Below are 115,343 nucleotides of genomic sequence, written 5' to 3'. Positions count from 1 at the left end.
GGAAACGCTGCAGCGCGCGGAAGCGGCCCGGGCGCCCCAGCAGGCGGCAGTGCATCCCGATGGACATCATCTTCGGCGCGCTGACCCCCTCGGCGTACAGCACATCGAAGCTGTCTTTCAAATAGGTGTAAAACTGCTCGGCGGTATTGAACCCCTGGGCGGTGGCAAAGCGCATGTCGTTGGCGTCGAGGGTATAAGGTACGATCAGGTGCGGCTTACGCGTCCCGTCGCCGCAGGCCACCTCGCTCCAGAACGGCAGATCGTCGCCATAATAGTCGCTGTCGTAATCAAAACCGCCGTGCTCCACCACCAACTGGCGGGTATGGGGGCTATCGCGCCCGGTATACCAGCCGGTGGGCGGTTTGCCAAATAGATCGGTTAACACCTGCACGGCTTTATGAAGATGCTCCCGCTCCTGCTCGATAGGCATATTCTGGTAGTGGATCCAGCGCCAGCCGTGGCTGACCACGTCATAGTTAGCCGACTTAATCGCCTCGACCACCTCGGGATGACGCGCCAGCGCCATGGCGACGCCAAACACGGTCAGCGGCAGTCCCCGCTGGCTGAACTCATTATGGATGCGCCAGAAACCGGCGCGGCTGCCGTACTCATACAGCGAATCCATCGACATATGCCGGTCAGGGTAGCTGGCGGCGCCGATAATATCGGACAGAAACTGCTCAGAACCGGCATCGCCGTGCAGCACGTGGTTTTCCGAGCCCTCTTCGTAGTTCAGCACAAACTGCACGGCGATGCGCGCGTTGTTCGGCCACCGCGCGTGCGGCGGCTGTCCGCCGTAGCCGCGCAGGTCGCGCGGGTAATCGTCTGCCAAAAATGCCATCTGCTACCTCTTCATATTAAAAGGGATTTAATGCCTGAAATTTGCCGCTCAACGCCTTGGCTTCCGGAAACCCTAAATCGCCCTGCTTGCTGGTCGACAGGCCTAACGCCACCAGCGACTCAACCATTTTGACCGCCGCGCTGACGCCATCGATCACCGGCACGCGCAGCTCGCGGGTCAGCTCCTGGGCCAGCGTCGCCATCCCGCCGCAGCCCAGCACGATAGCCCCGCAGCCGTCCTCTTTTAGCGCCTGGATACAGCGCGCTCGTACTTTCTCCTGCGCCAGACCGCTGCCGTCCTCCAGCGCCAGCACCGGTAAATCAATGGCGTGCAGGGCGGCGCAGTGGTCATGAAAACCATACTGGTGCAGCAGATGACGGGCGATGATCAGGGTGCGCGGCAGCGTGGTCACGATGGAAAAACGGGTGGCCACCAGCGTCGCCATATGCATCGCCGCTTCGGCAATCCCCACCACCGGCCCCTGCGCCAGCTCGCGCGCCGCCAGCAGCCCGGGGTCGCCAAAACAGGCTATCACGTGCCCGTCTACCCCCTGTTGACGACCGGCTTTGATCTGCTCCAGCACGCCCACGGCGGCGATGGCTTCATCAAAGTGGCCCTCTATCGACGGCACGCCCTCGCGGGGGCAGACCGCCAGAATCTCGGTTCCCGGCGCGGCAGCCGCCCGCGCGGCGGCACCGATGGTTTCCGTCATAGCCAGGCTGGTGTTGGGGTTGATGACTTGTATACAAACAGCGGCCATTACGGCTCCTTATAGCCGGCAAACAGCCGGGCAAAATCGGGCAGGGTCACGCCAGAGCGCTCAAAACAGAGGCTGGCGACAATATGTTCAAAATGGTGGCTTAAGGCGTCGCTCAGGGGCTGGAGCGCCTTGTCGCGCAGCAGCTGGACAAGCTGTTCGTGATCGTCGCAGCGGCAGCCCTGACGCCACGGCGATCCCCACGCCGCGATAACCAAGGATGAACGCTGGCTCAGGCGGGTCACCATCTCGGTGAGCACCTGATTGCCGGAGATCGCCTGCAGCTGAATATGAAACTCGGCCGAATAGCGGATCGCCGCCGGGCCGTCATAGCGTTCATGCGCCTGCTGCTCCTGACGGATAATGGCCTCCAGCGCCGCCAGATGCGGCGGCTGGCAGCGGGTCAGCACATCCGGCAGGTTGGCCACCTCCAGCAGCGCGCGGGTACGGAAGATCGCCTGCGCCTCTTCGACCGTTGGGCTGGCGACCTGTGCACCACGTTTGGGCGTCAGGGCGACCATTTGCACAGTCGCGAGTCGTTGCAGCACTTTTCTGATCCCGGTGCGGCTTACGCCAAACACCTCCGCCAGCGCCTCCTCCGGCAGTTTGCTCCCCGGCGGCAGCTGATGCTCGACGATAGCGGTCATCAGCGCCTGATAGATGGATTCGTCTTTATCCTGCTGATCTGGCGCGACCTGCAGACGATGTTGGTTGCTCATTCACCACTCCGGTTTTTACTTTTTGATATCGGATCGTATACATAAAATTTAATTCTTGCATACAAAATTAACTGTTTTGGCCTGATTCCTGCAACAGCCTCGGCAATCCATTTAAACGGGTGTTCATTTACAGGAGCAGGTTTCATGCCAAATCAACAAAATACGCATCAGGTTAAGGCCGCTGATCCCCACGCTGGATACAGCCCACGGCTTTGCAATGAGGATCTGGCGCCAACCCGCGACCAGAACTGGAGCTGGTACAACATCTTTTCTTTCTGGATGTCGGACGTGCACAGCATGGGAGGCTACGTGGTGGCGGCGAGCTTCTTTACCCTTGGTCTTGCGAGCTGGCAGGTGCTGCTGTGCCTGCTGGTGGGGATTTGCATCGTTCAGCTGTGCGCTAACCTGGTGGCGAAGCCCAGCCAGATGGCGGGGGTGCCCTACGCGGTCATTTGTCGTCAGGCGTTTGGCGTCTTTGGGGCCAATATTCCGGCGGTGATCCGCGGGCTTATCGCCTTCGCGTGGTACGGCATTCAGACCTATCTCGCCGCCAACGCGCTGATGCTGGTGCTGCTGAAGTTCTGGCCCTCGCTGTCGACGCTCACCGCTTCCAGCTTCCTTGGCCTGTCGCATCTGGGCTGGCTCTGCTTCGCCACCATGTGGCTGCTGCAGGCGATGGTGTTCTGGCACGGGATGAACGCCATCAAGCGCTTTATCGATATCGCCGGCCCGGCGGTCTACGTGGTAATGCTGGCGCTGGCGGGATGGATTGTATACAAGACCGGTTTTGACGGGATCTCCTTTACCCTCGCCAGCAAATCGCTGAGCGCCGGGGAGCAGACCTGGCAGATGATCACCGCCACCGCGCTGGTGGTCTCCTACTTCTCCGGCCCGCTGCTCAACTTTGGCGATTTCTCGCGCTACGGCAAAAGCATGGGCGAGATCCGCCGCGGCAACCGCTGGGGCCTGCCGTTTAACTTCCTGCTGTTCTCCATCGTGACCGTGGTGATTGTCTCCGGCACGCAGTCGCTGTTTGGCCGCATGATCACCGACCCGATTGAGACCGTGAGCCGCGTGGGTAACGACCTGGCGGTCGCCATTGGCCTGCTGACCATGATCACCGCCACCATCGGGATTAATATCGTGGCCAACTTTGTCTCCCCGGCGTTCGATTTCTCTAACTGCTCGCCGCAGAAAATCAGCTTCCGCACCGGCGGGATGATTGCCGCCGTGGGATCGATTTTGCTGACGCCGTGGAACCTGTTTAACTCGCCGGAGCTGATCCACTACACCCTCGACGTGCTGGGGGCGTTTATCGGCCCGCTGTTCGGTATCCTGATCGTGGACTTTTACATCATTAAGCGCGGCAAGGTTTCCGTTAACGACCTGTTCGACGACACGCCAAAAGGCCAGTACTGGTACCGCAACGGCTTTAACCCGAAAGCGATCGCCGCCCTGGTGCCCTCCGTCGCGATTGGTCTGGTCATCAGCTTTATTCCGGCCCTGCACGAAGTGGCTAACTTTAGCTGGTTTATCGGCGTCTTCCTGAGCGGCGCGGCCTACCGCTGGATCGCCCGCGACGAGCGCGTCGGCGCCACCGCCGGTTTCAGCGCCCTCGCCCAGAAAGAGTAACCCGGCCTTCCCGCCGCGGCGTCACGTCGCGGCGGCTCTCCGCCTGCGCAAACTGGCATTAATCTTGCTCAATCAACCTATCCTTTCGCTAACCCACAGGGCAGCTATGATGTTTGACTACCATGCCGCGGTTCGCGGCGCATTTTTCGATATCGCCGGGGTTGCCGAGAGCGCCGACGATATCGCCCGCCAGGCGCGCTATCTCGAGGATGGCGTGCTGTTTCTTCGCGACGGACGCATTCAGGCGCTGCTGCCGTGGCAGGAGGGCGAACGCTTTCTACACCCGCAGAAGGGCTATCGCGACCTGCGCGGTAAGCTACTGCTGCCGGGGTTTGTCGATGCCCACGTCCACTATCCGCAAACCGAGATGATCGGCGCATTTGGCGAGCAGCTGCTGGAGTGGCTCACCACTTATACCTTTCCGGTGGAGAGCCAGTTTGCCGATGCCGACTACGCCGCGGAGATCGCGCAGTTTTTTGTCAACCAGCTGCTGAGCCACGGCACCACCACCGCGCTGGTTTTTTGTACGCTGCATCCGCAATCGGTGGATGCCCTGTTTAACGAAGCGCTGCGCCTGAATATGCGCCTGCTCGCCGGCAAAGTGATGATGGATCGCCACGCGCCGGACTACCTTAGCGAAAGCGCGGAGCAGAGCTACCGGCAAACCCGCGAACTGATTGAACGCTGGCACCGGCGCGGCCGCCTCGGCTATGCCATTACGCCGCGCTTCGCGCCGACCTCAACGCCGGAGCTGCTGGCCGCGGTACGGCAGCTGCGGGAAGAGTTTCCCGATACCTGGCTGCATACCCATCTGAGCGAAAACCTCAACGAGGTGGCGTGGGTAAAAAGCCTGTGGCCGGAGCATGAGCACTATCTTGACGTCTACCATCACTATCGGCTGACCGGCGAGCGTAGCGTGTTTGCCCACGGCATTCACCTGGCGGACGCCGAGTGGCAGTGCCTGCACGAGACCGGTTCAGCGCTGGCCTTCTGCCCGACGTCAAACCTGTTTCTCGGCAGCGGGCTGTTTCGTTTACCGACCTGCTGGCAGAACAAAGTGCGCATGGGCATCGGTAGCGATGTTGGCGCGGGCACCACCTTCAGTATGCTGCGCACCCTCGGCGAGGCGTATAAGGTCAGCCAGCTGCAAAGCTATCGCCTGCGCGCCAGCGAAGCCTTCTACCATGCGACCCTTGGCGGCGCGCGCGCGCTGCGCCTTGACGAGAAGATTGGCAATTTCCAGCCCGGCAAAGAGGCCGATTTCGTGGTTATCGACCCGGCGGTCACGCCGCTGCAAAGGTTACGCAGCGGGCGCTGCAAAGATATCTATGAACAGCTGTTCGTGCTGATGACCCTGGGCGATGAACGTAATATCAGCGAGACGTGGGTAAACGGCGAGCGCGTGTGGGGGGATGCGGCTGCGTAGTAGTCCCTTTCCCGGGGGCGGCACGTTGTGCCTGTCCGGGCTACCAGACCACAGACAACGCCGAACTCGTAGCCCGGACAGGAGCGCAGCGCCGCCTCCGGGGAAATTTAGCTGCCGCGATAGGTAGACCAGCCGCCGGGGGCAATTAAAAACGGTAAATGATAGTGCTCGCCAGCCGCTTCGCGGATGACGAAATCAATCTGCGCGCTCAGGTAGAGCGTCTCGCGCCCGCTGGCGGCAAACCACTCGCCGATTTCCGCGCACAACCGGTAACGCCCCGGTGCCAGCGTCCCGGCGCCGAGTTCGCCAATGCGACCGTTATCATCGGTGACGCCGCGGGCAACCAGCGCGCCTTCGCGCTCCAGCGCAATTTTTACGCCCTGCGCCGGTCGGCCGGTGGAAATATCCAGAATATGGGTGCTTAAGGTACTCATTCGCCAATCGCTCCTTCCAGTCTTAATAGGGTGATTTCGCGCAGCTGCGCTAACGCGTCCTCGACTTCTGCGCGCTCGCTGTTTTGCAGGCGACGCGACAGCGCCGCCAGGATTTCATCCCCGCAGCGCCCTTTCGCGCGAATCAAAAAGACCCGGCCAAATCGCGCTTCGTAGCGGGCGTTGCCCTCTTTCAGCGCCTGCGCCAGCGCAGCATCGCGGTCATCAACGCTTCCCTGTTCCTGACGCGAGAGCGCCGCGTGCGCCTGAGACCCGGCGGGCTTTTCGCCGATACGCGGATGGGCGCTTAGCGCCTCGGTCAGCTCCGCTTCGCCCCACGCCGCCATCAGCCGCCGGGCGGCGCTGAGTAAATCAGCGCGGCTGCGCCAGGGCCGGCCGGCGGCCAGCGCCGCCGCCCAGCCGGAGATGGCCACGCAGGGTTCCAGCACGGCGACGGCATGTTCGCCGCTCAGCTGATTAAAGTGATTCAGCGCGATCATCGGTGCTCCTTGTGGCCGCCGCCGCGGCCGGTTTCTCTTCCGGAATAATCAGATTCAGGACAATCGCCACCAGCCCGCCGCTGGTCGCCGCGGAACCGAACAGGTTACCCACGATCGGCGGGAAGTGGGTCAGAAACGCCGGAACCGCTTCAATGCCGAGACCAAAACCGAAGGCCAGGCCAACGATCAGCATATCGCGACGGGTTAGCGGTTTCTGGGTGATAATGCGGATCCCCGCGGCCACAACGCAGCCAAACATCACCATCGTCGCGCCGCCCAGCACCGGCGCCGGAATCTGGCGCAGGATCTCGCCGAACGGCGGAAACAGGCCCAGCAGAATCAAAATCACCCCGATGTAGCGGCCAACGTAGCGGCTGGCGACGCCGGTCATCTGAATCACGCCGTTGTTTTGCGCAAAGGTGGTATTGGGGAACGCGCACAGCATCGCCGCCACCATGCAGCTTATGCCATCGGCAAGAATGCCGCCTTTCAGCCGCGAACGAAAGTCCTCGTCATCTATCGACTGCTGAGAGATCAGGCAATTGGCCGTCAGATCGCCTACCGCCTCAAGAATGCAGACCAGCGACACCAGCGCAATCGGCAGAAAAATCGCGCTGTTAAACTGAAAACCAAACGGGAACAGCTGCGGTAAGCGGAACCAGACATCGCCGACGCCTTTAAGCTGGAACGATCCGCTCAGCGCCGCCGCCGCGCAGCCGACGGCAATCCCCACCACCACCGAAGAGAGACGCAGCCAGCGGTTTTTCGCACAGCTCAGCAGGACGATGGTCCCCAACGTGCCCGCGCCGAGGGCGATATTGCTCATGCTGGCAAACGCTTTAGCCTGCTCGCCGCCGCACCAGTTAATGACGCTGACTTTAATCAGGCTAATGCCGATCAACGCAATCACGCTGCCGGTAATCACCGGAGTAAAAATGCGCTTCAGCGGTTCAATAAAGCGGCTGACGAGACAGGGCACCAGCGCGGCAACAACGTTGACGCCAAACAGCATGGCCATAATATCCTGCGGCGTGCCGCCCTGCCCTTTTACCCACATACCGCCGGCAATGGCGACGCCGAGGAACGCAAAGCTGGTCCCCTGCATACAGATCATGCCCGCGCCGATCCCCCACAGGCGGTTGGATTGCAGGAAGGTCCCGATGCCGGAAGCCAGCAGGGACATGCTGATCAAATAGGGCAGCCACTCCCCCAGCCCCAGCGCCGCGCCGATAATCAGCGGCGGCGTAATAATGCCTACCAGCCCGGCGAGTACGTGCTGTAAGGCGCTAAAAAAAGCCGGGAGCGGCGGGATCCGCTGCTCAAGGCCGTACAGTAAGCCGCCGTTTTTTTCATCTGACATGGTCGTTTCATCCCGTTGCGAATAAGCGTGCGGGAACGGGTGCACAAAACAGGCCAAACTCGCTCACATTTGCGCAACATTTAATTTTATTCCGTTTTTTCAAGCAGATAACCCATCATTTTTGCCAGACCTCTTACGTCTGACCTCGGCGCGACAATGAAACATTAGATTCTCAATTACAAATTTAGAAATTATTGATTCATAAAAAGGCAATAAAACCCGCTCTGCGCACCAGCGTTGTGCAACCGCACGGTCGCGGGGAGCCCGAATCGGCGAAATCAGCGCCTGCGCCAAAGTGGTACGCAAATTGCTCAAGCCAATAACGACGTATGTAAAGGAGAAGCAAATGAAAGCATTAGTTATCGGCGGGGGAATCGGCGGCCTGAGCGCGGCGGTGGCATTAAAAAATGCCGGTATCCACTGCGAAGTCTTTGAAGCGGTGAAAGAAATCAAGCCGGTGGGCGCGGCCATCTCCATCTGGCCTAACGGCGTTAAGTGCATGAAGCATTTAGGCATGGGGGATATTATCGAGAGTTACGGCGGCCCCATGTATTTTCTGGCTTACAAGGATTATCTGCGCGGGGAGACTCTGACGCAGTTCAGCCTCGCGCCGCTGGTGGCGCGCACCGGCGGCCGTCCCTGTCCGGTTTCCCGCGCCGAGCTGCAGCGCGAGATGCTCGACTTCTGGGGACGCGACGCCGTGCAGTTTGGTAAACGCGTCACCCGCTGCGAAGAAAACGCCGACGGGGTTCGCGTCTGGTTTACCGACGGGTCGATGGCTGAAGGCGATTTTCTGATTGCCGCCGACGGTAGCCATTCGGCGCTGCGCCCGTACGTGCTCGGCTATACCCCTGAGCGCCGCTACGCGGGCTACGTTAACTGGAACGGTCTGGTGGAAATTGATGAGGCGATTGCGCCGGGCAACCAGTGGACCACCTTCGTCGGCGAGGGGAAAAGGGTGTCGCTGATGCCGGTCTCCGATGGACGGTTTTACTTTTTCTTTGATGTTCCGCTCCCGGCGGGGCTGGCCGAGGATCGCAGCACCCTGCGCGCGGATCTCAGCCGCTACTTCAGCGGCTGGTCGCCGCAGGTGCAGAAGCTGATCGCCGCCCTCGACCCGCAGACCACTAACCGCATTGAAATCCATGATATCGAGCCGTTTGAACGGCTGGTTCGCGGCAAGGTGGCGCTGCTGGGCGATGCCGGGCACAGCACCACGCCGGATATCGGCCAGGGCGGCTGCGCGGCGCTGGAGGATGCGGTGGTGCTGGGGGATCTGTTCCGCCAGAGCCGGGATATCACCGAGGTATTGCGCCAGTACGAAGCGCAGCGCTGCGACCGGGTCCGCGACCTGGTGCTGAAGGCGCGTAAGCGCTGCGATGTGACCCATGGCAAAGATATGGCGCTGACGGAAGCCTGGTATCAGGAGCTGAAATCCGAAACCGGGGAGCGGATTATCAACGGTCTGTGCGAAACCATTCAGGGCGGCCCGCTGGGGTAAAGATGCTGGCATCAGCCCCCTTCCCGGCTCGCGGCGTAAACGCCTTAGCCGGGCTACCGGATCGCAGACGCGAGGGAACTCGTAGCCCGGCTAAGCGCAGCGCGAGCCGGGAAGAAGCCACGCCGATGCATCACCCCGACACCGTCCCGGAGGCGGCGCTGCGCGCCTGTCCGGGCTACCGGATCGCAGACGCAGAGGAACCCGTAGCCCAGTCAGCGCAGCGCCACCGGGGAAGCAGGCCGCAGAGTATTTCAGGCCGGGCATATTACGCAGACGGGGGGGAAGCCGCTGTCCCGGCCTGCATCTCCTCCATCACGGCGGTCAGCTTCTGGATCGCCATCTGCGCCGGGCGGGAGAGCTGGCGCGATGGCGCGGTGCACAGGGCCAGGGTGAGCGGGCGCAGCAGCTTGTTGCGCAGCGGGACAAACGCCAGCTGCCCGAGCTTCACCTCTTCCAGCACGTCCAGACGGCTGAGAATGGTCACGCCGCCGCCTTTAAGCACCAGCGATTTAATCAGCCGGATATCGTTGCAGCTGATACTGTTCGCCGGGAAAAAATCATAATGGCGATAGAGCATCGCGACCCGATCGTGGACGATCAGCGGCGCGCCGGGAACAATATGCCGCTCCTCGCTAAGCTCGCCTGGCGACAGCATCGCAGCCTGCGCCTGGGGGTGATCCGGACGCATCACCGCGCCCATCTCCAGTTCAGCAAAGGCCAGTACGCTCAGTCCGGCCTGGCCTTCAGGATCCAGAATCAGGCCGAAATCAAGATCCGCCTGCCGCACCTTCTGGCTGACGGTATGGCTATCCGCGACCTGCAAATTCAGCTCGAGCCACTGCCAGCTACCGATAATCTCCGCCAGCGCGGCGGCAAAGCTCCCTTCCGCCAGCGCCTGCACCATGCCAAGGCTAACGGTGCCGCGCTTCAGCCCCTGCAGCTCATCAAACTTTTGCCGCGTCAGATGAAACTCCTTTTGCCAGCGCAGCAGATTGTCGTACAGCAGCTCTCCGGCGGTGGTCATGCGCAGCCCTTCCGGCAGGCGTTCGAACAGCGGCGTGCCGAAGGCCTCTTCCGCCTGCAAGATTTGCCGGTTGATGGCCGAGGCGGAAATATGCAGCTTTTCTGCCGCCCGCCGCAGGCTACCGCTGCGGGCGACTTCGGCAAAATAGAGGGCGAAACGTGAAAATGGGCTCATCGGTGACCTGTTCTCTTTTTTGCAACGGCTGGGTGAATTCTTGCTGATTGATGTCAACACCCTAATATGACAACAATAAACTCACAACAATTAAACAAATGTTTTTGTGAGCAGGAAGAGAAGCCATGAACAGACCACAACCCACCCCACCCGCCCATTGCACCTTTGAGCCTGAGGACTGGCTGCGCCTGGCGAAATGCTGGCACCCGGTCGCCCGCGCCTGCGATATCGGCCCCGCGCCGGTAAAAGCCACCCTGCTTGATGAGCAGCTGGTGATCTATCGTATTAAGGGCCAGGTGGTGGTCGCTCGCGACGTCTGTCCCCACCGCGGCGTGCCGCTGACGCTCGGCTTTCACGATGAAGAAGGCATCGTCTGCCCGTACCACGGCCTGCGCTTCGGCGAAGATGGCCGCTGTAACCGTATCCCGTCCAGTCCCGACCAGCCGGTACCGGCGAAGCTCAACCTCACCAGCTTTGCGGTTGAGGAGCGCTATGGCCTGATCTGGACCTGCCTGGCCTTCGACCCGGAGAACCCGATGCCGCTGCCGGTGATGCCGCACTGGCACGACGACGGCTTTCAGCAAATCAACTGCCCGGCCTTTGAGGTCAACGGCTTTGCGGGGCGCCAGGTCGAGGGCTTTCTGGATGTCGCCCATTTCGCCTGGATCCATACCGATACTTTCGCCGACCCGGATAACCAGGTGGTGCCGAACTATAACCCGCAGGAGACGTCGTTTGGTTTTATCGCCGATTACTGGAGTTCGGTCGGTAACTATCCCGCCAGCTCCGAGTTTCGCGCGCCGGAGGGCTTCCAGTGGCTGCGCCATTTCGAGATGCATCTGCCGTTTACCGCCACCCTGACGATTCATTTTCCCGGTGAGGCCAGGCTGGTGATTATGAACGCCGCCTCGCCGGTTTCCTCGCGGATAACCCGGATGTTCGCGCCCATCGCGCGTAATTTCGATCTGCACGTACCGGTAGAGGATGTTCACGCCTTTAACCTGCGCGTCTTTGAGGAAGATCGCCTGATGGTGGAGACCCAGCGCCCGGAGAGACTGCCGCTGGATTTAACGCTCGAAGCGCATATCCCCGCCGATCGCAGCTCCATCGCCTATCGCCGCGGACTGAAAAAAATGGGCTTCGGCGACTTTTTCCTCGTTTAAGTGGAGAGCCATCATGAGCGATGTAGTAGAGGTTATCGTTGACGGCCTCTGGCGCCAGGGCAGCCAGAACCTCGCCGTCAGGCTGGTGGCGCGGGACGGGCGACCGCTCCCCGCCTGGCAGCCCGGCGCGCATATTGACCTTCATCTGCCGTGCGGCATTATCCGCCAGTATTCGCTGACCGGCCCGGAGGACGCAGACGACGGCTACCTGATCTGCGTGGCGCTGGAGAAAGCGTCACGCGGCGGTTCGCGCTATATCCATCAGCAGCTGCGCCCCGGCCAGACGCTGTTGATTTCTCCCCCGCGCAATCTGTTTCCCTTACGGGCGGCGGAGCGGGTGACGCTGCTGGCCGCCGGTATCGGCATTACGCCGCTGTACGCAATGGCGCTAAGGCTGGAGGCGGAGGGCGTGCCGTTTACGCTGCACTATTACCTGAAAAATCGCGCTCAGGGGGCGTTTGTCCGCGAACTGCAGCGGCGATTCCGCGCCGAAAGCGTGGTGATTCACAGCTCTTGCGAAGGAGACAGCGCCCGGCAGCATTTAGCCGCCGCGCTGAACAAGACGCATACCGGATATCCGATTTATCTCTGCGGGCCAGAGGGATTTATGGCCGCCGCGCGCCGGGTCGCCATGGAACAGGGCTGGGCGGAAACGCTGATCCATAGCGAAGCCTTTCAGCCTGTCGCGTTGCCCGCCGGCGCTGAGGAGGGAGAAACGTTTAGCGTGACGCTTGCGTCCTCGGGAGAGCGGTGGCCGGTGCCCCCGCATAAGACCATCGCCCAGGTGCTCCAGGAGAATGGCGTCGCCGTTCCCCTCTCCTGCGAGATGGGGATTTGCGGCGCCTGCCTGACGCCGGTTATCGAGGGGGTTGTCGACCACCGCGACACCGTGCAGTCGGAGGCGGAGAAATCCGCCGGCGCGCAGCAGATCGCCCTGTGCTGCTCCCGCAGCCGGTCGGCGAATCTGTGCATTGATTTATAGCCCGTCGGCGCTAGCGGGCAAAGACCCGCGCCTTGCCCACCACCTCAATGCGTACCGCCGCCCCCGGCCGCCATAACTGCCGGCTGACGGTTTTGACGATCAGCGGCTCGCCCTGGCCGGGCATCGCCAGGGTTAACGTTGACAGGTGGCCGCTAAAGTCCACATCGCGTACGGTGAGCGGCTGTCCATCCGCCGGAGAGGGAGAGATAACCAACTGCTCGGGGCGCAGCATGACCCTTCCCTGGCCGACGGCATGCGGATCATCGATTGAAATTTCGCCAATCGCACAGCGCGCCCGCCCGCCGCGAAGCTCGGCGGGCAGCACCAGCGCATCGCCGAGAAATAGCGCGGTCTCTTCATCGACGGGACGGCTGTAGACCTCATACGGCGTGCCGACCTGGGCAAAACGTCCCTGGCGCATCACCGCGACCTGGCTGGCAAAGGAGAGCGCTTCATTCTGATCGTGAGTCACCAGAATCGACGCGACCCCGGCCTGCGCCAGTAAATCGGCGGTGGCTTTGCGCGTGGCCGCGCGCAGCCCGGTATCGAGAGCGGAAAAAGGCTCATCAAGCAGCATCAGCGCGGGCCGCTGCGCCAGCGCGCGCGCCAGGGCTACGCGCTGCTGCTGACCGCCGGAGATTTCGTGCGGCCAGTGGTTCGCCAGTTGACGGTCCAGCGACACCCTCTCCATCAGCGCCGCCACCTGCTGATATTTCTCCTGCCGGCTGCCGTCGAGGCCCCAGGCGATATTGTCCGCGACGTTCAGATGGGGGAACAGCGCGCCCTCCTGCGGCACGTAGCCCACCCCGCGCAGGTGGGCGGGAATAAATGTCCCCTGCGCAAACAGCGTGCGCCCCTGCATAACAATGCGTCCGCTATCCGGCGTTTCGAAACCCGCGAGGATCCGCAGCAGCGTGGTTTTACCGGAGCCGGAGGGGCCAACGATCGCCGTCCGGCTGCCTGCGGCCACCGTCAGATTCAGGTTTTCGAGCACCCGCGTACCGGCAAAAGATTTTGAGATTGAGGAGAGTTCAAGCATTTACAGGCCTGCGATTTTTTTCGACTGGATATAGAGAATGCCGGTCAGCGGCAGCGAAAGCAGAATCATCAGCATCGCGTAAGGCGCGGCGGCGACGTAATCAATTTCGCTGGTTAGCGCCCAGAAGCCGGTCGACAGCGTGCGGGTGCCGAGCGGAGAGAGCAGCAGCGTGGCGGTCAACTCATTGGTGATGCCGAGAAACACCAGCGCCGCCGCTGCCGCCGCGCCCGGCGCCGCCAGCCGCATGGTCACGCTCCACAGCGCCCGGCCGGGGCTGCGGCCCAAACTGCGGGCGACGTTTTCCAGCTCCACGGGGGCCTGCGCGATGCCGGCGCGCAGGTTGACCAGCGCCCGGGGCATAAACATCAGCAGCCAGGCGAGCAGCAGCGTGACCTCGGTCTGATAGATGGGGCGCGCGTAGTGAATGGTGACCGTCACCAGCGCCAGCGCCGTCACGATGCCGGGCAGAGAGCTGGTCATGTAGTTACACCCCTCCAGCAGTCGAATAAGACGCTGCGGATAGCGAACGCCCAGCCAGGCAATGGGAATAGCGCAGGCGGTGGTGAGGAGAGCGCCCACCGCGCCGAGCAGCAGCGTTTGTCGCAGGGAGAGCCAGAGGTCGGCGTTTAACCAGTTCTCCACGCCGCCCAGCCATAGCCAGCGGCAGAGCACCATCAGCGGAACGCCCAGCGCCAGCATCACCAGCGTCAGCAGCGCGAGCTGGAGAGGGATCGTCGCCAGCCGGCCCAGCGGCTGCCGCTGCTGTTCGCGCGCGGCGCCCGAACCGATGCGGGCATAGCGCGCTTTCCCCCGCGACGCCCCTTCCAGCAGCAAAATAGCCAGACAGCAGAGCGCCAGCACCCCGGCCAGCATGTTCGCCGCCGGGCCGCTGAAGGTTGACTGGAACTGGTCATAGATGGCGGTGGTAAAGGTATCAAAACGCACCATCGCGAACAGGCCAAACTCCGCCAGCAGATGCAGCGCCACCAGCAGCGCGCCGCCGCATATCGCCAGCCTGAGCTGGGGCAAAACTACGCGGAAAAAGATCCGCCACGGCGGCGTACCTAATGAGGCGGCAACATCTTCCAGCGTCGGGTCCAGCCGCCGCAGAACGGCGGCAACCGGCATATAGATAAACGGGTAGTAGGCCAGCAGCGAAAGAAACACCCCGGCAGAGAGGCCGTGCATTGCCGGCACCGCGCTGACCCAGGCGTAGCTTTGCACAAAGGCCGGGATCGCCAGCGGTGCTACCGCCAGCACCGACCAGAGCCGCCGCCCCGCCAGCAGCGTGCGCTCCGTCAGCCAGGCCAGGCCAACGCCCAGCGCAATGCACAGGGGTACCGTCAGCGCGATAAGCCACAGGGTATTGCTCAACAGCTCAGCGACGCGCGGGCGAAAGACCAGCGCCTGGATTGTCTCCCAGCCGGTATCGACCCCTACGGCAATAACAAAACCTGGCGGCAAAAGCGCCAGCAGAGAAAACAGAACGGCTAACGCGATCATCGGAAAAGCAGGACGCCTGCGCTCGGGCAGGCGTTGGGCTTTTTTTCCGAGCGCGAAACTCAGAGAAGACATAGCGTGTTCACTTTAACGGACGATTACAGCAGGCCAGCCTGGGTCATCAAATCAACCACTTTTTTGCTGTTCAGCGAAGACGGCTCAACCTTCGGCGCCTCTAACGCTTTCAGCGGCGTCAGCTTCGGGTTGGACGCGGCGTTGACGCCAACGGCGTATTCAAAGGCGTTATTGGTGCGCAGCTCATCCTGTCCCTGCTTGCCGGTGATCCACTTGATAAAGGCCTGAGCCTGTTCCTGATGTTTGCTGGAGGCCAGCACGCCGCCGCCGGAAATGCTGACAAAGGCGCCCGGATCCTGGTTTTTAAAGTAGTGGAGACGGGTATTTTTGCTGTTCTCGCCGGTTTTCGCCTGATCGACAAAGCGGTAGTAATGATAGATAACGCCGCCATCAATCTGACCGGCATTCACCGCTTTCATCACCGTGCTGTTGCCCTTGTAGGCCACAAAATTGGTTTTCATCGCTTTAAGCCATGCCAGGGTTTCCTGCTCGCCTTTCAGCGCCAGCATGGCGCTGACGATGGCCTGAAAATCCGCGCCGGATGGCGAAGCGGCCCAGCGCCCTTTCCACTGCGGCTGCGCCAGATCCATCAGGGATGTCGGCAGCTGCGCTTCGCTGATTTTCGCCGGGTTATAGACGAATACGGTGCTGCGGGCGGCAATGCCTATCCAGCGGCCGTGCTCAGGGCGGTACTGCGGGGCGACCTGCTGAAGGGTCTCGGCCGCCAGCGGCGCAAACAGCTTCGCGTTATCCACCAGCACCATCGCCGGGGAGTTTTCGGTCAGAAAGACATCCGCCGGGGATGCCGTCCCCTCCTGCACCAGCTGATTACCCAGCTCGCTGTCGCCGCCGTTACGCAGCGTCACTTTAATTCCCGTCTCTTTGGTAAAGCCGTCAACCCAGGACTTCACCAGATTTTCATGCTGCGCGTTGTAGACCACAATCCCGTCGCTGCTGGCCGCCGCCAGCGCCTGCGGGGCAATAAACGCGGAAGAAGCCATCAATGCAGCGGAGCAATAAGACACCAGACGAAAACGCATAAACTAATCCTTAATAGAGGTGGGCGAAGAGTCACTGGCCGCCGGCCGGCAAGGATTAAATCACAGAGGAATGTGAATGATAATGCAAACAATTACCATCTAATGAAAAAAGTGAAATGTACTGAGCGCGGGCGGATAAGGGCGAGAAAAATGCTATAAAAAAATAACCGTCGCGGTGAAGATTAAAATAACCTTAAGATGACTTCATTTTTTATTACGGTTCTTTCAAAGCCCCACAGCGGGCGGGTTTTCGCCACTGTATTAGCGAAAACTCCACTGTATGCTCACCACAAAGACGGCGGGAAGAATAATTCCGCTTTCAACGCCGAAATAATTGGTAAAGCTGTACTGAAAACCATGATAAATATAGGGAGAAAAGCCGATGCCGGTGGCGTCTTTAAAATCCTTATAAGAACCATGATCGCCGCAGTGCTCGAAGGCCGAGAAAAAAAACTCGCCAACGTAGCCATAAATTCCCTTAAACACCCAGCCGTTGCCCAACGAGACCCAGTCGCGGCGAACCCCCAGCGCAATGCAGCGATCGTCAAAGCTGTTTTTCATCGTTCCGGCCAGCAGGCTGTACGGCGAATCTTCGGAGAACCTGCGCTCAACGGAGGCAAACTGGTTGTCAAAACCTTCGGTGTACTGGCCGTGGTTGTTCGACAGATGGTAAATCCAGGAGCCGGTATTAACCGAATACAGGTTGATTTCATCCGCCTGTAGGGCCGTCGATGACATCATCAGGGCGGCGACGGCCACCGCAGGCTTCATCATTTTTCTGCGCATCAACATCATCCCCTGGTTCAGGCGTCGGCCCGGCTGGATAATAAGAGTATATACCCGTCGTCTTTCAAGTGGCTTCTTTGTTGGCTACGTTCGTTCACCCCAGTCACTTACTTGAGTAAACTCCTGGGGATTAATGAGAGGCTCCTGCCGCTCACCGGCGGTCAGCCTTCGGCTGGTCAAATTCGTTCCGACGAATTTGTCTCTCTCTTGCCGCCTCAAAGCAACTCGAAATCCATTGGGTACAGAAACCGCCGGTTGGCTCTGCCGGAGAAATGCGCGATTTTCGGTAAATAGATTTTTTAATGAAATTCTGGTGGGTTAATTTTATTAATACAGCGTATTTTATCCGGTCATCAGTGCCTGATGAACAAGAATAAAGGAGGGATCTTAATTAATTTTCAGGGCGAGAGTTGAGCGTGAATAATAAAATACCTGGCGTCTTACCAGGCATTTCTTCAGGTCTATTTAGCGCTGGCAAATTTTTATTAGCAGCTCCGCCATCCAGCGATGGCTTCTCTCCTGGCCCGCCGTTTCATGCCACGAAAGATAGCAGGTACGGCTGTCCATTTCTAAAGGCAGCGGCAGCAGTTGTAGCGCAAACTGCTCTTCAAACTCTTTCGCCAGCCATTCCGGCGCGATAGCCACCATATTGGTTTGCGACACCACGCTCAACACGCTGACCATCGCGTTACCGTGAAAAGCGACGCAGGCCTGCTGCTCTTCAGAGCTATACCAGGGATAGCTGAAGGAGGCGTAGCGCTCCAGCGCGACGGTGGCGTGCTGCTCGCGATAAATATCCTCCTCGCTCAGCGGCGATGCGATACGCGGATGGTTGCGCCTGGCCACCAGCACCATTCGGTCATGGAACAGCGGGATGCTGGTAAATTCCGGATGATTGAATTTGTTGTAATCGAGTACAAATTCCACCTCCTGATAGCGCAGCTGATTTGTCACCTGCTGACTTAGCGAAGATTTAAAGGAAAGAGTGACCCTGGGAGCAATCTCGCTGATTTTGTTAAAAATAAGCGGAGTCAGGTAGTTATCCAGCGGGCTACAGACGCAAAGGTTGTAATTACGTTCGCAGTCCAGCGGGTCGAAAAGCGTATCCGGCAGCTCATTTTGCACCAGCGACAGCGCGCGACGAACTGAGCTAAACAGTTGAAAGGCGCGCTCCGTCGGTTTTATCCCGCGGCCGTTGCGGACGAACAGTTCATCCTTAAACAGCACCTTCAGGCGAGAGACCGCGCTGCTGACCGCCGGCTGAGACATGCCCAGCGTGTGCGCCGCTTTGGTTAAGCTTTGCTCCTGCATAACGGTATCAAAAATGGTTAACAGGTTAAGATCGACTTTCCGCAAGACGGGCTGCCGGACTTTCGGTTCAGAGGTTGCTTTAGATGTTGTATTTTCACTCATGTAGGGAACTCCACCAGCACATTAATCAGCGATTCTGCTTCGTAACACTGAGACCTTTCGCCAAAGGAAAAAAATGGGCAGATAAATCACCATCGGCCCCAGCAGCCATGTGTTATCGGTTTCCAGCAGCACGCTCAAATGTATGAAACTTATTATCAAAATGGTAAACAGTAAAAGAATATGAAACGTATTATGTTTTCTGGAGAAAACGGCATAGCGGTAAAGCATTCTTTTTTCCTTCGTTCACTCCTTGAACAAGGGAGAATACCATATAAAAAGTGATGAAATTTCTGAAAAATACGCGACTAAATCCTAATAAGTAGATTCACATTAAAATTATTCAGATTTGCTTAGGTAAATCTTAAACACTCCAAATTCAGATATTCCTTTGCCAGGGCAGTCGCGATAAAACCAGGCAATCACATTCCGTCGCGAGTAATAGCGAGAGAAGAGAAATTATTTCACAGGCAATAATAACGGCTATGTAGCAATAGCAGGGAAGAGATCTAAAAGGAGTGATTAAAGATGTTCAGAGGCGTATTCAACAGAAGCGGGAGGCTTTATTACCGATACCGTGCGGATTCGCTAAGCAAGTGTTGGGCCGCCATCGAGGCCTCGAACCCCGTTCCCTACAACGTACGTCGTTCGCTCTTCCAGATGAGCTAATGGCGGTCAGGCGCTAAGCAGTCACGTCCGGCAGCGGCGTGCCGGTACGGCTTAGCGACGCGAATAGTAGCCGGATGCATCAACGCTGTAAATAATATAAATGTACGAAATACCTGAACGCCCGCCTTTCCGCCGCATACGCCGGCAACGTTATCCATCCAGACAAAACCTTACACGCCAGCCTCTTGTACATTGATAAGGATTGTTTATGATCCTCGGGTTCTGTCTTGTCCTGGTACCCTATGCACAATCGTCGGCTTCCTGGTAAATGGTTTTTGATACTGACCTGCCTGGTCATGGCATTCTGCCTTGTTCAGCGGGCGGCCTATCTACACCATTTTTTGGCCGATGTCGGCGCCCGCACGCAGGCGATACCCTTCAGCGCGCAGGCCCAGCAGCCGTCTTCTGAGGAGGCTGAGCCAGGCCCCTCGCCCTGTCAGCTGAGCGCTAAATCCCTGCTCTGCGCGCAGCCGCTATTCTTTGATGGCGCGTTACCTGCCGTCATACTCTTCCTCGCCCTGCTTCAGCTGCTCACCGCAGGGCGTCCGGTGGTTTTCCGGGACGATCCCGTCCGGCCGCCCACGCTGCGAATACACCTAAAAAACTGCGTTTTCCGTGAATGAAAAAATCGTTCTTAAACGATTAATTTTTTTAATTCACGGAGAAAAAAATGCTGAATATCTTCAGGGGCTTCGTCTTCCTGTTGCTGGCCTGCGCGGGCGTTGCCCACGGGGCGGACACCGGATGGCTGACATCCCCGCAAAACGACCATGCCCGGATCCGCTTCCAGGCGGAAAAAGGCAACGATCGGATCGACGGACTGCTCTCTATTGAGCTGGCTTCCGGCTGGAAAACCTACTGGCGCTCGCCGGGCGAAGGGGGCGTCGCCCCGCAAATCATCTGGAACAACGGGGAACAGGCGCGGTGGTACTGGCCTGCACCGTCAAGATTCAAGATTTCCGGCCTGACGACCCAGGGCTACCATGACCGGGTCGCGATCCCGATGACGATCGCCGCCGCCCCCGGCGACGTGCTGGAAGGCACGCTTACGCTATCGACCTGCAGCAACGTCTGTCTGCTGACCGACTACCGGCTGCGTCTCGATTTCAATCAGCCCACGGACGGCGATTTCCGGGACGCCTTTGCCCGGGCCATGCGCACTGTCCCGGCAGATACCGGCATAACCAACGATCTCGCCGCGCATCGGGTCGGGAGCCAGCTGGTCATCACCGCCAGCGCGACCGGCGAATGGAAAAACCCCGGGATCTATTTTGACCCTATGGACGGGGGAATTGTGGCCGGCGATCCGGACATTCGCGCCGAGGGCAGCCACCTCAAGGTGACGGTACCGGTCACCGACGAATGGGGAGAAATCCCCGCCACGCTGGCAGGAAAAGCGCTGTCGTTGGTGCTGACAAATGGTGAAAAAGCGCAGCAGATAAACCTTACGACTGGCGCGGATCTCGCCCCGGCGGCGACGGTTAGTCTCGGGAAAATAGTGCTTTTCGCGCTGCTCGGCGGCTTAATCCTTAACCTGATGCCGTGCGTATTGCCGGTGATGGGCATGAAGCTCAGCGCGGTGCTGCAGGCCGGTTCAGACCGGGGCATGGTCAGGCTGCGTTTTCTGGCCACCAGCGCGGGTATTCTGACCTCGTTTGCTCTGCTGGCGCTGATGGTGACGATACTGAAGCTCACCGGCGCATCGCTGGGCTGGGGGATCCAGTTTCAGAATCCCTGGTTTATCGGCTTAATGGTTGCCGTCACCTTTCTCTTTTCGCTGAACCTCTTCGGGGTAGTCGAGATGCTGCTTCCCTCGGCAGCCGTGAGCCGGATGGCGACCGCCGGCGGCGCCGGGATGGCGGGCAGCTTCTGCGAGGGCGTTTTTGCCACCCTGCTGGCAACGCCCTGCTCGGCTCCCTTCCTGGGTACGGCCGTCGCTTTCGCGCTTGCCGCTCCGCTTCAGGAGCTGTGGCTGATTTTTCTGGTGCTCGGGCTGGGGATGGCTGCGCCGTGGCTGTTCGTCGCCCTGTTCCCGCAAACCGCCGTCCTGCTCCCCCGCCCCGGCCGCTGGATGAACACCCTGAAAATGGCGCTTGGCGTCATGATGCTGGCCTCCAGCCTCTGGCTGACGACGCTGCTCGGCCTGCACCTGGGCGAAACGGCGGGCGGCATGCTGACGCTGGCCCTCACCGTGGCGGCCCCGACCGCCTTGTTAGTCGCCCGTCCGCGAGCGACGCCAGCCTTCTGGCTGGTGATTATCGCGCTGGCGGCGTTTGCCGGCTTTCAGGTTCGCGGCCTGCTCGCCGAGGGTGCCATCGTCTCGTCGCCGGAGGCCAACGCTCAGCAAATTCGCTGGCAGCCACTCAGCGAGGCGGCGATCCAGAGCGCTCTGGCGGATGGCAAACGGGTGTTTATCGATATCTCAGCTGACTGGTGCGTCACGTGCAAAGTCAATGAACACCGGGTGTTAAATCAGCCCGCCATCATCAGCGCGTTGGCTGAGCCGGATGTCGTCGCGCTGCGCGGCGACTGGAGCAAGCCCTCTGAGCCGATCGCCCGTTTCCTGCAAAGCCGAAATCGTTACGCCATTCCCTTCAATCAGGTCTACGGTCCAGGCGTGCCGCAAGGAGAGACGCTCCCGCCGCTGCTCGATCAACAAAGCGTCCTGAACGCGCTCACTCATGCCAGAGGTTAATTAACGATGAAAAATACGCTGCTCACTTTTCTTCTTCTGTCGGCGTCGTTGACGGCGTCAGCCTCGTCGCCGCTCACGCCGGCGCAGGAGGCTCGCGTGCAGGCACTGGTCCAGGAGACGCTGCTCAGCCATCCTGAAATTTTGGTCGCCGCGGCCGATAAGCTCGATCGGCAGAATGCCCGGGCGGAACAGGAATCGCTCAAGCAGGTGCTGTCGCAGTACGGCGATTTTCTCTTTCACGACCCCCACTCACCGCGAATCGGCGCGCAAAAGCCGAAGCTGACGCTGGTGGTCTTTACGGATCATAACTGTCCGTATTGTAAAAAGTTTGACCCCTATCTGGAGAAGATTGTGGAAAAATACCCGGATGTTGCGGTGATTTTTAAGTTTCTGCCCTGGCGTTCCGAAAGCTCAATGACCGCGGCCAGGGATGCGCTCACCCTGTGGCGCACGCATCCTGAACAGTTCGCCAAATTTAATGCGATCCTGATGGCAAAAAAGGGGTATCACGACGGCGCCAGCCTTGAGCAGGCGAAAAAAAAGGCGGGCGTCATCGTGGCTAAGCCGGATGCGCAAAGCCTGGAGACGATTCAGAAAAGCTTCTCTGTCGCCGAAAAGCTCGGCATTCAGGGAACGCCGGCCACGCTAATTGGCGATGAGATGCTGTCGGGCTGGATCCCCTGGGAGCAATTTGATGCCACAATCGGCGATGCGCTGAAAAAACAGTAACCCACGTCAGGGGGAGCGTTCCCCCTGCATTGAGAGGCGATATGATGAAATATATTTTCCTGCTGGCGGCCTGGATGATACCGGGCCTGGCGCTTGCGGAGGGGGCGATTCCCCAGATAGTTAAAGACTTTGGTGAACAGCAAGGGATCAAAATTATCAAGGAGATAGACTCCCCCGGCGGCGTAAAAGGCTGGGTCGGTCAGTATCAGGATATGGGGGTGACCCTGTTTTTAACCCCGGACGGAAAGCACGTCATTTCCGGGTATCTTTATGATGATAAAGGGCAAAACCTCAGCGAGGGGTATTTTAAAGAAGCGATCTATACCCCATTAGGCCGCGAAATGTGGAAGAAGCTGAACGATGCCCGGCCGCTCAAGGAGGGCGCGGATTCGGCGGCCCGAAAAGTCATCGTCTTCGCCGATCCGTTCTGCCCTTACTGCAAGACGTTCTGGTCGGCGGCGCAGCCGTGGGTAAAAGCCGGTAAGGTCCAGTTGAATACCCTGCTGGTTGCCTTTCTCAACCCGAATAGTGGCCGATACGCCACGGCAATCCTGAATGCCAAAGATCCGGTAGCCGCCTGGCAAGAGTATGAACTCTCCGGCGGCAAAAAAGTGCCGCGCTTTGACGGCGTGACGCCGCGCGAAACCTTTAATCTTCTTCAGCATAACCAAAAGCTGATGGATGATTTGGGCGCCAGCGCGACGCCGGCCATCTATTACATGAATGAACAGAATGAACTCCAGCAGGTGGTCGGCATGCCCGACAAGAAACAGCTGCTGGAGATGTTCGGACCTGAGCCCTGATGAAGAGCGGGCGTCCTACGGGGCGCCTTGCCAACCCCGGCCAGAGCTCGTATTTTAAGACCTGCTCTGCCCGTCCGGGCCTTCAACGCTTGAGTGATTGAGGAATAATGGAACGTTTATTTGTCTACGGCACGCTGCGTCCGGGCCACTCCAATGCCCATATTATGGACAACATTGGCGGCGAGTGGCTGCCCGGCTATGTGCAGGGTCTGTTTTATGAACGCGGCTGGGGAGCGGCGGCGGATTTTCCGGGGATCGTGCTCGACAACAACGGGCCTCGGGTCGACGGCTACCTGTTCCTGTCCGCGAATCTTAGCGCCCACTGGCCAATGCTGGATGCGTTTGAAGAGGGCTACGACCGCGTTGCCGTTGACGTTACCATGGAAGACGGCCAGCGCGTGACCGCCTGGATCTATCAGCTACAGCCAAAGGTCGCAGCGTAAAACCCTTTCGCCCCGCGCCTGCGGGGCGTCGCTCAGCGCGGGTTTATGCGTCGCGCCAGCCCATTGCCGGCGCGACGTGCTTCAGTATGGACTCAATCACGTGGGCGTTATACTCCACGCCCAGCTGGTTCGGCACCGTCAGTAACAGCGTATCCGCTTCGGCAATCGCCTCGTCCTGCTTCAACTGTTCGACCAGCTTATCCGGCTCGGCGGCGTAGCTGCGGCCAAAAATGGCGCGGGTCTTCTCGTCGAGAAAACCTATCGAATCGCTCTCGTCACGGCCTGAACCGAAATACATCCGGTCGCGATCGTTCATCAGAGCGAAAATGCTGCGGCTGACCGAAACCCGCGGCGTGCGCGTATGGCCCGCTTCTGCCCATGCCTCGCGATAGGCGCGGATCTGCTTCGCCTGCTGGATATGGAACGGCTCGCCGGTTTCATCGTCTTTCAGCGTCGAACTTTGCAGGTTCATCCCCAGCGTTGCCGCCCATCTTGCCGTCGCATTCGAACCGGCGCCCCACCAGATTCTCTCGCGCAGCCCTTCAGAATATGGCTCAAGCCGCAGCAGTCCCGGCGGATTGGGGAACATGGGCTGCGGGTTCGGTTTCGCAAACCCCTCTCCGCGCAGCGCGTCCAGCAGCACTTCGGTGTGGCGGCGCGCCATGTCGGACTCGTTTTCGCCCTCGCCGGGAACATAACCAAAATAGCGCCAGCCATCGATCACCTGCTCCGGCGAGCCGCGGCTGATACCCAGCTGTAAACGGCCGCCGGAGATTAAATCCGCCGCGCCCGCATCCTCGGCCATATACAGCGGGTTTTCATAGCGCATATCGATAACGCCGGTGCCGATTTCAATACGTTTGGTTTTCGCCCCGACCGCTGCCAGCAGGGGAAACGGCGAGCTGAGCTGGCGGGCAAAATGATGCACCCTGAAATAGGCGCCATCCGCGCCCAGCTCTTCGACGGCAACGGCCAGATCGATGGATTGCAGCAGCGCGTCAGCGGCCGAGCGCGTCCCGGACTGCGGCGACGGCGTCCAGTGACCAAATGACAAAAAGCCAATCTTTTTCATGACGTGGGTGTCCTGGGTTGCAGGGAGGTCGTTGGCAGGTGGCGCATAATGAAAAACGTGTCTGCCGCGTTATGCCTCTACTTTACGCATAACCTGGTGAGAATAAATATTGTTTGTTTAACCGAATGCATCAAATAAATTGATTGAGTCTGCCCGGCGGCGCAGACCGCGGCCCGGGCAATAAACACTGGCTCACAGGCCGAATATTGCCTCAATTTCAATTTTGAGATCCGCAGAAAACAGGCGGCTGACTTCTACGAGCGAGCTGGCGGGTAGATGATCGCCGTAGTTCCGGTAAAGCACTTTGCGCAATTCGTCGATTTCATCAAAAGAAGTGATAAAGATCGTGACTTTGATAAGAGAGGAAAAATCGATGCCTTCGGCGCGGGCAACGGTTCGTATCTGCGTAAAAACCTCCTCCGCCTGTGCGCCAATACCGGCCTGCTGCGCACGGGTGCCAAACGCGGTGAGCCCTGAAATATAGAGCGTGTTCCCGTGCTTAACCGAATGGACATAGGGCGCCTTGACCTCGCCCAGTTCAGGGTAATTTTTCCGTACCATCTGACTCATACCGATATCCTTATTTAAGTTAAAACTGACAACCCTTCTGACATGCTGTTGTTACCGCCCAGCGTAGCCGTATCAAAGGTATTTTTACCGATTCGCTAAAAGCCCGTTCTTACTGGCGCCAGCCGCGGACGCGCTGTGATTTCACGCCACAGCCAGCCTGCTCCATCTCCACTCCATAATCTGAACAATATCACTCAATCCTCCTTCGTCAGAATATTCATTACGCTCAGGAGGAACCATGAACAAGCTGAACTACTCTCTTAAATACGTCGAATACTTATTCAGAAAATGCCGGGGAATGATGACTTCGGATCTTTACTTTCATACTGCCAAACTCAACAAAGCGTCGCAAACCTTTGCCAATCTCAAAAAACCTATCACGCTGAGTGAGAAGATATGCCACCGCCTCGTCTTCGATCATAACGCCCTTTATACTCTGCTGGCCGACAAACTGGCGGTCAGAGAATATGTCCGTACACGAACGCAGCTTGTGCAGGTGATACCGTTAATTGGCGTTTACCACCGCGCAGAGGATATTGATTTTAGCAGACTCCCGGCAAAATTCGTGTTGAAGTGCAATCATGACTGCGGCAGCACCGTTATATGCACCGACAGAGACAATTTTAATCCGGCCAATACCTTAAACCGACTCAAGCTGGCGCTCAAAAAGAATATGTATTACACAACCCGAGAGTGGCAATATAAGCATATTGCCCCGGTTATTCTCTGTGAGATGTTTATCGACTTATTTTCTGACCGAGATAAGAACGTTACGCCTGAAATGTTAAGAATACACTGTTTTCATGGAGTAGCCTGCTTTGTGGAGGCTGATTTCACCGATAAACAGGGGCGCGAATATATTAATGTCTATGACAGATCGTGGCGGCTGCAGCCTTTTCAGATGGAATATCCAAACACGCCGGGGCCGGTACCTGAACCCGAATCCTTTCATCGCGCCGTCACTGCCGCGCAGGAATTGGCAAAAGAGATTGACTACTGCCGTGTCGATCTGATGCTAAAAGAAAATGAAATCTATTTCAGTGAAATAACATTAAGTCCGAAGCGAGGTAAACTTAATATCACACCGGCGATATGGGATGCTAAGCTCGGGGACATGTGGCACTGATGTCTCCAGAAACAGGCTCAATTGAGCCTGTTTTGTCAGGGCAGGTTGACGGGCCATGATAATTTAAAAATCGAGTGATTTTCTCGTGACAACCGATAGCTCACGCTGCCGCCGTGAGCGAGCATAATCGCTTTGACGACCGATAATCCCAATCCGCAGCCTTGAGGATTAATATGTCTGGCATATTCTCCGCGCTGAAAAGGTTCAAATAACAGCCGCTGGAGTTCTTCAGGAATTCCGGGACCGCGATCCTGAACCAGAATATAATTTTCTTTGCCAGAGGTTCCATTCTTTACCAGCAAAGTTCGGGAGGTGGAATATTTTAACGCATTATCGAACAGTACCGTCAGGCACTGCGTCATACGCAAAGGATCGCAAACGCACAACTGCTGCTTGAGTTCAGTGATAAGGGTGAACCGCTTGCTGCGAAACTCCGGTAAAAAAGTGTCAAGCGCGCTGGTAATCGTCGCTTCGAGATCGACCTCGCTGAGCGTCAGCGTATAGCCGGCGCCGCCGGAGGAACTTACGACCCGCAGATCCTCGATTAAATTAGTCAGGCCTTCCGTTTGTCTCAGCAGGTTTCTGAATAGCGCGGGCTCTGGCTCAAACACCCCTTCGACCAGCCCCTGAAGCCTTCCGCGCAGAATAGTGACGGGAGTTCTGAGTTCGTGAGCGATGGCCGCGTTCCACAGATTTCGCTGAACGTCGAGGGTCTGCAGCTTTTCCGCCATTTCATTGAAATCATTAACAAGATTATTAATCTCGCCCAGCTGAGAGCTGGTTCCGGACGCTCTTGCGCCAAGATTGCCCTGCGAAATTTGTTTCAGGCTCTGGGCAACGGCATTTAGCGGCGTCAATATTCTGGCAGAGAGTTTCACGGTAAAAAACAGCGATACCACCAGACTGGTGACTGAAGCTATCATGATCCACAGCCAGTCCAGCAAGGTCATATCATCTTCGCTCCCGGAGACGGCGCCTCCCGGCAGGTAGTCAATCAAGAAGCTATAAAATAGATAAGAGCCCACCACGGCGATAGCGATAATAATGAAGGTTAACGACAGCATATAGGTCAATATCTGACGGCTCAGAATCGTTTCTTTGTTCATTTTTTCTCACCTAACCGATAGCCCACTCCTCTGATGCTCTCCGGGATGCCTTTGAGCCCCGCGTGTTCAAGCTTTTTCCGCAGTTTACTCATATGGCTATCAACGGTTCGATCAAGTGAATCCCCCTCGGGCAGGCAGGCATCGAGTAACTCTTCGCGTGAGCACACCTTTCGCGGACTGCGCGCCAGGTAGGTCAAAAGCTTAAATTCGGTGGTGGTCAACACCGGGGTGATAATCTTATTCTCGACGGTAATTTCCACATAAAATTCATCGGGATAAATGGTCAGAAACGGCAATCTTAATGGCCTTGAATTGGCGACTTCCGCATTCGGCCGGGTTCTGCGGAGTACCGCTTCCACTCTGGCGATCACCTCGGAGGGATTAAACGGTTTTATCACGTAGTCATCTGCGCCGAGCCTCAGTCCCATCAGTTTATCGACGTCCTGATCAAGCGCGGTCACCATGATAACCGGCACGTTAGTCTCTTTGCGTAAGGTCGTCAGCACGTTCCAGCCATCATAAACGGGTAGATGGATATCCAGTAACACGAGGTCCGGTTTATGCAGACGGGTAAGATTTATCGCCTGCTCGCCGTCCTCCGCCCGACAGGTTTTCATTCCCGCCCGATGTAAATAGCCTGTCAGAATAGCGGCAATTTCATCGTCATCCTCGGCGATAATTATCAGATTGCTTTTGTTCATTTTAGTTTCCACATTACCGATAATAGATTTTATTTTATCTTAAAAAGATTTTATGCCGTACTTGTTTAAACGTTCTACAACCTAATCTCAGGCACCAGCCGCGAGTGGATATTTTCCCTGTTAAAAGCAATGTGACAAGCCCGGAGTTAAAAAGTTGCACACGCCGCATTTTTTCCTGCCGATATAAAGCACGCGGAACGCGTCTCCATACTGGCTACACAATCACGAAATAAACAATCAACATACCGCTGCGACAATCCTTCATCGAGGAAGAAAAGTGAAAGCGTGAGTGTGACACGCACGCCTGAGAATTCAGCTCGCCAGGCAACTGATGTGGGCCCCTGTCAGAGAAAACATTATGGAAAGCTTAAGTAATATTCGTCGTGAAAAAGTTCTCGCTGCCTTTATATTTTCCCTGACAGCATGGGCGTTACTTTATTTATGGTTATACCTGGTACATGCCATTGATGAAAAGGTAGCTTCCACGACGCTGTCATCGCCATTGGTCCATGCCAGCATCACCTTCTCAGTCCTGGCGTTTATATTCCAAAAGAAACCTGGCGCGTTAAGAGAATTAGCGATTATCGTCTTCTGGCTGGTATTAATATTTATTTATAGCATTGTTGTATTTAATATACTTTTGAATATCGTACCCGACATATATGATATTGTCTTTTATTATGAGTGCTTTTTGCTGATCGTTTTCTGCGGTTCTCCGGCGTATTTATTGATGCGGATAATTTGATTTTAGGCCATGAGAAAGATAGCCCTCTTTAGCCGAGTGCGGCAGCCGCGTTCATAAGATTAACCGGGAATATGCATACACACTCCCTCCATAAATCGGCCATTGGCGGTCAACATCGCGCATTTAGACTTAGCCTCTTCCTCCTCGGCCTCGTTCTGGCCGGATGGCGATATATGCCATTCGCGCAGGAGACAATTGCTCGAACGTTGCCGCCCGGATGACGCTATCGCACGAGTTTACCGGAGGATAGGCCCCGGGAAACCGAGCGGTCATCCTGAATTTACTGACCTTTTTGTTTGTTGACTGGATGTCTATCTGATGCCGCACTTTTTTATTGAACGTCCTATTTTCGCCTGGGTGGTCGCGCTGTTTATCGTGCTGACGGGAATATTGTCCATTCCGCGCCTGCCGGTTGCGCAATATCCTACCGTCGCACCGCCGGGCATTATTATTTCGCTCAGCTATCCGGGGGCCAGCCCGGATGTGATGAATACGTCTGTTGTTTCACTTATCGAGCGCGAGATTTCTGGCGTGGATAATTTGCTTTATTTTGAATCCACCAGCGATACCACCGGCATGGCTTCCATTACGGTAACCTTCAGGCCGGGAACGGACGTTAAGCTCGCGCAGATGGATCTGCAAAACCAGATTAAAATCGTCGAGCCGCGTTTACCACAGGCGGTAAGGCAAAATGGCATAACGGTTGAGGCGGCTAATTCCGGCTTTCTGATGATGGTGGGGTTAAAATCCCCGACGGGAGAGTATCAGGAGGCTGATTTAAGCGACTATTTTGCTCGCAATGTGATCGATGAGCTGCGCCGCGTCCCTGGCGTTGGCAAAGTCCAGCTCTTCGGCGGGGAAAAAGCGCTGCGTATCTGGCTGGATCCTATAAAGCTCCACGGTTACGGGCTTTCCGTCACGGACGTGGTGAGCGCTGTCGGCCAACAAAACGTGATTGTTTCTCCCGGCAGAACGGGAGATGAACCAACGACGCCGCAGCAGGCCGTTACTTATCCGATAACCGTTAAAGGTCAGCTCTCATCGGTTGAGGCGTTTCGCAACATTACCTTAAAATCTGAGGTGACTGGCGCACGGCTAAAGTTGGCTGATATTGCGCGCGTGGAGTCCGGGTTACAAAGCTATGCTTTTGGCATACGAGAAAACGGCGTTCCCGCCACGGCTGCCGCTATTCAGCTCTCTCCCGGCGCAAATGCGATCGGCACGGCATCGGGGGTCCGCGCGCGGCTGGCGGAGCTTTCAGGCGTGCTTCCTGAAGCAATGGCGTTCACGGTTCCGTTTGATACCGCCCCCTTTGTGAAGCTTTCTATTTTGAAGGTGGTGGAAACCTTTGCCGAAGCAATGGTGCTGGTGTTTCTCGTTATGCTGCTGTTTCTGCACAAAATCCGCTGCACGTTTATCCCCGCAATCGTAGCCCCGGTGGCGCTGCTGGGCACCTTAACGGTGATGCTGTTTAGCGGCTATTCCATCAATATCCTGACCATGTTCGGCATGGTGCTGGCAATCGGCATCATTGTTGATGACGCTATTGTTGTTGTGGAGAACGTTGAGCGCCTCATGGAAGAAAAGGGGCTCTCCCCGAAGCAGGCCACGCGGGAAGCGATGAGTGAAATCACCCCGGCCATTATGGGTATTACGCTGGTGCTGACCGCGGTATTTATTCCCATGGGTTTTGCCGACGGGTCGGTAGGGATTATTTACCGGCAATTCTGCATTTCTATGGCAGTATCCATTTTATTATCGGCATTCCTGGCGCTGACGCTCACCCCTGCCCTTTGCGCTACGTTACTTCGGCCGCATCAGCCTAACCGGAGCAAAGGCGGCTGTTTTTCCGCGTGGTTTAACGCCCGTTTTCAACGCCTCGCCTCATTTTACGCCTCCGGGCTCGGGTTTGTTCTGAAACGAACCGGACGCATGATGCTGCTGTATACCGCACTCTGTCTCGCGCTGTATACCGGTCTATCCTCATTACCTTCGTCATTTTTACCGGATGAAGATCAGGGTTACTTTATGTCGTCGATCCAGCTCCCTTCCGACGCCACGATGCAGCGTACGCTTAAGGTGGTACAACGATTTGAAGATGAAATTGCCGCGCGGCAGGCCGTTGAAAGCAACATCATGATCCTGGGATTTGGGTTTTCAGGCTCAGGGCAAAACTCTGCCATGGCTTTCACCACCTTGAAGGACTGGAAAAATCGCGAGGGCGCGACCGCCCAGGGTGAAGCAGAGTATATTCAAAGCAGTATGGAAAGCGTTCCCGATGCCGTCACGATGAGCCTGCTCCCTCCGGCTATCTCCGACATGGGGACCTCATCCGGGTTTACCTGGTATTTGCAGGACCGTGGCGGCAAGGGCTATCCGGCCCTGAAAAAGGCAGCGGATGAGCTGGTAAAGCGTGCGAACCAGAGTCACCTGTTGAACGATGTCTATATCGATGGGCTCCCTGAAGGGAGTAGCCTGATGCTTAACGTCGACAGGGAAAAAGCGGAAGCGATGGGCGTATCGTTTGATGAAATTAACCAAACGATTACCGTCGCAACGGGCTCCAGTTACGTCAATGACTATACCAATAATGGCCGGGTTCAACAGGTGATCGTTCAGGCGGATGCGCCCTACCGTATGCAACCGGAGCAGTTATTGACCCTGTCGGTGAAGAACCGCTCGGGGCGGATGCTTCCTTTGGCGGCGTTTGTGACGCTCTCCTGGAACGTTGCCCCGCAGCAGCTCAATCGCTATCAGGGATATCCGGCCATCCGCATTAGCGGAAGCGCCGCCGCGGGCGAGTCCACGGGTAGCGCAATAATGGCGATGGAGAAGCTGGCGGACCAGTTGCCGGCGGGTTTCGCCGGAGAATGGGCGGGGAGTTCGTTACAGGAAAAGCAGTCCGCGTCACAGCTGCCGGGGCTGATAATACTCTCGGTGCTGGTCGTATTCATGGTGCTGGCCGCACTCTATGAAAGCTGGTCGATTCCCTTCGCGGTAATGCTTGTGGTTCCTCTCGGCCTGCTCGGCGCGGTTGTGGCCGTGACGGTGGCGAATATGACCAACGATGTCTTTTTTAAAGTGGGCCTGATAACCCTGATTGGCCTTTCCGCTAAAAATGCGATTCTGATTGTGGAATTTGCCAGACAACTGATGAGCCAGGGAATGAACGTGGTGGATGCAACATTACTCGCCTCAACGCAGCGCTTACGCCCAATACTCATGACCTCGCTGGCATTTACATTAGGCGTCGTACCGCTGATGCTGGCCAGAGGGGCGAGCGACACGACCCAGCATGCCCTGGGAACGGGCGTCTTCGGGGGTATGATAAGCGCAACGGTGCTGGCTATCTTCTTTGTCCCCGTCTTTTTCGTCATGATTACGCGGTGCATTAAACAACGTCGGAAAGGGGAAAACACCCCGCGCCATATTAAATAGCACGAGGTTGGTACGAGCGCAGCTGGAACGACAAGACGAGTTTTACGCTGCGTTAAGGGAAAGGATCTCGCCGCGCTTTAGACTCGCTTGCCTCACTCGTTCGGCGGTCTTGTCGTCAGCCGCTAAACAGCGGCTGTTAAGGCTAATGGCGCGCGCTTTTCATGGCATCCTGCTTGCCCGGATTGCACGGCTCTTTTGTGCCCGGAAGATAAAATTTTCCGGACGAGTCAGGCTGCGTTCCGCCGGGGCAACCATCGCGTCCCGACGCGGTCGAGCTGCCATCAGAGCCATTGCCCCCATCCGAGTTATTCCCATTCCCGCCGTCGCCGCCATTCCCGCCGTTAGCGGCAAAGGCTGAGCATGCGCACAGCATAAAGAAACACACCAAAAAGCGTCTGACCATCACTATCCCCTGTCATCGGATTTAAATACTGACTGAAAGCCGATGAATTGTACGCGCTTCCAGAATCCGTTGAACGCATTTCTGCCGCATCGCCGGATAAGAAAAACCGTACGCAACGCGACTGTCGTTGCGCTCAGGGACAGGACATGGAATAAGGGAGGAATAATCCTGGGAAAGGCCGTTGTGATATCGCCAGCACGGCTTTCGCTATCGCGGGCGTAACGCTATAAATCGTTATTTATCGCACAGTATGACATGGGTGGCGGCAGGGCCTTTGTCATCTCTTTGGAGTATGGCATATTCAACTTTCTGGCCTTCAAACAGGGTATTAAAATTATCACCACGCAGCGCCGAGCAATGGACCGAGATATCTTTACCGCCATCGAGAGGTGAAATGAAACCAAATCCCTTCGACTCATTATACCACTTGACCAGACCTTTAATTCTTGAGGACATACTGACTCCTTGCGCATCAGGTAATTGACAGAAAACGTGTCGGATTAAACGTATGGACTCAAAAGAAAGGGGGTATCAGCGATAGCGCCTGGTAATGAGAACGGGCCGGTAAAATTTTTAAGTGCATGCGTTTTTTCGGATTAATAATTTCATTAAGGCATGAATACCATTAATAAGCAAATGAAATTTTAGCCATCCAGATACCCCGAAGGGGATAAATAATGAGAAACGGCCTAAATTAATCGCGCTGCGACGGGTGATATGGCTTCACCGCCGGGTGAGCCTGTTCGGAAAAATAAAAAAACATTCTCTGCAGATTCATCCACGTCACCGTAACCAAAAATCGAGTTAACCCAATGAAATACTGAAAGTTATTATCATTGCGTCATCAATAAGTCGCTGGTGAATCACTCCCCCCTCTTCCCGTATCACTCTCCGCCCCGGCAATATCAATTGAAATAAGTCTTGCTATCCGCGGTGAAGTATGTGACTAATGATTGGTCGGTTAAGTACACAGACATAATAAAGCGGTTCAGTAAAGCAGTCCTCATCTTAAGTGTTATCCGTTGATAATTCTTCCTTTTGAGTCTCCTTATCGTTATTAATTAGATTCTGTGCGAAACCTTTTCGCCGTAAGGCTCAGATATGTTGAGGTATTATCAATGTCTAATAAAATGACTGGTTTAGTAAAATGGTTTAATGAATCGAAAGGCTTTGGTTTCATCACCCCGGACAACGGTAGCAAAGATGTGTTTGTACATTTTTCCGCTATCCAGGGCGGCGGTTTTAAAACCCTGAACGAAGGCCAGAAAGTCGAATTCACCATTGAAGATGGCCAGAAAGGCCCTTCTGCCGGTAACGTCTTCGCCATCTAAGCTGCGCTTTATTTGCTGGCGGTAGATTTCAGCTTCGCTGCCGATGATGGACTCACGCCAGTTAAAAAACCCTGACATCATGTCGGGGTTTTTTCGTTATATCGCGAGCCGTCAGGTAATAAAAAACAAGGCTGGCCTCAGAGTATTCCGTGCTGAATCAAAAAGCCCCACCACGGAATGCCGACAACCATATGCAGCAGAAACGTTAATAAAGCGATTATGGTCCCGGTTAACCACCAGGATTTAATATCGTTATAACCGGCGGCAAAGATAATCGGCCCGGCGGCACCGCCATAGTGCGTGATACAGCCCCCGTAAGAGTTAGAAAACAGGATGGCGAGCGCCAGCAGCGCAGGCGCCGTTCCGGTAACCAGTCCGACGGTGGCGAAGACGGGAACCATAGCCGCGACGTATGCACCGCCGGAGGCGAATAAATAGCGCACGACGATGCTTAAAAAAACAATAATCACAATGGTCGTGTTACCGGCGCCGAGGAAATCCAGATGCTCGGACATAAAGGCGGCAAGCCATTTAAAAAATCCCTCTTTGCTTAAGGTCGCACTCAGTCCAATAATGCCGCCGTACCAGATTAACGTATTCCAGCCGCCCTTATTTTGCAGCACATCATTCCAGCAAATGACATTCGTGAGCAAAGCGCCAGCCATGGCAATCACCGCAACGGAGGATTCATTCAGCCCCAGATAATGAGAAAATATCCAGCCGGAGAGTGCGGAGATAAAGACCACGATCAGCCCTTTCTCTTTCGAACTGATGGGCCCCAGGTCATTCAGGCCCGCAGTGGCTATTTTTACATTGTCTATTTCTTTTAATTGCGGGCGCACTATTTTGTAGGTGATATAAGGAATGACGGCTAACATCAATAGCCCAAGCGGTACCCCCGCCAGAGCCCACCCTACCCAGCTTATGCGGATATGAAAAATATCGGAAATTAACTGTAACGCTAAGGCATTTCCGGCAAACGCGGTCAAAAACATATAGCTGGTGGTTTTAGTCACCATATAGATATTCACCATCAGATAACGTCCGGCCTGACGCGGACTCTCTTTTGGCGTTGAACCTAACACCAGGGCAATGCTATTGATAATCGGGAATACGACGCCGCCGGCGCGTGCGGTGTTAGAAGGCGTCGCCGGTGACAGCATTAAATCCAACAGCGCCGTGACATACCCCAGCCGCAGGGTTGTCCCACCGAACTTTAAAATAAACCAGTACGCCAGACGTTTCCCTAATCCGGTGGTGACAAAAGCGGCGCTCAAAGTAAACGCGCTAAATACCAGCCATGTCGTTCCCGAGGAAAAACCGCTCAGTACATCCATTGACCTGACGGGGGAGTCATCAAATCGTGCCACCGTTAAGCACGACAAGCCTACCGCCGACAGCATGATAACCGGCTCAGGATAAGGCTTACTCACCAGACCTATAATGGATGCCAGGTAGATACCGGCCAGTATCCAGGCTTCTTTCGTTAATCCCGCGGGGGGTGGAATGATGATTGCTAATATAATAATAAAAATAAGCACCGCTATTTTTATTAGCTTTGACTTCAACATGCTTCACCTCGGCTACAATCCGTGTCATTAAAAGCAGAAGCCTCTTTCTTCTGAAGCTTCCGCTGAACAAGTGAGCTATTCACCGTTATTGCTTAATGCAGTAAAGAATTAGCCAGCGAATGTTTTAATAATATTTTTTCCATCATTCCTTGACTGATACTCTGGCAGCCGATCGAAGTTCAGGTAACGATAAATATCGTCCCTTGTTGCTTTGATTTTATCCATGTGCCAGAAATATTGTTCAACGGTCGGCATTTTCCCTATCATCGCCGCCACGGCGCTCAGCTCCGCCGATGCTAAAAAAACGTTCGCATCGGTGCCCAGACGATTCGGGAAGTTACGAGTCGATGTTGAAACAACGGAACTGCCCTGACGTACCCGCGCCTGGTTCCCCATACACAGCGAACAGCCGGCGGGTTCGATTCTGGCGCCCGTTTTTATAAACTGATTAAAGTAGCCTTCACTGGCAAGCTGACGCGCATCCATTTTCGTCGGCGGAGCCAGCCACAGCCGTACGGGTATCTCGCGGGCGTCGGCAATAATTTTACCGGCGGCGCGGAAATGGCCAATATTCGTCATGCAGGAGCCAATAAAGACCTCATCTATCGGCGTACGCGCGACTTCCGACAGCAGCCGGGCGTCATCCGGATCGTTCGGCGCACAGACGATGGGTTCGGTAATTTCCGTGAGATCGATCTCAATCACCGCGGCATATTCGGCGTTCTCATCGGCCACCAGCAGCGACGGATTCGCCAGCCATGCCTCAATTTCCGCAATTCGCCGCGCCAGCGTGTCGGCATTTTCATAACCCTGATTAATCATCCAGCGTAGCAATGTGGCATTGGAGCGCAGGTATTCCGCCACGTTCTCCTCTTCCAGACGCAGCACGCACGCCGCTGCGGAGCGTTCGGCCGAGGCGTCGGCCAGTTCAAAGGCCTGCTCCGCTTTCAGCATCCCGAGCCCTTCGATTTCCAGGATACGGCCGGAGAAAATATTGATCTTATTTTTTTTCTCCACCGTCAGTAATCCCTGCTTGCGGGCATAGAGCGGAATAGCGTGAACCAGATCGCGCAGGGTTATCCCCTGCTGCATCTCTCCCGTAAAACGGACCAGTACGGACTCCGGCATATCCAGCGGCATAATGCCCGTTGCCGCAGCAAAGGCCACCAGCCCGGAGCCCCCGGGAAAAGAGATGCCAAGCGGGAAACGGGTGTGCGAATCCGCCCCGGTCCCCACGGTATCAGGAATCAGCATACGGTTAAGCCAGGAGTGGATAATGCCATCACCCGGCTTCAGCGCCACGCCGTTTCGGCGGCTGATAAACTCGGGCAGCGTTTCATGCAGCTTCACATCAACCGGCTTGGGATAGGCCGAGGTATGGCAGAAAGACTGCATAACCAAATCAGCGGAAAAACTCAGGCAGGCCAGATCGGTAAGCTCATCGCGCGTCATTCCTCCGGTGGTATCCTGTGAACCGACGGTGGTAACTCGCGGCTCGCAGTACTGTCCTGGTCGGATCCCGGCAACGCCGCAGGCTCTCCCCACTATTTTCTGCGCCAGCGTAAAGCCGGCGGCGGAGGGTGCCGGCGCTTTCGGCCGGCGGAAAACGTCGGAGGGCGCAAGGTTCAGTGATTGCCGCGCTCTGGCCGTCAGGCTGCGGCCAATAATCAGCGGAATGCGCCCTCCGGCGCGCACTTCATCCAGCAGAACGTCCGTTTTCAGGGAAAATGAGGTAACAGGACGCTGGCTGTGGGCTTCGCAAATCTCCCCGCGATACGGATAGAGATCAATCAGCATTCCCGTGGATAGCGCGGAAACATCCATTTCAAGGGGCAGCGCGCCGGAATCTTCCAGGGTATTAAAAAAGATGGGCGCAATATTGCCGCCAAAAACAAAGCCGCCGCTTCGTTTATTCGGCACCCATGGAATATCGTTGCCAAGGTGCCATAAAATAGAGTTAGTGGCCGATTTTCGCGAAGAGCCGGTGCCGACGACATCGCCGACGTAGACCAGCGGATAGCCCTCTTTCTTTAACTGCTCTAGCTGTCGTATCGGCCCGCGGCTTCCCGGTTCATCCGGGCTGACGCCGTCGCGCGGATGACACAACATGGACAAGGCATGCAGAGGAATATCCGGACGTGACCATGCCTCGGGCGCAGGGGACAAATCATCAGTATTGGTTTCCCCCGTCACTTTGAATACTTTCAGCGTGATCTTCTCCGGCAGCGCCGGACGACGTAAAAACCATTCGGCGTCGGCCCATGACTGAATCACTTTTTGCGCCCAGGCATTTCCTTGTTTCGCCTTTTCTTCCACATCCTTAAATTTTTCAAAAATAAGCAGCGTGGCGCTTAATTGTTCCGCTGCGCTGCTGGCCCAGCGGGGATCGTCCAGTAAGTGAATGAGCGGTTGAACATTATAACCGCCCTGCATGGTGCCCAGCAGTTCAATAGCCTGCTGAGGCGCAATAATACTCGCCGGGTTTTCTTCTTTGATCTGCTGATAAAGAAAATCGGCTTTAATCTTCGCCGCCGGATCGACGCCCGGCGGCACGCGATGCGCTAACAGCTGTACAAGGGCATGTTTATCATCGCAGGTCTTGCTGGTCAGTAATGTAATTAATTCTTGCGTTTGCTCAGCGGTTAACGGCTTCGGTGGAATATTTTTTTCAGCGCGTTCGTCCACATGCTTTTTATAAGCTTCTAACATATGCTCTCCGTTTCAGATGTTATTTATCTGAAGGTTGTTTATGTAATAGCGATATTCGGTTGGTAAAATTAACTTTTAATAAATTGCGGTAAGCCTTCACAAAATTCTGCTAACTGCTCCAGACCATAATTCCAATCCCCGAATCCGGACTCAGCATTAATATGCCCGGCGTCACCCAGATCGATTAACCGCCCTCCCCAGCATTGCGCCCAGTACTGCGCTCGCTTAAAGGTCATTAACGGATCGTTTCGGCTGGCAAACAGGAGGCTGGGCACCCGCAGCCTCTCGGGAAGTACCGCCTCGTCCAGTTCGAAGAGCGATGGCTCCGCAGGCGCAACCATGACGATACCCGCGATGTTCACCTTTTGCGTCTGAATCAGGCGACATGCGGCGAGCGCCCCAAAGCTGTGGCCGACCAGCACGGCCGGCCGCTGACAGGTAGCCAGCTCCCGACGGATAGCGGATACCCAGGCATCGATATCCGGCTCCAGCCAGTTCCGCTGGCTTATCCGCTTCCAAAAAGGAAAACGACGACTCCAACAGCTTTGCCAGTGATGCTCATCGCTGTCTCGCAGGCCCGGTACCAGAATAATCGTCAACTTCTCGCTGAGCTGTTCCAGACGTTGGGTAGTCATAAAGCCTTCCTCTCCACGTTCAGTACCGCCCGTCAGGCCGGGTAATGGGAAAGTACCCAGCCAACGGCAAGGAGATCCGCGCTGCCGCCAGGGCTAATATTTCTGTCAATCAACGCCTTATCCATGTGTCTCAGCGCTTTTCTGAGCTTTTCACCCGCCAGGTGTTCTATCTTCAGAACGCGTTGCGCATAGCGCTGCACATACTGCAGGCCGCTCAGCCCGCCCCGGGACACCACATTGGTATCGGGGTTGAAGGCCATCAGGGCCAGCAGCATCCTGAGCAGCGCATCCTGCTCAGATAACCCCTCCCGCCGCGCTTTCTGCCACTGCGGCAGCCCGAACTGCCTGACGGTATAAAAGCCGTTCTCAGCCTCACCTCGCGCGCCGCTAAACCCGAAGCGCTGAAAAATATGCTCGCCTTTGGTTTTAGCGAGGCCCTTTCTTTTCAGTTCCTGGCTAACCAGGCCCGCGCACATCGCGCGGGTTTCCTCGCACAGATTGCGCTGGCTAAGCATCTGGTTGCGCTTAACAAGACGCCCAGCGGCGGCGCACAGCAGGCCGAGGGAAAAAATGCCGCCTTTGTGGGTGTTTACTCCCCCCGTGGCGTTAAACATCGCCTGTTCGCAGGCCAGTCCTGTGGGCCTTATCGCCAATAGCGTCTGCGGGGCAGGCAAATCCGCCGTCGCCTTTCCCTGCGCAAAAAAGCGCGGAAACCAGGGCGAGACGGCGCGAATACTGGCCATAAACAGGGCGATGTTCATATCACGATGCGCACCATTGTTCTCGCCATCAACCAGCCCGGGCTTTGGCGTTAATCTCACTTCCCGATACATCGCCTCGGCAGCCAGCCAGGCGATGCTTTCCCGTTGCTCAGCCCGTTCAGCGTTGACCGCGAAAATAGTCATAGGCTAAATCCTCAATCACTTGCGCAAGTTCATTCTGAGAATGGCGGCGCATACGGGAACAGACGTGGGCAGCCTCATTGCAAATGAAGCATTTGCGCATCGGCTGTCGGATCGCGCTGCGCTTAATTAATCCGGATGTGGGACAAAAAACATCGATATCCCACAGACGCCCGAGAGGATGATGATCTTCAAGATGCGCCGTCACGTGCTTGATCATCCAGGCTGGCGCCGCTACGGACCAGAACGCTTCGGGCCCGGTGGGCTGAAAACGAACGTCGTGTCTGGAAACGCCCCAGCGATGTTTCCGCAGCAGCTGGCTGAACGCGTCCGTCGCCTCCGCCATAACCTGCCGGGCAAGCGGCGTATCTTTTACCTCTCCGGGCCAGACGAGCGTGGTGGATACCATCGGTTGTTCGAAGCGGCGCAGCCACGCCTGTTGTACACTCGCGCGCGCTTCTCTGGCTTTGAGGACTTCCTCAAGGGTGAGAGGGGCGCAGGAAGCGTTGGTTGTTTCGCCGATCATTCTTTCACCTGCCTTACCACGTCAATGACGCTGCCATCGCGATAACGCACGACGCCGACAATGCGCGAGGTAAACTCAATAGGTTTGGGCTCGCCAGAAATCACCAGCGATGTCTGATAAAGCGCTTCGATGTCAACGACCGGCAAACCGGCCGCCGTCAGCCTCTCTTTGACTTCCGGGCGGGCAGGATTCACGGCAATGCCGTGGTCGGTGACGAGCACGTCAATGCTCTCTCCCGGCGTTACGCGGGTCGTGACGTGCCTGACGACGGTGGGAATGCGGCTGCGGATCAGGGGCGCGACCACGATAGTTAAATTTGCCGCCGCCGCGACATCGCAATGTCCGCCCGATGCCCCGCGCATCACGCCGTCGGAGCCGGTCAGAACGTTGACGTTAAAATCCGTATCAATTTCCAGGGCGCTTAAGATGACGATGTCTACGCGGTCGCAGCAGGCGGCTTTCGCCGCCGGGTTGGCGTAAACGCTGGTCGAGATTTCAACGTGGTGCGGATTTTTCGCCAGCGACTCCCCCGCTGCGCCATCAAAACTTTGTGTATCCAGCAGCTTAGTAATCAGCCCCTTTTCATGCAGATCGACAATACTGCCGGTAATGCCGCCTAAGGCAAAGCCGGCGACGATATTGTGTTTCCTCATGCGGGATTCCAGGAATCGCGTACAGGCGGTGGACGCCGCGCCCGATCCCGTTTGCAGAGAAAAACTATCGCGAAAATAACCGGAATGCTCAATGACGTCCGCAGCAGACCGCGCGATCATCAGCTCTCGCGGATTGCTGGTCACGCGCGCGGCGCCAACGCTGATTTTCGCCGGGTCGCCTACGCTGTCGATTTTGACAATATAATCAACCTGATCCTGAATAATGCTGGCCGGCATATACGGAAACGGCTCAATGCTTTCCGTCAGCAAAACCACCTTGCGGGCATATTTTGCATCGACCATCGCGTAGCCAAGCGAGCCGCATCGGGATTTGCCGCCGCTGCCGCTGGCATTGCCATATTCGTCGCAGCAGGAGACCGCCAGGAACGCGACATCAATATTAATTTCACCCTTTTCAATCAGATTGACCCTGCCGCCGTGCGAGTGGATCTGTACCGGCTCCTCCATCAGGCCGTGTGAAATCGCATCCGCTAATTCACCGCGCATCCCGGAGGTATAGATTTTGCTAATAACGCCGTGTTTAATATGCTCGATCAGCGGCGCGTTGCAGGTCATCAGGGAACTTGACGCCAGCGTCAGCCCTCGCAGGCCTTTTTCCGCCAGCCTGGCCATAACGTAGTTAATCACTTGATCACCCTCGCGGAAGGCGTGATGAAATGAAACGGTCATCCCATCGCGTAAATCGCAGCGCGATAAAACTTCATCCAGCGTGTCAAAAAGTTTGCGCTGATATTTTTGCCGGGTATCCGCAAGATAGGGCGTATGGGTATTTGCGCCGGAAAATACCTCATACTGGTGCTGGGCGCCGGATATATTATGAAGGGCTTCGGTTAATTGATTCATAGTTAAATCCTGTTGCTGGTGACTGAATGGAGATTATTGCCGGATGCCGGAGGCATTTTTACGTTCAATAACCACCCGGGCATGGTTGATGATCGGCGCGTCAATCATTTTGCCGTTCAGTGAAATCACCCCAAGTCCGCTACGCTCCCCTTCTTCGGCCGCGGCAATAACACGCTCCGCGTAATCAACTTCTTCCTGAGTGGGGGCATAGGCATTATGTAAGATCTCTATCTGCCGCGGATTAATAAGCGACTTACCGTTAAAGCCCATACGTTTAATCAAATCCACTTCTTTCAAAAAGCCGGCCTCGTCATTAATATCGGCATAGACCACGTCAAACGCATCAATACCTGCCCCGCGGGCCGCATGTAATACCGCGCAGCGCGCGTAAAACAGCTCGGTACCGTCGCCGCGTTCCGTTTGCATATCCATAACGTAATCAAACGCCGCCAGCGCAATCCCCATCAGGCGTTGAGAGGACCTGGCGATAGCGACGGCATTAATGACCCCCACCGCCGATTCAATCGCCGCCATCAGCTGCGTAGAGCCCACCGGGCGGCCGCAGCTCTCTTCAATACGCACAATTTCACGCTCAAGCTGGTAAATATCTTCCGGCGTATCGGTTTTGGGTAAACGGATAACATCGACGCCGGCGCGCACCGCCGCTTCCAGGTCTTTTAAGCCAAATGGCGTATTCAGCGGATTAATCCTGACAACGGTTTCAATATCTTTATACATAGGATGCTGTAGCGCATGGAACACCAGCAGCCGCGCGCTGTCTTTCTCTTTCAACGAGACCGCATCTTCCAGGTCAAACATGATTGAATCGGGTTTATAAATAAAGGCTGTTGAAAGCATAGCGGCGCTTGAACCCGGTAAAAAAAGCATGCTACGGCGTAATTTTTTCATCATAATTTTTCCCACGCAATTTCGTTGCTGGCCGTTCCCCGTAAAATCGCCGCCTGCATTCTGGCGCGGATAACGCAGTCCAGCGCCCCCTTATCCTCAACAATAATTTGCCCCTGCGTAACGTTTAATGCGGAAAGTGTTTCATTAACCACCGCCGTAATCTGTTCACCAAATTGTTTGTACACTTCGCTGTTGATAGTAATATCGAGCCCATCATCGTAGGGGCTGACTTTGACAACCAGGTCGCTGGATTCCAGCGTCCCGGCGATTGCCGCATGTAATATTTTCATATAAATATCCTGAACAATGATTTATTAAGCATCAACCATATCTAAATCGGGCTGCTTAGATTGATTCGCTGATAACCATTTATATAAATAAGGCATCGTAGTTGCAGGCACCATACTTTTAACGGTGTGCATATCTTCGTGACTTAACAATTTCCTGACCGCAGAGGCGGAGATGGGAAAATTATTCATATCGGTCATCCGCTGAATCTCATTCACCTTGATACTGGCGGCAGGTATTGTCATCTCATCCTCCAGCCAGTGATGCATTGCGTCATTATATTGCGCGGTCACCTTACAGAAGGGTTCAGTACCAACAAAGCGCTGATTAATATTTAAAGCCGGTGCAATGTAACGGCGGAACATAAGCAAATCGATTGCGGCATACACCTCGTTAATAATTTGTTTTTCTTTGAGAAAGTAACCGGGGAATGTTCCTCGAGAAATAATATATTTTGAGCCAGGATGGACCGTAATATTAGGCAGATGCCGTGACCCCTCCTGAACCATGGCAAACCGTTGCCGAAAGGAAAACGTGGACAGATCTTCCTCAACGACAAAGACATGCAGCCAGTCGCACGCTTTTGCAGCCTGCTCAATCAGATACTGGTGCCCTAACGTAAAGGGATTTGCATTCATCACAATCCCGCCGATATTTCCGGCCGTCACCAAATGCTGGCCCCGCAGTTGGCGGCAGTAGCGATGGATGCCAACCGGCGAATTCTCCATCAGCGTCGCCCTGTTATCGAGGGTGACCAAAGGATAAAATCCGCATCCCTGGAACGACCGCACATTATCCGGACACGTCAGGAGAAAAAGCTGATGTTCGCCGTTCTGAACAGCCTGCAGCTCCGCTTCATGAATGATCTTCAGGCCTAGCGCCGTCCCGCGCCACTCTCTGGCAACCGCAATGCATTTTAACGTATTCCCCGCAAGCCCGGCGCAGGCAACCAGCTGCCGCTGGCAGCGCGCGACAACAAATTGCTCAATGTCGCCGTCGATGCCTAATCCATTGTTCTTCAGAAAGAGAATAATTTCGTCTCTGAAGGTACCGTTGCTAGTTTCCACTTTCTCGAATTCTAGCGTTTGGTCGGTGTACATCTTGTTTCTCCTGCCCATACCTTAATGAGCGTCAAATAATCTTGTCTGAGCCCGCGGAGACGACGACATCTGCAATTCGTGCTGCGGTTTTGATTCGACAATCGTATTCATGAGATGCCCAATATTTTCAATTACCACCTCAACCCGATCGCCTTCGTGCATAAAGAGTGGGGGCGTTCTTTTTTTACCGACGCCGCCAGGAGAGCCGGTAATAATGACATCGCCGGCGCTGAGCGCCGTAAAAGTACTGATATAGCTAATCAGATCGGCAACTTTATGGATCATACTGCTCGTTGAATCATTCTGAACCATAATGCCGTTCAAATAGGTTTGAATAGACAAGCGGTGGGGATCGGGTATTTCATCAACGGTTGTCAGGCAGGGACCAAACGCGCCGGTCTGCCGCCAGTTTTTCCCGGCGGTAAACCAGGCATGCTGCCAGTCGCGCACCGATCCATCCATATAGCAGCTATAGCCTGCAACATGGCTCAGGGCAGCGTCGGTATCGATATTCATACCCGGTTTGCCAATAATAACGGCCAGCTCGCCTTCATAATCAAATTCATTGGATAGCGCGGGTTTTAATATCGGCGTTGCATGACCGGTTTGCGAGTCAGGAAAACGAATAAAGAGGGTCGGCGCATCGCTGGTTTCAGAAAACTCTTTTCTTTTTTCCGCATAGTTCATACCGACGCAGAAAATTTTCCCCGGATTTTCAATGACCGGTAAAAAAGTAATATCAGCCATCATGACATCGACCGGATAATTAACATATTGGCCGGCGATCTCAATAGCGCCCCACTGCAGTAAGTCCTTCAGCGTACGATATTGATGACCAATCTTGCTACCCAGGTCAATAATGCCTGTATCCGTCAATATTCCATAACTCTTACGACCATGATGAACATAGCTTGCTAATTTCATGATGACACCTTACTAACATTGAATTTCTTTACTCACGCCACTGGAGATGACGTGAGTCATTCACTTCGCCACGAAGGGTTTAAGACTCAACCGGAACCATGGCTTTTGTTTCGCTGGAAGACAAATACGTTGCAACCACCGCCCCCACGGCCAGTAGCGCAATAATGAATCCCGTCATCCCCTGCCAGCCCATAGAGTGGAAAACAAAGCCGTTCACGAAACCAATCACTGAGCCGCCCATGTAGTAGAAGAACAGATACAGCGCGACGGCCTGGCCACGTGCATGCGTTGCATTTTTACTTACCCAGCTTAAGCCAATGGAGTGACAACCAAAGAAACAACCGGTAAAAATGACCGCGCCGATAATAAAGGTGACGACGTTAGACGTTAAAGTCAGCAGCATTCCCAGCGCCATCATTACAAACAGCGCGCGCAGGACTCTCATACTGCCGTATTTTGCGGAAAGTCGTCCCGCCTGAGGGGCGGTAAAAAAGCTTAAGGCAAAGCTAAAGGAGAGCAGGCCCGCATTCGCCGGAGAAATATGAAAGGGTTCGCCTTTCAGGAAGAAAGCCAGGTAGTTATAGAGAGAGGTGAATACCCCAAAGATGATGAAGCTAATCACGAAGGCTAACGCCAGCTTTTTATTTTTAAAGTGAGATGCCGCGCCTTTCACCACGCGAAGAACGTTGAGGTTTTGCGTTGGCTTAAAGTTCTGAGACGCCGGGAGTAAAAAGTAAACCAGCAAAGCCACCAAAATCAGGCTGATCGCAAAACCATAGAAAATGGTATTTATTGAGATATGGTCGATCAGCTGGCTGGCCACAATACGCCCGGACATCCCTCCCATCGAGTTACCAAAGACGAAGTATCCGGTGACCACCCCCGCCACCACCGGCGCGACCTCCTCGCTGATATAGGCGGTTGCGGCAGCAGCGATACCGCTGAGCGCCAGGCCAATAACCGCACGCAGGGCCACCAGCATCGCCCATGATTCGACCAGAGGACAGAGCATCGTCAGCAGTCCGCCAAGTAGCAGCGAAACGATAATTAATTTTTTCCTGCCGTAATGATCGGACAGCGTCCCGGTGAATAATAATCCGATAGCCAGAAGCGCCGTTTCTGCGGAGAGAATGATACTCACCTGACTCACCGGCACATCATATTCGACGGCGAGAACGGGTAACAGAGGTTGAATAAAAAAGAGTGAGGCTAATTCTGCAAGGCCGGATAGCGCCAGGGCCAGGATGATCCGAATATAATTACTGACCTTGACGGGAGCAGAATTAAGCTGATTATCTTTCGTATGGGTTATAGCCATAAAATCCTCGACATTATTTTTTTAGGTACAGAGTTATGTAGCAACTACACGCGAGAGGACATCAGTATTGCACCGCATTAATGATATAAAATATTTATAATTCCTCCGCTAAAACATATTCCGGGACGCAAACCGTGCCTTCAAATAATTTACGGGAGGTTCTAATCACTGCGGCACGCGTTTTCTCAATATCATCTCCCTCTTTGAGTAAAGATACGGAAATTTTTCCGCTCGGATGTTCAATATTAATAATATTGGTATACGGCGTCCTCGGCTGGTCGGCCACAATGTGATGGGCCACCGATCCTTCAATTATCGTGGCCGTGGATATGCCGATAGAGCCCGTAATAGCCAGTGATTTATGGCAGGTATGAGGCATAAAATAACGAACTCTGATGGTCCCGCCTGCGCCGGGCGCGCTCAGCAGAACCGGTTTAGGGATCACTTTATCGGCGACATCGCCCAGCCCCATTTTCGCACCTGCCTTGCGCCGGATCGTTTCCAGCTTATTCATAAACGCGCGATCGGCATCGAGGTCGGCCGGTGATTCGTCTCCCGTTTTGCCCATCCGCTCTGCCCTAATCAGCACCATCGGCATCGCCATATCAATGCAGGTGACTTCCACATCATCAATCACATCGACGATGTTACCGGTTGGCAGCAGCTTTCCCGTCTTGCATCCGGCGGAGTTAAGGAAAGTCAGGCCAATCGGCGCAGCGCAGCCGGGAACGCCATCAATGTGCGTATCACCTTCATAGTTGACATAAAAATTCGGCGTTTGTACTTCCGCATCAACCAGCGTACCGGTATTCAGGTTGCGGATCCGCACTGTCGTCACCGGACTTTGCGCCTTAACCAGGCCTTTTTCAATCGCGAAGGGCCCTACGGCACAGAGCATATTACCGCAGTTAGGCGTGGTATCGACGCGGCGCTCGTTGACCATCACCTGAACAAATAAATAGTCGACGTCAGCATCCGGACTGTCCGAGGGGCTAACAATCGCGACTTTACTGGTTTGGGGGCTGCCGCCGCCAATACCATCAATTTCAAGTTCGTGACCCGCGCCCATTAAGCCCAGCAGCACAGCATCGCGTTCTTCAATTTTTGTCGGTAAATCACTGGCCAGAAGCACCGGGCCTTTCGAAGTACCGCCACGCATCAGTACACAAGGAATCTTTAACATTATGTTTCTCGTTTCACGCATTGATAAGAGCAATGTCAGGATTCCACAGACGAATACATAATTCTAATGCCAATAAAACCATCGATTAATACGTTTTGCGTATAAATAGCGGTTAGGTTAGTGTGTTTGCATCGCGATAAAGTCTGGAGTGAAATCTCATGCTGCACGATCTTCAAGGTATACAAGCGTTTGTTAAAATTGCAGAAATTGGATGTTTCACAAGAGCATCACATTTTCTTCACACATCCCAACCGGCGTTAACCCGCCGGATTAAAAAACTTGAAGAGCAGCTGGGAGCTACGCTATTTGAACGGACAACCAGAAACATTAAACTCACGGCTGTAGGCAGAGAGTTTTTACCTAAGGCAAAGAATTTAATAGATTTTTATGAAAGTTCGATCCTGAGTATTAAAGAAATGGCCACCCATCAAAGCGGCGTTGTCACCCTCTCCTGTCTCCCCACCGCGGCGTTCTATTTCCTCCCTTCGGTCATCAGGGACTATAACAATCACTACCCCAATATCCGTATCCGCATCCTCGAGCATAGCGCCAGCGATTGTCTTGAAGCCGTCTTAAACGGTGACGCAGATTTCGGCATAAACATGATAAACATCACACATCCCAATATCGATTTCTCGCCGCTGGTCAATGAACCTTTCGTATTAGCCTGCCGACGGGACCACGAACTGGCGCAGAAATCGCTGATCTTGTGGGAAGACCTGGCCAACTTCAGGCTTATTGGCGTTAGACGTTCAAGCGGTAACCGCTCGCTGATCGATCAAGCGCTGGAGAATATGGACTGGAAGCCCAACTGGTTCTATGAAGTCAGGCATCTGTCGACGTCGCTGGGTATGGTAGAGGCAGGGCTTGGCGTGGCGGTGGTTCCCAGTCTGGCCATGCCGACCGATGAGCATCACATTCTTGTCAGCCGTCCGCTCGTTGAGCCGGTTATTCGCCGCACGCTCGGTCTCGTGCTGCGCAGAGAAACGGCGCTGAGCCCTGCAGCGGAAAAGTTCAGGGAGATGCTATTACAACTCTGGTCACAGGATACAAGCAGCCCGTGGATAGGGAAATTTACCCGGTAGAGCCGCTTTTATCTTCGGCACTCTAGCGCCTGACGCTGCGTGAGGGACGCGGCGATATCATTTTCAGGCCGGGACGCGCTCGTCTGGCAATTATTGTCGCTCTTTTATAAGCCTGGCTGTCAGAAGTGATATTTTTAACGTCCCGGCAAACTATGACTCCCACCAGGTCGGAATTTTTATATTCGGCGACGGAAATAAAGTACCTTAGAACAATAGCGCATTAAGTTATGAATAATATGTGCAACGCGCCGTAATTTAAGCGAAACCGGTTAGGTATCAGCAAATAACATTCGGGCATGAGTTAAACCAAAAAATAATAATGCACTGATAACAAACTCCGTTATCGTGTTCGCGTAATACGTTGTTTTTCAGAAATGACTTTCTCATCAGGGTAAAAATATGCCAACAAAAATTCATAAATTGCTGTTGTCGCTGGCGATCGCCGCCACGCCTTTTTTCAGCCATGCCGAAGAGTCCACCTGGGATCATATTAAACAATCGGGCGAACTGCGCGTCGGCGTCGCGCAGGGGGAACCGTGGTATTTTAAAGATCCAGCCACCGGTCAGTGGAACGGCATTGGCTATAACGTGGGTAAAGTACTGGCAAAAGATTTAGGCGTAAAACTGGTGCCGGTGGAGACCACCTGGGGAAATGCGGTCGCCGCGCTGCAGGCCGGGCAGATTGATACCATGCTGGTGCTGGACCCCACCGATGAACGCCGCAAAGCCGCCGACTTTTCCGACCAGCCCTTCCTCTGGTATGCGCAGGGGGTCCTGATCCGCGACGGCGTGAAGGCCGAGAGCTGGGAAGATCTCAATCGCCCGGATATTAAGATTGGCGTCACGCTCGGCAGCAGCCCGGACCTGATACTGACCAAAAAATTACCCAAAGTGCAGCTGGTGCGCTTTACCAATATGGATGAAGGCGTCGCAGCCTTCTACGCCGGACGCGTCGACGCCCTCTCGTACGTCCACCCGGCGCTGGCTCTGCAGCAGGCAAAAGTGCACAAAGGCAACCTGATTCTGCCAAAACCGATTATTGCCATCAGCACCGGCGGCGCGCTGCGCAAAGAGAGCGATCCCCGCTTCCGCAACTTTCTGAATGAAGAGTTTGCCAAAATTTACCAGTCGGGACAGAGCAAACAGTTTTATGAAGACGCCCTTAAGCTACGCGGTGTGGATATCAGCAAAGTGCCCTCGGTGATTAAAGAAGAGTGGAAATAAGCGACTACTCTCCTGGCGCGGACAGAAGCGGCGAGATTGCCGCGCCAATGTCCGCGCAGCGTTCCATATCCAGCAGAGCGTCAATCAGCCGCGCTGCCCGCGGCGCTCTGAGGCGTGATGACAGGTTGGCCTCGCATTTATCCACGATCCGCTGTTCCGGCAGCGGATTTTCTGCACACCCCGGCGGGAAGTCGATACGCTCTCCGGCGATCGTCCTTCCCTTTACCACAATGTCCACGCGCGCGGCGGGACGGCGATGCTGCAGCATCAGCTGTTCAAAGGTCTCATCGGCGATGATTTCAACCCGGTCAGCGAAGGCAAGGAGTGGCGCCGCGCCGCGCGTCCGATCGCTGCTCCACTGATGACGCGCGATTTTAAACGCCAGGCAGGCTATCGCCAGCGGCAGACTGAACTGCGCATCGGTATTGCTGACGGGACGCGCGTCGGCGAAAAAACGCGCCAGGGTAGAACTACCGTAAACGCGAATCCGCTCAATCGACTCTGGCGACGGAATACGGTCCAGCAGACGCTCAAACGACGCCAGCGCCGTATGCATCCAGCGGCATACCGGATAGTCTTTGAAACTGGCGTGCCTGAGCTGCCAGTGCATCGCCAGATGCTCCGTCAGCCGTTCTGGCTGAAAGCGGTCGGAGCCTGACATCCGCCAGAATCCCTGTTCACCATCGAGTATCTCGCGCGGCCCCACTATCCCCGCGAGGTGTAGCTCCACCGCGCGTACGCCGGCCTCTGCCGCCGGCGCGTTGTAATCCTTAAACGAAACCAGTGGACGCGCCTGCCAGTTGTATTTATGCAACGTGGGCAAAGGGGTTAACGAGGCGGCCAGTCCCAGGCTATTTTCCAGCCCCGCGGCATCGCAGCCGCGCAGTAAACCATACGCCACCGCCGCCCCCAGCGATTCGTGCTGGCACACGCCGTACACTTGTTGAAACCGTTCAGGACTCGGCTGCTGAGAGATAATCACGCGGCTGTTGATTTCCCAGGCCGCCACCAGAGAGGTCAGCAACGCCCCGCCGCTGACCGGCCCGCCCTGGCCCACCGCGGCCAGCGCCCCGGCCACCAGCGTGGCGCCGGGATGCCCCATCCCCCGCCCGGCGACTTCAAAACCATCGTCATAATCCAGCGCGTTTATCGCAGCGGCGTTGAGGAACGCGGCGCCGCTGGCGGAGAGCGGAGTTCCACCGTCGAGCACCGCGCTTTTGCCGGTCGCGTACTGGCTACGAATAACCCGCGCGCTTTTCCGCAGCACGCTGTCTTCGCAGCCGGCAACGCCGCAGCCCAGGCTATCGATAAAATGCAGAGCGATCCTGGCTTTCACCGACGCCGGTATCGCAGCCGGGGTGAGTTCGCCGGCAAAACGCGCCAGCGTAGCGGTTAAGGAATCAGAGTCTGGCATTGCTTTCTCGCGTAAATATTTATAACCAAAAGAGATAATAGCAATGGTTTTTATTATTTAATTATCACATTTCGCTACTGCTAAGATGATGTCGTTCTAAAACCATCACCATCGTTTTGCGTTTTTCAGGGGTTCCAGAACTATGTCGTATCAATGGGATTTTGCCGCCATCTGGCCATATCGCATGCTGTTGCTGGAGGGGCTGTGGGGTACCATTCAGATCGGCGTCACCAGTATTTTATTCGGCATGCTGGCCGGCATTGCGCTGGCGTTGATGAAGGCCTCGCCGCTAACGCTCTTCCGTCTTCCGGCGCTGATACTGATCGGCTTTTATCGTAATACTCCCGCTATCGTCCACTTCTTCTGGATCTACTACGCTCTGCCAGTCGTCAGCCCGCTGACGCTCTCGCCGTTTGCTGCCGCGGTACTGGCGCTCTCCGCCCAGTCGGCCGCGTTTTATGCCGAAGTTTACCGCGGCGGCATCCAGTCGATCGGCGCCGGACAATGGGAAGGCGCGAAGGCGTTGGGCATGTCGCGCGCCACCGCGCTCCGCCGGGTCATTTTCCCCCAGGCGCTGCGCAGAATGATTCCTCCTTTCCTTGAGCGTTCTTTCGAACTGCTCAAATCCACCGCCCTTGCTTCGTCTCTGGCGTACAGCGAGCTGCTGTATCAGGCGATGCAAATCAACAGTCAGACTTACCGGCCCCTGGAAGTGTATTCGCTTATTGCGGTGATGTACTTCACTCTGCTGCTGATTATCAGCCAGGGCAGCCAGTTGCTTGAACGACGCCTTGCCGTCTCCGACTCACGTTAACGAGAGAACAACCATGCATTATCAGTGGGACTTTTCCCTTGTCTGGCAAAACTTGCCGGTACTGCTAAAGGGACTGGGCGTTACGCTGGAGCTATGGCTGCTGGCGGGAATTGTCGGCACGCTGATCGGGCTTGCCGTTGGCGTCGTCCGTGCCCGCGGGCCGCGCTATTTTTATCCCGTTACCAGCGCCTTTGTCGAGGTGTTCCGCAATACGCCGGTGCTTATCCAGCTCATCTGGTTCTACTATGCCTTTCCGGTGCTGGTGGGCATTCAGTTTTCCACTTTTGGCGCCGCCGCGCTGGCGTTAACCCTGTACACCGCCGCCTACAGCACCGAGATTTTTCGCGCCGGGCTACAGTCCATCGAACGCGGGCAGTGGGAAGGGGCAAAAGCCTTAGGCATGCCGCCGGGCGTGATGCTGCGGCGTATTATCCTGCCGCAGGTATTTCGCCGTATGTTGCCAGCCCTGACAAACCGCATGATTGAACTGGCGAAGGTGACCTCCCTGGCCTCGATTCTCACGGTTAACGAACTGATGTATCAGGGCAGGCTGCTAAGCAGTACCTGGTATCGCCCGGTGGAGATTTTCACCGTCGTCGCCCTGCTCTATTTTGTGCTGATCTGGCCCGGAAGTTACCTGGCGGCACGTCTGGAGCGCCGCTACCGTCCACATCCTTAATATGATGAGAAAGGCCATGTCAGAGAAAAAAGTCGTCATGCGGATACGCGCCCTGCACAAACGCTTTGGTGCGCAAAGCGTGTTACAGGGCATCGATTTAGATATCTATGCCGGTGAGAAAATCGCCATCATTGGCGGCAGCGGCTCGGGTAAGAGCACCCTGCTGCGCTGTCTGAACTTTATGGAAATACCCAGCGCTGGCACCGTAGAACTGGACGGCGTTACCCTCGGTAAAATCGACAGCCGCGGTCAGCGGCGCTATAGCGAAAAACAGCTGAGCGATGTTCGCCAGCGCGTGGGGATGGTGTTTCAGCAATTTAATCTCTTCCCGCATCTGACGGTGCTGCAAAATGTCAGCGAAGCCCTGATATCGGTGAAAAAGATGCGTCGCGAAGAGGCGATGCGCATTGCCCACGCGCAGCTGGAAAAAGTTGGGCTCGGCCATAAGCACCAGGCCTGGCCCGGCAGCCTGTCCGGCGGTCAACAGCAGCGCGTCGCTATTGCTCGCGCCCTGGCAATGGCGCCAGAGATAATATTGTTCGATGAGCCCACCTCGTCCCTCGACCCTGAACTCGTGGGGGAAGTGCTGCATACCATCCGTGAACTGGCAGATGAGGGGCGGACGCTGCTGCTGGTCACTCATGAGCTGGGCTTTGCCTGGCATTTCGCCGATCGGGTGATTTTTATCGAAAACGGCGTGATTCATGAAATGGGCACCCCGGAAGAGGTGCTGCGCCATCCGCGCCAACCGCGCACCCAGGCCTTCCTTTCCCGTTTCGCTGAACGGGCATTTTAACCGCAAGGAAACATGATGAGTTTAGCTCTCTCCGCTCAAAGCAGTCAGGCGTACCTGCAGGATACGCGCAACGACAATGTGCAGGTGTACGTCAACGGTGAATTCGTTCACCGCGATCGCGCCACGGTTTCCGTTTTCGATTCCGGCTACGTCTGCGGCGACGGGGTCTGGGAGGGGCTGCGGCTGGTGAACGGCAAGCTGATCGCCCTTCAGGCGCATCTCGATCGCCTGTTTGCCGGGGCGGCCGCTATCCAGCTCAATATCGGCCATAGTCGTGAGGAGCTAACCGATATTATGTACAGCACGCTGAAGATCAACGGTATGACGGACGGCGCCCATCTGCGGCTCATGATCACCCGCGGCAAAAAGCGCACGCCAAATCAGGACCCGCGCTTTATCCTCGGCGGCGCCACTATCGTCTGCGTGGCGGAATATAAGGTTGTGGATGAACAGGCCAAACGGCGCGGCCTTGCCCTGTTCACCTCGACCTATCGTACCAGCGCGCCGGATGTTTTCGATTTGCGTCTTAATTCCCACAGCCGCCTGAATTTGATCCAGGCGCTATTGCAGGCGCTGGACGCCGGCGCAGATGAAGCGCTGATGCTGGACCCTCATGGGTTTGTCGCCAGCTGCAATTCCACCAACTTTTTTATCGTACGCCAGGGCGAGCTGTGGACCTCAAACGGCCTGTACTGCTTTAACGGTATTACCCGCCACACGATCTTGTCACTGGCGCGCCAGCAGGGCCTCAGCGTGCAGGAAAGATCCTTTACCCTTGCCGAAGCCTTCACTGCGGACGAAGCTTTTGTCACCGGAACGCTGGCAGGTATTACCCCGGTAAGCAGGCTCGACGGCAGGCGCTTCGACCTCAACGAAAATCCGGTGACCCGACGTATCAGCGGCTGGTATCAGGACTATTTACAGCAGGCGGAGTCGCCGCCCGCCGACCATCGCCGGACGAAAAAAACCCGCAGAGATAGCGCGGGTTGATTCAAATGCAAATCCATTGACTGCAAATAACATCACAATAACCAGGCGTTATTTTATGATGTGCATCACAAAAACATCACCCCCTGTTCGGGGGGGATGCTGACTTCTCCCGGGCCTCTCTTTATCCTCCCCGCGCGCAGCGTGGAGGGCTAAGGGCATAACGTGGCGGCCCAGCGCAGCCCTGATTCGCGCAGCGCAAAGATCGCCTGAGGGATTTTTGCTTTTTTTGCAGCCGGATGTAAGAATCGACAACAATTTTTATGGGTCAACGCGTTCACTGATGCCGCTCACCGCAGGGGCTGGGATATCGGCCATCGGGATGACATTGCGCATACGTCGTTGCAGCGTGCCGCCCGCCATATCAAATGAATGACTGCTCGCTACCAGAAACCCTCTGTATTACTTCATTCCACGGGAAACAGTATGAAGCCAAAACAAGCGGAAATTATCCGCCAGTCAATGTCTCTGTTTAACAAAGAGGGGTATCAGTCGCCGAGTATTGACCGGATATCGGAGAATGCGGGCATCTCCAAAATGACCTTCTACCGCTACTATGCGGATAAAGAGGCGCTCATTCTTGATATTTTACAGCAGAAAGAGAGTGAGTTTATGCAGGCGCTGCAGGAGATTACCGCCGATAAACCTTCGGGCCGCGAGAAGCTGTTTGCCGTCTTCGAATATTACAATAACTGGTTCACCTGTGAGGATTTCCACGGCTGCATGTTCACCCGCGCCCTGTTTGAATATGGAACCTCGTCTTCCGCTATCCGGGCGACATGCTCACGGTTTAAATCGCGCCTCTACCAGTTTTTCCGCGACATTCTTACCCTGCTGTTAAAACCGGAACCTGCGGAACGGGTGGCGATGATGATGCTCATGCTGATTGACGGCGCCATTGCCGCTCAGCAGGCGGAGTCCTCGGAATGCCGGGAGATCCCTCCCGGAATAACGGCCTGGAGCGCGGCAAAAGCGCTTATTTATTCAGAGGGCGGCACCCTCTGACTCGCGTTCAACAACGGTACGTAACGCCTCCAGCAGACAATCGTAGTAATCGCAGCAGGTCTGAAGACGCAGCGCTGCGCCAACGTAGACCTCCTCCAGCGCAGCCGGGTTTTTATTGCCGATCGGAACGATAACGTTATTCAGCCACCCATCGGCGTGACCGATATCAACCTCGATATGTTCCGCGTAATAATGCACGTCGCGATCCGTAAGGCCAATGCGACGGCACCCGGTCACAAGCTTCTGGTACTGCGGCGGGTCCAGCAGTTCCGTCATCGCCATCACGCCGAGCGATTTGTAGTAATGCTGACGGTTAACGCCGCCCAGCATGAACGCGTTATACCCGGCGAGCCCCTGCCAGTCATACAGATGGGCGAAATGGTTTTCAGGCAGCGCAATATCTCTGCGCTTCAGCAAATCCTTATACAGATTAACGTGCGTAAACTCCTGGCTGCCCTGGCCTATTTCATCCCAAAGGTTCTGGGCAATCTCTGCACGCGTTTCTGGCAGAGAGCCGACCAGCCCCATCGCGACCAGATCGAAAAACAGCAGATTGAGCGCGCTATCGCTTTTGAAGAAATAGTCTATTTGCGTAGCAGAGGCGGAAGAGGAGAGGAAATCAAAGAGGGGATGGTACGAAGCCGGATGTTTCTGACATAAATGACGGAGTTCCTCAACGATATTCCCGGCGTCAAGCGCGGGTATCGGGAAACTGAAACGTTTTTTTTCCACCCGGAGCCATTCTGATTCGATGTAGCTTCTGATCCCGCAGAGTAATGGATGAAACTGGTTTTTTGCCGCCGCCGATAGCGGCTCCGCCAGCCACGCCTGGTAGAGTTTAAACAGCGCGCTGTGGGCACGTTTTTTCGCTTGCGGATCGTTGGCGGTAAAAGCCTTAGTACAGGTATTTTCGGTCAGGTACCAGGCTCTGTCCGCCAGTAGCGGATTGGCCGTCAGTTTCAGTGAAAGCGCGTTGCTGTGAAGAAGCTGGTCAATCATGTCATCCAGAGAGAGCCTGGCCATTGCGGAATGTTGTTCGTTCCCGGTGAAACCATTTTCTGTCTTACGCATTTATTTATCCCTGTATAATGCATGGTATGTATACGTTATCGTACAGATAAATATGCTGCAATCAGATTTTTTGCACACAGGTAACTAATTTTTAAATATATGATTTAAAATAGGAAAATAATAAAATCCCCCAATTATCATAAAATTTAATTGATATATTAAAAAAAATAAAGTTACCATTTAGTACAGTTCGAAGCGATGCAAGGAATGAGCATGCCTTACCTGTTACTCACGCTGGCGGCCCTGTTTTGGGGAGGGAATTATGTCGTAGGGCATATTCTCGTTCAGGGGGCGGATCCGATTCTCATGACCGAAGCGAGATGGGCGTTGACCGCACTACTGCTGGTACTGCTGTATCAGCGGCAAATCCGCGACAGTCGGCCATTGTTCCGCCAGAATGGCGCAACGCTGCTGGTTCTAACGCTGTGTGGACAGGTGAGCTTTCCCTTAACCCTCTATATTGGTCTGCAGTCGACGTCTGCGCTGAACGCGGCGATTTACATGTCTGCGACCCCCTGTATGGTGCTGATGATTAATCGCCTGATCTTCCATGACCGGGTATCGGCGCGGAACTGGTGGGGCGTGATATTTAGTACCGCAGGCGTGCTGCTGCTCCTGCTGCATGGCAACCTGAGCAACGCAGAGGGGCTAAAAGGGTTTAGCCAGGGCGATCTGTGGGCAATGGGGTCGGCGCTAAGCTGGGCAGTATACTGCTCGCTGTTGCGTAACAAAGATCGTCGTATCCCCGCCAATGCTTTCGTCGCCGTCAGTTCGCTTCTTGGCGCCCTTATTCTGCTTCCGGTGGTGATTTTCTGGCTGTGGCTGCACCCCGCCACCTCATTCGCCGCCTACCACGATATCGCGTTCCTTACTGGACTGACGTATCTGGTGATTTTCCCCTCGTGGCTGGCCTACCTGTTCTGGAATAAAGGCATCGCGGCTATTGGCGCGACTCGCGGTGAGATTTATACCCATATCATTCCGCTTTCCGGCGGCATATTAAGCATTGTGTTTTTACATACCCAGCCGCATCTCTATCATTTACTGAGCTCGCTGTTAATTTTGACCGGAATCGCGATTTGCTCATTCGCTAAAAAAGCAGCGGCGTATTCATAAATAATAATCTAACGTTTTAACCCATATTCACCGAAGAGTTTAATATGCTCAGGATATACTTATACCTTATTCTCGCCGCATCGGTTTCCGCGCTGGCGACAGATATGATCGTGCCCGCGCTGCCCCTATTACAAAAAGCGTTTACTACCGATTATTCGGCTATTCAGTTAACCATTAGTGGTTTTCTGGTGATATACGCGGCGAGCCAGTTATTATCAGGATTTCTTGGCGAAAAGTTGGGTAAATTACGCGTACTGACGGCCAGCTTTTTGCTTTTCCTCGCGGGCAGCCTCCTCTGTTTTATGTCCGATAGTTTAATGATGCTGTTGGCCGGCAGGGCATTACAGGCCCTGGGCGCCGGCGCCGGGCCGGTCCTGTCTAAAGCTATCGCTAAAGAGACGTTCTCCCCGCTAACGCTCAAGCGCGCGCTTTCCGATATTTCTTCCGCCAGCGCGGTGGTTCCTCTTATTGCGCCGCTGGCCGGCGCCGCGCTCCTCGGCTATCTGAGCTGGAATTCGATATTCCTGGTTATGGCCCTGTTTAGCGTCGTCACCCTTGTGCTCTCTCCGCGTCGCCTTGAGCAGCATGATGCGGCCGCGGCGCCCTCCTCTTCCGGGTTTATCACCCCGGCATTTATTCAGGGAACGCTGCTGGTTTCGCTGATTCTGAGTTCGCTGTTTTGCTATATCTCGCTGTCGCCGGCCATTTTTATGCAGCAGCTGGGGCTAAGCACCATGCACTACTCGTTGCTCTTTTCTGCTTCCGTATTATTTTTTATTATTGGCAATCAGATCGCAAAATTCGAGCGAATAATTAACCCGTGGACTTTATTTATCCTGAATGCGCTGGCGGTTACCCCATTTATTATCGGCAGCCACTCACTACTATTATGTATCGCCGGATCGATGGTTTTTAACCTCACCCTTGGCGCCTATTACCCGAGCGCGAATTTTATCGCGCTGCAAATCAAAGGCAGCAAAACAGGTATTGCGGCGTCCGTCACCGGATTTATTCAAACGGTGAGCGCCGGCGCCATCAGCTATTTCGCCGTAAAACTAACGGATACCGGTATGGGGTTTGACAGAACCCTCGGTGCAAGCACGTTAACGCTGGCAATTCTGTCTCTTCTGGTAGTCACGACAATGAAGGTAACGCAATGGAAAACTGGCAAAAAAGGAAAATAGACAGGTCGCTAAAATATCAGACCCGGGTATTCTCTGAACATATTAATGAACTGGTCGCGGTAAAAAGGGACGGCAAGGTCATTACCCTCGACGATGGTAGAAAAATGGTGGAATTTGTCTCATGCTCTTATCTTGGACTAGAGACTCACCCGGCGCTGAAAAAAGCGGTTGTCGACGCCATTGAGCGTTTTGGCGTGCAGGTTTCTGTCGCCAGAACGCGGGTAAAAGTCGATCTGTTCCCGCAGCTGGAAGCACGACTGAACGACATCATGCATGGGGCTCATACTCTGACGTTTAACGCCGTGACCCCTTGCCATATCGCAGTGCTGCCGCTGCTGGCATCCGGGACGCTGCCGCATTTTACGTTCAGCAAAAAACCCTATTTTATTATGGAGAAGACCGCGCACGCGACGTTGCAGATCAACCGCGGGCTTTTACAGCAGTTTGGGGAAGTCGTCAGAATTGATTTTCAGGATAAGGCGCGGATTGAAGAGGCTTTTCGCTATGCGGCCAGCCAGGGATTAACGCCGATCTCGGTATCAGACAGCGTAGGCTCAATGGGCGGCGTCGCCCCCGTCGCGCATATTGTCCGCCTGGCGCATCAGTATGACGGCTACGCGTATATAGACGATGCGCACGGCACCTCTATCTACGGAGAGTACGGTTCCGGATACGTTATGTCATGCCTCGGCCATCGGCTTGACGAACGTATTATTATCGCCGGCTCGCTATCTAAAGCCTTTGGCTCACACGGCGGATTTATCGCCTGTAGCGACGCTGAGACCATCAAATTTATTAAGACCTACGGCACAACCTACGCCTTTGGTGGGCCGCCTTCATTGCCTGGAATTGCCGCCTGCGTAGCCGCCGCCGATCTCCACCTGGACGGCACCGTCGCTGCCCGCCAGGAGAAGCTTCAGAACGTCATTCGCTATTTTGATGAAGTTTTCGGCAAGATCGACATCGTTAACCGGGGTACGACGATGCCGATTCGGGGGATCCTGATTGGTAACGAAGATCTCGCCATCACGATGTGCAAAAAACTGCACGATCGCGGCTTCGCGACGACCGTGGCGATGTATCCAACCGTTGAAGAAGGGCACGCCATTCTGCGCTGCGCATTGTCGGCGCTCCACGAGAGCGGGCAAATCGACGACTTCCATAAAAACTTCAAAGAATCATTGGCTGAAGCCACGAAATAAATAGCTGCTGCCGGCCTGCTTCGGCAGGCCGCCTACGGATGCTGGTCTCTTTTGGATGTATTGCCGTTGGAGCCATACTCTGGCTTGTGATGATTTACGCTTTTCTTTAATAAAAAAGAACCGGGATAACCCGAATATTCAAAAACTCCCGGTTTTCCCAATCTGACAGCCGAACAATACACCATGGGGCACAATATTCATCGCTATATTCAGGCGTGATGAAAAGCGCCGCGGACTGCGGCGCTTTTCTCTGCTTTCGGACGGTCACGCCAGGCGCTCGTTGAGCAGGCAGGCGAGCGCCTTAATGTTGTTCAGCATGGCGCCGGGCTTCAGGACGGATCCTGAACCAGATCGCATACATCGCGGGCAAGAACACCAGCGTCATGACGGTTCCCCCCAACGTCCCGCCAATCAGGGTATAGGCGAGCGTCCCCCAGAACACCGAATGGGTCAGAGGAATGAACGCCAGAACGGCGGCCATGGCCGTCAGTAAGACGGGCCTGGCTCTCTGCACCGTCGCTTCGATGACCGCATGGTACGGATCGAGACCTTCTTTCTCATTATGGTGAATCTGCCCGATAAGAATCAGCGTATTACGCATCAGAATGCCCGAAAGCGCGATCAGCCCGACGAGGGCGTTGATACCAAATGGCTGATTGAAAAGCAGCAGCGCGGGAACCACGCCGACAAGCCCGAGCGGAGCGGTTAGAAATACCATAACCATGGCCGACATTGAGCGCACCTGCACAATGATGATCAGCAGCGTCAGGGCGATCATGATGGGGAACAGCGGCACCATCGCCCGGGTGGCTTTAGCCGATTCCTCAATTGAACCCGCCATTTCGATGCGGTACCCGGGCGGAAGCGAGTCCACAATCGGCTGCAGCTGTTTCATGATGGAGGCGGAAACGTCCGGCGGCTGAAGATTATCGGCAATATCCCCCCGCACGGTAATCGTGGGCGTTCTGTCGCGGCGACGCAGTAAAGGATCTTCCATTCTGACCTCCACCTTCCCGATTTGCGCGAGCGGGATGCGCTGGCCCGCATTGCCGACCAGGCTAAACCCCTCAATTTTGGCCGGATCCAGACGTATATCCCCCGCGGCGCGCCCCGTCACCTGCACCGAGCGAATATCTTCCCGCACGGCGGTGATGGGAATGCCCGATAGCAGGAACTGGAGCTGCTGAGCAACGGCATTGGACGTTAAGCCGGTTGCCTGTAGACGGTCCTGATCGAGGGTGAAATGCAGTGTCGGCACGCGCGATCCCCAGTCGGTGTTGACGGTCCTCATCATCGGGCTTGCCTGCAGCACGCCCTTAACCCGGTCCGCGATGTCGCGCAGCGTATCGGTATCCGGCCCCATCACTCGCCAGGCGACCGGGAAAGGGGAATACGGGCCAAACACCAGCTGCGTCACGCGAACGCGTGCTTCAGGCGCCAGTCCGCTGGCCACGGCTTGCCGCAGCCGCAATTTGAGCGCATCGCGTGATGCCTGGCTGTCCGTCAATATCACTATTTTGGCAAACGACGGGTCGGGGAGTTCGGGGGCCATCGCCAGGTAAAAACGCGGTGAACCCTGGCCAATGTAGGCGGTAACTATCCTGGCTTCTGGCTGTTTTTCCAACCAGTCCTCTATTTTGGCCGTTGCCGCGCTGGTCTGCTCAATCGAGGTGCCATAGGGCATCTGCACTTCAACGAGCACTTCCGGGCGGTCAGAGGTGGGGAAAAACTGTTTTTTCACCAGCCCCATCCCCATGACCGCCAGCGCGAAAAGCGCAATGACGGAACCGGCCACCAGCCATTTCCTGGCGATAACGCGGGTCAGCAGGCGGCGAAAGCGGTTATAGCGCGGCGTGTCATAGATGGCGGTATGCCCCCCTTCTACCTTTGCGATATCCGGCAGCATTTTCACCCCCAGATAAGGGGTGAAAACAACGGCGACCAGCCATGAGGCAATCAGGGCGAGGCCAACAATCCAGAACATATTGCTGGTGTATTCCCCGGCGGTGGACTGGGCGAAACCATTCGGCATAAAGCCGATAGCCGTGACCAGGGTACCGGCCAGCATGGGCGCGGCGGTATGGCTCCAGGCGTAGGCGGAGGCTTTGATTCTGTCGTAGCCCTCCTCCATTTTCACCACCATCATTTCGATGGCGATTATCGCGTCGTCAACCAGTAAGCCCAGGGCAAGAATCAGGGAGCCCAGCGTCACGCGGTCAAAGTTGATACCGGCGGCCTCCATCACCACAAAAACAACCGCCAGCGTCAGGGGAACCGCCGCCGCGACCACGACCCCCACGCGCCACCCCATGCTGACAAAACAGACCACCATCACCACGAGCAGGGCGACGAAGAATTTGATCATAAACTCATCGACTGCGGCGCTGATATTCACGGACTGATCGGTGACTTTCGTCAGGGTCATCCCCAGCGGCATACTGGCATTGATTTTTGCCGTTTCGGCATCCAGCGCTTTACCCAACGCCAGCCCATTCCAGCCTTCACGCATCACGATCCCCAGCAGCAGCGCCGGTTCATGTTGGTTACGAATCTGCAAAGTGGGCGGGTCTTCATAACCGCGTTCTACCGTTGCCACGTCGGACAGCTTGAGCGTTTTACCCTGAGCTATAAATGGCGTATCGCGGATCTTCTGCAATTCATCGAAAGCGCCATCGAGGCGGATAAAGATCTGCGCGCCGCGCGTTTCAATTGAACCTGCCGCGGTTAATGCGTTCTGGTTATTCAGCGCATTGAAAATATCCTGCGGCGAGAGCCCCATGGTAGCCAGACGCTCATGGGAGAAGGAGATATAAATCCGTTCGGCCTGTTCGCCGATAATATTGACTTTCTTGACCCCCGGGACGTGCAGGAGCTGCTGGCGTAACGTTTCGGCATCGCGGACCAGCAGGCGCTGCGGTTCTCCTTTCGCTTTCAGCGCAAACAGGGCGAAAGTGACGTCGGCAAATTCATCATTTATCATCGGCCCCGTCACGCCGGCGGGGAGGTTTCTGCTTTCATCGCCAAGCTTCTTCCGCGCCTGGTAGAACTCTTCCTGCACCTGTGATGGCGGCGTATTGTCCTGGAGTGAGAGCGTGATAAAGGCCATGCCGGGCCGGGTATAGGTTTCCGTGCGGTCATACCATTTGAGCTCCTGCAGGCGTTTTTCCAGCGGCTCAGCCACCTGATCCTGCATCTCCTGCGCGGTCGCGCCGGGCCAGACGGTGATAACCGTCATTTGCTTAACCGTAAAGGGGGGATCCTCCGCTCGCCCGAGGCCAAAAAAGGCGTAAATACCGGCGATAGTCACCAGAATAATTAAAAACAGCGTGACCGAGCGCTCGCGCACCGCAAGCGCTGACAGGTTAAAGCGGCCCTGGCTCATGGTTTGTCCCCCGTCCGGGCCGTATCCGGTTGCCCGGCCAGGCGGACAGCCTCGCCCTCGTGCAGAAGATGCGCCCCTAGCGCAACGATCTTCTCACCGGGCTTCACCTCGCCCGTTACCTGCGCCGCCTCCTCGCCCACGCTCAGCACCTTGACGGGCTGCCATGCGACCCTGGCTGGCTGCGCGGAGATCCGCCAGACGCCCGGTCCCTTGCCCGCATCATAAAGCGCGGCCAGCGGCACCTGCATGACCTGGCTTTCCCCGCTCTGTTTTTTGATGTGCAGCGTTACTGTCGCCCCCAGCGGCGCGTTGGCTAACGGGCCTTCCAGCACGTACCGCGCCTCAAAGGTACGGGTGGTGGCATCGGCGGCATCGGAAAGCAGGCGCAGTTTTGCGGCGACGGGCTGCGTTTCGTCGCCATAGCGCGTCGCCAGCGCTTCGCTGCCGATGGCGGGGCGCAGCGTCTCCGGCAGCTGTACCAGCGCCTCTCGCTGCCCCGCTCTGGCCAGCCGGATCACCGCCTGCCCGGCACTGACAACCTGACCGGGTTCGGCAAGCGTCTCCATCACCACGCCGTCAGAGTCGGCCAGCAGCACGGCATAGCCCGTGGCATTTTGCGCCACGTTTGCCTGCGTCTGGGCTGCGCTGAGATCCGCTTTCGCGGAATCTGCCGCCGCTTTGATCTGGTCATACTCCGAGGCGGAGACTGCGCCAGCGCCAACGAGGCCACGGTAGCGCGCCTCATCGCTGATGGCTTTTCGCGCCCGCGCCCTGGCGGCGTCAACGGCCTGTTGCTGAGCCACGGCCTGCAGCTTCAGGTCGGCGGGATCCAGCCGCATCAGCGGCTGACCGCGCTTAACGGTCTGGCCAGTATCAACAAAGCGTTCAAGGATCTTACCCTGCACTCTAAAACCAAGATCGCTTTGCGTTCTTGCCACCACCACGCCGGTATAGGTGCGAGAGGTATCGTGCGCGAGTTCTACGGATGCGGATCTGACGAGCGGCGGCTGGGTGCGCGGATCGTCACTCGAGGCGTTATCACCGCAGGCCACGAGGGCCAACGGCAGAAGACAAGCGGCAAAGCGGGCTGAATGAAGCCTGAGCATGGGAAACCCTTAATCAAATAACAGGATGGTTTCCGCATTCTCAGACTAGTGACCAATAAAGTCAATGGTCACAAATCAGGGGGCCAGGCTTCTTAAAATCAGCGACGAGAGAAGAACCGCCGCCGTTGGGGCCGTTTCGAGATTAAACTGCAGTTGAACAGGATTGATGAAGGGGCACATCACCATATATATCGCATAAGTGGCTTCATCAAGGGGGGTTTTCCTTTCGAACTCCCCGGCCTGCCTGCCTTCGACAAGAATGCTCTCAATCAGCTTTAACAGCCGTTCCGCATACCTTTCTGTTGAAGGCCACTTCTCCCGCGAGGCGACGGCGGCAATATCGTAGAGTTTACGATCGTGAAAAAAGAGTTCGCTCCCCGCTTCGGTGAGCGCCCGGAAGAGGCGGCGTAATTTTTCGCTGGCTGACGGCGCGTCAGCCACCGCTGAGAGTACCGCGGCCATGATCATTTCCAGGCGGTTAGCGCAGATCACTTCGCCGATAGCCTGTTTGGATTCGAAAAACTTATAGATATAAGATTTTGAAAAACCGATAGATTTAGCCAGCTCCGCCACGGTGGTTTTTTCATAGCCGTAATGCCCGAAATGCTCAAAGGCAGCGTCGACGATTTGCTCCCGGACGCTGTGATCGAGCGGGCCGCGTGATGATGGGACGTTCATATTCTTAGTCATTTTTTCAGCTTAGCGTGATGCGCCTTGATTGACAACCAGTGACCATTTTAGAATTAAGTCACGATTTCGACTTGTTTCAGGATCGCGCAATATCATCCTCACAGGTGACGGCACCTGCCCGGAGCGTCCGCGTCAGGCGACATACGCTGTTGGGCCAGATTCGGATGCTCCCCGAGCAAAATTGTACCAGACAAAATCCTTTGCCAACAAAAGCATCGGCTCCGTGGATGACTGCTTAACTCAACCTCAACGCAGAGTTGAATATCAGGCGGACGTCAAGTCGGCGCCTGCTGTTCAGAAAGGTATTTTTGCCGCCATTTAGCCGGAGATACGCCGTACAGCTTCCTGAAGGCTTTAGAAAAATGCAGCTGATTTTCATAGCCGACGGAAATGCCCACGACTTTAATCGCCGTAGCGCTATTTTTCAGCAGGCTCACTGCGATATTCATACGAAAATTAAGCAAGTATTCCCTGGGGCCGATACCGTAGGCGCCTTTGAACAATCGGCAGAGGTAGCTGCGATTGATATTGCAATAGGCGGCCAGGCTATCAACCGTCAGATGTTCGTGGTAGCGATTTTCAATTTTTTTGATCGCCCTTTGCAGATGCCGGGTTTTGTCATCAGGGAGGGAAGCCTTTTCGCCGGGCGTATTGCTGATTAGCGAAGAAAAGAAGAGATAGCACAATCCCTGCACCTTCAGCGGATGCTCATCGCCATGTTCGACAATTTGCCGCAGGTAGCCAGAGGCGCTGGAGTCGTCTTTATTCAGGTTGGGGCGATAAACCGGAGATTGCCGGCTAAGATGACACTCCTCGAAAATTCTGGCGGCAATCAGCCCATCGACCTCAAGCCACATATAATGCCACGGATCCCTATTATCAGCGCAGTAGGTTGTCACCTCATGGGGATGGATCAGAAACCCCTCCCCGGCGCCGACAGGAAAAGCGCCAAACTCACTGTAAAATGTGCCGGTTCCACTTATCACATAATGAAATAGGTAATGCTGGCGGACTGCGGGGCCAAAGCGATGTCCCTTATGACAATTCTCCTCGCCGTACTGGTACAAATTCAATTCGATATTGTCGGTATGATTAAGGGTAAAAGTCTTGTGCATCAGTCGCGCTCTCTCTTTTTCACCCACGTTATCAGAGATGCCTGCAGTAAAGTCACCGCGTTTCGGCCAGATTCGGAGCTGGCTCACACTTTCATAGCGACATCATTTTTCGCCATACCAATATCACATTTAGCCATATTTTCTGTTCATGCCGCCGCGTACATTCTGCCTGGTGAAAACAGCAGGAACGGAGAAATACCATGATTAAAGTGACATTTATGGGCGCAGGCAGCACCATTTTCGCCAGGAACGTACTCGGCGACATTATGACGACGCCGGCGTTGAAAGAGGTGGAGATTGCGCTGTACGACATCGACAGCGCCCGTCTCAATGAATCCCTCGCCATGTTGAATAATATCAACCGCAATACCAATGCGGGCAGAGCGAAGATCGCCGCCTACCTAGGCGTTGAGAACCGCCGCGCGGCGTTGAAAAACGCCAATTACGTGGTGAATGCTATTCAGGTTGGCGGCTACGATCCGTGTACCATCACCGATTTCACGATCGCGAAAAAATATGGTCTTCAGCAAACTATTGCCGATACCCTGGGCATTGGCGGTATCTTCCGCGCGCTGCGCACCCTACCCGTGCTGTTTGATTTCGCACGGGATATTGAAGCCGTGTGCCCGGACGCCTGGCTACTGAACTACACCAACCCGATGGCCACGATAACCGGCGCCATGCTGCGCCATACGGAAGTGAAAACGGTAGGACTGTGCCACAGCGTTCAGGTGTGTGCTGAAACGCTGTTGAAAAGCGTGGATATGCCAACCGACGACGTGCAATTTCATATCGCGGGTATTAATCACATGGCCTGGCTGCTGGACATTCGCCGTCACGGCGAGGATTTGTACCCGGAAATCAAGCGCCGGGCCAGCGCCCTGCAGGGCAAGCATGATGATATGGTGCGCCATGAAATCATGAAAACTTTCGGCTATTACGTCACCGAATCGTCAGAGCACAACGCCGAATACATGCCTTACTGGATCAAACGCAGCTACCCGGAGCTGATTGAACGCTTCAATATCCCGCTGGATGAATATCCGCGCCGGTGTATTGAACAGATTGACCAATGGCAGCAGCAGAAACTGGCGCTGACCCATGACACCAGCCTGACCCACAGCCGTACCCATGAATACGCGTCTTACATCATCGAAGCGATGGAAACCGATCGGCCTTACAAAATTGGCGGTAACGTGCTCAACACCGGCTTGATTACCAACTTACCTTCCGAGGCCTGCGTCGAAGTCCCTTGCCTGGTCGATGGCCAGGGCGTCACGCCATGCTACGTCGGCAATTTGCCGGAGCAGCTGGCAGCGCTGAACCGGACCAACATCAATACTCAGCTGTTGACCATCGAAGCGGCGGTGACGCGCAAACGCGAAGCCATCTACCATGCCGCCCTGCTCGACCCGCATACTTCCGCAGAGCTGTCGATCGATGACATCCGCAAACTGTGCGACGAACTTATTGAAGCACACGGCAGCTGGCTTCCCGCCTACCATTAATCGCTCTGCTGACCAGCAACCTCCTGATAACTCACCAGGCGCGGCGTTTTCCGCGCCGTTCCCCATGTTTACTCAAAGAACAGGAGGTTTTGTCTTTTCGGCGCTGTCTGTTTTTCTATTTTTTGATAAATCTCTTCGCATCGATTTTTCTGCGGCGGCTTTGCGAGGGCTATCGGAAAGGAGATTAAGATTCAGCCTTACCCGGTACGTAACAGGCTGTTTTGTTTTTCTTGCGATATTCACCGGGCGGCAAATGAAAATGACGCGTAAATAATCGGGTGAATGTTTGCTGCGAGTCATAGCCGTAGCGCAAACCAATACTGTAAATATTCTCATCGGTCTCGCGTAAATCGCGGGCCGCTGAGTCCAGTTTTTTATTACGGATATAGCGCCCGAGGCTCTCGCCTCTATATTGCAAGAACAAACGCTGCAGGTACCATTTGGAATACCCTGAATAACGGGCTATCTGTTCTATACGCAGTGGTTTATGTAAGTTATTGTCGATCCAGTCAATGATGACGGCTATCACTGTTTCGGAAATAAACATCTCGCCTCCCCTTCTAAATGCTGCCGGTTTTATCAAAATAGTTTTTGCGTAAGGTATGCACATCATGTTGTCACCGGCACAGCGTGAAGCTCAGGGCACTAATAACCCTCTCATTATCAACGACAGACCGAATTCGAATGCAGTATCCGGATGGGGATAAACCAGCGATTCGATAGAGGGACTTCCTGGCGATGTCTTTGATAAAATTTGATTACCATCACCGCCCGAGCGGGACTGCTCCTCTAATACGCATCCCAGGGTGTATTCACTCAGAGTGAGTAATATCATTGCGGCGTCGGCTTCAGTGAAACCGACGCGCGCAAGATACGCCACCTTGGGACGAAACGTATCCCCTCCCACCCGGGCCGGTGATGTCCCGGCATGTAACAGGGCGCCGTCCCGACGGGCGAGCAGAGCGCACCGGAAACTACGGGCGTTTTCCGCCAGCCAGTTTGCCCATTCAGCAATGTCTTCGGGGACAGGCAGGGAATGGTGTTTGGCTAAAACCGCGGAAGCCATTTCTTCAAGTAAACTGGCCTTGTTCTTGAAATGCCAGTACAACGTCGCTGATTCCACCCCCAGTTTTTGTGCCAGCTTACGGGTCGTAATCGCTTCCAGGCCGACCTCATCTAATAATGCTAATGCTGCCTCAATCACCTGATCTCGCTGGATTTTCGCCATGATATTCCCCCTTTATTGATGCATCAAACCGGCCAGTGGTCTGTGAAGCGCCATTTTGTCTGAACTCAGCGCCTGACGGAATCTTTAATGCAAATAAATCTATCATTGATAGGTTTATTGATCAATGATAGATTTCTTCGCTCATCGTCCTTAGGGGGCTTTTTATGAATATCAATCAAGACAAGCGGGTCAAGGAAACAACCCATCCGCGACCGATAAACGCCATACCTCCGATGCTGTGGATGCAGGCGGCCATCATCACCCTGGGGGCGTTTGCAACGATGCTCTCATCAACGATGCTGAGCGCGGCGCTGCCCGCGATGGCCGCCGGCCTTGGCGTGACGGACACGGCAATACAATGGATAGCAACGGCGTATCTTATGGCCCTTGCGGCAGGCGTTCCGCTTAGCGCATGGGCGGCCAGGCGGTTTGGCGCTACGCAGCTTTGGCTCTATGGCCTTATTTTATTTGCGATTTTTTCGGCAGTTTGCGCCCTTTCCCCGCGTTTTGAGCTGCTGCTTGCCGCAAGAGTTATGCAAGGCCTGGCAGGGGGATTACTCGTACCGGCAGGGCAAACGATCCTTGGTCTGGTCGTCGGACGCGAACGTCTGGGGCGGGTGATTGGCACGATTGGCGTGGCGATCGTCATTGCTCCTTTGTTGGGAACATCGCTGGGCGCGGTCCTGCTTGAAATCTGCGGATGGCGAGGATTATTTTGGATCACGGTGCCGTTCTGTCTGTGCGCCTATCTGGCCGGATGGAAGCTGCTTCCCCGTCCGACAATAAAAACTGACAGGCCCCTCTCCCTGGACTGGCTGGGACTGGCGCTGGTCTTCTGCAGCCTGCCGATGCTGATGGAAGGCATGAAAGAGCTCAGCCTGAATAGTGGTAAATATGGCTGGAACGTCATCATGCTCAGCGTGGGCGCCCTGTTCACCTGCTTGTTTATTTATCGCTCTTTGCGCATTGAGTCCCCCTTACTGCATCTCGAGCTTTTCAAGCATCGGGGTTTCACTTTATCTGCCTTATTGATGGCTATCGGCGGCGCGGTGAATTTTGGCGGTCAGTTCCTGCTTCCTTTATATTTCCGCGACGTTTGCCATGTAACGCTTGCTGAAGTGGGCCTGCTTCTCACCCCTCAGTTAATCGGCTCGGCAATAGGATTTCCGGTAGCCGGCTACTTCTCTGACAAGCTGGGGCCACGAACGGTGCTTATCATTGGCGGTTTGCTCGCGGCATTTGCCACATTGCCACTGGCAATGATTGATGCGGGAAGTCGCTATACGCTTGTGGGCGGCGCAATAGCGGTCAGAGGGTTCGGTTTAGCCCTGGCAACGGTGCCCGCGATGGCTGCGGGCCTGGCTATGGCTGGCAGCCGTCACGTCGCTGATGCCGCACCTGTTCTGAATATCCTCCAGCGCGTTGGGGCGATGGCGGGCGCGGCGCTGGTGACCGCCTGCTACGTCAGATTTGCCCATACCCGGGGGAGTTTAGCCGCGTTTCACCACGCCGGGTGGCTACTTACCGGCGGGGCCGTACTGCTCGCGCTTTGCGCATTATTTATGGTGAACCATTCCACTTTAACAACGCCGGAAGAATAAACCCGTTAAACAGAAAATGAATCGCTGTCAGACCCGATCCCGATGCCGCGGGTTAAATTTGCAGACATGGATTTCGTTGCCTGCAAAATAAACAATTCGGAGCGGCTGATAGGCAGTCATGCCAGCCCGATGCGAACCGGCTGGCATGGCGCACTCTCGCTGGCTAAATCGCGCCGATCAATCCCCCATCAACCCGAATCACCGCGCCGGTAATGTAGCCGGCAGGCTGGCTTGCCAGAAACGCAGCGACGGCGCCGTACTCCTGCGGTTCGCCATAGCGCCCGGCCGGAATGCTCTGACGACTCTTTTCGGTGACCGCTTCCGCACTGCTGTTTTCCCGTTGCGCCTTGAGAGCATCCAGCTGACTGACGCGGTCGGTCGCGATGCGCCCTGGCACCATCACATTCACCGTCACGCCGTCGCCAGCCACTTCGCTGGCGAGGGTTTTCGACCAGCCGAGCAGGCTCATGCGCAGCGCGTTCGACAGGGCGAGACCGGGAATGGGGGTTATCACGCCGGATGAAGTGGTGGTAATAATGCGTCCCCAGCCGCGGCTGCGCATGGCGGGCAGGAGTTTATCGGTGAGCTGAATCAACGAGGCGACCATGACTGAAAACTGCTGTTGCCAGACTGCGCCATCCGTCCCCTGCGCCGGTGCGGGCGGCGGACCACCGGAGTTGTTAACCAGAATATCGATATCGCCCCACCGCTCGCGGATATCGGCAATCACTCGATCAAACTGCTCCGGGGCGGCGAGATCCAACCGCCAGGCGCGGGCAGTACCGCCCAATAAGGTGATACGTTCCACCGTTTGCGCCAGTTTTTCCGCGCTGCGGCCGGTGACCGCCACCTTCACCCCTTCCTGCGCCAGCGACAGGGCAATAGCCTGTCCCAGACCACTGCCGGCACCGCAGACCAGCGCCACACGTTGTTGTATCTGAAAATCCATAAGTGCTCCTGATTGTATTTTCAGAAGCAATATGTGCAAGAGCGATGCCAGTTATGCGCGGGCGTTTTTAACATTGACCTGGTCAAAGGCGTATTGCAGATGCGTTCTCATCAACTCTGCCGCCAGTTCCGGCTTGTTCTCTCGCAGAGCATCGATGATGGCAACATGCTCTTCACACCACGCTTTTACGCGGCGCTTATTGTGATAGCTGCCAAACTCCAGCAGACGGCGCAGCCGGTTTTGTTGCTGAATGGCCTGTAACACGAACAGGTTGCCGCTGGCTTCTGCCAGCAGCTCGTGAAACTCAGCGTCGGTTTCGAAAATCTCTTTTGCCGGCACCTGCGTAATGTCCGGGTGGGTGATGAGCCGCAGATGCCGGGCGCGCAGGCGTTTAAGCATCTGTCTGTCCACATGCAGGCCGGGCGTCAGCAGCGCCGTCGGTTCAATCATCAGGCGAAAACCGTAGCTGTTGCGCAGGGCGACATCGGAGTTGAGGGTTTGCAGGAAGCGCCAGCCGTGCCCCGCGTTACGGGCAATCAGGCCGTCCTCCGATAGCTTGACCAGCGTACGGGTCAGCACGCCGCGATCGACATCATAGCGCTGGCTGATTTCGGTCTGGGTAAACGATTCCGGCAGCGCACCCGCAATACGATCGTGTACCAGCTGCTCGTACAGCTTCTGGTCATTGCTCTTGGACTGCTCAATCTCCAGCAGCTCCAGCTCATTGCTGCGTTTAAGCAGGAAAAAGCCCTGATTCGGACGCGCTTCAACCGCCCCCATTCGGGTCAACTCTTTTAGCCCGGCGCGCACCGGCGTACGCGACACGCCCAGCGCATCGGCAAGATGTTGCTCCCGTAAATGATGACCTGGATCGAATTTTGCTTCGGATATCAGGTCGAGTATTTGCCGGGCAATCCGGCGACTGCTCGCAGTGGAGTCAGGCTGCATGGAGAACGGTTCCCTGAAATGCATTGTTGTGATCGATATATACAATATCACGGGCAACAAAACGCAGCAAAACAAAGCAAGGACTGCACGATTAGCGTGCAATACGCACCAGGATGAGACATTTTTTCACACGCTTGATTGTATTTATTGACTCAATAAATTCAATTTAAATCTTAACCAGGAGACGACTATGTCCAGCAATTCTTTACTGTTTCGCCGCGTGCGTACCTTGATGTTCGCGCTGACCGCACTTCCGCTGGTAAGCCATGCAGCGGTGGAAACCATCGCCCCGGGCAAGCTGACCTACGGCACGGCGGCGACGTTTATGCCTTTTGAGTTCGTGAAAGAGGGCAAGCTCACCGGCTTCGATATCGACCTGATTAACGCGCTAAGCAAAGAGATCCAGCTGACGCCTGCGCCGATGCCGATGGAGTTCAAAGGGCTTATCCCAGCGCTGCAGGGGAAACGTCTCGATATCATCAACTCCGCCATGTACGTCAACCCGACCCGTGCCGCGCAGGTCGACTTTGTGCCATATCTGAAAATCGGCAGCCGCGTGGTGGTGAGCAAAGGTAACCCGGCAAAAATCACCGGACGCGACCTGAGCCTCTGCGGCAAAAACATCGCCGTGACGCTCGGCGGGATCGAAGAGAGCCAGGCCCGGGCAGATAACCAGCGCTGCCTGGACGCCAAAAAACCGGCTATTAACGTCATGACCTTCCCCGCCGCCACCGACTCCGCCGTCGCCGTCGCCCAGAGCCGCGCCGATGCCGAGTTCCTCTCCACGCCGGGGACCGTCGCCCTGTTAACCGAAAAAGCGGGCATGTTTGCCGCGGTTGGCGACGAATTCGAAGCGGATACCCATATCGCGTTTGCCGTGCGTAAAGGCGACACCGAAACCCGGGCCCTGCTGGAGAAAGGTCTCCAGGGTCTCGTCAAAAATGGCACCTATAAGCAATTGATTGAGAAATGGAACTTCCCTGACTCCGTTGCCCTTTTCTAAGCCGTTTTGCCATTAACCGGAGAAAGCTATGTCGATCGAACTAATGTGGCAGTACTTCCTCTCACCCGAGTTTGTTCAGGGTGCGTGGATGACGCTACTGATTACCCTCTGCTCACTGTTGTGTGGCGTGGTGCTGGGCCTGGTGTTGGCGCTGTTGCAGGAAGCGCCGTTTCGCGCCGGGAGAGGGCTGGCCTTTTTCTACCTGTGGCTGTTTCGCGGGACGCCAGTGCTGTTCCAGATAATCTTTGTCTACAACGTGCTGCCAGGCTTCGGCTTACGCTTCTCCGCGTTTACCTGTGCAGTGCTGGCGCTTTCGCTTAATGAAGGCGCCTACATGGCGGAAATTCTGCGCTCTGGCCTGCAGGCCGTAAAAAGCGGCCAGCGCACCGCCGGCATGGCGCTCGGGATGACCCACGGGCAGATCATGCGAAAAATCGTGCTGCCTCAGGCCGCACGCATCGTTCTGCCGCCGATGGGTAACCAGATGATCAGCATGCTGAAATCGAGCGCGCTGGTGTCGGTTATCGCCGTTCAGGAGCTGCTGCTGGTCGCCAACCAGACCGCCAGTGCCAGCTTCCGCTACTTCGAAGCGCTTTGCGCCGCCGGTCTCTATTACCTGCTGCTCACCAGCCTGTTCATGATCTTCCAGTCGTGGCTTGAAAGCGTACTGGATCCCAAACAGCGGCGCAGCAAGAGCCAGAAGCGACTGACCCGCCTGTTTAAATTACCGAAAATCGCCCGGGAGGAACCATGAGCGAGAAACCGCTGCTGGAGATGATCGGCATTGATAAGACTTTTGGTCGCCAGACCGTGCTCAAAAACTGCTCACTTGAGGTGCAGCGCGGGGAAACCGTGGTGCTGATTGGGCCATCGGGCTCGGGAAAATCCACCCTGCTACGCTGCGTCAACATGCTCTCACCTGCCGACAGCGGCGACGTCTTTTTCGCCAGCCAGCACATCAGCCGGGGCGAAGTGCCGGTGCACAAACTGCGTCAGCGTATTGGCATGGTGTTCCAGAACTACGAGCTGTTCTCGCACCTGACGGCGGCGGAAAACATCATGCTGGCCCCAATGACGGTGCTGGGGATGAACCGCATTGATGCCCGCACGCTGGCGGACAACCTGCTGGCGAAGGTGCGCATCAACGAACGCGCGGACCACTTTCCGGACGAGCTCTCCGGCGGCCAGCAGCAGCGCGTGGCGATTGCCCGTGCCCTGGCGATGAAGCCCGAGCTGATGCTCTACGACGAACCCACCTCAGCTCTCGACCCGGAGATGATCCGCGAAGTGCTGGAAGTGATGGCAGAGCTCAGCGCGGAAGGGATGACCAGCATGGTGGTGACCCACGAGATGGGCTTCGCCCGGCGGGCCGCCAACAACATTCTTTTTATGGAAGACGGCGAAATTATCGATCGCGCCAGCACCGGTGATTTCTTCGCCGGCCACGTCAGCGAGCGCGCGCAGCGCTTCCTGACGCAAATATTACATTAATCACGGAGTTCCTATGTCCAGTTACCAGGTTGACAGCGCACGAATGAAAAAGGATTTAGCGACGCTGGTTGCCATCAATACGGAAAATCCGCCGGGCCATGAGCGTGAAGCCGCCGAATGTCTGGAAGGCTGGCTGCTGACTGCCGGGTTCGATCTCTCCTTTAGCGAATATGCGCCGGGGCGGACCAACGTTATCGCCGTCCTGCACAATGGACCGGGGCCGTGCTTCGCCTTCAATACCCATATTGACACCGTTCCGGCGGGCAGCGGCTGGGCCAGCGATCCCTTCACCCTCAGCGAACGCGATGGCCGCCTGTACGGGCGCGGATCCTGCGATGCCAAAGGCCCGCTGGTGGCGATGGTTGAAGCCCTGCGTCTGCTGGCCGCCAACCGTCAGCGCTGGTCCGGCACCTTGATGGGCGTGTTCACCGCCGATGAAGAGGTCGCCAGCGAAGGGGCGAAATTCTACGTACGCGACACTCCGCCGGCGATTGATTTCGCGGTGATTGGCGAGCCGACATCGAATGCGACCTTCTCGGCTCACAAAGGCAGCTTGCGTCCTCGCGTGCGGGTAAAAGGCGTCACCGCGCACTCCGGCACGCCGGAGCTGGGGGTTAACGCCATTTACCAGTCCGCGCGCCTTTTAGGGCTGATCGAAGAGGCCCACCACCAGCAGGTGCGTTGCCGCTGCCACGATCTGGTCGGCAATGCCAGCCTGACGGTGACCCGCATCCACGGCGGCCATGCGGACAACGTGGTGCCAGACAGCTGCGAGCTGCTGCTCGATCGCCGCATGGTACCGGGGGAAGACGAAGAGGTTGTCAAAGCTGAACTGCAACAGCTGCTCGACCACGCGTACGCGCAGGCAAACGTGGAAGCGGAAATTATCGCCTGGCAGCCCACCACCGGCGGCGCGACGCAAACCGCCAGTAGCGAAGCCATTGTCGAGCAAAGCCTTGCCGCCTGCCGCCGTCACGGACAGAGCGAACCCGGCCCGTTTGGTTTTCAGGGCGGCTGCGACCTGGTGCATTTCCGTTCGCTGGGCGCAAAGGGCGTGGTGATTGGCCCCGGCTCGCTGTCCGTGGCCCACAAGCCCGATGAATTCGTCCCCGTCGATGAATTTATCGCCGCGGCAGATATCTATCTCGATATTGCGCTCGCCATGCTGCCGCCGGCGTCCGATTTATGAAAGCGCAGCTCTTTCGGGGAGACCTGCATTACGCCGGCGTGACGCTGCATACCGCCGCCTCCGGCCCGGTGACGGCGCTCGACACCCTCTGGTTGCGCCTGGAGGACCGTGGCGTGACGGGGATTGGCGAAGTGCGTCTCAACATTCGCTACCTGCACGGCTACCGCGAAGAGCAGGTGCTGGACAACCTGCTTCAGCGCCTCAACGGTTGGGACTGGCGCCAGGAGCCCGCGGCGCAACTTGCCGCGCTGCACGAGGAGGACCGCACGCTGCTGCCGCCGTCGCGCATGGCGCTGGATATGGCGTTGCACGATTTGATGGCGCGTCAGAACGGGGTCAGCGTCGCCGCCTGGCTGGGGGCGCCAGCTGGCCTGCCCGCCTGGCACACCAATCAGACGCTGTTCTGGGGCAGCGAAGCAGAGATGCTGGCGCAGGCGCAGCGCTATGTCGATCGCGGTTTTACCCAGCTGAAGTTACGCACGGGGATAGCGGATTTCGCCACCGACCTGGCCCGCCTGCAAAAGCTGAGGCTGCGGTTTGGTCAGCAGATTTCGCTGGCGATTGACGTGAACGGCCAGTGGTCGCTGGCGCAGGCCCACGCGGCGTTCCCTTATCTACGCGAGCTGAATCTCAGCTATATCGAACAGCCGTTAAGCCCGGCAAACGATAGCCAGCTTGCTGAACTGTACGGCTACGGCATCCCGATCATGCTCGACGAAAGCCTCAACAGCGAAGCGGCCATCACCCGGCTTATCGCCGCCAAAGGTGCGCTGTGGGGGCATCTCAAGCTGGTGAAATTGGGGGGGCTTGCTCCGACGCTTGCCGCCGCCGGCCGTCTGCGACTCGCCGACGTGCCGTTCATGATTGGCCAGATGAATGAAGGCCATGCCGCCACCGCCGCCGCGCTCCAGCTGTGCCGCGTGGTGCAACCGGCATTCGCCGAACTGTATGGCGCCGATGGATTAACCGACGATCCCGTCAGCGGGCTGGAATACCGCAATGGCATGGTCGCCGTTAACGACTCTCCCGGTCTGGGCGTGCAGTTCGATGCCGCGCGGGCCAACTTACTCCAGGAGTTTAATGATGCAAGATGTTAACAATGTGATTCAGGGCAGCGAGTCCGCCTTTCGCGCCGACGAATATGCGCAGCGCATTCAGCGTACCCGCGAACGCTTAAGCCGCGCGGGCGTGGACGTGATGATCGTGACCGGCCCGGAAAACATTTTCTGGCTTACCGGTCAGCAAACGCCGGGCTATTACACCTTTCAGGCGCTGCTGCTGCCGGTAGAAGGGGATCCGGTCTTTGTGATTCGCCAGCTCGAATACTTTAACTTTATCGCCAACACCTTTATTTCAGACGCCGCCATCTACCAGGATGGCGATAACCCGGTGGATTTTCTGGTGGGCATGCTGCAACAGCGCGGCTGGCTCAACAAACGCATTGGGCTGGACAAACGCGGCTGGTTCCTGCCGATTGCCGTCTATGAAGCCCTGCAGGCGAAGCTCGGCACCATCGCCGATACCGCGGGCGTCATCGAACCGCTGCGCGCGGTGAAATCGGCGGCGGAGGTGGAAAAAATCGCCCTCGCGGCGCGCTATGTGGATGCGGGCATGCGCGCCGGGATGGCGGCGATTGGCAGCGGCGCGGACGAAAACGCGCTGGTCTCCGCGATGATGGGGGCCGCTATTGCCGCCGGTTCCGAGTATGTCGGCATGGAACCGCTGGTTTCTACCGGCCCACGCAGCGGCGTGCCGCACGGCACCTGGCGACGTCGGGTGATGCAGGATAACGATCCAGTCTTTCTGGAGATGTCCGCCGCCCACGATCGCTACCACGCCGCGATGATGCGCTCCGCCTGGCTGGGCCGTCCGCCCGCTATCGCCATCGAAATGGAAAAAGTTTGTCAGGAAGCCCTGCAGGCCGCCCTCGACGCCATTCGTCCGGGCGCCACCTGCGAAGCACCGCACCTGGCCTGCCAGAAGGTGATCGACCGCGCGGGATTCACCGAAAACTTCAAAAAACGCACAGGTTACTCCATCGGTATCGCCTTCGCGCCGGACTGGGGCGAAGGCGGCATTCTCAGCCTGTACAGCGGCGTCACCACCGAGCTGCAGCCTGGCATGACCTTCCACATCCCGCCGGCCCTGCGTATCTACGGTCAATTCACCGTCGGCGTCAGCGAAACCGTGGTGGTGACTGAAACCGGATATCGCCAGCTGGGTTCCCTGGCTCGCCCATTAACGCTGCTGTAAGGAAAGAAAGATGAAAGATATCAACGAGTGCCGTGAACGTCTGCGCGGCATTTTCAACATCACCGTCACCCCGTTCACCGCCAGCGGCGCGATCGACTTCCCGGCGCTGCGTGAAAATATCGAACGCGTGATTGATCTGGGCTATGACGGCCTGCTGATTGGCGGCACCTACGGTGAGTTTCCGGTAATGACCGTCGAAGAACGCCGCGAGCTGTTTCATGAGGTGATGGGCTGCGTGGACGACCGCGTGGCGGTGATGCTGTGCAGCGCCAGTTCCGACCCGCGCGACGCCCGCGAGCTGACCCTGCTGGCAAGCGAGCTGGGCGGGCTGCCGATGGTCACCGCCCCCTTTGTCAGCGAAATCACTGACGAACAGATCGTCAGCTACTTCAATGAGATGGCGCCGTTATCCAAAACCGGCATTCTGGTGTACAACGCGCCGGGCATCGGCATCACCCTCTCCCCGGCGCTGCTGGAACGGCTGGCAGAGATCCCGAACGTGGTCGGCATCAAACAGGGCGATCTCAACCCAACCGCCATCGACCAGATTGCCAACCGCCTGCGCGGGCGGCTGCGTTTGTTCTGCGCCTCCGATCTGGCTTTCCTCGGGCCGATGATGGCCGGGTTTGACGGCATCAGCACGACCAACAGCGGCGCGCTGCCGGAGCTGATCGTCAATACCTTCCGCGCCGTGGAACGGGGCGACGCCGCCACCGCCCGCGATTTGCATCAGCTGTGGTACGCGTATCGGGCGCTGGCGCGCAAACACGGTCAGCCGCAGCTGGTGAAAGCGGCGATGGCGCTGCGCGGCTTTAACGGCGGCACCGTACGCGCACCGTTAAAACCGATCGGCGACGCGGCGCTGGCAGAGCTGACCCGCGTAATGCAGGAGCTTGCCAGCGACCCTCGCAGCGGGGTTACGCTGGCGCGTTAAGCGCCGCCTGTAGGAACGCGACGAACAGCGGATGGGGCGCATCCGGGCGGGACATCAGTTCCGGATGCCCCTGAACCCCGTGCCAGAACGGCAGCTCCGGCTGGGAAACGGCTTCCACGATACCGTCGCTTTGCGCGCTCACGCTGACCCCGCCGGGAGACAGCGCCGGCAATAACTCGGGGTTAAAGCAGTAGCGATGGTTATAGTGCATTTCGCGGATATCGCCGGGGATAAGCCCGGAGGAAAAAGGGAATACGCCGCAGCGATGACGGCCATCGGCAAAGGGAACAAAGCTGTGCAGGGCTTCATCGGGGGCGACTTCCGCGGGAATGGCCGATTCGAAACCCGGGCTACGGTGCACGGCTGCGGTCATCATGCTCTGCATTCCCAGGCACAGCCCCAGCGTTGGCTGCCCGCGGGCCAGGGTCTCTTCCGCCACGCGGATTTGTCCGTTGACCGCCGCCATCGAGGAACCGCCTGGCAGCACCACGCCCTGGAAGGCCTCAAGCTCGTGTAATCCCGTGGACAGGCTGACCGGCGCAAAGAAATGGACCTCCAGGTTCAGCCCTAGCGACGCCGCGGCATCGCCCAGCGAGCCGAACGTGGCGGGATAGACCAGACGGTGGTCCGCCTCGCGGCCAATCAGCGCGATGCGCAAGGACCCGCCGGCAGACGACGACACGCCGCTATCCCAGCGGCCGTAGCGGTCGGCGGTGAGATCTAACAGCGTGTGTTGCCCATCGCTGAGCGTCAGGCGGTGGCGGCTGTCGTCGCTGTAAAGCCGCTGGCCCGGCAGGTCGGCAATAAGCGGCGCCTGCGAGGACGCCAGCACAATGACGGCGTCTGATGACGGCAGGCGGGCGATATCGCGCACCTCTTCACGCAGCGTATCGCTGCGCCAGAGGCCGCTGGTCACGCAGTACCCTGCACGAATGACGTGCTGGTGGCTATCGGGAACATCCCCGGCGAAGTCGGGGCGAAGGCTCCAGAGGGGCAACCCAAGACGATTGGCCCACAGGCTGGCGGTGATACCGTAGCGGGCGGGCGCGGAGCTGTTATCGAGAATAAAGATCGGTGACACGGCGAGTTTCCTGCTGATGTTGGGTACCTAATTGTATTAATTGAATCATTAGATACAAAAGAGGATTTATGAATAACAGTCAAATCGCCCGTCGTATGCAATCCGTACGGCCTTCTCCGACCGCGGCCATTTCTGACCAGGTACGGGTACTGGAAGCCGCAGGCAAGCAGGTTATCAACCTGGGCGAAGGGGAACTGGATTTTGCTACCCCACCCCATATTAGCTATGCGGGCATTGAAGCTATCGTGCATCACCAGACTAAGTATACCGCCGTTTCCGGCACCGCAGCGCTCAAGGCGGCCATTGCCGCCAAGTTCGCTCGCGACAATCAGCTGCGCTACCGTCCGGAAGAGATCATCGCCGGGAGCGGCGCCAAACAGCTTATTTTCAACGCCTTTCTGGCAACCCTGGACGCCGGGCAGCAGGTGATTATTCCCGCGCCCTACTGGGTCTCTTACCCGGATATGGTCTCTCTGACCGACGGCGAACCGGTGATTGTGCCCTGCGATGAACAACACGGCTGGAAGCTGACGCCAGAACAACTGGCCGCCGCCCTCACCCCGTCAACGCGCTGGTTGATCCTCAATTCGCCGGGTAACCCGACCGGGGCGATTTACAGCGAGCGGGAGCTGCGCGCGCTGGCAGACGTGCTGGCGGACTACCCGCAGGTGCTGGTGATGGCCGACGACATTTATGAGCCGCTGCGTTACGACAATACCCCGTTCACCACGTTTGCTCAGGCCGCGCCGCAGCTGGTTTCGCGCACGCTGACGGTGAACGGCGTGTCCAAAAGCCACGCCATGACCGGCTGGCGTCTGGGCTATGCGGGCGGGCCGCAGTGGCTCATTGCCGCCATGCAGATCCTGCAATCACAAAGCACCTCCAACCCCAGCGCGATTTCGCAGGCTGCGGCGGTCGCGGCCCTTAACCATTCGGCGGACTTCTTAGACGGCTGGCTGCACACGCTGGATAAACGCCGTCAGCAGGTGCTGGGGATGATTGCCGCTACCGAGGGCCTGAGCGCTGGCATCCCCCAGGGCGCATTCTATGTGTTTGCCAACTGCCAGCGGCTCATTGGGCGAGTGACGCCCACCGGCGAAACTCTCCGCGACGACAGCGGACTGGCGAACTGGCTGTTAGAACACACTCAGGTGGCCGTGTTACACGGGTCCGCGTTCGGCATGCCGGGGTATTTACGTATTGCCTACGCGGTGGAAGATGGGCTGCTGACGCAGGCCTGTCAGCGGATTGCCGAAGCCTGCGCGCAGCTGCGTTAGGGCACGCAAACACCACAATGGCGCCCTTTAGAAAGAAAACCCCGCGCGATGTACTGGCCGGGGTTGTTGAATGCGGGCGCTCCGTTTTCTCAGCTCGCCAGCGCAGTAGCGCGGCAATCAGTTTGCGTTCACGCCCGGCCGCTGCGGCAAAAATTCCTCGCCCCTGCCCCCTCCGTCGGGGCGAAATTGCGAAATGCATCACAGTCCAGGAAATAACTTAACAGGTTAACCGGTTAAGTTGGGTTGAGAGGTTGATCGGACAATCGGGTACGGGTATCGTAAGCCTACGAAATAAAATAAATGTAAACAGAAACTGGCGAAACAATGAAAGCAACGGCACAGTCAACGAAATACCAGGTGATAAAGGCAGCACTGTTAGATGAAATAAGAAACGGCACTTTTAAACCCGGGGAAAAATTCTACAGTGAGTCGGAATTAAAAGAGCGTTACTCCGTCAGTTCTGCCACGGTTATTCGCGCTATTCACGAAATGGTGAATGAAGGCTACCTGATTCGCTATCAGGGTAAAGGCACTTTTGTTTCGAAAGCCAAACGTAATGAGAACATTATTTTCTCAGAATCAGATAACGATTTAAAAGGCATGCAGTCGGTTAAAGTTATCGCCTGTGAACTGGAAAACGATCCGTGTATTAAAGAAAAGCTCGGGTTAAATGATGATGAAAGATATTATCGTATTGCGCGCTTAAAGTTTGATAATAACAAACCTTATGCATTACAGATTTCGCATATTCCGGCCCGCTACTTCGCCAGTCAATTGACGATTAAAAATTCGGCACTCAGCTCTATTTATGAGGCTTTTAAGGTGAACAATGGTCTTGATATGTACACCATGCCCTATCGGCAGACCATCTGCGCCCTGACCGATGCTGCGCCAGAAGTCCTGCAGCACCTTGAGCTCACGGCTCACCAGCCCGTTATCATGATGAAACGCTACACCCACGACGAGCAAGGTCAGGTGATTGAATATATTGAGACCTGGAAACGGTTAGAATCATTTTATATTGAAATAAGAACGCCAGATAAGGGGGCAGGATGAACCAATTATTATTAATCTCTCATGGGGGTTTCGCCAGCGGTGCCAGACAGGCCACAGAATTAATACTCGGAGCGCAGCCAAACCTTCATGTAGTTGAACTGGATGGTGAGAAAGGGATAGCAGTATTTAAACAGGAACTTCTCGATAAAATCACCATCCTTAGCGCAGCAAAATCCAAAATTATTATCCTCTCTGATTTAAAAAGTGGTTCGCCGTATAACTCCGCAATGGAGATTATTGTCACTAACAACCTATGGAATAATATCACCCTGCTCTCTGGGATGAATTTAAACTTAATTCTGGAAATGGCCATGGCAATTGATGAAAGTCACTCGCCAGCCTCGCTGAATGAAATAATAACTACGGCGCGTGATGGTATTTACCATTTACAGCAGGCAGCGCTTGCCGCCCACACAGACGACGGAGACGAGTAAAAAATGGAGCACATTGCGGTCTGGCAGATAGCGTTACTGACGCTTTATTCAGGGCTGGCGATATACGACGGCAACAACACGACGCTTGGGTTAGTGAAACCGAGCATGGCGGGCTTTTTTGCCGGTCTCATTATGGGCGATATGACCACCGGGCTTATCGTCGGCGGCACTCTGAACCTGCTGGTACTGGGCGTGGGCAACTTCGGCGGCGCGTCGATCCCGGACTACATGACCGGTGCGGTGCTGGGTACCACTTTCGCGATCATCAGCGGCCAGGGCGCGGCGTTTGGCGCCACCATTGCGGTGCCGATTGGTCTCTTAATGGTACAGCTGGATATCCTCGCCCGCTTCAGCAACACCTTTATCCATCATAAGGCCGACAGGCTGATTGAAGAGGGTCAGGTGAAGGCGGCGGCCAGGATGAACCTGCTGGGCCAGGTGCCTATTTCGCTCTCGCGTATGCTGCCGGTGCTGTTGGCGCTGATCCTCGGGGCAACCTTTGTTAATGACGTCGTGACCTGGATCCCCGCGTCCATCATGAACGGTCTTAAAGTCGCCGGTGGCCTACTGCCTGCGCTGGGTATCTCCATCCTGCTGCGCTATTTACCGATTAAGAAGAACATCTCGTTTCTGATTCTGGGCTTTTTCCTGGCGGCCTATCTGAAAGTGCCGGTGCTGGGCGCCGCGCTACTGGGTCTGGCAATTGCGCTTTACGTCTTCAACTCAGAAAAACAGGTAACGCAAACTACCGAATCCCCGGCAAATGGAGCAATGGGCGATGAATAAAGTACTAAAACGCGTGTTCTGGCGCTGGTTCCTGTTCGGTCAGTCTGGCTGGAACTACGAAAAAATGCAGGGTCTGGGCTATCTGTACAGCATCTATCCGTTCCTTGAGAAAAAGTACGCAAAACCCGAAGAGCAGAAGGACGCGGCGAAGGTACACAGCCAGTTCTTTAACACCAACAATACCATGGCGCCGGGGATCCTCGGGGTGAACATCGCCCTGGAAGAGCAGACCGGGCTTGCGGGCAAAGATGCGGTTGCCGGGATCAAAACCGGTCTGATGGGGCCGCTGGCGGGCATCGGAGATACGCTGTTCTTTGTTATTCCGACCACCATTATCGGTTCTGTCGCTTCGTACCTCGCGCTGCAGGGCAACCCGGTGGGGCTTGTTCTCTGGCTACTGTTCGCCCTGGTTCGCATGCTGTTTATGCGCTTTAGCATCAGCAAAGGGTATCAGGAAGGGGTCAACCTGCTGGGGTCTTTGACCAATAGCCTCAACAAAATCACCCGCGCAGCCAATATTCTCGGGCTGACGGTTATCGGGGCGCTTATCCCCTCGGTGGTGAAGGCGAATCTTAATTTCGAATTCAGCTACGGCGAAGTGTCGCTCAAGCTGCAGAGCATTGCCGACCAGATTATGCCCGGGCTTATTCCGCTGCTGGTTGTGGGGTTCACCTGGTGGCTGCTGGGGCTCAAAAAGATGAACTCGACTCGGGTCATTTTTGTCCTGATTGCTTTAGGTATTATCGGCTACAACCTGAATATTTTCGGTTAAGTAACACATTGATTTAAGGAATTTATCATGAAAGGTATTGTGCATATTCGTGTCGATGACCGGCTGATCCACGGCCAGGTGGCCACCCGCTGGGTAAGCCACTTCAACGCCAACCGTATTATGGTGATTGACGACGCCGTAGCTGCAAACGATGTAGAGAAAATGCTGCTGCGCAGTGCAGCCCCGGAAGGCTGCAACACCTCTATTCTCTCTTTTGAGAAAGCCAGCGCCAATATCCTCGCCGGCAACTACGACGGTCAGCGCGTACTGATCCTGCTGAAGACCCCGGAGCTGGCGCTGAAGCTGATGAACGCCGGAATTGCCCTCCCCCAGCTCAATATCGGCAATATGTCCAACAAAGACGATCGCCGCCAGATCAAACGCTCGGTCAGCGTCAACGATGCTGAGATCGCGGCCATCAACGCGCTGCTGGAAAAAGGCGTGGCGGTGACGGCGCAGATGACGCCGGAAGAGCCGAACGCCTGTATCACCACGTTTTTAAAAGCCGACAAGGGATAAGGGATGTCACCACATCAGCAGCAGTATTATCAGCATGTTTTAGCGACGCTGAATCAGGTGTTTCTTACTCAGAGCGCTGAAGTTGAGCAGGCGGCGGCGCTGTTTGCCGAGTGCGTCAAAGCCAACGGCATTATTCACGGCTTTGGCTCCGGCCACTCGTTTGCCGCGGCGGTTGAGCTGGCCGGTCGTGCGGGCGGCCTGGTCAATACCAAAGCCATTGACCAGTTCTATGGGCCAACCGGCTGGTTTGATTCGCTGAAAGGGATTGGCGACATCTTCTCCGGGCTGCTCGATCTGCGCGAGTCAGACTGCTTTGTGATTATCTCCAACTCCGGCACTAAACCGCTGCACGTTGAGCTGGCACGCAAGGTCAAAGAGAGGGGGCTGAAGCTGGTGGTTATCACCCGCTACGCCGGTGAGTCGACGCCAACGAGCGAGAGCATTCGCGACTATGCCGATGTCATTCTCGATAACGGCTGCCCGTCCGGTGACTGCACGCTAAGTATGGACAACGGCAACATCATGACCGGTCCGGTGTCCTCGCTGTCTGCGGCCTTCATCATCAATAACGTGGTGATCCGCTGCATCGAGATGCTGCTGGAACAAGGTATCGCGCCGCCGGTGATGCGCAGCATCAATCTGCCCGGCGGTAAAGAATACAACGACATGCTGATGAGTCAGTACAAAGAGCGCGTATTCACGCTGTAGGGAAAAATCATGAAAGAGAGTCTGTCGAATCGCCTCACACCGCTGCCCTTTCCTGCCCTCACGCCCGACGCCTGTCGGGATGAGCTGACGGCGTGCGCGCGACGCATCGCGCGTAACATGGGTCTGTACGGCGAGAAATTCCCCTCAGCCTGCACGATCCATAATCGCTACGTTCTGAAAGAGAATAACGACTGGACCAACGGATTCTGGACCGGGATGCAGGCAATGGCCTGGGAGTTCAGCGGCGATCGCGCCTACCTGGACGGCGTTGAACGCAACGTGGCGAGTTTTAAAGCCCGCCTGGCGGCGCACCACGTCCTCGATCACCACGATATCGGCTTCCTTTATAGCCTGTCGGCAGTCGCGTACTGGAAACTGACGGAGCGCGAAGCGCTAACCCCGCTTATTCTGGCGGCGGCCGATCTGCTGGTAAACCGTTTTCACCCCAGCGCCGGTTTTATCCAGGCCTGGGGGACGCTTAACGACCCGCAGGAGTACCGGCTTATTATCGATTCATTGATTAACCTTCCCCTGCTCCACGTGGCGGCAAAGATCAGCGGTGAATCACGTTATCGGGAAGTGGCTGAACGCCACTATGCGGCGGTCATCAACAACATTTTTCGCGAAGACGGCTCCACTTTCCATACCTTCTATTTTGACCAGACAAGCGGTGCGCCTTCGCACGGGAAAACCTTTCAGGGCTACAGCGATAACTCCTGCTGGGCCCGCGGCCAGGCGTGGGCCATTCTCGGCATCCCGCTTCACTGGTCGGCTACCGGCGAAACCGACCACTACGAACGGTGGCAGCAGGCCTGCGAGTATTTCTTCCGCTACCTGCCGGAGGACGGCGTTCCCGCCTGGGATCTGCTGCTGGCTGCAGATCCGGACGCCCCGAAAGACAGCTCCGCGCTGGCGATTGCGGTCTGCGGCCTGCTGGAAGCGCATAAGCACTTTCCGGATGCCGGTTACCAGAAACTGGCGCGTCAATGTCTGCTGGCATTAACGCGCGGCGCGTCTGCCCGCGATGATGATGTCTGCGAAGGCTTACTTAAACATGGTGTTTACGCCTATGCCCTCGGTAAAGGCATCGATGAATGTAATCTCTGGGGAGATTACTTCTATATGGAAGCGTTATACCGAGTCTACCAACCACAATGGTCAGGATACTGGTTATGACAATGATTCAGAGCTATTTAGATATCGTCCAGAAAAAACTTAACGACATTACTCAACAGCAAAGCCATAAAATTACTTCCACCGCCGTGGAACTGGCAAAAATCATTAACCAGGGAGGTGTAATTTATATTTTCGGCTGCGGCCACTCACATATTTTCGCTGAAGATGTATTTTATCGTGCCGGAGGAATCGCCCCGGTTCGGCCAATATTTATCGAACCTTTAATGTTACATCAGGGGGCGGCGGCTTCATCATATTATGAAAAACAGAATGACTATATTGCTGAGCATCTGGAGAGATTCTCGATCACCAGTAAAGATGCGCTGATTGTTATCTCAACTTCCGGGATTAACCCCGCTCCGGTCGATGCAGCACTCTGGGCAAAACAGCACGGGGCATTTACCCTGGCGCTGACCAGCTTTCTGTATGCCGAGACCCAGCCGTCGAAGCACAAGGCTGGCCTTAAGCTGCGGGACTGCGTGGATGTCGCCATTGATAACCAGGTGCCAATCGGTGATGCGGTGCTTTCCCTTACGGAGCATGCAACGCCGTTCGCGCCGGTTTCCTCAATGACCGGGCTGTTTATTATGCACACCCTGTTCGCGGAAATCATAGCGAACCTGGGGAGTGAAAATAAATCTCTGCCGGTATTTTTGAGCGGTAACATTGCGAATTCCGTACAACATAATGAATATCTCCTCGAAAAATATGGTGCGCAAATCCCGGAGCTCATAAATAACACGAGTTTTAAATAAGCAGTACATCCCCTCGCCCTATAATACATGGTTTTATAAGGTATATAATAATGACAAGTCATAGACTCAGAGTTTCTCTGTGTACACCGCTGTTTCTTTTTATTGCCGCAGATGCCTTTGCGGAAGAAGAAACGGATTATGAAGCGCCTTCTCAGTTTGAGAAAGCGTTTTATGATGAAGGAAAATTAAATCTCAATACCTCACTATATATTCGTCATCGTGCTGTAAAAGACCCCGCGACCGGTAAATACGGACTGGGTCCAGCCGGGATCCAGAACCAGACCGGTAACGTGGCAATTAGCTATATTTCAGGCTATTACCAGGGCGTTATTGGCTTTGATTTCTGGGGCAACGCCAACATTAAGCTCGGGCATACCGTCGGTCAGTCGGAGATCCTTTACTACGACTACGATTGCGGCGAGCCGGGCAAGTTCAGCCCGTGCGAGAAGTCCTACATGAGCGTGTCGGTTGCCGCACTCAAGCTCAACCTTGGCGATGCAGGCACCAACTTCAAGCTGGCCGCGGGCTATACCCCCATTAACTCCGGTACCGTAAAAAGCAGCTGGGGCCTCAACCCTCACGCTTTTCGCGGGTTTGACAGTGCCCTGACCCTCGACAAACTGAGGCTGACCTACGCCTGGGCCGACCGCTTCAAGAACGACTGGAGCCGTGATTTTAAACCGATGACTACGGCCTGGCACCAGAACAACGCCGCCGGACTCGATGACAACGGCAAAACCATTAAAGCCGGTGCAATCATCGATTACATTCACACGGTGGGCGCAGTCTATAACTTTGGCAATACCGTGCTTGACGTGGGCTATGGCGAAGGTAAAGGCTACCGTCGCAACTGGCAGGCACAGGTAGAGCGTCACGATACGTTGACAAAGGATGTCTCCCTGCAGAGTAAGCTCTTCTACCAGGGTGCGCGCTACATTGAAGATCTGTCGAAAATTAAAGATCCTGCAACGGAATATTATGTGGGGGTTGGTTTTAACCTGAGCCACGACAACACCGTGTGGTCCCTTGGCTATAGTCAGAACTACGCCCCGAACACCGGAGATTACAACTTCCGCTTAACCCCGTGGGCGAACTCCGATAAGCGTGATTATCAGCCGACGCTGTCGCAGCTGGAAGACTTTAACGTTTCCGGCGCCCGCGCGGTTCGTTTTGGCGTGAGTTATAACTTTGCCGATCTTAATCTACCGGAGTTAACCCTGGGCGGTGCCGGAACCTACGGCTGGCACGTGGTTAGCGATGTCAGTAAAACTGGTTCGGCGAGAAAGTACGACGGGAACATGGTGTCGTTCGATCTTTCCGCTCGCTATCAGGTGGCGGACGGCATGGCGAAAGGCCTCTCCTTTACCCTGCTCCCGGCGCTCTTCCGGGCGACAGACAGCAACTATAAAACCGATCGTAACGACGTGAAGTTTATTGTCGGCTACAGCATCAATATCTTCTGAGCCCGCCCCCCTCAACTGCGCATGAGGGGGGACTTTGCGAAGGGAACCGCACCTGTCAGCTTCAAACGGCCAGAGCGGGTTACTCAACCGAATGGCATACTGAATAGCGGCACATAAGAAAAAACCCCGAGCGATTAAATAGCTCGGGGTTTGTATGACAGGCTTGCACGATGTTGAAGAAAGCAAAAGAACCATCAGGACTAGCCGTAGATAGATAAGTGACATTAAAATAACACTCGGAGATAGTTCGAACTGTTTTGGGCCTGCTACCTTGTCATACTAAACATTTCTCTGTAGATAATTCTGGCTTACTCCCTCACCATTTTCATATATTCATAAAATATGATAACCATCACATTCATGATCAGGGTGCCAATTTTTGATATAGCTGGCTTTTACTTTTTGCTACAGATGGTAATGCACCCTAAAAAAGGAATTAATCATGAAAATGACAATAATATATGCACTACTATCCGTATTTTTTGGAGTATATGGAACAACGGCCAGTGCCAGTAACACAAATCAAGTGTCACAAAATTTAGAAACTGCGATTCCCCAACAAAAGCAAATAGTTATCGGTAATTGGGACGAATTCAACTCAAGAAAAATTGACAGACTCATTCAAGAAGCAAAGCAGAAGCCAGCGCATTCTTTATATGCTGTTTTTGATTTTGACAACACAACAGCTTTTCTGGATATCGAAGAGGCAACGCTTATCTATCAACTAGAAAACCTTAAATTTTCGATGAAACCTGAAATATTGAAACAGATAATTTACAAAGATATACCGCCTTCAAACTTTAACTCGGATTATAATAATAAAAATCATCAACCGGTTAATATAAACCTCATTGGTCAAGACATTATTGATAGCTACACATGGCTATACAATAATTACAGCGGATTTGCGGGTAATAAAACGCTTGATGAAATTAAAAAAAATTCCAATTATATGAATTTTATAGTGAAAATGAGATATTTATATGATGCAATAGGTGGGTCATTCGACCATGAGGTATCTTATCCATGGGTGACGTATCTTTTTTCTGGCATGTCCAAAAAAGAAGTAGCTGATTTAGTGCACGATACTATTGAGTGGCAAAATAATCAGCCTATCGGAAAGGTGACATGGGTAAGCCCGGCTGATATGGCAGGCCGAGCTGGTATCGTATCAGTAACATGGAAAAATGGATTCAGGCTGATCCCAGAAATGCAGACATTATATAAAAACCTACAGCAGGCAGGTGTTGATGTTTATGTCATTTCCGCTTCAGCTTTAGATGTGATAAAAAGCATCGTTACTACAGGAAAATATGGTTTTTCTGTTCCTGAGTCTCATGTCTATGCAATGCATCCCTTATATGATAAAGAAGGTAGATTGACTCACAGCCTCGATCCATACTATCCCCAGACGCAAGGTAAAGGTAAAACCGAAACCATAAAGAAATTTATACAACAACATTACAAAAATACAGGACCAATATTAGTTGCTGGCGATAGCGAAGGAGATCAAAACATGATGTCCGACTTTAATGACACAAAGTTAGTTCTTATTATTAACCGGCTACGCTCATCTGACACCATTATCGGTGAGCTATCAGCTAAAGCCGTTCGTGACTATAATAAAGATGATGCAAAAATATTATTACAAGGAAGAGATGAAAATAAAGGGGAATTTTTACCATCACAAAGTAGCATACTGATGGGCACTAATAACAAAGTATCTTTACCATAGGTATCGACTTACAGCAATGCCTCTTACTTGAAACGGGGGCATTGCTAGTGAATGGATATTTATTGAGCAAAGGACGGGCTTTAGATGTAAAAAAGCCCGTATAAACGGGCTTTTTTGTACTACTTCATGCACTATAAAATCAAAACTATTCTTCAAGCTCTTGATTTTATTTAGAATTTGGCGGAAGCGTAGAGATTCGAACTCTAGAACCCTTTCGGGTCGCCGGTTTTCAAGACCGGTGCCTTCAACCGCTCGGCCACGCTTCCAATGAGGCGCACTATAAACACCTCTGTTCAGGCTGTAAAGCACCAATTTATTCAACTGCCTTAAAATTAAACAAAAACGCGTTATTCGTCTGAAATTCAGGCAGTTTGCGCAGATTTTCAGCGCAAACCGCCCTCTTCGCGTTAATGTTTTTTGATGTACATATCTTTGGTGTAGTAATACCCCAGCTTATCCGACGTAAATCCCCCTACCCATGGCTTGACCAGATGGGTGCGCACGTAGTGATAGACCGGAATGGCCGGGACATCCTGACCTAACAGATCCTCCGCCTGCTGGTAGAACTTGCCCCGTGCCGTCGTGTCAGAGGCTTTTGCCGCATTGCGCAGCGCCTCATCGTAGGCCGGGTTGCTGTACTGGCTGGTATTTTCACTGTCGCCGGTGCGGAAGTTATTGAGAAACGTCGCGGCGTCGTCATAGTCGGCTATCCACGCGTAGCGCACGGCGTCAAAATTATGCGTATGCATGGCGTCGAGCATGGTCTTCCACTCCTGGTTTTGCAGCTTCGCCTCAACGCCAAGGTTCTTTTTCCACATTGAGCTGGCGGCGATGGCAATTCGCTGGTGAGATTCGGACGTGTTATAGAGCAGATTAAAGACCAGCGGATGGGTCTCATTATACCCGGCCTCGCTCAATAGCTTTTTCGCCTCGGCGATACGCTTCTCGCGCGGCCAGCTGGCGTACTCGGGATTGTGCAGCTTCACCCCGCCGATGTCAGGCTGGCTGATAAGCCAGGCCGGACGCTGCCCCTGCCCCAGCACCTTCTCCGCGATAATGTCTTTATCGAGGGCCATATTCAGCGCCCGCCGTACGCGCGGGTCGTTAAACGGCGGCCGGGTGGTGTTGAATTCGTAATAATAGGTGGCCAGCTGCGGCGAAACATCCAGCTGATCGCCCATGGTTTTTTTGAGCTGGGCAAACTGATTAATCGGTACCGTATACACAATATCGATCTCTCCCGCCTTATAGCGGTTGACGTCGGCGGTTTCAGAGCTTATCGGCAGGTACGTCACCTTATTGATGACCGTATGCGCGTTATCCCAGTAGCGCGGATTGCGCTCGGCCACAATGCGCTCATTCACCACCCACTGCGACAGCTTATAGGGCCCGCTGGTTACGATATGCTCCGGTTTGGTCCATTTGTCGCCGTAGCGCGATATCAGCACTTTATCGAGCGGAACCAAAGATGGGTGCGCCAGCATCGCCAGAAACGCCGCATTCGGCTGAGTTAAGGTGACCTCAAGGGTGGCATCATCTACCGCTTTGACGCCCAGCGTCTCGGGCTCTTTTTGCCCCTGCGCGATCTCCGCCCCGTTGACGATATGCATATTGCCGGGATAGCTCGCGTAAGGCGACGCCGTGAGCGGCGACACCAGACGCTGCCAGCTCCAGACAATATCCTGCGCCGTGATCGCCGTACCGTCGGACCAGGTTACACCGGGACGCAGGTGGAACGTCCAGACGGTGTTGTCCTTATTCTCCCACTTCTCCGCCAGCCGGGGCTCAATCTCTCCTGTTGGCGATACGCTGACCAGCCCTTCAAAAAGATCGCTGATAATGTTGTTTTCAACGTCGCTTTCCACTTTATGCGGATCCAACGACGACGGTTCGCTGCCGTTATTTCTGACCAGTTCTTGCTTTTCGGCCAACGCCGTTCCCGGCGGTACCTGAGCGGCCAGCGCCGGGATGACCATGGAGAACAGACCGACGGCCACCAGTACGCGTGTGATGTGATTATATTTTTGTGTTTTCATATCCCTTGCCTTTGTTACGCTTCGTGAGTACCCTCTCCAGAGTTAGTCGCAGAATGGCTATAACGCAATATTTTTCAGTGAGTTATCAGATTTCGATCTGACTCCGGAAGGCGAACAAATAAAAATGCCACTTATTCCGATTTTCCTGGAATAATGTGCTGCATTCAGCCCGCTGACTTTGAGTAAAGATGGGTAAAAGCATTAGGGCTTAGGCCCTGTTTTTTTTATGCTTCGTTATTAATTACATCTGTCATAAGAGAGTGACTCATGGATCGTATAATTACATCGTCGCGAGACCGTTCATCGCTACTTAGCACGCACAAAGTTCTGCGGAACACCTATTTCCTGCTTAGCCTGACGCTGGCATTTTCCGCTATTACGGCGACGGCCAGCACGGTGCTGATGCTGCCTTCTCCGGGTCTGATTCTGACGCTGGTCGGTATGTACGGCCTGATGTTCCTGACCTATAAAACCGCGAATAAGCCAACGGGTATCATTTCCGCGTTCGCCTTTACCGGTTTTCTGGGCTACATCCTGGGGCCAATGCTTAACGCCTACCTGTCTGCGGGTATGGGCGATCTGATTGGCCTGGCGCTGGGCGGTACCGCGCTGGTGTTCTTCTGCTGCTCGGCCTACGTGCTGACCACCCGTAAAGATATGTCCTTCCTCGGCGGAATGCTGATGGCGGGCGTGGTGGTCGTGCTTATCGGTATGGTTGCCAACATTTTCCTGCAGCTGCCGGCTCTGCATCTGGCGATTAGCGCGGTGTTTATCCTGATCTCTTCAGGCGCCATTCTGTTTGAGACCAGCAACATCATCCGCGGCGGTGAAACTAACTATATCCGCGCGACCGTTAGCCTGTACGTCTCGCTGTACAACATCTTCGTCAGCCTGCTGAGCATCCTTGGCTTCGCCAGCAGAGACTAATCCTCTCCCCGTCTGTACTCAGGCCCCGCTTATGCGGGGCCTTATTTTTTGCTACACTGCCGCCATTTTCAGCGGTATGTGAAGAATCATGTTTATCTTTGAAGGCAATGAAATAGAGACCGATAGCGAAGGCTATCTGAAGGACACAACCCTGTGGAACGAAGCGATGGCGGCCGTTATCGCTGAGCAGGAGGGCATCAGCCTGTCCGTTGAGCATTGGGAAGTGGTGCGCTTTGTGCGCGACTTTTATCTGGAATTTAACACCTCACCGGCGATTCGTATGCTGGTGAAGGCCATGGCGAACAAGTTTGGCGAAGAGAAAGGCAACAGCCGCTATCTCTACCGCCTGTTCCCGAAAGGCCCGGCTAAGCAGGCGACAAAAATCGCCGGACTGCCTAAACCGGTTAAATGCATCTAATACAAAATGGCGAATTTCTGCCACTCTCTGGTGGGCTGATGGGGCTCGGTCAGAACCCTGTCCACCCGCGCGCTGCGCGGCCCACCGGCCTTCAGCCAGGCAATAAGTTTCTCCACCTGGTCCGGTTCTCCGCAGGCCAGAACCTCCACGCCGCCGTCGTCGAGATTGCGCGCGTATCCCGTTAATCCCAGCTGCAGCGCCTCGCGTTGGGTCGAATAGCGAAACCCGACGCCCTGAACGGAGCCGTATACCCACGCCATCGTGCAAACCGTTGCCATGTTCCCCCCCTTTTCGGCCAATGACTCAATACAGAGGATAGCAAATTCCGTTAGCGTACATGCTTAGGTAATAATCCATAGTGCTGACGAAAACGGGCGCTGAAGCGCGAGCCTGACAGGTAGCCGCTGCTTTGCGCAATGTCGCCAATGGGTCGCGACGTCGACTGTAATTGCCCCAGCGCGTAGGCCATACGGACCTCTTCCACGATCTGGCGGAAGCTCCGGGACTCCTGCTGCAAACGACGACGCAGCGTCGATTGGCCAAGAAAGAGCATTTTAGCCACTTTCGCTACGCTCCACGCTTCGGCAGGCGACAGCATAATAATTTGCCTGACCTGACCGGTTATGTCCTCGCGCCGCTCGTTGAGCAGCGGCCCGGCGTAGCCAGCCTGATACAGCGCCAGCAGCAATCCCGTCGCCTGATGGTGCTGCAGCTCGGCGCTGAGCCCCTCCCGTACCGCCCGCAGGACGCTTTGCCACATAAACGACATTTCCGGCGCCAGCGGCGCGCAAAGCGACGTCAGACGACCGGTCTGCGGCTCGCTCATATAGCGGTGCTTAAAATCCGCCAGCAGTTCCGGCGTGAGTGAGAGCAGGTCGGAGCAAAACAGCCCGTTTTCCGGCTGATTAATCACCTCGAGCTCAACCTCGGCGGGCAAAATAATCAGCTGCTGCGGCGTTGCCAGCATCTCGCTGACGCCCTGCACAATGACCTTACTGCCGCGGTTTACCCGGCAGATCGCCGGCGAGAACAGCGTGACGCGGTGCAGTTTGCATAAACGACGGGTAGTGATTTCCGCCGCTGTTAACGCGTTATGGTGAAAATGGATGTTCCGCATCATGCCGCCCTTTTTATTATCTTCCGGCCAGCGCCGTTAACTGCGCGCTGGCGATAGCGTGGCTGTGTAACATAAATCCGACTAACGCCCCGCTGGCCTCACCATCAATGGGCAACGTCGGGGTATCAAGCGCCCATACCGTAAAGCGGTAGCGATGCGGTTTATCTCCGGCGGGCGGACACGCGCCGCCAAAACCCGCATAGCCAAAGTCATTGCGCCCCTGTATCGCCCCGGCGGGCAGTTTAGCGTTATTTTTGTCTCCGGCGCCAGCGGCTAAGCCAGTCACCTGTTGGGCAATATTCACCACCGTCCAGTGCCACCAGCCGCTCCCGGTCGGCGCATCCGGATCGTAAGCGGTCACCGCGAAACTGCGGGTACCCGCCGGAGCATTTTTCCAGGCGATCTGCGGTGAGATATTGCCGCCGGTGCAGCCAAAACCGCCAAACCAGTGCGTCTGCGCCAGCGTCTGGCCGTCGCGCATATCCGCGCTGCTGACGCTAAACGGCGCGGCAATCACCGTCCCGCTCATAATAACCATCATCGCGGCTGCGACCTTCAATCCTGTTTTCATCGTATTTTCCTCCGTAAGGTGAGGAAATACTGTAAGATCCCGGCATGTTTTTTATTGTGCCAAAGCGCCTGCGTTTTGTGCCGAAACGCTCACTTGTCGATACCGGTGGAATGGTGCTTGCCTCAGCCACATGTGCTAATCTACGCGCCATTTTTTCGGTGCCGACATTCCCGTTGCTTAAAGGTAGCCCCATGACAGACTCCATTTTCCCCCGCTTAGTGTTAACCAAAGGACGCGAGAAATCCCTGCTGCGTCGCCATCCGTGGATCTTCTCCGGCGCCGTCGCCCGGATGGAAGGTAAGGCCCGTTCAGGTGAGACCATCGATATCGTTGATTCGCAGGGAAAATGGCTGGCCCGCGGCGCCTATTCGCCGTCTTCACAGATCCGCGCCCGCGTCTGGAGCTTCGATCGCAGTGAAGCCATTGATAACGCCTTTTTCGAACGTCGCCTGCAGCAGGCGCAAACCTGGCGCGAGTGGCTGGCGGCCCGCGACGGGCTCGATAGCTATCGCCTGATAGCCGGTGAGTCCGACGGCCTGCCGGGCGTGACCATCGATCGTTTTGGCGACTTTTTTGTACTGCAGCTGCTGAGCGCCGGTGCCGAATACCAGCGGGCGTCGATTGTCAGCGCGCTGCAAACCCTGTTTCCGAACTGCGCTATCTACGATCGTAGCGACGTCGCGGTGCGTAAAAAAGAGGGGCTGGAGCTGGCGCAGGGGCCGGTTGTCGGCGAACTGCCGCCTGCCCTGCTGCCAATTACCGAGCACGGTATGCAGCTGCTGGTAGATATTCAGGGCGGCCACAAAACCGGCTATTACCTTGACCAGCGCGACAGCCGCCTGGCGACCCGTCGCTACGTCGCCGATAAGCGCGTGCTGAACTGCTTCTCCTATACCGGCGGTTTTGCCATCTCCGCGCTGATGGGCGGCTGCCGTCAGGTTGTCAGCGTTGACACCTCGCAGGAGGCGCTGGACGTCGCAAAGCAGAACGTTGAGCTGAACAAGCTGGATCTGTCTAAAGCGGAGTTCATCCGCGACGACGTCTTCAAGCTGCTGCGGAAATATCGCGACGCCGGCGAAAAGTTTGACGTGATTGTGATGGATCCACCGAAGTTTGTTGAAAATAAAAGCCAGCTGATGGGCGCCTGCCGCGGCTATAAGGATATCAACATGCTGGCGATTCAGCTCCTGAATCCCGGCGGCGTCCTGCTGACCTTCTCCTGCTCCGGCCTGATGACCACCGATTTATTTCAGAAAATCATTGCCGATGCCGCCCTGGATGCCGGACGTGATGTACAATTTATAGAACAGTTCCGCCAGGCTGCCGACCACCCGGTGATAGCAACCTACCCCGAAGGGCTGTATCTGAAAGGGTTTGCTTGCCGCATCATGTAACTTGAAAAGTGGAGAATCGGCCCGCATATAGCAGGTAATCATGTCTCCCAGGAGGTGCTTATGATAGCCAGCAAATTCGGTATCGGCCAACAAGTTCGCCACACGCTTTTGGGCTACCTGGGCGTGGTCGTCGATGTCGATCCCGAGTACTCGCTCACGGAGCCGGAAGAGGATGAAATCGCCGCTAACGACGAACTGCGCCTTGCGCCCTGGTATCATGTGGTGATGGAAGACGATGATGGCCAGCCGATTCACACTTATCTCGCAGAAGCGCAGCTGAGCAGCGAGCCCAGCGACGAACATCCTGAACAGCCGTCGCTGGACGAACTGGCCAGAACCATTCGCCAGCAGCTGCAGGCGCCTCGATTGCGCAACTAGTCATTTGTGGGTTTTACGCCTGGATACCGCCAGGTTTAAAACCCCGTTGGCTATTTTCATCTCCTCCTTGCCGCCGCGTATGCGGCAAACAGGATAAAAAATAAACGCCGCGCTTTTTTATTTAATAAACACATATACCTATCTGACTCACTCCGCTTATCGCCGCGTTAAAAAATCAAAAACGAAGCGAGAAATTCCTCACGCGCAATAACGTGACTTTTTGCGCAAAAATACCAGCCGCAAAAAAAGATCTACCTGGCTTAAAAAAACAATAAAAAAATCAATTTATATTGACTAATATGAATTACAGGTTTTAGATTACAAATCGTAATTTATCGCAGGAAAATAATCCTGGCAATGTTCGATAAGTTGCCAACAGAAAGCATATTATTGATTATTAGACGCGTACAATATCCATTCAATAATATTTTCAACTCATTGTTTTAAAAGGGTAACAATGAAGAGGAATAATCACTCGCTGCTCCGCGATGAAATTTTAAGCAAAGTCGTGAAGCCCACCGATCATATTGAAAAATTGATTGAGATAATCGCTAAAGAGCATACGCCCTGCACCATTAGCAAAAAACGCAACATCAGCCTGACGCGGAATGGTGAAAGACAGTGCCTCATTTTATTCGACGGGAGCGTGGCGTTAAACCGCATAAGCGATGGAATGATCCTTAATGCTGAAAGCGCACCGTTTATTTTTGGCGCCAGCTGCCAGCTGGCATATACCCGCCATCTGTATGTTAAAACGAAAGAAACATCGCGCTTGCTTTTGATTCCACAACGTTTTTTTCATGAGCAGGTCGTCAAATATCATCTCTGGCAATCGCTGGCGATGCTGCAGGATTATAGTTCGGCCAAAGTCTATGCCCATTGCATGACGATATCACAACTCTCCGCATACGAAATTATACGTACCCATCTGCTCGAACTTATTGATGAACCAAATGCAATTAAGAATAACATCACTGCTGTGAATTATATTATGGACCACTCTTTTTTGTCCCGCAGCGGCATCATGCGGGTATTATCGAAGCTGAAGAGTGACGGCTATATCCATTTATCGCGCGGCATCCTGACGGATATTATTGATCTGCCGGAAAAGATGAACAGGCTTTATTCAAAATCCGGGCCCGCGCAGCCAGCAGAATGAGTATGCATACCGCTTATTTTTTATTCTGCGCCGTCGCGGCTAACGCCTGGCAAATCAGGCGACTGAACCGCCCGTCGCGCTGCTGCTGTTCACTCCAGCGGATATTGGGCAGCTTCATTTCACCAGAAATGCGCCGGCTGCTGAGCGCAAGCTGCTGAAAAAAAGGCGCCAGCATCGCGCCGCCGGGTACCGTCCGGGTTTGAAACACCGGGCTGCCGTCGACATAGCGATACGCCAGCGCGTTATCCGGCACTAGCGTGGCGGCAAACGCCTGCTGCGCATAGCTGGCCCAAAAGGTGGCCGCGCTATAGCCGCGAGAAACGTTGCTCTCGCAGGTAACCTCCCCGGGTGAAGGCACGACTCTTTCCTGCGCGGGTCTGAAGGCATTTTCCATCCAGCGCGCCATACCTTCCAGGTACCATTTCTGTTTAAAAACCCCGTAGCCGTATTGATACAAATGGAATAATTCATGCGCTGGCGTAATGTTGCGCGCCGGCCGCAGCGCGGCGTTAAGGACAATTTTTAAGCCGCAGGGCAGCGCCGTTCCGTCACCCATGGTTTCTGCCGCCACCCGATCGAAGGCCAGGCCGTGACCTTTGGGGAGCGTCAGCAGGTAGATGTTGATCTGTCGGGCCTGGCGATAAATTTTCTGCTGCAGCGGCGAGCGCAGGCCCAGCAGCGAGGTGTAGAGATATTTCGCAGCCTGGAGCTGGCTCGCAATGTCTTTCACGACATCCGGCACGCCCTCGCCGGTACTATCCTGCGGATATTGCAGGGCGTCCCTACCCTGCAGGCTGTAGTAAATATGAAAGTCATCCACGACGTGCGCTTTTTCCAGGCTATGCCCATGAAGCAAAGAGCCGGGAACGCAGCGGGAAACCTGCACCACATCGCGCGCCAGCAGCGGCGAACAGCAGCAGGATGCCAGCAGGAGCGCGATGACTCGCCTCATCGCCACGCCTGAGGGCCGCGGGAATAAAAAAGGCGCTGACGGTTAGCCAACGTTAACCGCCCGAGGACGCTTTTTTTCCAGCCCGTTTCCGCGCTCCGCGCCGGCATACAGCTGACGCTCGCTTGTCTGCAGCCATGCCGTCCAGCGTCCGGCGATAGCGCTGCCGTAGTAGCGCTGGGCGTTGCGCAGCGCGGCCTGCTGCATACTTTGCTGCAGCGACTTGTCGGAGATAACGGCGATCAGCGCCGCCGCCAGGGCCTCCTCATCGCCGCAGGGCACCAGAATCCCCGCCTCCCTGTCCTGCAGGATGTCGCGCGGACCGTACTTAATGGCAAAGCTAATCAGCGGCGTACCGTAGGCCATCGCCTCCACGGCGGAGAGAGACTGCCCCTCCTGAGTCGAACAAAGTACCGTGCAGCAGGCCGTTTTATGCGCCTGCGCGATGTCGGAGGTGAAGCCGTTGATATGGATCGCCTTCTCCAGCCCCCACTCCGCCACCCGCGCGCTTAAGCTGCGCCGCAGCGGCCCGACCCCGTAGGTGTGCAGCTGCGCATCGGGGATCGCCGTCAGCACTTTACGAAAGGCGTTCAGCAGCAAGGCATGCTGCTTCTCTTCCGAGTAGCGCGCCAGATAAATGACCGTCTGCGATGGCGTTTTCTGCGGGTTCGCCGGAATATTGCCGTTATCGAGATGATTGGGGATCACCGCCATCCGCGCGGCCGGGAAGCCCTCCAGCTGCAGGTCCTGCCACTGCTCATCGGTGAGGACAATCAGCCGATCGACAAGCTCCGGCTGTTCGAGGATATGCCGGTAGGAGCTTTTCAGCGCGCCGTTAGACAGCTGATGATGGGAGTGAATAATCGCGCTAAGCGTACACGCCATACGCTGTGCGGGCCGCGAGCAGACGAAGCTTTTCCACGTTTTATTTTTATCGACGATAAAATGCCAGCGCCCTTTTTCCGCCAGCCGGGTTTCCAGCATCCACGCATAAAACGCCTCTTCCTGAGCAAAGCGTTTGACTTCACCGCCCGCCAGGGCAATTTCAAGATGGCTTAGCTGCACGTTGCCCTTTTTCTCGTCAAAGCTTTTGCGCAGCAGAATATTACCGGCGCTATCAATGTAGTCTTCGATGATTCTCCCCTGCGGACGCAGCAGGAAGTTGTGTTTACCCACCGCGACATCCGCGCCGGGATTGACGGCATGCCTGAGCTCGATATTGCCCACCAGCGGCGCCAGCGCAGCGATCGCGTTCATCTCAAAGCAATCGCTGAGCCACTCATAGAGGTTATAAACCGGCACCTCTTCGGGCAGCGCGCCGCGTGCTTTCAGCGCCCGCACCGCTCTGGACAATTCGGGATTCCACGTCGCGGTAACTATCCAGGGCACGGTGCGCAAATGTTCGGTAAAGAGCTTCGCCCGCCGCATGGCCGCCACCTCAATACCGTTGCCGACGTCGCGCAGCGTCTCCAGCAGAAAAACGGGGATCGCGTTATTCGACGGCGGCGCGTCGTCCTGCGGGAGCAGCGGCTTTTTTGCCGCTAAATGGTATTTCTGATAGGCGATAAAGCCGGAAAGGTAGTGCTCGACGTCATCGATACGCACGCGGTAGCTGTGGTGGCGAATAAAGAAGCTGTTGACGATCCGTGCGGGATTTTTAAAAAACATCGCCAGCTCAGGCCAGAAGAAGCCGTTCAGCAAATAGCGCGCCCGAACTTCCAGCGCCTGCCAGAACTTCTGCTGGTCAAAATCCGCCAGCAGATGGCGATGCTCGGGAGAAGCGTCCAGACGGGTCACCATCTCAGACGCCGCCATCATTAATTCCAGCAGCGTGGGATAGGTGGTGACGCGATGCAGCACAAAATCAAGATGATCGCGCACGTTGTTCAGGCCAAAGCGAAAGTACTTCTCTTCCGGGCGAAAGCGGGTTAACTCATTAACGCAGTAGCTCAGCCAGTGGTCATGGTGCTGCCAGTGCTTATTTTTAATGAAATAGGCGAAGGCTTTTTCCACCATCTCCAGCCACTGCGGCGCTTTGGTCAGGCCGTACAGGCGCATAAGAGCAAAAGCCGCTTCGCCATCGTAATAAATGATGCGGAATTTGGCTTTCAGCGACAGATCGTGGCTATTCAATACGTGAACAAACTGGCCGCTGAGCGGATCCTGCATAAAGGCGATGCCGGTCGCCAGCTGCGCCATCAGCGGCAGATATTGCCGGTCTCCGGTCGTTTCGGTGTATTTCACCAGCGCCAGGATGCTTACCGCGTTACCGCCGAGCTTGATCTCATCGCCCACGTCGCAGAGAAACGCCGCCTCGCGGCCATCGTCCAGCGTCCGTACTTCAATCAGCGTGTTAACCAGGTACGCAATCGCGCGGTCTATCGCCTGACGAACCGACGGCTGACGGGTCGCTTCCCAGCCCTCAATCAGCGAATAGGTGGAGCTGGCGTGGCGCAGCGCGTTATAGGATCGGACCGGGCGGTCGAAACAGGGAAACCAGCCGTAATGGTAGAGGCCGTCTTGCTTTACCTGACGGGCCAGATAATCGGTGCCTTTTTTAATCACCTCGGCGAGGCACTCGTCCTGCCAGTTTTCCCCGATAACGCGATAGCCGGAACCTCGCCCGCTCTGTTCCATCACTTTTGTCCCAAAACGATCGCAGAAGATCCCCTGAGTTTTAAAGCGCCAGAGCGGCTGCTGCGGATCCTGCGGCCAGCTAAGCGTCTGTTTAAACCGCCGCCGGGCGTAGTTTTCCAGATTGACGCTATTCGGCGCCACGACGCCGTTATCGCCATCGTAGAGCAGCGCGTTGCCGGCAATTTCCTGCTCGAGCATTGCGCAATTAAACTGCGGGTCAAACGCGAGGCCAAAGCGAAAATAGTTACGCTTGGTGACCATGAATTTTTCATTGAGGGATTGCCAGCTGAGCTTTTCCACGCTGTCTACGACGTCAACCCGCAGCCACTGCGGTTCGCGGTCCTGTTTTTTACGCCACTCCTGCAGCGCTCTGGCCCCCGCCAGCCACGCGAGATCGAAGCTGGTACCGCGAGAAATATGCATATGTGCGCGTGATTGGCCATCGCTGACGCTAAAGAAGATTACCCATGCCGGATAGTCAGAAGGCAATACGGTGGATTTTAATTTTTTCGCCTGAAAGCAGGCTTGTTGCAGTAAATCACTTAGCGCCATCTTCCCCTCTCCGTTTATTCAAGAATGCGTTGAATGTTTAAAAATTATTATCAGAGACTGCAAACAAACCCATTTTAGATATTGCGCCGATGGCTCGGCCCGGCACACTCCCCGGAGGCAGCGCTCAACGCGCCTTATCCGGGCTAGCGGACCGCAAACGGCGATGGCCCGTAGCCGATAAGAAGCTCGCCCGTTGATTAACGTTCCCTTAAGGCTTCTTTTGCCCGATTAAACGGTTTGACCAGATAATCCATGACCGTTTTTTCGCCGGTCTTAATATCAACGGTGGCAATCATTCCCGGGCCAATTAAAAAACGCTTGCCGCTTTTATTTTCCAGGTAATCATAGTCAGTGCGAATAAACACCCGATAGTAGTAAACATCCGGTTTAGCTTCATCCTGAGTGGTATCCGGCGATATGGTTTCCACCACGCCGTTCAGCGCGCCATAGATGGCATAATCATAGGCGGTAATTTTCACCAGCGCCTGCTGGTCAGGATGAATAAAAGCGATATCACGAGGTGAAATTCGCGCTTCGATTAATAACCGGCCATCGACCGGAACAATTTCCATCAGCTCGCCGTTGGGCGCAATAACCCCACCAATCGTATTGACCTTAATATTTTTAACGATCCCCTGCACCGGCGAACGGACGGTTAAGCGCGTGACCGAATCGGCGCGCCCCTTTATCACTTCCGCCAGGCTGGCCACGTCGGCATTGGCTTTTGACAGCTGTTCACGCGCGTCAACAAAATAGCGGGTATTGAGATCGATCTTTTTAAAACTAATATCCGCGACCTGCTGCCGAAGACGCAGCACTTCGACATTGCTCGCCGCCCCGGTTTTCGCCAGCCTTTCGGTGATGGCCAGTTCGCTATTCACCAGTTTTAACGACTCATCCAGCTGGCGCGTCGATTTGCTCAGCTGCTCTTTGCGGCTATGGTAAAGACGCGTCTCCTCCGCCAGCAGCGCGGGCCAGGCTTTCAGGGAGTCGGGAAACGCCAGCGGCTGATTGTTCACCTCGGCGGTTAAGCGAATACTCGCCGCCAGCGAGGCGCGATATTTCGCCTGGCTTTCGCCGACGTTAGATTCGCTGCGGGTGGGATCGAGGCGCGCCACAACCTGTCCGGCTTGTACCTTGCTGCCTTCCCGTACGTTCAGCTCGGTTAAAATACCGCCGTCGAGGGTTTGTATCACCTGCTCCCGCGAGCTGGGGATCACTTTTCCGGTACCGGTTGAGACTTCGTCCAGTACCGCGAACCATGCCCAGACGCCGCCCACCAGCAGCATAACGGCCAGCAGGAGAATCAGCCGCCGCGATTTAACAATTTTCGCCTCGTCTTCTTCGCTATCCGGCAGCAGCGCCACCGGGTCGTGATCGGCCATCAGGGGGATTTTATTCATATATTCACCACCTGGCCGCGGGCTTTCTCTTGCTCAAAAACCGTTGCTTTGGGTTTATCCAGCGCCAGCTGCCCGTCCTGGATAACCAGGATCCGGTCGACGATATTAAGCACCGCCGCTTTATGCGTGGCGATGATCATCGTTCGATCGCCGGCCCACTGCGCCAGCTGTTCCACAAAGGCCTTTTCCGTTCGCTCGTCGAAAAACGAGGTCGGTTCATCGAGCAGGATAATGTTCGGATCGCGCAGCAGCGTCCTGGCCAGCAGCAGCGACTGCCGCTGGCCGCCTGAAAGCCCCAACCCGCCTTCCATAATGACGTGTTCAAGACCGAGGGGCAGTTTGCGCACAAACTCCAGCGCGCCGCACAGGGTAAGCACCGAGAAGATTTCATCATCCGTCGCCGCCGGTCGCCCGAGGATCAGGTTCTCGCGCAGGGTGCCGTGGAACAGCCGCGCCTCCTGGGTCAGCAAGGTGGCGTTGCGGCGAATATCCGCGAGGTCGATCTGCGGCAGGCTTAAATCATCCAGCCGCAGCTCGCCCGAAACCAGCTCGACGTTGCCCATCATCGCCTGCAGCAGGGTCGATTTACCGGCGCCGATTCGCCCAAGGATGGCGATTCTCTCGCCGGCTTTTATGGATAACTGGTTGATACGCAGCGGGATCGCGGCATCGTTAAGGCCGTAGCGGAATTCCGCCTGCCGGAACTCGTAGTTGCCGTGCAGCACGGCGCGGTGAACCCGGGTTTCGTCCTGCCCCCCTTCGACCGGCAGCGCCATCAGGTTATCAAGGCTGGCCTTCGCCGTTTTCACCTGCTGCCAGCGAGCGAGTACGCCGCACAGCGCGGTCATCGGCGCCACCATGCGGGTCGAGAGCATTGATGCCGCCACCATCGCCCCGGTGGTGATGTCGCCATTAATCACCAGCGGCGCGCCCACCACCACCACCGTGGCATAGAGCAGGTTTTGCACCGACATTCCCCAGCTGACCAGGCCGTGGGTGAGCCTGCGCGTTTTGACCCCCGACTCGGCGGTAATGGCAATATAGCTATTCCACTGATGCAAAAAGCGGCTTTCCGCCTGCATCATTTTGATGTCCTGCAACCCCTGAATGCTTTCCACCAGAATGGCGTTACGCAAGGTATTTTCATGCTGGTTTTTATTGGCCAGCGCCGCGAGCTTGCGCTGCAGCAGCAGGCCGGGCAGGATCATCAGAATCGTTGCCACCGGCGCAATCCAGCTTAGCCACGGCGAGACGATAAACAGCACCACCTGAAACAGCAAAAAGAACGGTAAATCCGCCACGATGGTCATCATCGTTGAGGTCATCATTTCGCGCACCTGCTCCAGTTCGCGGATTTGCGAAATAAAGCTCCCCGTCGAGCGCGGTACCGCGCTGTTTTTCAGGCGCAGCGCGTGGCCGAAGACCCGGTCAGAAACGCGAATATCCCCGCGTTTGCCGAGCAGATCCGTGACGTGCCCGCGCATAATTTTCAGCACAAAAGCAAATACCGCCGCCAGCAATACGCCGCTGAACAGGACATACAGAGTGGGATAAGACTGCGCCGGGATCACCCGATCGTAAACCTGCATCGAAAACAGAATACCGCTCAGCGCAAGAACGTTTATGGCAAAAGACGCCAGCATCACGTGCAGATAGGGGCGAATATCTTTCAGCACAATTTTGCGCAGCCAGTCCGGCTGAAAGCGGGCCAGGTAGCTCTCGGTGCGAATATCCCTTTCCGGCGCTGACGGGCGAAACGCAATGGTCTTTTCAATTTCCGGCAGCAGGGTTTCCAGCGGGCAGTAGCTGAGCAGCGCGAGCTCCTTCACAAACCGCACCCCGACGGCGTTATTAACGTCAAAGCTTTCGAGCACGGCGACTTGCCCGTCGCGCAGCTGGACGACCAGCGGTAGCCGCCAGGCCGACATTTTCTCATCGCCCGGAGATAAAAACTGGCAGTTTAGCCCGGCGTGGCGCGCCAGGTGCCGGAGCGCCTCCGGCAGGGTTTTCTGCGTCGCCCACTCGGCGGCGGCATGCAGCGTGCCGGGAGAAAAGCTTTGTCGATAGTGGTTGGCAATAAAAGCAATCGCATTAGACCAATCGAGCAAATGCGGTATCCCGGCGCGTTCGTTTTGTGAGGTCATGGGCGGATCTCCACGCCCTGGATATTTTGCTTTTCCAGCGCGAACACCGAGCGCATCTTGCCGGTGCTGAACAGGCAGTCCAGCTCCAGCGAACGCAGTTGTGATTCCGTCAGGACCTGGCTAAATCTGGCCTGGTAAATTTCCTGATCGACGTTGAGCAGATCCAGCAGCGGCCGCGAGCCGAGCTGAAGATACTGATCCTGATACAGCGCCCGGGTTTGCTCACCCAGCTGCTGCTGACGTTTCTGAATCCCCAGCGACTGGGCAAGATTAACCGCTTCATCGCGAGAGGCGTTCAGCTTCTGGCTGGCGTCCAGCTGGGCGGTTTTGATCGCCGCATTCGCCGCCGCCAGACTTTGCTGGGCGGCGTCGCGGGAGGCGGTCATCGCACCGCCCTGATAGATGGGCATTTGCACTTTCACCCAGGCGGAGTATTGCGTTTTATTCAGTACCGCGCTGTTGGCGTAGTTATCGTTGAGGTAATGGGTGACTTCCGGCTCAAGGGAAATCGTCGGCAGCATTTGCGCGTTGGCGTTATCCAGCTGAGCCTGAGCCTGGCCGGCCTGGGCCAGCGCCGCTAATACCGCCGGAACAGAGCGGTAATCGATTTTGGATACCGCGCAGGCGGCGTCCATCCCCTGCGGAAGGTCATCCGTCACAGTGGCAATGCCGCCGATGCCGATATAGGTCGCGAGCGTGGCTTTCCAGCGCTGAAGGGCCGCCTGATATTGCAGGAGCGTAGATTGCGCGCCCTCCACGCGGGTATCGGTCTGCACAACGTCCGATAACGATGACGCCCCCGCATCGTTGCGCTGGCGAATAAGATCGCCAATCTGTTTAAGCGAATCGACCTGCGCTTTAGCGATGTCGACCAGCTTTTGATAGCCCTGCACCTGCACTACCGCCGCGGCGGTGTCGTGAGCGACCTGGTCGATATTCAGCATGACGGTGGCCTGCTGCTGGGCCACGCCGGAGTCGGCGGCTCTGACCGAACTGGACACTTTGCCGAAGTCGTAAAGCATTTGCGATACCGAGACGACCAGCGATGGCGTATATCCGGCATCAGAATAAGTATTACTATAACCATTATTCATACCCGCACTAATTTGCGGGTAATATTTGGCTTTCGCCACGTCAACTTTCTGCGCCATTTCCTGGAGTTTGCTGACCTCCTGGGTAATCGCCGGATGCCAGTTGACCGCATTTTTTACCGCTTTTTTAATATCCAGCGGGCCGGATATTCGGGTCTGGCTATTAATAATCTCTTCATTGTACCCCGCGACCTGTTGGCTATCGGTTAAACGCTGGCTGCTAATATCATTCGGCATCAAGTATGAATTTACCGCATGACCTGAAAACGGCGGATTCAAAGCAATAAAGAGAGCGGTATAGCCGCAGGTTATGACATTCCTTTTTTGTTTAAATAGACGCATCAAATTTACCCTTCAGAATTCACGCACTGAAAAAACGGATATAATAATTTCCGCATCATTATTTTTATTAAATAACGGTCTGCTAGCTCCCGGATCGCTGCCCGATTCATTCCTCCGCAATAAATAATCTGGACGGCACTTCCGTGTGCCGTTCGCTATAACGCCGATTAGTTGGAGTTATTTGTATCAAGCAGCTCGTTGAGCGAATTGATATGCACCCCTTCCAGCGTAATTAAGGTTGTTGATTGATGGTCACCGGCCCCGCCGTCGCGGTCGATGGATACCACCGTGTTATTGCCAACGTAGCTCAGGGTCACATAGTTGCCCAAACTGCTGCTGTTCCCATCCCAGTCAACCAGCAGCGCCGACACATCGATATGATCCCCTTGCGCAACCGAGAAATCCTTCCAGGTATCGCTGCCGTTGCCGCCGGTATTGTCATCGGCCAGCAGGTTGTAAACCACCGTGTCGGCCCCGATACCCAGGGTGAAGGTATCGTCATAAGCGGTGCTGTGGATATCGTCGCCGTTCACGCTGCCGGTAATCTGCGGATGCAGATCGATGGTCAGCGTCGCCGCGGAAGAAACGCCATTGCTGTCGTTTACCGTGTAGGCGAAGACCTCCTTGTGCGTGATTGTCGACACATCCATCCCTGCCTTCAGACTGTAGGTATAAGAACCATTATTCGCCATCGTCAGGGTGCCATAGTCACCGTAAATTGTGACGCTGCTTCCGGTTACTGCGCTACCGTTGCTGGTGGTGATACTGCCATTACTGTTGAAGGTCCAGGATTCGGCACTGCCAGAGGAAGTATGTCCGGCGACGGTGTATGAGGCATACAGCACGCCATGGAAATCTTCCGTACCGCCCGAGTTGTTTCCGTTCTGGATATTCCCGCTGACGTTGGTTCCTGCCACCGTATAATGCGTTGCGGTATCGATCGTCGTACCGGTGATAGAAGCTCCAACCGTATAATTCGGCGCTGGCGTTAAGAAAGAATCCAGAGTGGCGGTGGCTTTCGAAGCCAGGACCATCTCGTAATTTCCTTCGCTCAATGCCACACCCGTTAGCGTTAGCGTATCCGTAGCGCTGGCTGTTGCGCCGATAATCGTGGTCAGATTTTCTGTCGGTACCCCCTGCCACACCAAAACCTTACTGCCGTCGCTGAGTACGTGATAAATGCTGACCGTGCTGTCAATCCTGACGGTATTGACCACCGATCCACTCGCGGTGTAGTTCACATTCACCGAGAGGGTATCCATTTCGCGATCGGCTCCCACGCTAAAGTTAATCAACTTACTCGCTGATACTCCGCTCCCGCTCGACTTACCGCTTGTGTTCAGCCCAGAGGTGTCAATCGCCGGAACATTCACCGTTGCCAGCGCCGTTGCCACGTTCAGCGCAACGACATCATTCACCGCCAGCGAAGCCGGGCTGTCGATATCGATCGTCAGCGTCGTGCTCGCCGTGTGGCCCAGACTGTCGGTTATGGTGTAGGTAAAGACCTCCGATTGGCCGACGCTATTCACTCCGCCGTACGGCTGATAGGTATAGCTACCGTCGCTATGGATGGTCAGCGATCCCCAGGCACCGGCTATCGTCGTTCCGCTGCTGGTGACCGATACCGGATCGGCGTCGGTCACCGAGGTGGCGGTGACGCTCGTCACCTTAATATTTACCCCGGTGTCCGCCACGTCGCCATCACCATCGCTTTGCAGGACGTTCCCCGTCAGGCTGTCGGTGTGATAGCCCTCAGAGTCGGTGACCGACACGTTGACAAAAGTGCCCAGGTTCAGGTCCAGCAGCGCGCCCAACAGACCGCCGGTATTCGGTGAAGAGACCACCGCCGTGTACGATCCTGAAGGTAACATTGAGGACCAGCCGCCGCCGCTATAGCCTAGGCTGAGACCGAGTCCATTAACATCAATGTTGACGGCGTTCGTCAGAACCTGCACCACTTCACCGGTCGCCTTATCGACGATAGAGAGATCCGCCGTAAAGGACGATGCGCCACCCAGCAGGCTCAGCAACGTGCTCAGGGCCGCGCCCAGGCTCAGGCCGGTGGTCCCAGAGACAGCGAGCAGCACTTTTTCGTTTGCCCCCGCGGCGACGTCAAAGTCAAAACTATTGCCGTTGAGTAAGCCAACGTTGACGGAACCGAGTAACGAGACGCCGACAAGTTGGCCAACGGTACCGCTTTCTCCGTTGAGCGTATCGAACGTCGCGGTCAGATCCGTTTCCTGAGCATCCGGATTGGCCTGCGCCGGTTCGATGTTGCCGCCGATATTAATCGTCAGGTTAGTCGTCGAGGTATTGCCCGCTTCATCGGTAATGGTATAGCTAAAGACATCCGATTGACCGATAGCGGCCCCGCCTTTGGTCAACTGGTAGCTATAGCTGCCATCAGAGTGAATCGTCAGTACCCCATAAGCCCCGGTGATATTGACGCCAGCGCTGGTCACGTTAACCGGGGTCGATCCGTCGACGGAGTCCGATACCGCACTGGTGACCGAGATGCCCTGACCGCTATCCTGCATATCGCCGCTGGCGGTGGTATCCAGCACGTTACCTTCAATGGCGCCGACGCTGTAGCCAACCGAATCCGTCACGTCCACGTTGACGAAGCTTGCCACCTGGGCCGCCGCCAGCGCGTTGATCAACGATACCAGGGGGCCGTTACTTTCCGGCGCAGAGATAACCATGGTGTAGTCGCCCGCCGGCAGATTGGCGAAGGAGACCGTGCCGTTATAGGAGAGCCCGCCAAGCAGGCTCGCCGAGATAGAGACGCTGTTTTCCGCAATCGCCACGACTTCGCCGGTGACCGTATTCACCACCGACAGATCGGCCGTCAGGGTATTTCCTGCTCCCAGCAGGTTGACGATAGTGGTCAGCAATCCGCTCGCCGTCAGCAGCGAGTTGCCGTTCACCGATACCGTCATATCCTCAACGGTTCCGGAACCCACGCTAAAGCGCAGATTATTGCCCGACAGCAGCGAGACATCGACGGTGCTGAGTAACGTCAGGCCAACCAGTTGACCGCTGGTACCGCTGACGTTGTTCAGGTTACCTTCCAGCGCGACAACGTCCGGGCTGTTGCTATCGGGGATGGCCTCGATATCGCTGTCGGAATCCGAGTCGCTGTCAGAGTCCGAATCGCTGTCGGAATCCGAATCACTGTCGGAGTCAGAGTCACTGTCGGAGTCAGAGTCACTGTCGGAGTCAGAGTCGCTGTCGGAGTCCGAGTCGCTGTCAGAGTCCGAGTCGCTGTCAGAATCCGAATCACTGTCAGAATCCGAATCACTGTCAGAATCCGAATCGCTGTCAGAATCCGAGTCGCTGTCAGAGTCTGAATCGCTGTCCGAATCCGAGTCGCTGTCGGAGTCCGAGTCGCTGTCGGAGTCCGAGTCGCTGTCGGAGTCCGAATCGCTGTCGGAATCCGAATCGCTGTCAGAATCCGAATCGCTGTCAGAATCCGAGTCACTGTCAGAATCAGAATCACTGTCAGAATCCGAATCGCTGTCCGAATCCGAGTCGCTGTCGGAGTCCGAGTCGCTGTCGGAGTCCGAGTCGCTGTCAGAGTCCGAGTCGCTGTCCGAGTCCGAGTCACTGTCGGAATCCGAGTCGCTGTCGGAGTCCGAGTCGCTGTCCGAATCCGAATCACTGTCTGAATCCGAGTCGCTGTCGGAGTCTGAGTCGCTGTCGGAGTCGGAATCACTATCAGAATCGGAATCGCTGTCGGAGTCGGAGTCGGAGTCGGAGTCGGAATCAGCATCGCTATCCGTATCATCGGCCAGGCCAATATTAATGGTCAGCGTCGTCGTTGCCGTATCGCCATCCGCATCCGTAATGGTGTAGGTAAAGACCTCCGTTTGACCGACAGAGTCAGCGTCTCCGGTCGCGTGATAGGTGTAAGAACCATCGGCATAGATCACCAGCGTACCGTAGGCGCCCTCAACGATCGTCCCCCCCGAGCTAACCGGTTCCGCCGTTGCCCCCGGAACCGAGGTCGCAATGATGCTGGTCACAGTAATATCCGTACCGATATCGCCGACGTCCCCACCCGCGTCCGTCTGCAGTACGTTACCGCTGATAATCGCGGACTCGTATCCTACGGAGTCGGTTACCGCCACATCCACCGCGGTCGCTACGCTGAGATTCGCCAGGAAATTCACCAGCGTCGGCAGCAGCCCGGTATTCGTTGGCGACGAAATCACTACCGTATAGTTCCCCTCCGGCAGGTCGCTGAAGCTGGCGCTACCGCTGTAATCCAGGCTGACGCCTCCCGCCGTAATAGTCACCGCATTCGACGCCAGCGCAACCACTTCTCCGGTCACCGTATTCACCACCGCGAGATCGGCCTGGAAGGTATTCGTTCCACCCAGCAGCAGCAGTAGCGTATTAATCAGCGCCGCCGAGCTCAGCGTGGTGCCGCCGGAAATATCCAGTGCCACATCCTGAGTCGTTCCACTCGCGACAGTAAAGTCAAAGTTATTACCGCTAAGCAGCGAAACATCGACCACGCCAAGCAGGTTCACGCCTGTCAGCTGGGTAATCGTACCGTTTACCCCGTCGAGATTGTCATGGTTCTCAGAGATCAGCGCGGTATTGGTATCCGCATTGGCCTGCGGGATATCCGAATCGCTGTCAGAATCCGAATCGCTGTCAGAGTCCGAGTCGCTGTCGGAATCGGAGTCGCTGTCAGAGTCCGAATCGCTGTCAGAATCCGAGTCACTGTCAGAATCCGAATCACTGTCGGAATCCGAGTCACTGTCAGAATCGGAGTCGCTATCCGAATCCGAGTCACTATCCGAGTCCGAGTCGCTGTCAGAATCGGAATCGCTGTCAGAATCCGAATCGCTGTCAGAATCCGAATCACTGTCAGAATCCGAATCACTGTCGGAATCGGCATCGCTGTCAGAGTCCGAATCGCTGTCCGAATCCGAATCACTGTCAGAGTCGGAATCGCTGTCGGAATCCGAGTCACTATCCGAGTCCGAGTCGCTGTCAGAATCGGAATCGCTGTCGGAGTCGGAATCGGAGTCGCTGTCAGAGTCGGAGTCGCTGTCTGAGTCCGAATCGCTGTCGGAGTCCGAGTCGCTGTCTGAATCGGAGTCGCTGTCAGAATCCGAGTCGCTGTCAGAGTCCGAATCGCTGTCGGAATCGGAGTCACTGTCAGAATCCGAGTCACTGTCAGAATCCGAGTCACTGTCGGAGTCCGAATCGCTGTCGGAATCCGAGTCGCTGTCAGAATCCGAATCACTGTCACTATCAGAATCGCTGTCGGAATCCGAGTCGCTGTCGGAGTCCGAATCACTGTCAGAGTCGGAATCGCTGTCGGAATCGGAGTCGCTGTCTGAATCCGAGTCACTGTCGGAATCCGAGTCGCTGTCGGAGTCGGAGTCGCTGTCGGAATCCGAATCACTGTCACTATCCGAATCACTGTCGGAGTCCGAATCGCTGTCAGAGTCCGAATCGCTGTCCGAATCCGAGTCGCTGTCAGAGTCCGAGTCGCTGTCAGAGTCCGAGTCGCTGTCAGAATCCGAGTCGCTGTCAGAGTCCGAGTCGCTGTCAGAGTCGGAATCGCTGTCGGAGTCGGAGTCCGAGTCGCTGTCGGAATCCGAATCGCTGTCGGAGTCAGAGTCGCTGTCAGAGTCGGAATCACTGTCGGAGTCAGAGTCGCTGTCAGAGTCGGAATCACTGTCGGAGTCCGAGTCGCTGTCCGAATCCGAATCGCTGTCGGAATCGGAATCACTGTCAGAATCCGAATCGCTGTCTGAATCGGCATCGCTGTCAGAGTCCGAATCGCTGTCCGAATCCGAATCGCTGTCGGAGTCCGAGTCGCTGTCCGAATCCGAATCGCTGTCCGAGTCCGAATCGCTGTCGGAGTCCGAGTCGCTGTCCGAGTCCGAATCGCTGTCCGAATCCGAATCGCTGTCGGAGTCCGAGTCGCTGTCCGAATCCGAATCGCTGTCCGAATCAGAATCGCTGTCAGAATCCGAGTCACTGTCAGAATCCGAATCACTGTCGGAATCCGAGTCGCTGTCGGAATCCGAGTCACTGTCAGAATCGGAGTCGCTATCCGAATCCGAGTCCGAGTCGCTGTCAGAATCGGAATCGCTGTCAGAATCCGAATCGCTGTCAGAATCCGAATCACTGTCGGAATCGGCATCGCTGTCGGAGTCCGAGTCGCTGTCGGAATCCGAGTCGCTGTCAGAGTCCGAATCGCTGTCTGAATCCGAATCACTGTCGGAGTCAGAGTCGCTGTCACTATCCGAATCGCTGTCTGAATCGGAGTCGCTGTCAGAATCGGAGTCACTGTCGGAGTCCGAGTCGCTGTCAGAATCCGAGTCACTGTCGGAGTCCGAATCACTGTCAGAGTCAGAGTCCGAGTCGCTGTCCGAGTCCGAATCGCTGTCGGAATCGGCATCGCTGTCGGAATCCGAGTCACTGTCAGAATCCGAGTCACTGTCAGAATCCGAGTCGCTGTCCGAGTCCGAATCCGAGTCACTGTCAGAGTCGGAATCGCTGTCGCTATCCGAATCACTGTCGGAGTCCGAATCGCTGTCAGAGTCGGAGTCACTATCGGAGTCCGAATCGCTGTCCGAATCCGAGTCACTATCCGAGTCCGAGTCGCTGTCAGAATCGGAGTCGCTGTCAGAGTCCGAATCGCTGTCGGAATCGGAGTCGCTGTCTGAATCCGAATCACTGTCACTATC

General features: G+C 55.6%; 98 protein-coding genes, 1 tRNA gene and 1 pseudogene (1 of these 100 running past the window's edge). 49 read left to right on the top strand and 51 right to left on the bottom strand.

Translation table 11 applies throughout. The annotated features are described in order from the left end of the window. The 3 genes and pseudogenes from puuE to ACESQ2_RS05205 all read right to left on the bottom strand — a co-directional run. On the bottom strand, positions 1 to 841 hold the 5' portion of the coding sequence (puuE, locus tag ACESQ2_RS05215; protein ID WP_046877430.1) for an allantoinase PuuE. 92 nt of this gene lie to the left of the window's left edge; only the first 841 of its 933 coding nucleotides appear in the window; it begins with the start codon at positions 839 to 841; the stop codon falls past the left edge of the window. Beyond that, a pseudogene (locus ACESQ2_RS05210) lies at positions 729 to 1,601 on the bottom strand (aspartate/glutamate racemase family protein); the annotation flags it as partial. The gene puuE and the pseudogene ACESQ2_RS05210, both read right to left, overlap by 113 nt. Beyond that, complete coding sequence (locus ACESQ2_RS05205) at positions 1,601 to 2,317, bottom strand: GntR family transcriptional regulator (protein ID WP_046877431.1); 717 nt, start codon at positions 2,315 to 2,317, stop codon at positions 1,601 to 1,603. The pseudogene ACESQ2_RS05210 and the gene ACESQ2_RS05205, both read right to left, overlap by 1 nt. A 144-nt stretch (positions 2,318 to 2,461) precedes the next feature. Here ACESQ2_RS05205 and ACESQ2_RS05200 point away from each other — a divergent pair, with 144 nt between their 5' ends. Then, complete coding sequence (locus ACESQ2_RS05200) at positions 2,462 to 3,949, top strand: NCS1 family nucleobase:cation symporter-1 (RefSeq protein WP_014228761.1); 1,488 nt, start codon at positions 2,462 to 2,464, stop codon at positions 3,947 to 3,949. 109 nt (positions 3,950 to 4,058) lie between these two features. Then, a complete protein-coding gene (guaD, locus tag ACESQ2_RS05195; RefSeq protein WP_345911672.1) occupies positions 4,059 to 5,375 on the top strand; it encodes a guanine deaminase in 1,317 nt (438 codons plus the stop codon). Positions 5,376 to 5,482: 107 nt separating this feature from the next. Here the strand turns inward: guaD and uraH are convergent, their stop codons facing one another. Genes uraH through ACESQ2_RS05180 form a run of 3 tightly spaced genes read right to left on the bottom strand, consistent with a single transcriptional unit; the run spans position 5,483 to position 7,666 of the window. Next, positions 5,483 to 5,809 (bottom strand): hydroxyisourate hydrolase, encoded by a 327-nt coding sequence (gene uraH, locus ACESQ2_RS05190; RefSeq protein ID WP_025106221.1) that lies wholly within the window; start codon positions 5,807 to 5,809, stop codon positions 5,483 to 5,485. Further along, positions 5,806 to 6,306, bottom strand: coding sequence for a 2-oxo-4-hydroxy-4-carboxy-5-ureidoimidazoline decarboxylase (gene uraD / locus ACESQ2_RS05185; RefSeq protein WP_345911646.1), 501 nt, complete (start codon positions 6,304 to 6,306; stop codon positions 5,806 to 5,808). Before uraD ends, uraH begins: the two co-directional genes overlap by 4 nt. Continuing rightward, positions 6,284 to 7,666 (bottom strand): nucleobase:cation symporter-2 family protein, encoded by a 1,383-nt coding sequence (locus ACESQ2_RS05180; RefSeq protein ID WP_049071245.1) that lies wholly within the window; start codon positions 7,664 to 7,666, stop codon positions 6,284 to 6,286. Before ACESQ2_RS05180 ends, uraD begins: the two co-directional genes overlap by 23 nt. A gap of 346 nt (positions 7,667 to 8,012) precedes the next feature. Here ACESQ2_RS05180 and hpxO point away from each other — a divergent pair, with 346 nt between their 5' ends. Next, entirely contained in the window at positions 8,013 to 9,167 is a 1,155-nt protein-coding gene (gene hpxO / locus ACESQ2_RS05175) for an FAD-dependent urate hydroxylase HpxO (RefSeq protein ID WP_014228756.1), read from the top strand. A 265-nt stretch (positions 9,168 to 9,432) separates the two neighbouring features. Here hpxO and hpxR read toward each other — a convergent pair whose 3' ends face one another. After that, positions 9,433 to 10,365 (bottom strand): LysR family hpxDE operon transcriptional regulator HpxR, encoded by a 933-nt coding sequence (gene hpxR, locus ACESQ2_RS05170; RefSeq protein ID WP_046877435.1) that lies wholly within the window; start codon positions 10,363 to 10,365, stop codon positions 9,433 to 9,435. Between the two features lie 125 nt (positions 10,366 to 10,490). Here hpxR and hpxD point away from each other — a divergent pair, with 125 nt between their 5' ends. Together hpxD and ACESQ2_RS05160 are read left to right on the top strand one after the other, a co-directional pair. Further along, positions 10,491 to 11,528, top strand: a complete 1,038-nt coding sequence (gene hpxD, locus ACESQ2_RS05165; protein WP_014228754.1) for a molybdenum cofactor-independent xanthine hydroxylase subunit HpxD — start codon at positions 10,491 to 10,493, stop codon at positions 11,526 to 11,528. A 13-nt stretch (positions 11,529 to 11,541) separates the two neighbouring features. Next, a complete protein-coding gene (locus tag ACESQ2_RS05160; RefSeq protein WP_046877436.1) occupies positions 11,542 to 12,510 on the top strand; it encodes a PDR/VanB family oxidoreductase in 969 nt (322 codons plus the stop codon). 10 nt (positions 12,511 to 12,520) lie between these two features. On the opposite strand, the gene ACESQ2_RS05155 is transcribed toward ACESQ2_RS05160, so the two are convergent. The 5 genes from ACESQ2_RS05155 to leuO all read right to left on the bottom strand — a co-directional run bounded on the left by ACESQ2_RS05155 (position 12,521) and on the right by leuO (position 18,363). Continuing rightward, entirely contained in the window at positions 12,521 to 13,549 is a 1,029-nt protein-coding gene (locus ACESQ2_RS05155; RefSeq protein WP_046877437.1) for an ABC transporter ATP-binding protein, read from the bottom strand. Next, positions 13,550 to 15,124, bottom strand: coding sequence for an iron ABC transporter permease (locus ACESQ2_RS05150; RefSeq protein WP_032749680.1), 1,575 nt, complete (start codon positions 15,122 to 15,124; stop codon positions 13,550 to 13,552). It abuts the gene before it with no gap. Positions 15,125 to 15,147: 23 nt separating this feature from the next. Further along, positions 15,148 to 16,164: an iron ABC transporter substrate-binding protein gene (locus ACESQ2_RS05145; RefSeq protein ID WP_025106214.1), complete on the bottom strand. Its 1,017-nt coding sequence runs from the start codon at positions 16,162 to 16,164 to the stop codon at positions 15,148 to 15,150. A 261-nt stretch (positions 16,165 to 16,425) separates the two neighbouring features. Beyond that, the gene (locus tag ACESQ2_RS05140) at positions 16,426 to 16,935 is read right to left on the bottom strand and encodes a hypothetical protein (RefSeq protein ID WP_370516263.1); all 510 of its coding nucleotides are present in this window, start codon (positions 16,933 to 16,935) and stop codon (positions 16,426 to 16,428) included. A 480-nt stretch (positions 16,936 to 17,415) separates the two neighbouring features. Continuing rightward, positions 17,416 to 18,363: a transcriptional regulator LeuO gene (leuO, locus tag ACESQ2_RS05135; protein WP_373170201.1), complete on the bottom strand. Its 948-nt coding sequence runs from the start codon at positions 18,361 to 18,363 to the stop codon at positions 17,416 to 17,418. Between the two features lie 908 nt (positions 18,364 to 19,271). Between leuO and ACESQ2_RS05130 the strand changes: the two genes are divergently transcribed. The 5 genes from ACESQ2_RS05130 (at position 19,272) to ACESQ2_RS05110 (ending at position 23,699) form a co-directional block, all read left to right on the top strand. Continuing rightward, positions 19,272 to 19,652: a hypothetical protein gene (locus ACESQ2_RS05130; RefSeq protein ID WP_032749682.1), complete on the top strand. Its 381-nt coding sequence runs from the start codon at positions 19,272 to 19,274 to the stop codon at positions 19,650 to 19,652. A 47-nt stretch (positions 19,653 to 19,699) separates the two neighbouring features. Further along, positions 19,700 to 21,724, top strand: a complete 2,025-nt coding sequence (locus ACESQ2_RS05125) for a protein-disulfide reductase DsbD family protein (RefSeq protein ID WP_373170200.1) — start codon at positions 19,700 to 19,702, stop codon at positions 21,722 to 21,724. Between the two features lie 6 nt (positions 21,725 to 21,730). Then, positions 21,731 to 22,453: a DsbA family protein gene (locus ACESQ2_RS05120; RefSeq protein WP_032719736.1), complete on the top strand. Its 723-nt coding sequence runs from the start codon at positions 21,731 to 21,733 to the stop codon at positions 22,451 to 22,453. A 44-nt stretch (positions 22,454 to 22,497) separates the two neighbouring features. Then, the gene (gene dsbG / locus ACESQ2_RS05115; RefSeq protein ID WP_025106210.1) at positions 22,498 to 23,256 is read left to right on the top strand and encodes a thiol:disulfide interchange protein DsbG; all 759 of its coding nucleotides are present in this window, start codon (positions 22,498 to 22,500) and stop codon (positions 23,254 to 23,256) included. A gap of 107 nt (positions 23,257 to 23,363) precedes the next feature. After that, a complete protein-coding gene (locus ACESQ2_RS05110) occupies positions 23,364 to 23,699 on the top strand; it encodes a gamma-glutamylcyclotransferase family protein (RefSeq protein WP_014228743.1) in 336 nt (111 codons plus the stop codon). Between the two features lie 43 nt (positions 23,700 to 23,742). Here ACESQ2_RS05110 and ACESQ2_RS05105 read toward each other — a convergent pair whose 3' ends face one another. Next, on the bottom strand, positions 23,743 to 24,771 hold the full coding sequence (locus ACESQ2_RS05105) for an LLM class flavin-dependent oxidoreductase (RefSeq protein WP_373170199.1): 1,029 nt from the start codon (positions 24,769 to 24,771) through the stop codon (positions 23,743 to 23,745). Between the two features lie 192 nt (positions 24,772 to 24,963). Then, positions 24,964 to 25,341, bottom strand: a complete 378-nt coding sequence (locus ACESQ2_RS05100) for a RidA family protein (protein ID WP_014228741.1) — start codon at positions 25,339 to 25,341, stop codon at positions 24,964 to 24,966. Between the two features lie 238 nt (positions 25,342 to 25,579). On the opposite strand from ACESQ2_RS05100, the gene ACESQ2_RS05095 reads away from it, so the two are divergent. Continuing rightward, positions 25,580 to 26,467 carry an ATP-grasp fold amidoligase family protein gene (locus ACESQ2_RS05095; RefSeq protein WP_014228740.1) on the top strand — a complete coding sequence of 296 codons (888 nt, stop codon included), beginning with the start codon at positions 25,580 to 25,582 and terminating at the stop codon, positions 26,465 to 26,467. A gap of 35 nt (positions 26,468 to 26,502) precedes the next feature. Here ACESQ2_RS05095 and ACESQ2_RS05090 read toward each other — a convergent pair whose 3' ends face one another. Together ACESQ2_RS05090 and ACESQ2_RS05085 are read right to left on the bottom strand one after the other, a co-directional pair. After that, positions 26,503 to 27,573, bottom strand: a complete 1,071-nt coding sequence (locus ACESQ2_RS05090) for an ATP-binding protein (RefSeq protein ID WP_014228739.1) — start codon at positions 27,571 to 27,573, stop codon at positions 26,503 to 26,505. Beyond that, positions 27,570 to 28,274: a response regulator gene (locus tag ACESQ2_RS05085; protein ID WP_064358330.1), complete on the bottom strand. Its 705-nt coding sequence runs from the start codon at positions 28,272 to 28,274 to the stop codon at positions 27,570 to 27,572. Before ACESQ2_RS05085 ends, ACESQ2_RS05090 begins: the two co-directional genes overlap by 4 nt. 358 nt (positions 28,275 to 28,632) lie before the next feature. On the opposite strand from ACESQ2_RS05085, the gene ACESQ2_RS05080 reads away from it, so the two are divergent. Together ACESQ2_RS05080 and ACESQ2_RS05075 are read left to right on the top strand one after the other, a co-directional pair. Next, positions 28,633 to 29,019, top strand: coding sequence for a hypothetical protein (locus tag ACESQ2_RS05080; RefSeq protein WP_032750176.1), 387 nt, complete (start codon positions 28,633 to 28,635; stop codon positions 29,017 to 29,019). Between the two features lie 318 nt (positions 29,020 to 29,337). Beyond that, positions 29,338 to 32,457, top strand: coding sequence for a multidrug efflux RND transporter permease subunit (locus tag ACESQ2_RS05075; RefSeq protein WP_064358331.1), 3,120 nt, complete (start codon positions 29,338 to 29,340; stop codon positions 32,455 to 32,457). Positions 32,458 to 33,094: 637 nt separating this feature from the next. Here ACESQ2_RS05075 and ACESQ2_RS05070 read toward each other — a convergent pair. After that, on the bottom strand, positions 33,095 to 33,316 hold the full coding sequence (locus ACESQ2_RS05070; RefSeq protein ID WP_064358333.1) for a cold shock domain-containing protein: 222 nt from the start codon (positions 33,314 to 33,316) through the stop codon (positions 33,095 to 33,097). 662 nt (positions 33,317 to 33,978) lie between these two features. Between ACESQ2_RS05070 and cspA the strand changes: the two genes are divergently transcribed. Further along, on the top strand, positions 33,979 to 34,191 hold the full coding sequence (cspA, locus tag ACESQ2_RS05065) for an RNA chaperone/antiterminator CspA (protein WP_004849644.1): 213 nt from the start codon (positions 33,979 to 33,981) through the stop codon (positions 34,189 to 34,191). Positions 34,192 to 34,328: 137 nt separating this feature from the next. Here the strand turns inward: cspA and ACESQ2_RS05060 are convergent, their stop codons facing one another. The 12 genes from ACESQ2_RS05060 to ACESQ2_RS05005 form a co-directional block, all read right to left on the bottom strand. After that, the gene (locus ACESQ2_RS05060; protein WP_025106207.1) at positions 34,329 to 35,762 is read right to left on the bottom strand and encodes an anion permease; all 1,434 of its coding nucleotides are present in this window, start codon (positions 35,760 to 35,762) and stop codon (positions 34,329 to 34,331) included. A 108-nt stretch (positions 35,763 to 35,870) separates the two neighbouring features. Then, positions 35,871 to 38,471 carry a bifunctional aconitate hydratase 2/2-methylisocitrate dehydratase gene (gene acnB, locus ACESQ2_RS05055; RefSeq protein ID WP_373170198.1) on the bottom strand — a complete coding sequence of 867 codons (2,601 nt, stop codon included), beginning with the start codon at positions 38,469 to 38,471 and terminating at the stop codon, positions 35,871 to 35,873. A gap of 68 nt (positions 38,472 to 38,539) precedes the next feature. Further along, positions 38,540 to 39,106, bottom strand: coding sequence for an alpha/beta hydrolase (locus ACESQ2_RS05050; protein WP_025106205.1), 567 nt, complete (start codon positions 39,104 to 39,106; stop codon positions 38,540 to 38,542). Positions 39,107 to 39,138: 32 nt separating this feature from the next. Continuing rightward, positions 39,139 to 40,011, bottom strand: a complete 873-nt coding sequence (gene citG, locus ACESQ2_RS05045) for a triphosphoribosyl-dephospho-CoA synthase CitG (protein WP_025106204.1) — start codon at positions 40,009 to 40,011, stop codon at positions 39,139 to 39,141. Beyond that, entirely contained in the window at positions 39,986 to 40,534 is a 549-nt protein-coding gene (gene citX / locus ACESQ2_RS05040) for a citrate lyase holo-[acyl-carrier protein] synthase (RefSeq protein ID WP_014228731.1), read from the bottom strand. The genes citG and citX overlap by 26 nt, the downstream gene beginning before the upstream one ends. Continuing rightward, positions 40,531 to 42,051, bottom strand: a complete 1,521-nt coding sequence (citF, locus tag ACESQ2_RS05035; RefSeq protein ID WP_064377349.1) for a citrate lyase subunit alpha — start codon at positions 42,049 to 42,051, stop codon at positions 40,531 to 40,533. The genes citX and citF overlap by 4 nt, the downstream gene beginning before the upstream one ends. A gap of 33 nt (positions 42,052 to 42,084) precedes the next feature. Beyond that, positions 42,085 to 42,960 (bottom strand): citrate (pro-3S)-lyase subunit beta, encoded by an 876-nt coding sequence (gene citE / locus ACESQ2_RS05030; RefSeq protein ID WP_014228729.1) that lies wholly within the window; start codon positions 42,958 to 42,960, stop codon positions 42,085 to 42,087. Beyond that, the gene (gene citD / locus ACESQ2_RS05025; protein WP_004849626.1) at positions 42,960 to 43,250 is read right to left on the bottom strand and encodes a citrate lyase acyl carrier protein; all 291 of its coding nucleotides are present in this window, start codon (positions 43,248 to 43,250) and stop codon (positions 42,960 to 42,962) included. The genes citE and citD overlap by 1 nt, the downstream gene beginning before the upstream one ends. A 24-nt stretch (positions 43,251 to 43,274) precedes the next feature. Beyond that, positions 43,275 to 44,348 (bottom strand): [citrate (pro-3S)-lyase] ligase, encoded by a 1,074-nt coding sequence (gene citC, locus ACESQ2_RS05020; protein WP_046877447.1) that lies wholly within the window; start codon positions 44,346 to 44,348, stop codon positions 43,275 to 43,277. Between the two features lie 21 nt (positions 44,349 to 44,369). Then, on the bottom strand, positions 44,370 to 45,272 hold the full coding sequence (locus ACESQ2_RS05015) for a fumarylacetoacetate hydrolase family protein (RefSeq protein ID WP_064358337.1): 903 nt from the start codon (positions 45,270 to 45,272) through the stop codon (positions 44,370 to 44,372). Positions 45,273 to 45,351: 79 nt separating this feature from the next. Beyond that, entirely contained in the window at positions 45,352 to 46,590 is a 1,239-nt protein-coding gene (locus tag ACESQ2_RS05010) for an MFS transporter (protein ID WP_004849622.1), read from the bottom strand. Positions 46,591 to 46,684: 94 nt separating this feature from the next. Next, a complete protein-coding gene (locus ACESQ2_RS05005) occupies positions 46,685 to 47,773 on the bottom strand; it encodes a 4-oxalomesaconate tautomerase (protein WP_033836551.1) in 1,089 nt (362 codons plus the stop codon). A gap of 158 nt (positions 47,774 to 47,931) precedes the next feature. Between ACESQ2_RS05005 and ACESQ2_RS05000 the strand changes: the two genes are divergently transcribed. After that, positions 47,932 to 48,858: a LysR family transcriptional regulator gene (locus tag ACESQ2_RS05000; protein WP_004131117.1), complete on the top strand. Its 927-nt coding sequence runs from the start codon at positions 47,932 to 47,934 to the stop codon at positions 48,856 to 48,858. Positions 48,859 to 49,257: 399 nt separating this feature from the next. After that, complete coding sequence (locus ACESQ2_RS04995) at positions 49,258 to 50,082, top strand: transporter substrate-binding domain-containing protein (RefSeq protein ID WP_373170197.1); 825 nt, start codon at positions 49,258 to 49,260, stop codon at positions 50,080 to 50,082. Positions 50,083 to 50,086: 4 nt separating this feature from the next. On the opposite strand, the gene ACESQ2_RS04990 is transcribed toward ACESQ2_RS04995, so the two are convergent. Further along, positions 50,087 to 51,496, bottom strand: coding sequence for an MmgE/PrpD family protein (locus ACESQ2_RS04990; RefSeq protein ID WP_373170196.1), 1,410 nt, complete (start codon positions 51,494 to 51,496; stop codon positions 50,087 to 50,089). Between the two features lie 142 nt (positions 51,497 to 51,638). On the opposite strand from ACESQ2_RS04990, the gene ACESQ2_RS04985 reads away from it, so the two are divergent. The 5 genes from ACESQ2_RS04985 (at position 51,639) to ACESQ2_RS04965 (ending at position 55,777) form a co-directional block, all read left to right on the top strand. Next, positions 51,639 to 52,310 (top strand): amino acid ABC transporter permease, encoded by a 672-nt coding sequence (locus ACESQ2_RS04985; RefSeq protein WP_046877451.1) that lies wholly within the window; start codon positions 51,639 to 51,641, stop codon positions 52,308 to 52,310. 13 nt (positions 52,311 to 52,323) lie between these two features. Continuing rightward, positions 52,324 to 52,989: an amino acid ABC transporter permease gene (locus ACESQ2_RS04980; RefSeq protein ID WP_046877452.1), complete on the top strand. Its 666-nt coding sequence runs from the start codon at positions 52,324 to 52,326 to the stop codon at positions 52,987 to 52,989. Between the two features lie 16 nt (positions 52,990 to 53,005). Continuing rightward, the gene (locus tag ACESQ2_RS04975; RefSeq protein WP_014228719.1) at positions 53,006 to 53,785 is read left to right on the top strand and encodes an amino acid ABC transporter ATP-binding protein; all 780 of its coding nucleotides are present in this window, start codon (positions 53,006 to 53,008) and stop codon (positions 53,783 to 53,785) included. Positions 53,786 to 53,800: 15 nt separating this feature from the next. Beyond that, complete coding sequence (locus ACESQ2_RS04970) at positions 53,801 to 54,775, top strand: aminotransferase class IV (RefSeq protein ID WP_373170263.1); 975 nt, start codon at positions 53,801 to 53,803, stop codon at positions 54,773 to 54,775. Positions 54,776 to 55,198: 423 nt separating this feature from the next. Continuing rightward, positions 55,199 to 55,777 carry a TetR/AcrR family transcriptional regulator gene (locus ACESQ2_RS04965; protein ID WP_004849617.1) on the top strand — a complete coding sequence of 193 codons (579 nt, stop codon included), beginning with the start codon at positions 55,199 to 55,201 and terminating at the stop codon, positions 55,775 to 55,777. Here the strand turns inward: ACESQ2_RS04965 and ACESQ2_RS04960 are convergent. Next, a complete protein-coding gene (locus ACESQ2_RS04960; protein ID WP_373170195.1) occupies positions 55,757 to 56,848 on the bottom strand; it encodes an iron-containing redox enzyme family protein in 1,092 nt (363 codons plus the stop codon). The genes ACESQ2_RS04965 and ACESQ2_RS04960 overlap by 21 nt on opposite strands. 213 nt (positions 56,849 to 57,061) lie before the next feature. On the opposite strand from ACESQ2_RS04960, the gene ACESQ2_RS04955 reads away from it, so the two are divergent. From ACESQ2_RS04955 to ACESQ2_RS04945, 3 genes are read left to right on the top strand one after another with little or no spacing between them, the layout of a single operon-like run. Beyond that, on the top strand, positions 57,062 to 57,964 hold the full coding sequence (locus ACESQ2_RS04955) for a DMT family transporter (protein WP_049071272.1): 903 nt from the start codon (positions 57,062 to 57,064) through the stop codon (positions 57,962 to 57,964). A gap of 44 nt (positions 57,965 to 58,008) precedes the next feature. After that, on the top strand, positions 58,009 to 59,148 hold the full coding sequence (locus ACESQ2_RS04950) for an MFS transporter (protein WP_148841910.1): 1,140 nt from the start codon (positions 58,009 to 58,011) through the stop codon (positions 59,146 to 59,148). Beyond that, positions 59,121 to 60,350, top strand: coding sequence for an aminotransferase class I/II-fold pyridoxal phosphate-dependent enzyme (locus ACESQ2_RS04945; RefSeq protein WP_373170194.1), 1,230 nt, complete (start codon positions 59,121 to 59,123; stop codon positions 60,348 to 60,350). Before ACESQ2_RS04950 ends, ACESQ2_RS04945 begins: the two co-directional genes overlap by 28 nt. Positions 60,351 to 60,651: 301 nt before the next feature. On the opposite strand, the gene ACESQ2_RS04940 is transcribed toward ACESQ2_RS04945, so the two are convergent. The 4 genes from ACESQ2_RS04940 to ACESQ2_RS04925 form a co-directional block, all read right to left on the bottom strand. Further along, a complete protein-coding gene (locus ACESQ2_RS04940) occupies positions 60,652 to 63,732 on the bottom strand; it encodes an efflux RND transporter permease subunit (protein ID WP_046877456.1) in 3,081 nt (1,026 codons plus the stop codon). Continuing rightward, positions 63,729 to 64,838: an efflux RND transporter periplasmic adaptor subunit gene (locus tag ACESQ2_RS04935; RefSeq protein ID WP_373170193.1), complete on the bottom strand. Its 1,110-nt coding sequence runs from the start codon at positions 64,836 to 64,838 to the stop codon at positions 63,729 to 63,731. Before ACESQ2_RS04935 ends, ACESQ2_RS04940 begins: the two co-directional genes overlap by 4 nt. A 75-nt stretch (positions 64,839 to 64,913) precedes the next feature. Then, positions 64,914 to 65,528, bottom strand: a complete 615-nt coding sequence (locus ACESQ2_RS04930; RefSeq protein ID WP_014838012.1) for a TetR/AcrR family transcriptional regulator — start codon at positions 65,526 to 65,528, stop codon at positions 64,914 to 64,916. Between the two features lie 275 nt (positions 65,529 to 65,803). Then, the gene (locus tag ACESQ2_RS04925; RefSeq protein ID WP_046877475.1) at positions 65,804 to 66,643 is read right to left on the bottom strand and encodes an AraC family transcriptional regulator; all 840 of its coding nucleotides are present in this window, start codon (positions 66,641 to 66,643) and stop codon (positions 65,804 to 65,806) included. 200 nt (positions 66,644 to 66,843) lie between these two features. Between ACESQ2_RS04925 and ACESQ2_RS04920 the strand changes: the two genes are divergently transcribed. Continuing rightward, positions 66,844 to 68,151 carry an alpha-glucosidase/alpha-galactosidase gene (locus ACESQ2_RS04920; RefSeq protein WP_032749714.1) on the top strand — a complete coding sequence of 436 codons (1,308 nt, stop codon included), beginning with the start codon at positions 66,844 to 66,846 and terminating at the stop codon, positions 68,149 to 68,151. A 184-nt stretch (positions 68,152 to 68,335) separates the two neighbouring features. Here the strand turns inward: ACESQ2_RS04920 and ACESQ2_RS04915 are convergent, their stop codons facing one another. Then, a complete protein-coding gene (locus ACESQ2_RS04915; protein WP_004849595.1) occupies positions 68,336 to 68,698 on the bottom strand; it encodes a RamA family antibiotic efflux transcriptional regulator in 363 nt (120 codons plus the stop codon). Between the two features lie 90 nt (positions 68,699 to 68,788). Next, the gene (locus tag ACESQ2_RS04910) at positions 68,789 to 69,379 is read right to left on the bottom strand and encodes a TetR/AcrR family transcriptional regulator C-terminal domain-containing protein (RefSeq protein ID WP_373170192.1); all 591 of its coding nucleotides are present in this window, start codon (positions 69,377 to 69,379) and stop codon (positions 68,789 to 68,791) included. 164 nt (positions 69,380 to 69,543) lie between these two features. Between ACESQ2_RS04910 and ACESQ2_RS04905 the strand changes: the two genes are divergently transcribed. Beyond that, positions 69,544 to 70,980: a DHA2 family efflux MFS transporter permease subunit gene (locus tag ACESQ2_RS04905; RefSeq protein WP_049071279.1), complete on the top strand. Its 1,437-nt coding sequence runs from the start codon at positions 69,544 to 69,546 to the stop codon at positions 70,978 to 70,980. 163 nt (positions 70,981 to 71,143) lie between these two features. On the opposite strand, the gene ACESQ2_RS04900 is transcribed toward ACESQ2_RS04905, so the two are convergent. Both ACESQ2_RS04900 and ACESQ2_RS04895 read right to left on the bottom strand, forming a co-directional pair. Continuing rightward, positions 71,144 to 71,929, bottom strand: coding sequence for an SDR family oxidoreductase (locus ACESQ2_RS04900; protein ID WP_373170191.1), 786 nt, complete (start codon positions 71,927 to 71,929; stop codon positions 71,144 to 71,146). A 51-nt stretch (positions 71,930 to 71,980) separates the two neighbouring features. Then, positions 71,981 to 72,877: a GntR family transcriptional regulator gene (locus ACESQ2_RS04895; protein ID WP_014838004.1), complete on the bottom strand. Its 897-nt coding sequence runs from the start codon at positions 72,875 to 72,877 to the stop codon at positions 71,981 to 71,983. Between the two features lie 190 nt (positions 72,878 to 73,067). On the opposite strand from ACESQ2_RS04895, the gene ACESQ2_RS04890 reads away from it, so the two are divergent. Genes ACESQ2_RS04890 through ACESQ2_RS04860 form a run of 7 tightly spaced genes read left to right on the top strand, consistent with a single transcriptional unit; the run spans position 73,068 to position 79,747 of the window. Then, positions 73,068 to 73,880 (top strand): ABC transporter substrate-binding protein, encoded by an 813-nt coding sequence (locus ACESQ2_RS04890; protein ID WP_046877461.1) that lies wholly within the window; start codon positions 73,068 to 73,070, stop codon positions 73,878 to 73,880. 28 nt (positions 73,881 to 73,908) lie between these two features. Continuing rightward, a complete protein-coding gene (locus tag ACESQ2_RS04885; RefSeq protein ID WP_025106181.1) occupies positions 73,909 to 74,634 on the top strand; it encodes an amino acid ABC transporter permease in 726 nt (241 codons plus the stop codon). Then, on the top strand, positions 74,631 to 75,371 hold the full coding sequence (locus tag ACESQ2_RS04880; RefSeq protein WP_004849580.1) for an amino acid ABC transporter ATP-binding protein: 741 nt from the start codon (positions 74,631 to 74,633) through the stop codon (positions 75,369 to 75,371). The genes ACESQ2_RS04885 and ACESQ2_RS04880 overlap by 4 nt, the downstream gene beginning before the upstream one ends. Before the next feature lie 13 nt (positions 75,372 to 75,384). Beyond that, positions 75,385 to 76,560 (top strand): M20 family metallopeptidase, encoded by a 1,176-nt coding sequence (locus ACESQ2_RS04875; protein WP_046877462.1) that lies wholly within the window; start codon positions 75,385 to 75,387, stop codon positions 76,558 to 76,560. Next, a complete protein-coding gene (locus ACESQ2_RS04870; protein ID WP_038424279.1) occupies positions 76,557 to 77,657 on the top strand; it encodes a mandelate racemase/muconate lactonizing enzyme family protein in 1,101 nt (366 codons plus the stop codon). Before ACESQ2_RS04875 ends, ACESQ2_RS04870 begins: the two co-directional genes overlap by 4 nt. Further along, positions 77,644 to 78,813: a Xaa-Pro peptidase family protein gene (locus ACESQ2_RS04865; RefSeq protein WP_014228693.1), complete on the top strand. Its 1,170-nt coding sequence runs from the start codon at positions 77,644 to 77,646 to the stop codon at positions 78,811 to 78,813. Before ACESQ2_RS04870 ends, ACESQ2_RS04865 begins: the two co-directional genes overlap by 14 nt. 10 nt (positions 78,814 to 78,823) lie before the next feature. Then, complete coding sequence (locus tag ACESQ2_RS04860; protein ID WP_025106177.1) at positions 78,824 to 79,747, top strand: dihydrodipicolinate synthase family protein; 924 nt, start codon at positions 78,824 to 78,826, stop codon at positions 79,745 to 79,747. On the opposite strand, the gene ACESQ2_RS04855 is transcribed toward ACESQ2_RS04860, so the two are convergent. Then, positions 79,731 to 80,828 (bottom strand): gamma-glutamyl-gamma-aminobutyrate hydrolase family protein, encoded by a 1,098-nt coding sequence (locus ACESQ2_RS04855; protein WP_046877463.1) that lies wholly within the window; start codon positions 80,826 to 80,828, stop codon positions 79,731 to 79,733. The two genes, ACESQ2_RS04860 and ACESQ2_RS04855, sit on opposite strands and share 17 nt — an antisense overlap. Positions 80,829 to 80,896: 68 nt before the next feature. On the opposite strand from ACESQ2_RS04855, the gene ACESQ2_RS04850 reads away from it, so the two are divergent. From ACESQ2_RS04850 to ACESQ2_RS04800, 11 genes are all read left to right on the top strand, one after another. Next, a complete protein-coding gene (locus tag ACESQ2_RS04850; protein ID WP_046877464.1) occupies positions 80,897 to 82,105 on the top strand; it encodes a pyridoxal phosphate-dependent aminotransferase in 1,209 nt (402 codons plus the stop codon). A 324-nt stretch (positions 82,106 to 82,429) separates the two neighbouring features. Next, on the top strand, positions 82,430 to 83,161 hold the full coding sequence (locus ACESQ2_RS04845; RefSeq protein ID WP_014837997.1) for a GntR family transcriptional regulator: 732 nt from the start codon (positions 82,430 to 82,432) through the stop codon (positions 83,159 to 83,161). After that, positions 83,158 to 83,595, top strand: coding sequence for a PTS sugar transporter subunit IIA (locus tag ACESQ2_RS04840; RefSeq protein WP_014228688.1), 438 nt, complete (start codon positions 83,158 to 83,160; stop codon positions 83,593 to 83,595). The genes ACESQ2_RS04845 and ACESQ2_RS04840 overlap by 4 nt, the downstream gene beginning before the upstream one ends. Positions 83,596 to 83,598: 3 nt before the next feature. Next, positions 83,599 to 84,381 carry a PTS sugar transporter subunit IIC gene (locus tag ACESQ2_RS04835; protein ID WP_014228687.1) on the top strand — a complete coding sequence of 261 codons (783 nt, stop codon included), beginning with the start codon at positions 83,599 to 83,601 and terminating at the stop codon, positions 84,379 to 84,381. Next, positions 84,374 to 85,153 (top strand): PTS system mannose/fructose/sorbose family transporter subunit IID, encoded by a 780-nt coding sequence (locus ACESQ2_RS04830; RefSeq protein ID WP_373170190.1) that lies wholly within the window; start codon positions 84,374 to 84,376, stop codon positions 85,151 to 85,153. Before ACESQ2_RS04835 ends, ACESQ2_RS04830 begins: the two co-directional genes overlap by 8 nt. A gap of 27 nt (positions 85,154 to 85,180) precedes the next feature. After that, complete coding sequence (locus ACESQ2_RS04825) at positions 85,181 to 85,672, top strand: PTS sugar transporter subunit IIB (RefSeq protein WP_014837995.1); 492 nt, start codon at positions 85,181 to 85,183, stop codon at positions 85,670 to 85,672. Positions 85,673 to 85,675: 3 nt separating this feature from the next. Continuing rightward, positions 85,676 to 86,380: a sugar isomerase domain-containing protein gene (locus tag ACESQ2_RS04820; protein WP_024359662.1), complete on the top strand. Its 705-nt coding sequence runs from the start codon at positions 85,676 to 85,678 to the stop codon at positions 86,378 to 86,380. Between the two features lie 9 nt (positions 86,381 to 86,389). Beyond that, entirely contained in the window at positions 86,390 to 87,556 is a 1,167-nt protein-coding gene (locus tag ACESQ2_RS04815; RefSeq protein ID WP_221842321.1) for a glycoside hydrolase family 88 protein, read from the top strand. Further along, entirely contained in the window at positions 87,553 to 88,311 is a 759-nt protein-coding gene (locus tag ACESQ2_RS04810) for an SIS domain-containing protein (protein ID WP_049104718.1), read from the top strand. The genes ACESQ2_RS04815 and ACESQ2_RS04810 overlap by 4 nt, the downstream gene beginning before the upstream one ends. Before the next feature lie 50 nt (positions 88,312 to 88,361). Continuing rightward, positions 88,362 to 89,774, top strand: a complete 1,413-nt coding sequence (locus ACESQ2_RS04805) for an OprD family outer membrane porin (protein WP_046877466.1) — start codon at positions 88,362 to 88,364, stop codon at positions 89,772 to 89,774. A 442-nt stretch (positions 89,775 to 90,216) separates the two neighbouring features. Beyond that, on the top strand, positions 90,217 to 91,509 hold the full coding sequence (locus ACESQ2_RS04800; protein WP_046877467.1) for a haloacid dehalogenase-like hydrolase: 1,293 nt from the start codon (positions 90,217 to 90,219) through the stop codon (positions 91,507 to 91,509). Between the two features lie 178 nt (positions 91,510 to 91,687). Here the strand turns inward: ACESQ2_RS04800 and ACESQ2_RS04795 are convergent. Both ACESQ2_RS04795 and ACESQ2_RS04790 read right to left on the bottom strand, forming a co-directional pair. Then, a tRNA-Ser gene (locus tag ACESQ2_RS04795) sits at positions 91,688 to 91,775 on the bottom strand. 141 nt (positions 91,776 to 91,916) lie between these two features. Then, on the bottom strand, positions 91,917 to 93,545 hold the full coding sequence (locus tag ACESQ2_RS04790) for an ABC transporter substrate-binding protein (protein ID WP_373170189.1): 1,629 nt from the start codon (positions 93,543 to 93,545) through the stop codon (positions 91,917 to 91,919). 267 nt (positions 93,546 to 93,812) lie between these two features. Between ACESQ2_RS04790 and yccA the strand changes: the two genes are divergently transcribed. Beyond that, positions 93,813 to 94,472 carry an FtsH protease modulator YccA gene (gene yccA, locus ACESQ2_RS04785; protein WP_004100829.1) on the top strand — a complete coding sequence of 220 codons (660 nt, stop codon included), beginning with the start codon at positions 93,813 to 93,815 and terminating at the stop codon, positions 94,470 to 94,472. 88 nt (positions 94,473 to 94,560) lie between these two features. After that, the gene (gene tusE, locus ACESQ2_RS04780) at positions 94,561 to 94,890 is read left to right on the top strand and encodes a sulfurtransferase TusE (protein WP_004849563.1); all 330 of its coding nucleotides are present in this window, start codon (positions 94,561 to 94,563) and stop codon (positions 94,888 to 94,890) included. On the opposite strand, the gene yccX is transcribed toward tusE, so the two are convergent. Genes yccX through ACESQ2_RS04765 form a run of 3 tightly spaced genes read right to left on the bottom strand, consistent with a single transcriptional unit; the run spans position 94,887 to position 96,578 of the window. After that, positions 94,887 to 95,168 (bottom strand): acylphosphatase, encoded by a 282-nt coding sequence (gene yccX / locus ACESQ2_RS04775; protein ID WP_004849561.1) that lies wholly within the window; start codon positions 95,166 to 95,168, stop codon positions 94,887 to 94,889. The genes tusE and yccX overlap by 4 nt on opposite strands. Before the next feature lie 50 nt (positions 95,169 to 95,218). After that, on the bottom strand, positions 95,219 to 96,007 hold the full coding sequence (locus ACESQ2_RS04770; protein WP_373170262.1) for a helix-turn-helix transcriptional regulator: 789 nt from the start codon (positions 96,005 to 96,007) through the stop codon (positions 95,219 to 95,221). A gap of 16 nt (positions 96,008 to 96,023) precedes the next feature. Next, positions 96,024 to 96,578, bottom strand: coding sequence for a YbhB/YbcL family Raf kinase inhibitor-like protein (locus ACESQ2_RS04765; RefSeq protein ID WP_014228676.1), 555 nt, complete (start codon positions 96,576 to 96,578; stop codon positions 96,024 to 96,026). A 191-nt stretch (positions 96,579 to 96,769) separates the two neighbouring features. Here ACESQ2_RS04765 and rlmI point away from each other — a divergent pair, with 191 nt between their 5' ends. The 3 genes from rlmI to ACESQ2_RS04750 all read left to right on the top strand — a co-directional run bounded on the left by rlmI (position 96,770) and on the right by ACESQ2_RS04750 (position 99,509). Beyond that, a complete protein-coding gene (gene rlmI / locus ACESQ2_RS04760; protein WP_064375145.1) occupies positions 96,770 to 97,972 on the top strand; it encodes a 23S rRNA (cytosine(1962)-C(5))-methyltransferase RlmI in 1,203 nt (400 codons plus the stop codon). 60 nt (positions 97,973 to 98,032) lie between these two features. Next, on the top strand, positions 98,033 to 98,350 hold the full coding sequence (hspQ, locus tag ACESQ2_RS04755) for a heat shock protein HspQ (protein WP_046877469.1): 318 nt from the start codon (positions 98,033 to 98,035) through the stop codon (positions 98,348 to 98,350). Positions 98,351 to 98,807: 457 nt separating this feature from the next. Next, positions 98,808 to 99,509, top strand: coding sequence for a helix-turn-helix domain-containing protein (locus ACESQ2_RS04750; RefSeq protein WP_032749730.1), 702 nt, complete (start codon positions 98,808 to 98,810; stop codon positions 99,507 to 99,509). Between the two features lie 13 nt (positions 99,510 to 99,522). On the opposite strand, the gene ACESQ2_RS04745 is transcribed toward ACESQ2_RS04750, so the two are convergent. From ACESQ2_RS04745 to ACESQ2_RS04720, 6 genes are all read right to left on the bottom strand, one after another. Then, the gene (locus ACESQ2_RS04745; protein WP_064358354.1) at positions 99,523 to 100,461 is read right to left on the bottom strand and encodes a hypothetical protein; all 939 of its coding nucleotides are present in this window, start codon (positions 100,459 to 100,461) and stop codon (positions 99,523 to 99,525) included. 42 nt (positions 100,462 to 100,503) lie between these two features. Next, positions 100,504 to 103,647 (bottom strand): glycosyltransferase, encoded by a 3,144-nt coding sequence (locus ACESQ2_RS04740; RefSeq protein ID WP_373170188.1) that lies wholly within the window; start codon positions 103,645 to 103,647, stop codon positions 100,504 to 100,506. A 197-nt stretch (positions 103,648 to 103,844) separates the two neighbouring features. Further along, positions 103,845 to 105,050, bottom strand: coding sequence for an HlyD family efflux transporter periplasmic adaptor subunit (locus ACESQ2_RS04735; RefSeq protein WP_004849542.1), 1,206 nt, complete (start codon positions 105,048 to 105,050; stop codon positions 103,845 to 103,847). Further along, positions 105,047 to 107,194, bottom strand: coding sequence for a type I secretion system permease/ATPase (locus ACESQ2_RS04730; RefSeq protein WP_046877472.1), 2,148 nt, complete (start codon positions 107,192 to 107,194; stop codon positions 105,047 to 105,049). The genes ACESQ2_RS04735 and ACESQ2_RS04730 overlap by 4 nt, the downstream gene beginning before the upstream one ends. Further along, on the bottom strand, positions 107,191 to 108,627 hold the full coding sequence (locus tag ACESQ2_RS04725) for a TolC family outer membrane protein (RefSeq protein WP_373170187.1): 1,437 nt from the start codon (positions 108,625 to 108,627) through the stop codon (positions 107,191 to 107,193). The genes ACESQ2_RS04730 and ACESQ2_RS04725 overlap by 4 nt, the downstream gene beginning before the upstream one ends. Before the next feature lie 167 nt (positions 108,628 to 108,794). Then, a complete protein-coding gene (locus ACESQ2_RS04720) occupies positions 108,795 to 113,162 on the bottom strand; it encodes a beta strand repeat-containing protein (protein WP_373170261.1) in 4,368 nt (1,455 codons plus the stop codon). Positions 113,163 to 115,343 lie beyond the last annotated feature (2,181 nt).

It is taken from the genome of Klebsiella sp. Q11 (assembly GCF_964241505.1).
Classification (GTDB): domain Bacteria; phylum Pseudomonadota; class Gammaproteobacteria; order Enterobacterales; family Enterobacteriaceae; genus Klebsiella; species Klebsiella michiganensis.
The sequence above is the reverse complement of the archived record's forward strand: the minus strand, read 5'-3'. Positions and strand labels throughout refer to the sequence as shown.

Coding starts and splice junctions, on each gene's coding strand:
- ACESQ2_RS05125 (WP_373170200.1), top strand. CDS start 19,700: ATGCTGAATATCTTCAGGGGCTTCGTCTTCCTGTTGCTGGCCTGCGCG.
- ACESQ2_RS05155 (WP_046877437.1), bottom strand. CDS start 13,549: ATGCTTGAACTCTCCTCAATCTCAAAATCTTTTGCCGGTACGCGGGTG.
- ACESQ2_RS04790 (WP_373170189.1), bottom strand. CDS start 93,545: ATGAAAACACAAAAATATAATCACATCACACGCGTACTGGTGGCCGTC.
- ACESQ2_RS05140 (WP_370516263.1), bottom strand. CDS start 16,935: ATGAAGCCTGCGGTGGCCGTCGCCGCCCTGATGATGTCATCGACGGCC.
- ACESQ2_RS04745 (WP_064358354.1), bottom strand. CDS start 100,461: ATGAGGCGAGTCATCGCGCTCCTGCTGGCATCCTGCTGCTGTTCGCCG.
- ACESQ2_RS04770 (WP_373170262.1), bottom strand. CDS start 96,007: ATGCGGAACATCCATTTTCACCATAACGCGTTAACAGCGGCGGAAATC.
- ACESQ2_RS05150 (WP_032749680.1), bottom strand. CDS start 15,124: ATGTCTTCTCTGAGTTTCGCGCTCGGAAAAAAAGCCCAACGCCTGCCC.
- ACESQ2_RS05145 (WP_025106214.1), bottom strand. CDS start 16,164: ATGCGTTTTCGTCTGGTGTCTTATTGCTCCGCTGCATTGATGGCTTCT.
- ACESQ2_RS04850 (WP_046877464.1), top strand. CDS start 80,897: ATGAATAACAGTCAAATCGCCCGTCGTATGCAATCCGTACGGCCTTCT.
- ACESQ2_RS05130 (WP_032749682.1), top strand. CDS start 19,272: ATGCACAATCGTCGGCTTCCTGGTAAATGGTTTTTGATACTGACCTGC.
- ACESQ2_RS04835 (WP_014228687.1), top strand. CDS start 83,599: ATGGAGCACATTGCGGTCTGGCAGATAGCGTTACTGACGCTTTATTCA.
- ACESQ2_RS04765 (WP_014228676.1), bottom strand. CDS start 96,578: ATGAAAACAGGATTGAAGGTCGCAGCCGCGATGATGGTTATTATGAGC.
- ACESQ2_RS04920 (WP_032749714.1), top strand. CDS start 66,844: ATGATTAAAGTGACATTTATGGGCGCAGGCAGCACCATTTTCGCCAGG.
- ACESQ2_RS04885 (WP_025106181.1), top strand. CDS start 73,909: ATGTCGATCGAACTAATGTGGCAGTACTTCCTCTCACCCGAGTTTGTT.
- ACESQ2_RS04845 (WP_014837997.1), top strand. CDS start 82,430: ATGAAAGCAACGGCACAGTCAACGAAATACCAGGTGATAAAGGCAGCA.
- ACESQ2_RS05105 (WP_373170199.1), bottom strand. CDS start 24,771: ATGAAAAAGATTGGCTTTTTGTCATTTGGTCACTGGACGCCGTCGCCG.
- ACESQ2_RS04870 (WP_038424279.1), top strand. CDS start 76,557: ATGAAAGCGCAGCTCTTTCGGGGAGACCTGCATTACGCCGGCGTGACG.
- yccA (WP_004100829.1), top strand. CDS start 93,813: ATGGATCGTATAATTACATCGTCGCGAGACCGTTCATCGCTACTTAGC.
- ACESQ2_RS04915 (WP_004849595.1), bottom strand. CDS start 68,698: ATGTTTATTTCCGAAACAGTGATAGCCGTCATCATTGACTGGATCGAC.
- ACESQ2_RS04980 (WP_046877452.1), top strand. CDS start 52,324: ATGCATTATCAGTGGGACTTTTCCCTTGTCTGGCAAAACTTGCCGGTA.
- ACESQ2_RS04990 (WP_373170196.1), bottom strand. CDS start 51,496: ATGCCAGACTCTGATTCCTTAACCGCTACGCTGGCGCGTTTTGCCGGC.
- guaD (WP_345911672.1), top strand. CDS start 4,059: ATGTTTGACTACCATGCCGCGGTTCGCGGCGCATTTTTCGATATCGCC.
- ACESQ2_RS05110 (WP_014228743.1), top strand. CDS start 23,364: ATGGAACGTTTATTTGTCTACGGCACGCTGCGTCCGGGCCACTCCAAT.
- citG (WP_025106204.1), bottom strand. CDS start 40,011: ATGACTATTTTCGCGGTCAACGCTGAACGGGCTGAGCAACGGGAAAGC.
- ACESQ2_RS05160 (WP_046877436.1), top strand. CDS start 11,542: ATGAGCGATGTAGTAGAGGTTATCGTTGACGGCCTCTGGCGCCAGGGC.
- ACESQ2_RS04830 (WP_373170190.1), top strand. CDS start 84,374: ATGAATAAAGTACTAAAACGCGTGTTCTGGCGCTGGTTCCTGTTCGGT.
- leuO (WP_373170201.1), bottom strand. CDS start 18,363: ATGAGTGAAAATACAACATCTAAAGCAACCTCTGAACCGAAAGTCCGG.
- ACESQ2_RS05000 (WP_004131117.1), top strand. CDS start 47,932: ATGCTGCACGATCTTCAAGGTATACAAGCGTTTGTTAAAATTGCAGAA.
- ACESQ2_RS05060 (WP_025106207.1), bottom strand. CDS start 35,762: ATGTTGAAGTCAAAGCTAATAAAAATAGCGGTGCTTATTTTTATTATT.
- ACESQ2_RS04875 (WP_046877462.1), top strand. CDS start 75,385: ATGTCCAGTTACCAGGTTGACAGCGCACGAATGAAAAAGGATTTAGCG.
- ACESQ2_RS05120 (WP_032719736.1), top strand. CDS start 21,731: ATGAAAAATACGCTGCTCACTTTTCTTCTTCTGTCGGCGTCGTTGACG.
- ACESQ2_RS04970 (WP_373170263.1), top strand. CDS start 53,801: ATGAGTTTAGCTCTCTCCGCTCAAAGCAGTCAGGCGTACCTGCAGGAT.
- ACESQ2_RS04800 (WP_046877467.1), top strand. CDS start 90,217: ATGAAAATGACAATAATATATGCACTACTATCCGTATTTTTTGGAGTA.
- ACESQ2_RS05095 (WP_014228740.1), top strand. CDS start 25,580: ATGAACAAGCTGAACTACTCTCTTAAATACGTCGAATACTTATTCAGA.
- ACESQ2_RS04945 (WP_373170194.1), top strand. CDS start 59,121: ATGGAAAACTGGCAAAAAAGGAAAATAGACAGGTCGCTAAAATATCAG.
- ACESQ2_RS04930 (WP_014838012.1), bottom strand. CDS start 65,528: ATGACTAAGAATATGAACGTCCCATCATCACGCGGCCCGCTCGATCAC.
- ACESQ2_RS04950 (WP_148841910.1), top strand. CDS start 58,009: ATGCTCAGGATATACTTATACCTTATTCTCGCCGCATCGGTTTCCGCG.
- hspQ (WP_046877469.1), top strand. CDS start 98,033: ATGATAGCCAGCAAATTCGGTATCGGCCAACAAGTTCGCCACACGCTT.
- ACESQ2_RS05085 (WP_064358330.1), bottom strand. CDS start 28,274: ATGAACAAAAGCAATCTGATAATTATCGCCGAGGATGACGATGAAATT.
- ACESQ2_RS04960 (WP_373170195.1), bottom strand. CDS start 56,848: ATGCGTAAGACAGAAAATGGTTTCACCGGGAACGAACAACATTCCGCA.
- ACESQ2_RS04865 (WP_014228693.1), top strand. CDS start 77,644: ATGCAAGATGTTAACAATGTGATTCAGGGCAGCGAGTCCGCCTTTCGC.
- hpxO (WP_014228756.1), top strand. CDS start 8,013: ATGAAAGCATTAGTTATCGGCGGGGGAATCGGCGGCCTGAGCGCGGCG.
- ACESQ2_RS04940 (WP_046877456.1), bottom strand. CDS start 63,732: ATGAGCCAGGGCCGCTTTAACCTGTCAGCGCTTGCGGTGCGCGAGCGC.
- ACESQ2_RS04935 (WP_373170193.1), bottom strand. CDS start 64,838: ATGCTCAGGCTTCATTCAGCCCGCTTTGCCGCTTGTCTTCTGCCGTTG.
- ACESQ2_RS04910 (WP_373170192.1), bottom strand. CDS start 69,379: ATGGCGAAAATCCAGCGAGATCAGGTGATTGAGGCAGCATTAGCATTA.
- ACESQ2_RS05075 (WP_064358331.1), top strand. CDS start 29,338: ATGCCGCACTTTTTTATTGAACGTCCTATTTTCGCCTGGGTGGTCGCG.
- ACESQ2_RS05005 (WP_033836551.1), bottom strand. CDS start 47,773: ATGTTAAAGATTCCTTGTGTACTGATGCGTGGCGGTACTTCGAAAGGC.
- ACESQ2_RS04810 (WP_049104718.1), top strand. CDS start 87,553: ATGACAATGATTCAGAGCTATTTAGATATCGTCCAGAAAAAACTTAAC.
- citE (WP_014228729.1), bottom strand. CDS start 42,960: ATGAAAAAATTACGCCGTAGCATGCTTTTTTTACCGGGTTCAAGCGCC.
- hpxR (WP_046877435.1), bottom strand. CDS start 10,365: ATGAGCCCATTTTCACGTTTCGCCCTCTATTTTGCCGAAGTCGCCCGC.
- dsbG (WP_025106210.1), top strand. CDS start 22,498: ATGAAATATATTTTCCTGCTGGCGGCCTGGATGATACCGGGCCTGGCG.
- ACESQ2_RS05050 (WP_025106205.1), bottom strand. CDS start 39,106: ATGACTACCCAACGTCTGGAACAGCTCAGCGAGAAGTTGACGATTATT.
- ACESQ2_RS04840 (WP_014228688.1), top strand. CDS start 83,158: ATGAACCAATTATTATTAATCTCTCATGGGGGTTTCGCCAGCGGTGCC.
- ACESQ2_RS04820 (WP_024359662.1), top strand. CDS start 85,676: ATGTCACCACATCAGCAGCAGTATTATCAGCATGTTTTAGCGACGCTG.
- ACESQ2_RS04985 (WP_046877451.1), top strand. CDS start 51,639: ATGTCGTATCAATGGGATTTTGCCGCCATCTGGCCATATCGCATGCTG.
- ACESQ2_RS04955 (WP_049071272.1), top strand. CDS start 57,062: ATGCCTTACCTGTTACTCACGCTGGCGGCCCTGTTTTGGGGAGGGAAT.
- ACESQ2_RS04815 (WP_221842321.1), top strand. CDS start 86,390: ATGAAAGAGAGTCTGTCGAATCGCCTCACACCGCTGCCCTTTCCTGCC.
- citD (WP_004849626.1), bottom strand. CDS start 43,250: ATGAAAATATTACATGCGGCAATCGCCGGGACGCTGGAATCCAGCGAC.
- ACESQ2_RS04860 (WP_025106177.1), top strand. CDS start 78,824: ATGAAAGATATCAACGAGTGCCGTGAACGTCTGCGCGGCATTTTCAAC.
- ACESQ2_RS05070 (WP_064358333.1), bottom strand. CDS start 33,316: ATGTCCTCAAGAATTAAAGGTCTGGTCAAGTGGTATAATGAGTCGAAG.
- ACESQ2_RS05200 (WP_014228761.1), top strand. CDS start 2,462: ATGCCAAATCAACAAAATACGCATCAGGTTAAGGCCGCTGATCCCCAC.
- ACESQ2_RS04925 (WP_046877475.1), bottom strand. CDS start 66,643: ATGCACAAGACTTTTACCCTTAATCATACCGACAATATCGAATTGAAT.
- ACESQ2_RS05080 (WP_032750176.1), top strand. CDS start 28,633: ATGGAAAGCTTAAGTAATATTCGTCGTGAAAAAGTTCTCGCTGCCTTT.
- ACESQ2_RS04725 (WP_373170187.1), bottom strand. CDS start 108,627: ATGCGTCTATTTAAACAAAAAAGGAATGTCATAACCTGCGGCTATACC.
- ACESQ2_RS04905 (WP_049071279.1), top strand. CDS start 69,544: ATGAATATCAATCAAGACAAGCGGGTCAAGGAAACAACCCATCCGCGA.
- ACESQ2_RS04730 (WP_046877472.1), bottom strand. CDS start 107,194: ATGACCTCACAAAACGAACGCGCCGGGATACCGCATTTGCTCGATTGG.
- ACESQ2_RS05015 (WP_064358337.1), bottom strand. CDS start 45,272: ATGAAATTAGCAAGCTATGTTCATCATGGTCGTAAGAGTTATGGAATA.
- cspA (WP_004849644.1), top strand. CDS start 33,979: ATGTCTAATAAAATGACTGGTTTAGTAAAATGGTTTAATGAATCGAAA.
- uraH (WP_025106221.1), bottom strand. CDS start 5,809: ATGAGTACCTTAAGCACCCATATTCTGGATATTTCCACCGGCCGACCG.
- ACESQ2_RS04880 (WP_004849580.1), top strand. CDS start 74,631: ATGAGCGAGAAACCGCTGCTGGAGATGATCGGCATTGATAAGACTTTT.
- ACESQ2_RS05010 (WP_004849622.1), bottom strand. CDS start 46,590: ATGGCTATAACCCATACGAAAGATAATCAGCTTAATTCTGCTCCCGTC.
- ACESQ2_RS05180 (WP_049071245.1), bottom strand. CDS start 7,666: ATGTCAGATGAAAAAAACGGCGGCTTACTGTACGGCCTTGAGCAGCGG.
- yccX (WP_004849561.1), bottom strand. CDS start 95,168: ATGGCAACGGTTTGCACGATGGCGTGGGTATACGGCTCCGTTCAGGGC.
- ACESQ2_RS04735 (WP_004849542.1), bottom strand. CDS start 105,050: ATGAATAAAATCCCCCTGATGGCCGATCACGACCCGGTGGCGCTGCTG.
- citC (WP_046877447.1), bottom strand. CDS start 44,348: ATGTACACCGACCAAACGCTAGAATTCGAGAAAGTGGAAACTAGCAAC.
- uraD (WP_345911646.1), bottom strand. CDS start 6,306: ATGATCGCGCTGAATCACTTTAATCAGCTGAGCGGCGAACATGCCGTC.
- ACESQ2_RS04895 (WP_014838004.1), bottom strand. CDS start 72,877: ATGCAGCCTGACTCCACTGCGAGCAGTCGCCGGATTGCCCGGCAAATA.
- ACESQ2_RS04805 (WP_046877466.1), top strand. CDS start 88,362: ATGACAAGTCATAGACTCAGAGTTTCTCTGTGTACACCGCTGTTTCTT.
- acnB (WP_373170198.1), bottom strand. CDS start 38,471: ATGTTAGAAGCTTATAAAAAGCATGTGGACGAACGCGCTGAAAAAAAT.
- ACESQ2_RS05205 (WP_046877431.1), bottom strand. CDS start 2,317: ATGAGCAACCAACATCGTCTGCAGGTCGCGCCAGATCAGCAGGATAAA.
- citF (WP_064377349.1), bottom strand. CDS start 42,051: ATGAATCAATTAACCGAAGCCCTTCATAATATATCCGGCGCCCAGCAC.
- citX (WP_014228731.1), bottom strand. CDS start 40,534: ATGATCGGCGAAACAACCAACGCTTCCTGCGCCCCTCTCACCCTTGAG.
- ACESQ2_RS04995 (WP_373170197.1), top strand. CDS start 49,258: ATGCCAACAAAAATTCATAAATTGCTGTTGTCGCTGGCGATCGCCGCC.
- ACESQ2_RS04740 (WP_373170188.1), bottom strand. CDS start 103,647: ATGGCGCTAAGTGATTTACTGCAACAAGCCTGCTTTCAGGCGAAAAAA.
- ACESQ2_RS04900 (WP_373170191.1), bottom strand. CDS start 71,929: ATGGATTTTCAGATACAACAACGTGTGGCGCTGGTCTGCGGTGCCGGC.
- hpxD (WP_014228754.1), top strand. CDS start 10,491: ATGAACAGACCACAACCCACCCCACCCGCCCATTGCACCTTTGAGCCT.
- ACESQ2_RS04890 (WP_046877461.1), top strand. CDS start 73,068: ATGTCCAGCAATTCTTTACTGTTTCGCCGCGTGCGTACCTTGATGTTC.
- tusE (WP_004849563.1), top strand. CDS start 94,561: ATGTTTATCTTTGAAGGCAATGAAATAGAGACCGATAGCGAAGGCTAT.
- ACESQ2_RS04965 (WP_004849617.1), top strand. CDS start 55,199: ATGAAGCCAAAACAAGCGGAAATTATCCGCCAGTCAATGTCTCTGTTT.
- ACESQ2_RS04750 (WP_032749730.1), top strand. CDS start 98,808: ATGAAGAGGAATAATCACTCGCTGCTCCGCGATGAAATTTTAAGCAAA.
- ACESQ2_RS05100 (WP_014228741.1), bottom strand. CDS start 25,341: ATGAGTCAGATGGTACGGAAAAATTACCCTGAACTGGGCGAGGTCAAG.
- ACESQ2_RS04825 (WP_014837995.1), top strand. CDS start 85,181: ATGAAAGGTATTGTGCATATTCGTGTCGATGACCGGCTGATCCACGGC.
- rlmI (WP_064375145.1), top strand. CDS start 96,770: ATGACAGACTCCATTTTCCCCCGCTTAGTGTTAACCAAAGGACGCGAG.
- ACESQ2_RS04975 (WP_014228719.1), top strand. CDS start 53,006: ATGTCAGAGAAAAAAGTCGTCATGCGGATACGCGCCCTGCACAAACGC.
- ACESQ2_RS05090 (WP_014228739.1), bottom strand. CDS start 27,573: ATGAACAAAGAAACGATTCTGAGCCGTCAGATATTGACCTATATGCTG.